The sequence below is a fragment of the Novosphingobium soli genome (assembly GCF_042432915.1).
GTDB lineage: Bacteria > Pseudomonadota > Alphaproteobacteria > Sphingomonadales > Sphingomonadaceae > Novosphingobium > Novosphingobium soli.
The window spans coordinates 108,105-222,452 of the sequence record NZ_JBHLWK010000012.1 but is presented as its reverse complement, the minus strand read 5'-3'; the positions used below and the strand labels follow the sequence as shown (position 1 = coordinate 222,452).

Below are 114,348 nucleotides of genomic sequence, written 5' to 3'. Positions count from 1 at the left end.
CGATCAACAGCCTCGATTGAGCCCCCAGCGCCGCGATGTCAGCCCGCGACGAGTTCCCGGATCGCGGCCATGATCTCGTCCACCGGCGCGCCCGACTTGGGCAGGATGCGCAGGCTCAGTCCGCTACGCGTCGAGCGCGAGTAGCGGAGTATCGGCTTGCCGTTGGCGCCATGGACCACCGTCTCCGCGGCGGCGGAGCCGGACTTCGCGACTGTCGCGCGGACGAGCCGCTTGGCCACTTCGGGGCCGGTGAGCTTCACCCCCAGGTCGTCGCGCTCGGCACGGATCGCCCTGCCCTCCTCCACCATCAGGCCGAGCGCCCGGCCGTCGCCGGCCAGCGGCTTGATGTCGCGGGCGACGCGGACGGTGATGTCGTGCTTGTCGGCGAAGGCGGCGACGATTTCGTCGGGAAGGCGCGCCACGTCGAGCAGGCGGCTGAGCCAGGAGCGCGAGATCTTGAGGTGCTCGGCCATCTCGCTCTGCGAGCCGTCGTAGAACTCCTCCAGCGCGCGCATGTACTCGTTGGCGCGCTCCCAGTCGGAAATGTCCTTGCGCGATCGGTTCTCGATGTCGGAGACGCGAAACGCCTCCTCGTCCGACACGTGCTGGATCGTGACGAGGTACTCGAAGTCCGGATGGTGGTGCGCCCGCAACCACTGCACCGTCCACCAGCGCCGGACACCGGCGATGATCTCGAAGTCGTGTTCGGGGTCGTTGACGAGCCTGCGGACGATGGCCGGGATGCGCTGCCGCTTGGCGGACAGGAAGGCGTCGATCAGGTCGCGACAGCTCTCTTCGTCGAGATGGTCGAGATCGCGGTTGTGGAGGCGCCAGGGACGGCACCGGGCCGGATCGACCCACTCGGTCCGGTCGGTCACGACCTTGCCCGATGCCAGTCGCGCCAGCGTCTGGCTGCGACTTGCCATGATGCTCTCGGACGGCGCGGCGCTGTCCAGCTCCGTGTCTTCCAGGCCCTCGGTCAGGCTGCTGCCGAACCCGCGATTACCCTTTGCCATACCCGTCTTTCCTGTCGCTGCACGCCGCCTGCCGAGCCGTTGCCACGTGGCAACTTGGACCCCACCGCCGTCGTTCTGCTCGCTTGACCATCCGCCGTCCTAAGCACTCGACTGGATCAAGCTTCTGAATACATTCGCTATTTTTCCGGTTGCCACGTGGCAACGGCTCAGTCGAGCGACCCCGCCCTGCTCTCCCACGTGCGCAGGACGTCCTGCTCGATGTCGTGGCACACATCGTTGAGAAAGCGCATGCAGCGGTTGTGGACCTCATGCGATGTGACCGGCCGGTCGAGCTCGTAGACCGTCTTCATGCGCGAGCTCGCGTTGTCGATTTCGGCGCTCACCTTGAGCACCGAGTTGATCATCGAGCCGCCGAACACCTGCCGCATCATCGCCAGGATCTCGCGGTGCATCGACTTGCTGTCGTCGACGCGGCTGCCGACGAGCCGGATGAAGTTGTAGGCGGGCTTGACCCGCCCCCCCAGCTGCTCGAGCTGGCGCATCGTGGTGCGCGCCATGTCGATGAACGACACGGTCGATGCGAAGTCGATCACGCTGGGCGGCGCCGGGATCACCATGGCGTTGGCCGCCTGCAGCACCGCCATCGACACCATCCCCAAGGCCGGCGGCGGATCCATCACGACAACGTCGTAGTCGTCCACCACCGTGTCGATGGCCTGCGCGATCAGGTCGATGATGTCGAAGCTCTGGTTCTGCGCCAGGTAGCCGGCGATCTCGTACTCAAGGTTGTAGAGCTTGAGGTTCGCCGGGATCAGGTCGAGGCCGTAGAAGTGTGTCTTGCGGATGATGGAGCGGACGCCGAGCAGTTCCGGATTGTGGAAGTGGCCATAGAGCGTGTCGTCCTCGCTGAGGTCCACGTCGGGCCGGTAGCCGAACATCATCGTCGAGCTGGCTTGGCTGTCGCAGTCGATGAACAGGACGCGGTAGCCCTTGATCGCGAAGTGCTGCGCCAGATGCAGCGCGAGCGTGGACTTGCCGACACCGCCCTTGAAGTTCGACACCGAGATGATCGCCGGCGTGTCCTGCGCCGCGCGCCAGGGGCGGGTGCCGAACACGGCGCGCATATGGTCGAGCTCCTCGAGGGTATATTGCACCCGGTGGCCCGACGCGGTTCGATCGCGAGGGGGCAGGCGGCCGTCGCGCTCCGCTTCGCGAATGGCGGAAGCGGTACGACCGACAAGCGACGCCGCGCGTGAGATGGCGTAAGAGGGTCCGACCTTGCGCCCGGTCTCGGGATCGAGAGCGCTGTCGCGGATGCGTTTCAGGATCGTCAGCGCCTTGCGATGGAGAAGGCCGAGGCTGTCGTCGAGGATCTCGTCGCCCAGGACGTCGGAGGAGGCTTCGCGTGCAGGATTGGTCGCCATAGACACCGTCTTGTGAGTTTGAGCCGCCATCCTATCGGTCTTGGAAGTTTCGAGCAACGATCGTCCATCGACCTTGCAAAGGCACCGATGATCTCGGAGCCGTTCTCGTTCTCCAGCCGCCGAGAACCCGGCCGCCGACACGTCCAACGACCGATGATCTCGGTGCGCACGCCGCCGGCACGAGGCCGATGCGCCGAGCTCGCCCGGCAGACCGATGATCTCGGTGCCGTGCGATGATCTCGGTGCGAGAGCCCGATGATCTCGGTGCAGTGCCACCGATGATCTCGGAGCACATACCTATACTGGAATCCCTAATCCCAATCCGATTCGCGAATCGGCTGAAAACAGGGGAAAAGGACGGGCACTGACGCCGAACCTGCAAGGCGCACCGAGATCATCGGTCATCTTGGAGGTTTTGCCCCGGCAGTTCCGCCAAAACTGCCAACATGCTTGCCAAGCTGGGACAAACCTGTTGTCTAGACGGCGAACAGCGGCTCCTGAGTCGGAGCAGGGCAGGGCGGAAATGAACGGAGACAGCACCAGGCCGATCGGTCATCAATATGCCCTCGCCATGCTCGACGGCGGAGAGGCGCAAGTGCGCTCGATCGCCCAGGCCGCCGGCTCGCAGCTCACCATGGATGCCTTCCTGCGGGTCCACGACGAAGAACCCGTGCCGGCGTTCCTCCATTCCGCGCTGTGCGCCATGTCGCTCCCCACCAAGCGGCCCAAGGACGAGACTCAACCGATCCTGCGCGAAGATGGCAAGTATGCCCTTGCCATCAATCCCCGGCCGGTGCTGCAGACCGTGGACGGCAAGCCGGTTCTGCGCAGCCTGGGCGTGCCTTATGGCGCCTATCCGCGCGTGGCGCTGATCTATCTCCTGTCCCAGGCCGTGACGAAGCGCTCGCGCGACGTCTACCTCGGGCGCAACTTCACCGAGTGGATGCGCCGGCTCGGCTACCAGACCGTCTCCTACGGACCGCGCGGCACGGCGAACCGGATGCGCGAGCAGGTGGACCGGCTGCTGGCCTGCGAATGGCAGATCCGCTGGGACGGCACCGAAGCGGGCGACAGCGCCTTCGCCGTGCGCGACGTCAAGATCTCCAACGAATATGCCGGCTCGCTCGAGAAGAACGGCGCCTTCGCGCGCGAGATCCGCATGTCGGAAGGGTTCTACGCGCACCTGATAGACCATGCCGTGCCGCTGAACGAGGTGGCGATCCGCGAACTGAAGGGCACGCCCACCGCCCTGGACCTCTACACTTACCTTGCCTACCGCCTGCCCCGCATCGCGGCCGACAAGGGCCAGACGATCTCGTGGGACCAGCTTGCCCGCCACCTCGGCAACGATGCCGACAGCAAGCGTTTCCGCCAGACCGTGCGGGAGACGATGCAGCTGGTCTCGGCGGTCTATCCCAACGCCAACGTCGACATGGCGGGCCGCAAGGTCGTGCTCTATCCCTCTCCCGCGCCGATGGAGCGCAAGCTCGTCGGGCCGCACTTGCGGCTGCTGGGTGCGCCGGCTGCGGAAAAGGCACCGAGATCATCGGTCGCCGGCCAAGCCGCGGAGCAGGGCAGATTGGCGGAGCAGGGCAGGGGGTCCTCCTCTCGCGCCACTCCGTCCGCAAAGCCGCTCGTGGCGTTCCCCAGCGGCAGCCTGAGCTTCGGCACCCGCGAGGCTCCGTTCCGGACGATCGGCCTCGACAAGGGGCATCCCTGGTCGGTGGACCACATGGCGGACGCGTTCAGGGCAGGGTTCCCGGGCATCGCGCGGGCGCGCACCGAGGCCGAGTGGCTGCGGGTGTGGGAAGCCTTCGTCGTAAGCTACTCCAAGCGACGAGCCAATTCCGACGCCGAGTGACCGATGATGTCCGAGCCGTTGCGACGCAGCGGCGGCGCAAAACCCGCTGCGCTTCGGCGTCAGGTGGGCCTTTCGGCGAGCGGCTCGGCCAGCAGCTTGCGGAAGTTCAGCGTGGTGGGCGAGGCGCCGCGCAAGTGAAACATCAGCAGCTCGCTGGCGAACGGCATGTCGATGTGCCGGAACGCCAGGGTGTCGACGTTGAGGCGCGCCAGCGAGCGCGACAAGATGGTGATGCCCAGGCCCGCGGCGGTCAGGCCCACCAGGGTGGCGAAGCTTCCCGCTTCCAGCGTGACATGGGGCCGGAAGCCGAGTTGCGCACAGTGCGCCATGAGGACGTCGTTGAAGCCCGCTCCGTTCAGCGCTCCCAACAGGATCAGCGGCTCGCCCTCGATGTCCGCCAGGACCGGATCGCGTTCGCGGGTGGCGAGGGGATGGTCGCGGCGCATCGCCAGCATCATGCCTTCGCGCTGCAAGTGAAGCGTCTCCATCTGCGGGGGGAGGTTCAGCGAGCCGAAGCTGCGCAGGATACCAAGGTCGAGCGTCCGGCGCTCGACGCCGGCGATCTGTTCCTCGCGCGGGAGTTCGTTGAGCTCCACCGTGACACTGGGGAAAGCCTGTCGGAAGCGCGCCAGCGCGTCCACGACATGCGGGATGAACGGCACCGAGGGAGAGAAGCCCAAACTGAGGCGCCCGATCTCGCCGCTATGGGCGAGCCGGGCGGCCTGCGCGGCGCGTTCCGCCTGGACCAGGGTCTCGCGGGCTTGGGGGAGGAAGTGGGCCCCGGCCTCGGTCAAGCGCACCCGGCGGCTAGTACGGTCGAAGAGCCGCACCCCCAGCTCGTCCTCCAGGGCGCGGATCTGCTGGCTCAGCGGCGGCTGCGAGATGCCCAGCCGCTGCGCGGCATTGCCGAAGTGCAGCTCCTCGGCGATGCATATGAAGTAGCGCAAGTGCCGCAGTTCCATCGGGGATGCCCGTCCAAGACATAGAAGATATCAAACCAGCCGGTATATATATTGGACAGAAAAGATCCGAACGATCAACGGCAACAAACCAGGACGTTCTCCCTCGCCACCGGTGGACCTGAATCCCTCGGGGGCAGGCGGATCGGCCTACCTTGAGATCCTGCCTCACCGAACCCGGGCCTCGCGCCCGCACCGGGAGGATCGCGGGCGGGAAGGGGAGGGGGATGCACGACAGGGCAGCTGAGTCGCCGGCCGGCATGATCCCGGGCGGTGGATGGAGAAGTCGATGATCGGGATCGTCAAAGTTGCGCTCAACCGTCCGCTGACGTTCATCGTCATGGCCATCCTCATTGCGCTGGGCGGTATCCTCGCGGCGCTGCGCTCCCCGGTCGACATCTTTCCCGAGATCAGGATTCCGGTGATCGCGGTCGCCTGGACCTATACCGGGCTGCCGCCGCAGGACATGACCGACCGGATGGTGACACCGTTCGAGCGCGTGCTCACCACGACGGTCAACGACATCGAGCACATCGAGAGCCAGTCCTACCAAGGCATCGGGGTGGTGAAGGTCTACTTCCAGCCCGGCGTCGACATCCGCACCGCGACGGCGCAGGTGACCTCGATCTCGCAGACGATCTTGCGCCAGCTGCCCGCCGGCTCGAACCCGCCGCTCATCATCAACTACTCCGCCTCGACCGTGCCGATCCTGCAACTGGCGCTGTCGGGCCAGGGCCTGTCTGAGCAGCAACTCTTCGATATCGGCCAGAACCAGGTCCGGCCACAGCTCGTGACCGTCCCTGGCCTCGCCATGCCCTTTCCCTCGGGCGGCAAGCAGCGCCAGGTCCAGATCGACATCGATCCGCAGGCGCTCCAGGCCCGTGGGCTCTCGGCGCAGGACGTCGGCGCAGCGATCGCCGCGCAGAACCAGATCACCCCCGCCGGCTTCGTCAAGATCGGGCCCACGCAGTACAGCGTGCGGCTCAACAACGCGCCGGCCACCATCGAGGGGTTGAACGACCTGCCGGTCAAGGTGGTCAACGGCGCGACGATCTACATGCGCGACGTCGCCTACGTGCGCGACGGGAGCGCGCAGCAGCAGAACGTCGTCCACGTGGAGGGCGGCCGCTCGGTGCTGCTGACGGTGCTCAAGAACGGCGCGGCCTCGACGCTCGCGGTCGTCGACGGCGTCAAGGACCTGCTGCCCAAGATCCAGCAGACTCTTCCGGAATCGCTCAAGGTCCTGACCGTGGGCGACCAGTCGGTCTTCGTGAAGGCCGCGGTCAGCGGCGTCGTCCACGAAGGCGCGATCGCCGCGGCGCTGACCTCGCTGATGATCCTGCTGTTCCTCGGCTCGTGGCGCTCGACCGTCATCATCGCGCTGTCCATCCCGCTGGCGGTGCTGGCCGCGATCGCTGCGCTGGCGCTCTTCGGACAGACGCTCAACGTGATGACGCTGGGCGGGCTGGCGCTGGCGGTGGGCATCCTCGTCGACGACGCCACGGTGACGATCGAGAACATCAACTGGCATCTCGAGCAGGGCAAGGGCGTGGTCCAGTCGATCCTCGACGGCGCGGCGCAGATCGTCACGCCCGCGTTCGTCTCGCTGCTGTGCATCTGCATCGTCTTCGTGCCGATGTTCTTCCTGCCGGGCGTGGCAGGCTACCTCTTCGTGCCGATGGCGCTCTCGGTGGTCTTCGCCATGATCGCCTCCTTCGTCCTGTCGCGCACGCTGGTGCCGACGCTGGCGATGTACCTGCTGAAGCCGCATGCGCCCGCCGGAGAGAACAGCCACAACGCCGGGCAGCCCGGCTCCACCAATCCCCTGGTGCGCTTCCAGCGCGGCTTCGAGGCGCGGTTCGAACGGCTGCGCGGCGGCTACATCGGCATGCTGAACCGGGCGCTGGTCGCGCGCCGGCCGTTCATGCTGGGCTTCATGGCCGTGGTCGTGCTCTCGTTCGGGTTGCTGCCGTTCCTGGGAAGCAACTTCTTCCCCACCGTCGATTCGGGGCAGATCGCCATGCACGTGCGGCTTCCGGCCGGGACCCGGATCGAGACCACCGCTGCCCGCTTCGAGGAGATCGGGGAGGAAGTGGGCGCGATCATCCCCGCGGACGAGCTGGCCTCGGTCACCGACACCATCGGCCTGCCGGTGAGCGCCATTAACACCGTCTACAACAACAGCGGCACGATCGGGCCCCAGGATGGCGACATGCTCATCACGCTCAAGGAAGGACACCGGGCAACCGCGGACTTCGTGGAAGCGCTGCGCGAGCAGCTGCCGCGCCGGTTCCCCGGCACCACCTTCGCCTTCCTGCCGGCCGACATCACCAGCCAGATCCTGAACTTCGGCTCGCCATCGCCCATCGACATCCAGATCGCCGGCCGCGATGCCGCCGCCTCGCGCGAATATGCGCACAAGCTGATGGCGAAGCTGGCGCGAATCCCGGGGCTGGCCGACCTGCGGCTGCAGCAGCCCGCGCGTTCGCCGCAGCTGGAGGTCGAGGTCGACCGCTCGCGCATCGGCCAGTACGGGCTCAGCGAAAGGGACGTGACCACCAGCCTTGCCAGCTCGCTGGCGGGCACGTCGCAGACCGCGCCGGTGTTCTTCGTCAATCCGGACAACGGCGTTTCGTACCCGGTGGTGGCGCAGGCGCCCGAGTACCAGGTGAGCTCCATCAATGCCCTGTCCGACATCCCCGTGTCCGGAAGCGGGAGTACGGCGACGCAGCCGCTGGGCGCGCTCGCCTCGGTCTCGCGGTCCAGCACTTCGCCGGTGGTGTCGCACTACAACATCCAGCCGGTCATCGACATCTACGGCACTCCGCAGGGAAGGGACCTCGGCGGCGTCGCGGCCGACGTCCAGAAGGCGATCGCCTCGCTGGAGAAGGACCTGCCCAAGGGGGGCAGCGTGACGATCCGCGGCCAGTACCAGACGATGAACACGGCCTTCTCCGGGCTGGGCTTCGGCCTGCTCGGCGCGGTCTTCCTGATCTACCTGCTGATCGTCGTGAATTTCCAGAGCTGGCTCGACCCGTTCGTCATCATCACCGCCTTGCCCGCGGCGCTGGCGGGGATCGTCTGGATGCTGTTCGCCACCGGCACGACGCTGTCGGTGCCGGCGCTGACCGGCGCGATCATGTGCATGGGCGTGGCGACGGCGAACTCGATCCTGGTCGTCAGCTTCGCGCGCGAACAGCTGGTCGAGACCGGCGATGCCGTGCAAGCCGCGCTGCGCGCCGGCATGGTGCGCTTCCGCCCCGTGCTCATGACGGCGCTGGCGATGATCATCGGCATGGCGCCCATGGCGCTGGGGCTGGGGGAGGGCGGCGAGCAGAACGCGCCCCTCGGCCGCGCGGTGATCGGCGGCCTGGTCTGCGCGACCATTGCCACCTTGTTCTTCGTGCCCACCGTGTTCAGCTTCGTCCACCGTCGCCGCGCTTCGGGCGACGAGCCCGCCCGTCCCATGGAAATGCAGCCCCGCCATGCTTGATCCCGACATCGCAGAGAACACCGGACCCGACGCTCGCACGCTCAAGCGCGTGGGGATCGGCGCCGCCATCGTCGCCCTGGCGCTGGTCGGCGTCGGCGTCGCCACCCGGATCAGTGCCACCGGCCACCTTCAGGAGGTGGCCGACAACGCCGCCGTCCCCACCGTGGCGGTGGTGTCGCCCTCGGCGGCGGAAGGCGGGGAGGGCCTGATCCTCCCGGGCACCATCCAGGCCTACAACAGCGCCGCGATCAACGCGCGCACCAATGGCTATGTCCGGCGCTGGCTGGCCGACATCGGCGACCACGTAAGGGCAGGGCAGACGCTGGCCATCCTCGACGCGCCCGAGATCGAGCAGCAGCTGGCGCAGGCCCGCGCCGACTACCAGACCGCGGTCGCCAACCAGAGGCTGGCGGCGACCACCTCCCGGCGCTGGCAGGCGCTGCTGGCGAAGGATGCCGTCTCGCAGCAGGAGGCGGACGAGAAGGCGGGCGATCTCGCGGCCAAGTCGGCGCTGGCGAACGCCGCCCTCGCCAGCGTGCGCGAACTCAGCGCCACGCAAGGGTTCACCCGGCTGTCCGCCCCCTTCGCCGGCGTGGTGACCAGCCGTTCGGCACAGATCGGTGCGCTCGTGACCGCGGGCAATGCCGCGGCGCAGCCCCTCTTCACCGTCTCCGACGTCCACCGCATGCGCATCTACGTGCGGGTGCCGCAGGTCCATTCCTCGCAGGTCCACAACGGCATGGAGGCGACGCTGACCGTGCCCGAATTCCCCGGCCGCAGCTTCAAGGCGAGCCTGACGCGCAGCGCCAACTCGGTCGATGCGCAGTCGGGCGCGATGCTGGTGGAATTGCAGGCCGACAACGCCGACGGGGCGCTCAAGCCCGGCGCTTACGCCCATGTCAGCTTCCCCATCGCCGGGGCCGCCGGGGCCCTGCGGCTTCCCGGCAGCGCGATCCTGCCGGCGGAGGAGGGGCCGAGCGTCGCGGTCGTCGACGCGAAGGGTCGCGTGACGCTCCGCCGTGTCACCATCGCGCGCGACGAGGGCAAGACGGTGCTCGTCTCGGTCGGAGTGAGCCCGCGCGACAGGGTGATCGACTCTCCGCCCGATTCGATCCGCACCGGAGACGTGGTGCGGATCGCCACGCCGCAGAAGAAGGCCGGCGCCGATGCCTAAGGCGCTTGCGCTGCTCGGCGCCGTGCTGATGGCCGGGTGCGCGATGGCACCGGACTATCGTCCGCCCGTCACCACGGCGCCCGGGGAGTTCCGCGAGACGCCGGGCTGGGCGGCGGCGGCACCGCGCGACGGCGAGGAGAGGGGGCCCTGGTGGGCCGTCTTCGCCGATCCCGTGCTTTCCGACCTGGAGGACCGGGCGGGACAGGCCAGTCCCACGCTCGCCGCCGCGCTGGCGCGCTACGATGCGGCGCGTGCGGCGGCGCGGATGCAGGCAGCCGACCTCTATCCTCAGGTCAGCGCGAGCGGGCAGGCCTCGCGTGAGCGGCTGTCTGGCAACCGGCCGCTCGGCGCGGGCAATGCGCAAGAATACGACGACTACGTCGTGGGAGGAGGGGTCTCCTACGAGCTGGACCTGTGGGGCCGGATTCGCAGCCAGGTGCGCGGCGCCAGGGGCGAGGCGGAAGCGAGCGCGGCCGACCTCGCCTCGGCGCGCCTGAGCCTGCAGGCGGCGGTTGCCGATGCCTATTTCCGCCTGGTGGGTCTCGACGCCCAGGCGCAACTGCTCGCGCGATCGGTCGACGCGTTCACGCGGGCCTACGAGCTGACCGCGACGCGCCGCGAAGGCGGCATCGCCTCGGGCATCGACGTGAACCGAGCGCGGACGGTGCTGGCCAATGCGCGCGCCCAGGTCGCGACCGTCGCCAACCAGCGCGCCGCCACCGAACACGAGATCGCCGCTTTGGTCGGCGAACTCGCGACCACGTTCACGGTGCCCGCCCAGGTGCAGGCGCTCGATCCACCGGCTCCGCCGGCGGCGACGCCTTCGGAGCTGCTGCAAAGGCGCCCCGACATCGCGGCCGCCGAACGGCGGGTCTTCGCCGCCAACGCGCGGATAGGCGCGGCGCGCGCGGCCTTCTTTCCGTCCTTGACCCTGGGCGCCTCGGGCGGGTGGGAGAGTACGGGCGGCGGCCTGCTGACGACTCCGAGCGCGTTCTGGGCGCTGGGGCCGCTGTCCGGCTTGCTGACGGTCTTCGACGGCGGGCGCAGGACGTCGCAGGTCCGCATTTCGCGCGCCGAGTACGACGAGGCGGCGGCCACGTACCGCGACACCGTGCTCGCGGCCTTCCGGCAAGTCGAGGATGCGCTGGCCGCCACCCGCTATCTCTCCGAGGCATCGACGGCGCAGCGGGAGGCGGCCGAAGCCGCGCAGCGCACCAGCGACATCGCCATGTCGCGCTATCGCGATGGTGCTTCGGACTACCTGGAGGTCGTCACGGCGCAGACCGATGCGCTTGAGGCACAGCGCTCCTACATCTCCGTCCAGACGCAGCGCATGCAGGCCAGCGTCGGGCTGGTGCGGGCGCTGGGCGGGCCGCCGGACGCCGCCCTTGCCGTGATACCCACGGCGGCACCATAGCCGCGCCCGTCGCGTCAGTTGAGGCGCAGCTCGCCCTGGCGCCGGTCCTGCGCTCCTGGCGCGGCTTGGGCCGGCGCCGGCCCGGGTGCCGGGGCCGCCGCCGACCGGCCCATCAGGCAGCGCGCGCGGCCCGCGAGCGCATAGACCGCGTGGCGCCCGGCGCCGCGGTTCTGGTGATCGACGCGAAAGCCTTTGTAGTGGCGCCGGATCAGGCCTGCGTCGACGAGCTCGGAGATCGCGCGGCTGAGGTTCGTCTTCCCGGACCTGCGGATGCGCTCCTGGACTTCCGCGGCAACCAGCGCCTCCGCCTCCTCCGGGTCGGAAGGGGCCTTGCCCGAGGCCAGCAGCTCGGCCTTCACCTTGTCCGCCAGCATGAGCCGCTTGGGATCGCGCGCGCCCATCGGGGCCAGCGCATCGCAAAGCCAGTCGCGCAGGAGGGTGGTCCTTCCGCTACGGACGACAAACGGCCCCGCGCTCCCATCCGGCCGCGCGATCTCCGCGATCAGGCTCAGGACCATGAAGGCATAGCGCGGGCGCGTGCTGGCCCGGGCCACCCGATCGAGAAGCTCCGCCATGTCGCTGGCCTGGCCGCGCTGCGGGGGAAAGGACGTCGATAGGAACATAGCGAGGGAAAATAGAGCACATAAACGGAATCCTGAGAATCCCCTTTCCGCGCTGCTTACGCTTTGTCGCGAGTGACACTTTACCGCGGCGAGGCGGGCGGGGACGCGGTTCACCGTGTCGGCGCCGCTGACACGGCGCGGATCGCGTGGATGGGTGGGATGCCTATTCCAAGAAGGTTTCCTGGTGACACTTCACCGACCGCGCCGGCAAAGTGTCACGTGCGGCACAATCGGGTGCAAACGCGCTCCCGTGCGACGCTCGGGCGATGGCTCGGATCTACCCCGCCTTCGTGTCAGGAAAGGTCAAGCGCCTCCCGCCGTGCATGCGTTAGGCTCGTCCCCGTAACGAGAACGCGCCGACAGGGAGTGGATCATGGATCCGACAGTGCTGGAGTTGCTGGACCGCGAGGCCATCAGGGCCTGCGTGGCAAGGCTCGCGAGGGGCGAGGACCGCCGCAGCGCGGAACTCATCCTCTCCTGCTGGTGGCCCGACGCGCGCTTCGACTACGGCGTCCATTCGGGCGATCTGGCCGCTTACCTGGCCTGGGTGGTGCCCGGCGCCGATGCCATAAAGAACACCCAGCACATCCTCGGCCAGACCCACATCGAGCTGGCCGGGACCTCCGCCCGGGCCGAAACGCACGTCGTTTCGTACCACCGCGTCGATCTGGGCGAAGGCGACCGCGACACCTGCATCGGCGGTCGCTACCTCGACACTTTGGAGAAGCGCGAGGGCGCCTGGCGCATCGCCGATCGCGTGATGCTCTACGACTGGGAGCAGGACTGGGGCCCCGCTGCCGACTGGTCCCGGGGCGTCATGGGCTATCCTTTCACCGCCGCGCATTTCGCCGGCCGCGCACAGGGAGACTTCAGCGTGAATTGGTTCCAGGGAGCTTCGAAGTGACCGCATCGCTGGCCGGCAAGGTGGCGCTGGTGACCGGCGCGAGCCGCGGCATCGGCAAGGGCATCGCACTCGTCCTCGCCGAGCAGGGCGCCACCGTCTACGTCACCGGGCGGACCTTGCAGGAGGGGGAGTACTATCTTCCCGGGACCGTCGGAGGCACCGCCGCCGAATGCGACGCGCGCGGCAGCGCCAGCGGCGGCCGCGGCATCGCCGCGGCGTGCGACCATGGCGACGACGCCGCCGTCGCCGCGCTGTTCGCCCGCATCGCCTCCGAGCAGGGGCGGCTCGACATCCTCGTCAACAATGCCTTAACGATCTCGGAGGACCTGCTGGACCCCAAGGGCTTCTGGGAAAAGCCGCTCTCCGACCTCGAGATGTGGGAGGTGGGGGTCAAGTCCAACTACGTGGCCGCCTGGCATGCCGCACGCATCATGGTGCCGCAGAAGAGCGGGCTGATCGTCGCGATCTCGGGCTATGCGGCGGTGACCTACACCTACGGCGTGATCTTCGGCACGTCCAAGACCGCGGTGGATCGCATGTCCCGGGACATGGCGGTGGAGCTGGAGCCCCACGGCGTCGCCTCGCTGGCGCTGTGGCAGGGGCTCACGCTGACCGAGAAGGCCAAGGACAACCTCGCCCGGATGGGCGACAAGATGACCGCGTCGATCACCTCGATGCAGGGCAGCAGCGTCGAGCATCCCGGCCGGGTGATCGCGGCGCTGGCCGCCGACCCCGAGATCATGAAGCGTTCGGGGGGCGAGTTCATCACCGCCGAGCTGGCGCAGGAATACGGCATCACCGACGTCGACGGCGCCGTGATCGCATCGGCGCGCGCCAGGCGCGGCTCTCCCCTTTGGAAGCCGGTGGCGGAGGTCGATTACCGTGGCCGATGACCGCGGCGCGCGCATCGACGCGCTGCTCGACGAACGGGACATCCGCGCCTGCCTGGTGCGCTTCTCGCGCGGGATGGACCGCTTCGACCGCGAGCTCTACCTCTCCGCCTTCTGGGACGATGCAGAGATGGCTGCCGGTCCCTTCGTCGGCAGCGCTGCCGACTGCTGGGACTGGGCCGTCCCCATGCACGAGGCGGGGCAGCTGGTCACGCATCATGCCCTGCTGCAATCGACGATCGACCTCGATGGCGACACCGCCCATGCCGAAACCTACTACCAGTTCACCGGGCGCAACCGCGACGAGAGCCTGTGGATTGCGGGCGGGCGCTACATCGACCGGCTGGAGCGCCGCGCCGGTGCCTGGAAGATCGCATTGCGCACCAACGTGATCGAATGGGCCTGCGCCCCGCCGCCGATCCCGCTCCCCTTCGCGGACGTCCCCGATCTGGCCCTCAACGGCGTGTCGTCGCGCGATCGAGACGATCCCTCCTACCGTCGGCCGCTGGTGAACCTGCGCCAGCCGGCGAACCCGGGTAACGGGTAGCCGGGCAGCAGACCTCCCGGTCGTTCGGATCGCAGCCGATCCGAACGGATCGCGAGCCGGTCTTCGGCCCCGCCAGCGGCCTTGTCCCGCCGGACGGGGCCGAGCACCCTCGCCGTGCTCCGCTTCAGACCCGCTTTGCGGAGACGCCGGCGCGCATCCCGGGCCGAGCGCTGTGCAGAGCACCCGCGCGGCTGCGTTACGGCCGGAGCGGCTGCGATTGCGCTCGCCCGGCACCGCGCCCGCTCTAGTCTGGGGCGTGAGGGTCCTAGCGGCCCCAAGGCGAACGACGGGGCAGGCGGCCGCAGGTGACCAGGGCAGTTCCACGAGACGACGGACAGGACGGCGCAGGAAAGCGCCCCTCGATGCGGCGCGCGGCGCGGCTGCTGGGCCTCGCTCTCGCGCTGTTCGGCTCGGCAGCCCAGGCCCAGGTCGCGGCTCCCCCGGTGAGCGAAAGTCCGATCATCAACCGTGACCGGGTCGATCGCCAGGATCCGGAGATCCGCCAAGCCGCGCCTCCGGCGAAGCTTCCCCAGGCGCCCCCTCGCGTCGATGCGCAGGCGCCGTCCGCGATCACGCTGGCTCGCGTGCGCTTCGAAGGCGCGACGCTGCCGGACGAGACGCTTCGCCAGGCGACCGACCCGTTCGTCGGATCCGCCCTCGACCGCGATGTGCTGCAGCAGCTGGCGAACGCCGTGACCGCGCTCTACGCCAAGAGCGACCTGGCGTTCTATGCGGTGAGTATCCCCGCGCAGTCCGGCGCAGGCGGGGTCCTGACGCTGCGGGTGGTGGAGGGGCGGATCGTCGACTATGCGCTGAAGAGCCGAACGCGCAGCACGCCGACCCGGGTGATCGCCGCCCATGTGCGCCGGCTGATGCGCGATACTCCCACGCACAAGTCCACGCTGGAGCGCACGCTGTCCCTGCTGCGCGATATCCCGGGCCAGACGGTCCAGGCGAGCCTGCGCAGCACGGCGAAGGCCGGCGAGCTCGTCCTCGATCTCGATGTCCGGCGCAAGCAGGTGGAGGTCACGCTGAACCTCAACAACCGCGGCGTCGTCAACGTCGTCTCCGGCGTCCAGGCACAAGTGGCGGTCTCGATTAACGGCCTCTTGCGGGAAGGCGATACGACGCGGCTTTCCGGGTATGTCCCGCTCTATCCGGACCGTTACCAGTTCTACACGGCCAGCCACGCGACGCCGCTCGGTTCCGGTGGCACGACCCTGGCCGTGAGCGGCGCCTACGTCCGGACCCGGACCCGCGACCTCGGAATACGCGGCGAAGCGAAGCAGCTGGGCATCGTCGTCGCCCATCCGCTGATCCGCTCCTACCGCCGCAACCTGACGCTCACCGCCTCGCTCGATGGCACCAACAGCGACAACTACTATCTCGACACCGCCTTCGGCGGCTTCCGCACACGCGCCTTGCGCCTGGGCGCCAGTTGGTCCGTCGTCGGAAAGACCAGCGGCTACGGCGTCTCCACCAGCGTCAGCCAGGGACTTTCCGGACTGGGTGCGCAGGCGATCCCGGGTTACTCCAGGACCGCCTTCCGCAAGGCCAACGTCCAGGCGACGGGGGTGGTTCAGCTCTCGCCCGCACTGACCGGCAGGGTCACGCTGCGCGGCCAGTACAGTCGCGATCGGCTGCCCACCACCGAGCACTTCGTGCTCGGCGGCGAAGGCGCGGGGTTGGCGTTCCGCGACGGGTTCCTCACCGCAGACGAGGCGGTTGCCGGCAGTGCCGAGCTGTCCTGGCGGGTCCTGGGGAAAGCGCCGGCGGGGCGCGGCCTCAGCATCTTCGCCTACGCGGACGGTGCCGCCGCGCGTTCGCATGCCCGACCGCTCTACGGCCTGAGATCGAGCGACTATGAACTCGCCTCGGTCGGAGCCGGAGCGCGAATCACACCCGTCGTGGCATGGACGGCGACTGCACAGATTGCAGTTCCTGTCAAGAAACCATTTCCGGGAGTGAGCGGAAAGACGCGCTTCTTCTTCAGCATCACTCGAAATCTCTGACCCGCTTTTTTGCGCACACGCAAAGAGCGGAAACCGGGGAGGGGCAAGACGTGCAGAATGTCTGGGAGGTCTGGACCGCAGCGCTTTCCGAACAGGAATGCGACGACATCGTGGAGCGGGCGAGTCGCTATGACGAAGCCGACGCTACGATCGGCTTCGCAGATACCCAACGCAGCGACAGCAGCTATCGCACGTCCACCATACGCTGGGTGGACGCCTACCGTGAGAAGGACATCGTTGCGCGGTTGATGGAGTTCGCCGCGTCATCCAATCGGACGAACTTCGGAATCGACATCGTCGCACCGTTTGAACTCCAGTTCACCGAATATCGCGGAAGCAGCGCCGGCCATTACGATTGGCACCAGGACGTCTGGCTCGAGTCCCCTCGGCCTTTCGCACGCAAGCTCTCGCTCGTGGTGCAACTGTCCCGCCCCGATGCGTACGAGGGCGGCGCGTTCGAGTTCTTCGGCCTGCAGAACCCGGGCCCGGCGTTCGCGCCGCGCGGTAGCCTGCTGATCTTTCCTTCGTTCCTCCAGCACCGCGTGCTGCCCGTAACCAAGGGTCTGCGGCGCAGCCTGGTGACCTGGGTCGAGGGGCCCAACTGGCGGTGAGCGCGAGCGCTGCAGCAAGCGCAAAGCCCGCCCTTTCGCGCTGCCACGTGGATAGCCTCGCTCCGGTGCCAGTTCGACTGGCCTGAAGCGGCGGCATGCCCCAGTTTGGCGAAGTGGCGGTGGCCCTGACCAGCGCATGGAGTTTCGACGGCCAGGTCGGTGCCGCGGCGGAAGGCGATAACGCCCCAGCCCCGGCACAAGCTGGCAGCATCCCGTAGCTCGGCGTCCTTCGGGCGCAACCTAGCGCCGGGCTACGTACCAAGCGGCGTGTCGCTGCGGCGGCATGCCCGGGCTCGAACTCGGAGCGGCGCCCGTGCAGCCGGGCGTCGCTCCGAGCGGCTCGCGGGTGCTGGCGCCGGCCGGTCGCCGAGCTGTCTTGGCCGCATACATGCAGCGACCCGGCGTGCGGATAGACCCGATCCGAACATTGTTGGCGGCAACGCTGTGGCACGCGTTCCGCTATGCACCGGCCGATCCAGAAGGGGGAGCAACAATGGGGAACTTTGTACGCGACATTCTGACGACGCTGTCCTACGAGCCCGAGCCGCGTGAGGTGCTGCACGCGGAGGGGGAGGCGCTGTCGCGCCTGGACCAGCGGCTGGCCGGCATGGTCCAGGGTGCCGGGCGCAGTCGTACCGCCATCTCAATCCGGCCCGCCGACTGCTCGGTGTGGGACGGCAACCCCCGTGACGTGCCGGGTCTCTCGGTGGAAAGCTGTCGCTCGCTGATCGAATCCATCGCGCAGGAAGACGGGAACCGCATTCCCGTGCTGGTGCGCCACAACCCGCCCGAGGCGGAACAGCCCTACCAGCTTCTGGTCGGCAGCCGCCGGCGTTTCGCGGTCGACTGGCTCAATCACAACGGCAGGCCCGAGATCCGCCTCAACGCCATGATCGTCGATCTCAGCGACGAGGAGGCGTTCAGGCTCGCGGACATCGAGAACCGCGAACGCCAGGACATCACCGAACTCGACCGGGCGCGGAGCTACCAGGCGGCGGTGGACCGGTTCTACAACGGCGTGCAGTCGCGCATGGCCGAAGCGCTCAACCTGTCCAACAGCCAGCTCAGCCGCCTGCTGGCGCTCGCCCAGATGCCCGACGAGGTGGTGGAGGCCTTCGCAACGCGCGAGGAGCTGCGCGTGCGGCACTCCGAAGTGCTGACGCCGCTGCTTCGCCGGCCCGAGCAGCGGGAACGATTGATCTTCGCGGCCCGCGCGATAGGGCAGGACCAGCAGCGCCGGGCGGCCACCGGCGAGCGAATGATCCCGGCGGCGGCGGTCCTGACGCGCCTCAAGCAGGCTGCGCAGGAGGGCACGCCGGCGCGCAACTCCGAGACGCCGCTGGTGCTGGAAGAAGAGCGCGTCGGTCGGCTCCGTCCGGTGCGGGACGGGTTGACGCTGGATCTGACCGTGGGCCGGGACACCGACCTGGACCGGTTGCTCGCGCTCGTGCGCTCGGCCGTGCTCGAAGCCCGCGCGCGATTCGCCGCGGACGATCCGCGGGACTGACCGCTCGCCGTCGGCCCGCGCCGATCCGACGAAAAATCAGCGCCGATCCGGCTTCATCCGGCCCTGGACCCACCAGGGCCGGTTTTCGTTCGCTCGCCCGACTTGGTGCGCCCCGCGCGCTGCATCCTGGCCGGATTGCGGAAGGAGCGGGCTGCGTGGCCCGCTTTTCACGCCCGGCCGGCGTCTTTTGCGGCGGCCCGTCCAAGGCGCCTGCTTGCCCGCGCCGATGCCCGGCCGACACGGCTTCTTCTGAGCGCGCCCGTCCCTCGGCCACCGCTTACTCCTCCGGGAACTGGGCTTTCATGGAGGACAACAATGCCGCGTATCAAATCGCGCTCTTCGAACCGGCACGTGCTGCTTTGCGCGACCGCCATCCCCTTGCTGCTGCTGGGCGCTTGTGCCGACGGCGTCGGCTTCCGAGTGGGGGCAGGCGGCGGCGGATCGCCCTCTGGCCCCGCCGGTCCCGGCGATCCTTCGGGTCCCAGCGGCCCAAGTGGTCCCAGCGGCCCAAGTGGTCCTGGCGGTCCGAGTGGTCCTGGCGGTCCGAGTGGCCCTGGCGGTCCGAGTGGTCCTGGCGGTCCGAGTGGCCCCGGTGGTCCGACTGGTCCCGGTGGTCCGAGTGGTCCTGGAGGTCCGACCGGCCCGACGAGCAGCTACACGGGTCCGGTGGCGGGCGTGAGCGTGGGGGGCATGCCGGTCCTGGGTCCGAGCGGTCCGGGGACGATCGTGGATGTCACCGTCGGCACCGGCAGCGGCGCCACGGGCGGCAGCGGCATTGCCGTCGGGGCGCTCACCGGCGACGGGCAGGTGGTCCAGGTCACGCTTCCGACCACCCCGCAGCAGACGCAGGAGGCGCTGGCGCCGGTGGGATCGCTGGCAGGGGCCTTGCTGGGCGATCAGGTCGGCTCGACGGTCACCCAGCTGACCGACGGCCTGGCGCCGGCGGTGGCCGGCGTGACCGCGACGGTCGATGGGGTGGCGCAGCCGTTGCTCGGTACCGTCGATGCGGTGCTCGCACCGGTCGTGGGTGACGGCGGGGTCCTTGCCCCCGTGACCGGCCAGCTCGGGACCCTCGTCGATGGCCTCACCGGCCGCCTGTCGGGCGGGGGCAGCAGCCCGGCGCCCGGCTACACCGGACCGCTGGTGGCCGCCGACCTCGGCAACACCGTCCTGACCGGACCGGGCTCCACCGGGACGATCGCCGGGGTCAACGTCCTTGCCGAGAACCCGGGGCTGGTCTCCGGCCAGCTGGTCACCGCGGACCTGCTGGCGGACGGCAACGTTCTCGACCTGACGGTCCCGACCACCGCCGCCGGGGTGGCGCAAGGCCTGGCGCCGGCGGGCAACCTCGCGGGCGCGGTCCTCGGAGCCCAGGTGGGCGAGGGGGTGACCCAGCTCACCGATGGGCTGGCGCCCGTCGTCGCGCCGGTGACGAGCACGGTCGATGCGGTCGTCTCCCCCGTGCTGGACGCGGTCAACGGAGCGCTGGCGCCGGTGACCGGGGCGATCCCCCTCGGGACAGGCGACGCCGGCTCGACGCTGGCGCCGGTGACCGGCGTGGTCGGCGGCTTGCTGGGCGGTTCGAGCGGATCGGCGCCGGGCAACGGCTCGGTCCTCGCGCCGCTGACCGGGCTGCTGGGGCGCGGCCCGGGCACCGGGAACTGAGGACCGGCGTGTCCGCCGCTCTGTTGCCTCCCCCTTGGGCGGACACGCCGCAGCCCGACCTCGGATGACGGGGCGGGGGGAGGAGGCGGCCCTTGCCGGGGTCCGCCTCCTCCTGTCCCCGCGCGCTTCCGCACCCGCACGCGCAAGACAAGGACGACCGATGATGAACGACAGGACCGAATTCGCCTGTGATTTCCTGCGGGTGGCACTGTCGCTGCTCGACGACGACGAGGCGTTGATGGCAGCGGCGATGATCTCCGGCGCGCTCGACATCCTGGAGCGCCGACCAGATCCGGTTAACTATCAGTATAAGGGCCCGGGCAAGCCGCTCGCATTCGCACGGCCCGGCGGGTGGAGACATGTCCGCAGTTGCGCCTGAGCTCCTCGGAGATTTGCGTACTGCGCAATGCTCCACCAGTTGTTTTCACCCATGTTATTGATTCGTCAACGCGCAGAGATTTAAGTGGCTGTACTGGGACCTGCCCCAATCGACCCGGGCACCGGGAGAGGCAATAAAGAGAGACAGTCTCATGCGCGCAGATCAGGCGCTGGTTTTGCTCATCGACGACGTCCGGCCGATCGTGGAGGAATTGCTCACGTTCATGGAGCTGCACGGGATTCCGGCTGTGGGCGTGTCGGACCTCGATGCCGCCATCGCTGCGCTCGAGCAGAATCCGGCGATCCGCATCCTGGCCTGCGACGTGCGCCTGGGCCGCGAATCCGGGCTTTCGATCGTGCAGCGCATCCAGGGCCATGCACAGCTTCGGGCACGGCCGTTCCGCTACCTGTTCATCACCGGGGACCAGATGCGCCAGGACGCCCTGCCCGACATGCCGGACCACACCGTCCTCACCAAGCCGGTGCAGCCCCAGGTGCTCATAGACGTGCTGAGCGAGTGGCTCGGAGAACGGGCGCAAGACCCGCACAAGGGAGAGGTTTGACGATGAAGCCGAACGAGATCACCCGGCGTGACGCGGCCAAGTGGATCGGGCGCTCCTGCGAAGGCGGGCCGCTCCCCGGGATCGACCCGGCCGCGGACCGCCTAGCCCCTGCGGCGGAAGACACCCGCAAGCTCATGGAGACGATCGCCGCCAAGGCGCGGCTCGCCGACCTCGGCGAGCAGACCTCGGCGCTCGCGCACGAACTGCGACAGCCGCTGTTCTCCATTGCCGTCGCGAACGAGAACCTGCGCATGCTGCTCGAACGCGCGGAGGGCGTGAACACCCGCACGGTCGCAGCAGTCGAGCGTATCGCTGAGCAGGTCCGGCGCGCGCAGACGATCATCGACCGCACGCTTGCCTATGCGTCGGGCCACGGTCCCGGAGCGGTGCGTGCCGAGATCGGGCTTGCCGTGGCGAACGCGGCGGCGTTCATGCGTCCGCTGCTCGACGCGGCGGACATCGACGTCGTGGTCGACGAGAGTGTCGGCCATACCGCTGCCTGCGTGCGCCTGTGCCAGGTGGAGGCGGAGCAGGTCTTCGTCAACATCGTGCGCAATGCTGCCGAAAGCATCGAAGCGCGCCGCCAGGCGGGATGGCAGGGCCGCGGTCGCATCGGTATCTCGCTGCACCTCGAGGCGGAGGCGCTGCGCTGCGTGGTTGCCGACAACGGTGCGGGCCTTTCGGCGGAGATCTGTCGGGCCGCGTTCGAGCCATTCTTCACCACCAAGCCGCGGGTCGGCACGGGACTTGGCCTGCACATCTGCCGACAGGCGCTGGAGAAGGTCGACGGCGTGATCCGGCTGCGGCCGGGGCCGGGGGAAGGGGCCGAGGTGGTGGTCGAGGTGCCGCTGTCCGTCGCGGACACCTGACCCGGCGCGGCTTCAGATATCGTCGCGTCCCAAGCGGATGATGAAGCGCACGGGCTGGCGCTGGCGGGCGACACAGCGGAATTCGGCCAGGGCCTTTCGCGCGACCTGCTCGACCAGCCACAGGGTCGCATTGTCGATCCGCCGCCCGCGCATCGGCTTGCCCTGCGCATCGGTACATTCCACCGTGATGACGATGTGTGCCGGCGTCAGCACCGCGTGCAGCAGCACTTCGCCGCGGTGCTTCTTGCCGTCCTTGTCGATGAAGCTGGCGAAGGCGCTCAGCAGCGCGGCAACCGCCATCATCTCCAGCGCACCGTGCTGCTCGGGCACCAGATGATCCAGGGCATTGCCGCTCATGCGCACCGCGACGCCGTGATGCCGCACGTTCGACTTGGTGGCGGCGAGGGCGCAGTCCAGCGCATGGCGCACGGTGAGATCGCCGGTTCGCCCATCGGGTGCGTCGCGCCCGAACCAGCGGAACAGACCGAGGATATGGGCGGTCCCCTCGGTATGCGTGGCGATGCGCTTGACGCGCTCCTGCAGCTGGCGCCTGCTCTCCTCGTCGATGTCGAGGTGGGCGATGATGTAGTCCATGTTGCCGTTCGCCATGGAGATGACGTTGAGCGGCTGCGCCAGATCGTGCAGCATGCCGCTGGTAATCCGGCCCAGCAGCAGGTCGCGCGTGACCTGCACCATCCCGCCGTCGCCCCAGGCCAGCAGGCGCGCGTCGATCATGGCGAGGTGGCGGGCGATCCCCGCACCGATGAACATGGCGCAGAGGCAGGCGACGATCCCGCAGGCATCCCCCCATGCATTGGCCCCCCATGCATTGGCCCCCCAGGCATTGACCAGGGCGAAGCGCAAGGCCAGGCTGAGGCAGCCGCAGACCATGGCGACGGCCCACGACCATCGCGGCGCACGCAGGATGCCCGTCGCCCAGCGACGCGGGATCGCGGCGACGGAGCCGATGATGACGAGATCGGTCCAGTACAGCGTCGATTTCCGTGCACCGGGGACCAGGAACAGGCCACCGACGAGCAGCGCGCAGATGCACAGGGCCAGCAGCGGCCGGTTGAGCACGAACAGGGCCCCGGCGGCAGCGGCGGCCACGGCCGCCGCGCCCGGGCCGAGTGGCGCGGTCAGCCCCATGACCAGCGCGCACAGCGCGATCGCGGCGGGGTACACGCTCATCCCACCGCCCCAACCCTGACCGCGCAGGTGCTCAAGGCCTCCGGAAGCTATGGAATGCTCCTGAACCCAAGCACGCGAGCGGGTGCAATCCTCTTTGCGGACACGATCAAACTCCCGCTCCCTCCCCTTGGCTGCCTGTAGGACGGCAGCATCGTTGCGCAAAAGTGCTCGCGTCGCTCATTAGCTCCCGGCCGTGCGGCGCGCAAACCATGACATCGTGATGGGAAACCCGGCATTCACACCGGGAATCGCCGTTCGTTTGAGCGTTCGAACAGTACAGGCGAACCTTCAACCCCGTGCTGTTCTGTCGCCGTTACCCCTTGAAGCAAACCCGGATTAGAACCGATACGACGGTGACCCGTTCAGGCCCAAGACCGCGCACCGTCCGGTGTTCGCCGGCACTTGCAGGGTCGTGGATCGCCGCCGCTCGCATCTGCGTCGACCCTGCTTTCCCGCCCTGCGTGCCCGAAGCCCTCGGATCGGCTTCATCTGCATGACCGCGCAAATCCGCGAGGCGCTATTCTTTACGCATGCAGTCCGAGGTGTCCTGCACAGGCACACCAAGGGCTTGCATCGGGCCGCTGGGGCGGCGGTCCGGCTTGCGTAAGCGCAATCGCAAAAGGGGAATGCATGCGCCTGGGTTCGAAAGCGAAGCTCACGATCGGTGCCGGCCTGACCGCCGCAGCGGTCTTCGGCTTCCTGGGAGTGCGTGAGTTGGGACGATCGGCCTCCATGGAGTCGAATCCCGCAGCCAGGCTGGTCGCGCGATCGTCGGCGCCCGCCGGTGTCGTGCTGGCTGCCACCACGCGCGCGGTGCGGGTCGGCGAGACGATCCGCGCCGACATGATCCGCAACGCGGCGCTGGATCCCGCCCGCTTCCCCGCCGCCGCGACGCCCGTCGAGGCGATCGGCCGAGTGGCGATCCGCGACATCCCCGCAAACACGCTCATTTCCCGCACCGCGCTCGAACAGGAAACCAAGCTGGCCATACGGATCCCGGTCGGCATGCGCGCGATCAGCATCGACACGACGGCCGAGATCGCCGTGGCCGGGCTCGTGAGGCCCGGCGACCGGGTCGACGTGCAAGTGGTCTACCCGGGCGAGGATGCCATCAGCGGAGCGCGGGGCACCGGCCGCAGTCGTGCGCGAACGATGCTGCAGATGGTGCCGGTGCTTGCGGTCGGCGAACTGGTGATCGGCACACCCGCCAAGGATGCTGCCACCGGGACCGTCTCCACCCCGCCCCCTGCGCGCAACATGACGCTGGCGTTGACGCCTGGGCAGGTTTCCGAGCTCTCGCTGGCGAAGAGCACGGGATCGCTGTACCTGTCGCTTCGCAACCCCGAGGACAAGGCTCAGGTCGAGGTGCCGCAGCTGGCATCGGCGCCCGAAGCCGTGGCGATGCCCCGGGTATCAGGGCTTTCGCCCGCCGCCCGCGTCACCCCCCTCGCCACCCCCCTCGTCACCCCCCTCGTCACCCCCGGCACCGCCGCGCCGGCACCCGCTTCGCTCCGGCCGCGCCCCGCCCCCCACGCCATCGAGCTGGTCGTCGGCGGCAATCGCGAAGTCATCTATTCGGGGAGCGCCGCGCAGTGAGAAGCCTGATCGCAACCGCCCTGCTGGCAGCGGCGGCGCCGCCGGCACTGGCGCCTTGCGCCGCCGCCGCGCAGGAGCAGCGCACGCTGCAGGTCGAGGAGGCGCGCACGCTGTCCTTCACCCGGGCCATCGGCCGGGTCGAGGTCAGCCGCGAGAACGTCATCGCGGTCTCGGCGCCCAGCGCGCGCTCGCTGCGGATCACCGGCATAGCACCGGGCGAAGCGACCTTGAGCGTCTATACGGATGACGGCGTGCCGATGGGCGAGACCTTCGTCCGCGTCGACCCGCCGGCGACGACGGTAGCCGGGCTGGGCCCGCTGCGGCCCGGCGAGAAGGTGGTGGCGGTGGACGTGCAGTTCGCCGCGGTCTCCTCCTCCACGCTGAAGGCGCTGGGCTTCAGCTTCTCCAAGCTCTCGGGCGACCTGCAAGGCGCGATCGTCTCGCCCAGCAGCCTGAACTCGGCCAGCTTCGACAACGCCGGGCTGAAGCTCGACGCCTCGGCGCCGATCCAGAGCGCCTTCAACCTGTTCCTCGCCGCGCCCAATCGCGGGATCGGGGCGGTGCTGAGCGCGCTGTCCTCGAACGGACTGTCGCAGCTTCTCGCCCAGCCGACGCTGCTGGTGCGCTCCGGCGAGAAGGCCAGCTTCCTGGCCGGCGGCGAGTTTCCCGTCCCCGTCCCGCAGGGCAGCGGCAACAACGGCACGACCCTTTCCATCCAGTACAAGGAGTTCGGCGTCCGGCTTTCGGTGACGCCAGTGGTGCTGTCGGAGAACAACATCGTGCTGCGGCTCTCTCCGGAGGTGAGCGAGCTCGACTACAACAACGGCGTCCAGCTGCAGGGCTACGTGGTGCCCGGGATCCGCCGCCGCTCGGCCGACACCACGGTGGAGCTTGGCAGCGGGCAGAGCTTCGTGATCGCCGGGCTCAACTACAGCAACAGCTCGGTGACCAAGGACAAGGTGCCCTTCCTCGGCGACGTGCCGGTGCTGGGTGCCTTCTTCAAGCGCCAGCAGAACCAGCGCGAGCGGCAGGAGCTGATCATCGTCGCCACGCCGCGGCTGGTGGAACCGGAAGCGGTGCGGCCGGTGCTGGCGACCGGCAGCACGCCCCTGGAGCCCACCGTCGGCGCGATGATCGTCGGCAACGACGGGCTCGACCAGGCCGTCGGCAGCTTCGGCGTGGTGAGGCGGTAACATGGCCCGGATCCATCTCCTTTCGATCGACCGCGCGCTGGCCCAGCGGATCTCCGAGGCCATGGGCAGTCACGTGGCCGTGGACATGGCGCAGTCGCTGGTCGAGGCGAGCTTCGAGGGGCCCGGCATCGTCGTGATCGACCACGCCTCGGTCCCGGCGGAGCGGTCGGTGGCTTCCGTCATCGCCGAAGTGGCGCAGGCCGCGCCGGGTCGCGCGGTCGTCCTCGCGACGGAGGACATGTATGCCGTACAGGTGCTCCAGGCCATCCGCTCCGGGGCTACTGACGTGCTACCGCGCGGCGCGGTGGCCGCGGAAGTGAGCGAGATCCTCTCGCGCGTGCTCAACACCTCGCTGGCCGCGCACGGCCGTCTCGGCCGGCTGACGCTGGTGCTGGGCACCGATCGCGACGCCTCCGCCATTCTCGCCACCGATCTCGCGATGGCGCACTGTCTCGACGCTAATGGCACGCTATTGATCGACTGCACGCTGCCCAGCAGCACCGCGGAGGCCTACCTCGACGTCAAGGTGGACTACGGGATCGCCTCCGCCGTCACCGACATGGACCGCATGGACGCCAGCCTGCTCGGCGACGCGCTGGTTCGGCACGAGCGCAGCGGCCTCTCCTTGCTGACGCTGGACGGCGGCACCGGGACCGAGCCGGTCGGGATCGGTCCGGCCGACATCGTGGGCCTCGTCCAGCTGCTGCGCGCCAGCTGCGCCCACGTGGTGCTGTGCGGGGGCAGCCTGCGCAATGGCGGACTGCTGCGGGAACTGGCCTCGCAGGCGCAGACCGTGGAAGTGGTCTGCAGCCAGTCGATCCGCGAGCTCGACGCGACGCGGCGCCTGCTCGACCGCGTCGCGCTCGACACCGCGAGCGCGCAGCGCCTGCGCCTCCTGGTGTGGGAGCACGACCCGCGCATCCTGCTCGACGGGCGGCGGATGGCCGATGCGCTCGACATCGATTCGGTGATGGGCATCCCCGTCGACCGCGTCCGCCTGCGCAACGCCCTCAATGCCGGCCGCCCGATCATGTGCGAACGCGACGGCGGCCCTTACGCCCAAGCCATCCGCCGCGCCTGCGGCATCGCGGCGCCGGGCAGGAGCGGCACCTTCGGCATCGAGCGCATGCGGCGCGCGATCCTGCGCTCGGTGGAGCGGACCGCATGAGCCTTCTCACCACCGACATCGTGCCGGGCACGCCCGGCGCCGAAGAGGTCGCCGCGCGGCGGCGCGCACCGATCGCGCAGCCGTCCGCACAGCGGATGAGCGACAACTACCAGGCCGTGAAGGCGCTGACCTGCCAGCAGGTGATCGAGCAGCTGGAAGCGCAGGGCGCCACCGCGGAGGCGCTGGACCGGCGCACCCTGCGGCTGGAGATCGAGCAGGTCATCAACAGCCGCAGCCGCCGGGGGCAGCTTGCGCTCAACAGCGCCGAGCGGCTGCTGCTGATCGAGGACGTGGAGGACGAGGTGGTCGGCCTCGGTCCCCTGGCCCCGCTCCTGCGCGACTCCACCGTGGACGACATCATCGTCAACGGCGCCAACACGATCTACGCCGAGCGCGGCGGCCTGCTGGAGCGCGTCGAGACGCGGTTTCGCGACGACGCGCACCTGATGAACATCATCCAACGCATCGTCGGCCCCATCGGCCGACGCGTGGACGAGGCGACCCCCTTCGTCGATGCGCGTCTTCCCGACGGATCGCGCGTCAACATCGTGATTCCGCCGATCGCGCTCGACGGCCCCTTGGTTTCCATCCGCAAGTTCCGGCTCCAGGCGCTGAGCGTGGAGGATTGCGTGGCCGGCGGCGTGATGAGCCCGCCCATGGCCGCGTTCCTGACGAGCGCCGTGCGCTCCCGCCTCAACATCCTCATCTGCGGCGGCACGGGCGCGGGCAAGTCGACCCTGCTGAACGTGCTGTCGAGCTGCATCAGCGATCGCGAACGTCTCGTCACCATCGAGGACGCCGCGGAACTGCAGTTGCGGCAGGAGCACGTCGTCCGCCTGGAGACGCGGCCGCCGAACGTCGACGGCAGCCGCGAAGTCAGCGCACGCGACCTGGTCCGCAACGCCCTGCGCATGCGGCCCGACCGGATCATCCTGGGCGAGGTGCGCGGTGTCGAGGCGGTGGAGATGCTGCAGGCGATGTCCACCGGCCACGACGGCTCGATGGCGACGCTTCACGCGAACTCGCCGCGCGACGCGCTCTCGAGACTGGAGATGCTGCTGGGCTTCGCCGGGCAGCAGAACGACGAGCGAGCGGTCCGCCGCTTCGTGGCGAACAGCGTCCACGTGATCGTCAACATCCAGCGGCTCGCCAACGGGGCGCGACGCATCACCTCGGTCGCGGAGATCACCGGCGTGGAGGGCGAGGCCTATACCCTCAACGAGCTCTTCCATTTCGAGGAGCACCCACCGATGTCGGGCGAGGGTGCGCATCGTACCTTGTCGCCGAGGCCCTATCACGCCGCGCGTCTGCGCGACTACACGCCGCCCACCGTCACCTCACGGGAAGCGACGGCATGGTGAAGGGCAGCGCCTATCTGCTGCTGGCGGTGCTGATCCTGGCCGCGCTCGGGTACCGCTGGTTCGCGGACCGGGCGAGCACGCGCGTGGCGCTCGATCGCCGCCTGGACGCGATCTTCGCGACCGGCGCCGCGCCCCTGCGCCCCGCGGTCGCGGTGACCGTGCCCGAGCGCATCGCGCCGCTTCTCGCGCAGGCGCAGATCGAACTGACCGTGTCGGCGCTGCAGACGCTGGCCGCCTCGGGCCTGGCGCTGGCGGTCATCCTGCTTCTGCTGTTCGGTCCGGCCGTCGCGGTCGTGGCCTTGGTGGGCATTCCGGTGATCGCGCTGTCCTGGGTGCGAGCCCGTGCGCGCAAGCGGGTGGAGGCGCTGACCGATGCCATGCCGCTCTACCTGGACGGCGTGCGCCAGCTCCAGACCGTGGGCAACTCGCTGTCACAAGCGCTGGAACGCGCGCTGGCCGATGCACCCGAGACGGTGAAGAGCTACTTCGCACCCTCGGCCCGCAGGCTGGCGATGGGCGCCCCCGTTGCGGAGACGATGCAGCAGCTGGCCGACCGCCTGCAGATCGCCGAAGTCTCCATGCTCGCGGCCGCGATCCGCACGAACCTGCGGTACGGCGGCTCCATCGCGACGGTCTTCACCAATCTTGCGGGCATCCTGCGCGAGCGCGTCCGGATCCGCCGCGACCTGAAAGCGGCCACCTCCGAGGCGAAGGTGAGTTCGCGCGTGCTGATCGCGATGCCCCTGATCGCCATGGCCATCCTCGTCGCCATGAACCCGGCCTACACCGATTTCTTCCTGTCGGACCCGAGGGGCCGCACCCTGTCAATCGCGGCGATCGTGCTGGAGGGTCTGGGCATCCTCATCATTCGCCGCCTCATGCGGCTCGAGTTCTGATGTCGGGCGCGCTCGCCTTCGTGTCCTTCGCGGGCGCTGCCGGGGGCCTGGCCGTCATGGCGGCGGGGCTGCGCTGGATGCAGATCGATGCCCGGCTGCGCGCGCGCGTCGAGGGGCATGCCCTGCTCGGCGGCGGAAGCGGCAGCCGCGGAGGTCTGTCGCTGCGCCTGCCTTCGCTGCTGCTCGCCAAAGGTCGCGACCGTGAGGAGATCGAGCAACGCCTGCGCACCGCCGGATACTTCGATCCCGCCGCTGTCGATGTCTTCGTGTGGATGCGGCTGGGCGCAGCGGCGCTGGTGGCGATCATGTCCATGGCCACCTGCCTGGTCGTGACCGGCAACCCGTTTCGGCCCCTGTTTCCGACTTTCGCGCTCACCGGCCTGACCTACATCGGCGCGAAATACGTGCTGCGGATGCTCGCCAGCAAGCGCGAGCGGGTCCTGACCGTCGAGTTCCCCTTCCTGCTGGATCTCATGCTGATGATGCTGGAAAGCGGGGTCTCGCTGGACCAGTGCTTCCGCGGCATCGCCCGCGACGAGCGCGTGGCGGTCCCGAACCATGCCCGGCTGGTCGGCATGCTGGTCGACGATCTCGACCGCGGGCAGGACTACCAGGTCGCCTTCGACCGCTGGGCAGCCCGCGTCGGCGTTGCCGGGGCGCGCGAGCTTTCGGCGCTTTTTCGGCAGTCGCTGTTCCAGGGCATGGAGCTCGTCCCCGCCTTGCGCGAGTTCATCCGCGAGTTCTCGCAGCGGCGTGTCGCGCGGGCACGGGAGGCGATCGGCATGATCACCGTGCGCATGGTGGTGCTGATGCTGATCTTCTTCATGCCGGCGCTGTTCATCGTCCTGGCCGGTCCGCCGGTGGCCGCCATCCTCGACACGCTGAGGAGCACCGCGCAATGATCCGCTTCCTGCTCCCTGCGATGGTCCTCGCCGGGGCGGGCCTCACCGCGGCTCCGGTCGGTGCGGCCGAACTCACGCATGATGCCGCCTCGGAAGCATCGACGCGCGGCCTGTACCTCGCGCTCATCCGGCAGGCGCGGACGGACGGTCGCCCCCGCGCGGCGATCGCCTATCTGGACGACTTCGACCGTCGCCATCCCGACGACCGCGACGCGCAGATCCTGAGGGTCAATTGCCTGCTGGACCTGTCGCGGGTGGACGAAGCGCGCCGGGCGCTTGCGCGTATCCCCGCCAGCGACCACAGTGGAGCGGCCCTCGCGATCCGGGGCCATGTCATGGCGGCGCAGGGCGACTGGACCGGCGCATCGGCGCAGTACACGGCGGCGCTGCAGGCGAGCCCGGCCGACCCCTTCATCGCCAACGCACTGGGCTATGCGCTGTTGCGCGCGGGCCAGGCGCAAGCCGCGGTCGAGGCATTGCGCAGCGCGGGCGATCTGGCGCCCGACGACGCGGTCCTGCGCAACAACCTCATCCTGGCGCTCACGGTGTCGGGCCGCCTGGGTGAGGCCGAGGCGCTTCTTGCACGCGTCCAGGACGGTGGCGAGCGGTCGCGCCTGCGCCGGCAGGTGGCAGGAGAGGCCGCGCGCATCGCAGCGGCAGGAGCCATTGTAGGGCCAGTCACAGGACCGGTTGCAGGCCCAGTTACAGGGGCGGGGGCCGCAGCGGCCCCGCGTGGATCATGACGCAGGTCCGCCGGCTCCTTCAGCGACTGCGCGGACTGTGGCGCGACAGCCGGGGTGCCATCGGACCGGCGATTGCCGTGCTGGGCGTGTCGCTCCTTGCCGCGGCGGGGCTGTTTCTGGACGTTGCGCTCTACTACAGCGGCAACCGCGAGCTGCGCGTGGCAACGGAATCGGCTGCCCTTGCCGCGGCGATGGACCCGACCCGGGCGGAGGGTCTGGCAAGCGATTTCCTGGCGCGCAACGGCTACGATGCCTCGGTGCTGCGCACGGTGGAAGTGGGCTACTACTGCGCCAATATCGCGCAGGAGTCCGGCTCGCGCTTCGTGGCGGCCGGCTCCCCCGACATTGCGAACTGCCCTGGAAGCTCGCGTCCCAACGCAGTGCGCGTGACCACCGGAAAGCCCAGCCGCCAGTTCCTCGTCGGCGTGCTCGGGCGCGCCAGCCCGATCCCGCAGCTCGCGGCAACCGCCAGCGCAGCGCGGATCGACGAGGCGGGCATCTCCGCCACCTCGGGGTTGCTCACGGTCAGCAATCCGCTCGTCAACGCCGTCAACGAACTGCTGGGCGGGCTGCTCGGGATCAAGCTGCAGCTCTCCACGGCCGACATCGAGGCGCTGCTGGGCGGAAACGTCGACGCCGGCCTGTTCTTCGATGCGCTGGCGACGCGCGCCGGCTTCGACGGGACCTACGGCGAGCTGACGAAGGGCACGTTCGACCTGCAGGACATCGCCCTTGCCGCGGCCGACGCGGCGGGCTCGCCGGCCACGCGTTCCGCGCTCAACGCCTTCGGGACCATGGTGGGGCGCGGCTACATGGTGCCGCTCAACGGCCTCTTCGCGGTCGGGGTGTGGAGGAACATGCCGGTGGGAGAGGCCGACGTGAAGCCGGCCCTGCGCGCCGGCCTCAACGCCTACCAGCTGGTCAGCTATGCCGTGCAGGAAGGCCCGGTGGTGGTCGCACTGTCGGACGTGATCCAGCCACTGGTCCCGCCGCCGCTCCTCACGGGAACCGAGGTCAGGATCGGCGCTGCCGTGACCGGGCACCCCGACCGCCCGCGCTTCGCCTTCGGCCCTGCGCGCGAGACGAAAGTCGGCACGTCGATGCTGCGCCTGCAGGTCAACGTGACGCTGCTCAACCTTCCGCTGGGCGTCGCCCGCGCGAACGTGCCGATCCTGATCGACGTGGCGGCGGCGGAGGCCGAGATCGCGGACATCGACTGCATGGGCCAGGTTGACCAGGCCGCGAACACGACCGTCCGGGTGCAGGCGCGCTCGGCGCTGGTCAAGGCGTACATCGGTACGGCCCCGGCCAACGCCCTGACCAAGCCGCTGCCCCCGATCCGGGCCGAGCAGATCGGGCACACCGAAATCGCACAGGTCGGGCTCAGGCTGGTTCCGCTCCTGCCTCTCGAAGTCGTCTCCGTGAAGGGAAGGGCCATTGCGGAGCCCGTCCTCGGCGGGGACGTGCGCGAGAGCCTGCTGACTTTCGGGCCCGCCCCCGGGAACGGCACGATCGGGACGCCGGCGCGGCCCGGAAGCAGCCTGACCGTGCCCAACGGCGCCCAGGTCGGCACCACCGTTCAGGGCCTCGTCGACAGCCTGACCGGTGACAAGGATGGCCTGCGCGTCTGCCTCCTGGGCGGGCTTTGCGGTGTGGGAGAGACGGTCGTGCGCTCAGACCTGCTACCCTCGATCACGCGGCCGCTGACAGGGGTGGTGGCGGGCGTGATCGATCCGCTGCTCACCAACGTGCTCATCGCCCTGGGTGTCCAGCTCGGCCACGCGTCGGTCTGGGTGAACGGCGTGCGCTGCGGAGTGCCGGTGCTGATCTAGCTTTCACGAGATGGTGCTGCCGGGTTCCCCTCCTGCCCGGCAGCACCTCACGACCAGGGAGGAGAATGGGGAATGCGTACAATGATGACTTCGATCCGTAACATGATGGGCCGCCTGCGCCGCGACGAGCGCGGCCTGACTGCCGTGGAATACGCCGTGCTCGGCGCCATCGTCGTGGCCGCTATAGGCGTGGCGACTTCGAGCTTCGAAGAGAACCTCGAGGGAGCGTTCACGAAGATGTTTGCGCCGGCAGACGAAGAGGAGTGATGAGGCTGAGGCATCACCGATGTGCATGAAGACACGGGCGAGGTTCCGCACGCTTGGATGCAGCCGCGGAATCGCGGCGCTGGAGTTCGTCATGCTGGCTCCGGTGCTGCTTCTCCTGGTGTTCGCGATCATCGTCTACTCGATCTACTTCACCGGCCTGATTGGCGTCCGCCAAGCGGCGGCGGAAGGCGCGCGCGCGGCGGTCGCGGGTCTGTCCCCGGCGGAGCGGACGAGCCTGGCCGAAGCCCGCGCCCGGGACGTCATCGACAACTACGGCTCGCTGCTGGGCGGCAGCAGCGAGCCCGTCATCACCGCCGAGGCGGGCGAGGTGACGGGCACCTTCCGCGTGGAGGTCCGCTACGACATGACGGGGAGCCCGCTGATGCGATATGTTCCACTCGTGCCGCTGCCCTCCAGCGAACTGGCCGCGAGCGTGACGGTGACCAATGGCGGGTACTGAGATGGCCGCCCTCGGCTACTTCGACCTGGCGCTCCTGATCCTCGTGCTGGTGCCGGTGGTCGTGCTGCCCTGGGAAGGCCATCGCACGCCGGACTGGCTCTATCTGCTGCTCGCGGGCAGCGGGCTTGCTGCCGCGCTCCTGCGCGGCGGCCCGGCAGCCCTGGCCTGGTCCTGCGCGGCGGGCTTGGGATGCTTGCTCCTGACCAGTGCCATGGTGACAGCATTGCGCATGCAGACGCGCCTGCGGATCCTGACCGGGGGCCAGCTCAAGCTCATGGCGGCCGGCGCCACGTGGGTCGGGATGACGGGCACGCTGGTGATGATGAGCGTTGCGGTCCTCACGCTATTTCTGTTAGCTGCTTTTCAACAGGCGGGAGCGGTTAGGCGCAGACCGGATGCATCGGCGATAGTCGCAGTTGCAATCGTATCGGTCGCCATGCAGCAACATCTGCCGGGAATGTGAATGGGGGCATTCGCAACGGTATGGCGGGTATATGCGATGCCTAAGAATTGGCGCACAAGGCTGGGGGCGATACTGGCCCCGGGGGCAGTCGATCAGGACGGATGCGGAGCGGACTTCTTGGAGGAGGCTGCCTCGTCCGAAGATTCGTCGGGGGCTATGCAGATGGGCGTACCCATACCGGTGGAGCCCGTCCTTATCGTGGACGACGATGCCGACTGGGGTGAGGAATGCGCGTTCAGCCTGAGGCAGATGGGCTACGAGCCCTTCGTCGCCTCGACCGGGCCGGAGGCAATGGCGCTGTTCCTGCGGTACGACATCTCCATCGCCATCGTCGACTACAACCTGCCCGGGCTCGACGGGATCACCCTGATCCAGGAACTGTCGCAGCATGCCCACGAGCAGGGCCGGCAACTGCGCGTCATCATGGCGACAGGCTATGCCACCAAGGACGTCGCGATCGACGCGATGAGAGCGTCGGCCGTCGACTTCCTCGAAAAGCCGATCAGCCAGGCAGACCTGCGCAGCGCGCTACAGCGCATCCGCGGGATGCCGCCGCCCTCCGGCGCGCGCAAGGTGTTGCTCGACAAAATCTCCAACCTCAGCAGCGAACTGCAACGGCTTGCCCACCTAATGGACGACCCGGCGCCGCTCGTCGAAAGCCCGGCCCAGCAGGTCAAGGCGGCCGCAGCCACTGCGGCCAGCCCCGGCCCCGCGGGGCCGGAACAGCTGACGGGCTTCATCCGCGACCTGCTGCGCCGCGAGATGAAGCGTCGCGAGATCGGCGGAGGCGAGCTCTTCGGCGATCCTACCTGGGCGATGCTGCTGGACCTGCTCCTGGCGAAGATCGAGGATCGGCGCGTCTCCGTGTCGAGCGCGTGCATCGCTTCGGGCGCGCCGATGAGCACGGCGCTGCGCCTGGTGCGCCGCCTCGTCGATGAAGGCGTGCTGTGCCGATTGCCGGACGAGCAGGACCGGCGCCGGCACTTCCTGGCGATCGATCCCAAGTTCGAGCAGCCCCTCGTCGATTACCTGGCCGACCAGCTTCGACAGCACCGCTGAAAGGGTCAGCCGAAGGCCCGCTTCTCGTACACCGTCGCGATCGCCTGGCCGTCCCAGACGTAGCACAGATGCCGCTCCTGACGGCAGTGCGACAGCAGTCGAGGCCGGAACACGGCCACGCATTCGCCGCCCGGGTGCCGGACGCTGCGATAGACGATCCCGTCCGAACCCCGGGCGCGCAGGCCGGCGGCGAATGCCTGCGATGCCCCGTAGCGTGCCGGATCGTAGATCGGGTCTGCCGGGTCCACGCTGTCGCGGATCTCGTGCATGCGGCCGTCTAGATCGGCGGCGTAGACGCGCATGTCGATCTCCTGCGCCGGCTCGCGCGTCCAGAGCATGAAGCGGGTGCGGTGATACCGGGTTTCAGCCACGGCCGTTTCGATGGTCCGTCCCGCATAGAACACACCGAAGCTCCCGTCGGAAAAGCGGCTGCCCTGCGGGGCGAGGTGGGTAAAGGCGGCCATGATCGGCGTCGTTCCCGGACCGGAGACGCGATCCGGCGCGGGCACGAGCGCCAGGTCGCCCGCCTCCTCGCGCAAGCGATCGTTGGTCATCGCCTCCAGCGCGAAGACCGCCTCCAGGTCCGCGGGATCGGCCACCTTGTCGAACACGGACACGGGCGGGAAGCGGCTGGGCACGATGCGATAGCACGGTGTCCATCGGATGCGAACGACCGGGACCTCCATGTCGGAAGCCGTCTCAGCCGCGCTGCGCGTCGACGTACTGGCGAACGACGTAGAGGTCGGCCACGTTGCCCGATGTCATGCGCGCGATCGCCGACCGGCCGCCAAACAGCGGGTTGTCGTTCGGCTTGTGGACCCACTCGTCGGCGCTTCGCGGCAGCAGGATCTGAAGGCCCTTGTATATGCCCAGCACGTAGGAGATCCGCTCTAGCGCGTCCTTGGGGATGGCGGAGACCGCGCCGCGTTTCCACGACTGGAAGGTCGAACGGCTGTCCAGCCCCAGCAACCGCATCTGCTCCTGCTCCTTCAGTCCCCATGCCTCGGCGATGCGGAAGAAGGTGCGCAGAGCGGGCGCGGTCAGGTCCTTACGGTTCGGCGCATGGGCGAGGGACGAAGTGGCCATGACGATCCTTTCACCCCGTATATGTGCAGGATCTGCTCCAAACGCAAGTTTCCGATCAGGATATGTGGCTCAAGCGGCGGCTTCGGCCCTGCCGTCGACCACCACGCGGTCTCGGCCCTCGCGCTTGGCGCGATACAGCGCCGCGTCGGCAGCCTTGATCAGTGTCGATCCGTCGCGCTCCATGTCATCCTCCCAGCTGGCGATGCCGAACGACATCGTCATCGAGCCCAGGGTGCGTCCGCCCTGCTGGACGTTGAGCTCGGCGATCGCCTGCCTTGCCCCTTCGACGCGGTCCAGCAGCACCGCAGCCGTCGTGCCGGGAGCGATGACGGTGAACTCCTCGCCGCCGAAGCGGCAAACCACGTCGCCCTCCCGGAAGCGGCTCCGCATCTCGGCCGCGACGGCCTGGAGCACGGCATCGCCGGCCTCGTGTCCGAAATCATCGTTGAAGCGCTTGAAGTGGTCCACGTCGCACATGACGAGGCTGAGCGGGCTGCCCGACCTTGACGCGCGGGAGATCTCCAACGCCAGCGTCTCCTCCATGTAGCGGCGGTTGAACAGTCCGGTGAGCGGGTCGCGGATCGTCTGCTCGCGAAGGCCCCGCTGCAGGCGATGGTTCACCAGGGCCGAGGCGATGTTCTCAGCCAGGACGGTGAGGCGGAAGCGGCTTTCCGCGCCGACCACGCCCTTGAGATAGAGGACGCCGATGACCTCGCCCCCGGCCAGTAGCGGCTCGCAGTGGTAGTGGTGCGTCTCGTCGCCCACGTGTGCGCAGACGATGTCCGACCCCGGCTCGACCACGAAGTGACTCTGTCCGCGCCGCAAGGCCCAGCACTGATCGGGCGCAAACCCGGCGCTGTCCACCTGCAAGCCGCCCCATGCGGCGATCGGCACCAGCAGATTGCGCGAGTTGTTGTGGGCGTAGAGCGCGCCTGGGATTTCAGGAAGGACCCTGGGCACGAAGACGCGGATGATCGCCGCGAGCTCCTCGTCGGTACGGGCCGCCTGCATCCGATGGGCCATTCCGCCCAGAAGCTCGATCACCTCGCCGCGTTCGCGCAGCACCCGCGCATTATGGCTGAGTTCGAGGTTCGCCTTGTGCAGGTGCTCCTGGCTTTGGGCCTGGTCGGCCACGGCGGCCTGCAGTTCCTCCGCCATGGCGTTGTAGCCGCTGGCGAGGCGCTGGAATTCGCTGGAAGCCATGTCGGAATCGATGCGCGCAGTGCGGTCGCCCGCACCGAGCTGGCCCATGACCGTCATCATGGCCTCAACCGGCGTGCGAATGCGACGGATCAGCGCGACGCTCATGATGGCGATGGTGATTACCGTAATGGGCGTGCCCAACGCGACCAGCCACCGAATGAAGCTGAGGCGCCGCTCGACTGCGGCGATGCGCTGGTGGGAAAGCGCACGCTCCTCATTCAGCAGGTCGCTCACGCGCGCATCCACCAGCAGCATGAGGTTACGGCCACGTCCTGAGGCAATCGCCGCTTCGGCGCCGGTGAAATCGCCGGCCCGGGCGAGACGGGAAATCTCATTCACGGCGTCGCTGCGCTGCATCAGCAGGCTGCGGATCTGGACCGCGCGCGCGTTTTGCGCGGGATTGTCGGTGGTGAGGGCGACCAGGTCGTTCGCCGCACCTCGGGCGCCGGCGATCTCTGCGTCGATGCTTTCGGCAAACTCAGGATTGTGCGTCAACGCGAAGCCGCGCTGGCCCGATTCCGCGTGCTGGAGATGGTTGCGTGCGCTATGCGCGGCGCGCAGCACTTGCGAAGAGTGGGTGACCCAGCTCAGGCTGGCCCGCATTTGCGAGGACCCCTCGAGCAGCAGACCTGCGGAAAGCGCCAGCATCAGGCACAGGATGCTGCAGAGCACCACGATCCGGCTGGACAACGATCCGACCAAGGGTAATCTCCGTAGAACGGTTCGCCCACGCCCTCGGTGAAAACCTGCCGCCTTGCAACCATTTTCGCAGGTGCAGCGCGACAGGTGCTTCGACGGCGGCTCAGGCGATGGTGAGAACGATTCCGCCTCTCGACCCGAATGGCCGCGCCGTTGGTTTTCGCGCCCAGCGGGCTGGCAAGCAGCGCGACTTGCGCTGCGATCTCGTCCGCCTCGATCAGCCGGCGAACGAGCGAGAGCGGACGCATCTTGGCGAAGACCTCGGCCTCTAGGTCAGCCTCCGGCGCGTCCTTACGGCCTGAGCGCCGGCTAGCGACCCGCGCGGGCGCTCTGGCGGTTGATGATGGCGATCGACAGCCAGGCGGAGATGCTGGCCTCTCCCAGAATCGCCAGCGTTCCCACGGCAGGGCCCAGCAGCACTGTGTCGAGCACCCAGCCGGCGGCGAGCAACAGCCAGCCGGCGCTGCGCACCACGCGAGTCTGGCCGAACGGAAGCGTGCGCCCCAAGAGGTCGCGCTGGTGTCGCTTCATCCCGGCCGCCAGCGCGAGGAACGCGGCGAGGACCATCAGGAACACGAGCAGGTGCATCATGCTCCGGAGACCTTGGGGGCGGCGCGCCGGACGCTGGTAGCGGGCCGGCTCCGATGCTGCGCGGCGCGGCCGGCCGCGTGGAGGAAGCAGAGGGCGAGCACGATCATCACCAGATCGAAGCTGACGAAGACCCAGTCCCCCGCCCACAGGCTGGCGGCAAGCCCGCGCGAAGTCGTCACCGCATTGACCACCGGCACCGCAGCGAAGCCGGCGCCGGCCAGGGCCAGCGCCTCGGTCCAGGCGCGCTTGGCGGGGCGTACCAGCGCCCAGGCGAGCACGGCGGCCCAGGCCAGGAAGAGGCAATCGATCTCTCGCTCCGCCCGGTCCGCCATGTGCAGCGGCAGCAGGCGGTTGGCCAGGAAGTAGGCCGCGATCCCGACCGGCAGCCCGGCTATGGTCGCGATGTTGAGCCGCTCCACGACGCGGAAGCCGAAATGGGGCCGCTCGGGTTCCGGCAGCTTGGCGCGCCGCTTCACCGTCCACAGCACCAGCCCGCTGCCCACCATGATCGTGCCGCCGACGCCGCTCAGGAAGTAGAGCCAGCGCAGGCCCCATTCCGCGAACCGGCCGCTGTGCAGCCCGATCATGACGCTTTCGGTGGCGAGTGCCGCCCCTTGTGCGCGGTGTTCGCCGATCTGCCGTCCCGTGGCACCCTCGAACTTGGCCGTCTCGCCGCGAGCGCCCATCGCCTCGCCGGGCGCGCGGCCGATGTCGACCCGGGCGGCCGCGTCGTTCGGGTTGGAGACGCTGATGTAGCCGACCTGCTTGCCGTCCCAAGAGGCGGACGCGGATTGCATCATCGGCCCCAGGTCCGCCAGCGGAACACGTCGGCCGGTGGGTTCCGGCGCGTCGAAACGGCCGAAGACCGCTTCCTGGAAGCCGGCAGGCGCCGCATAGTTGGCTGCAATTCCCCAGGGCATGTAGAGCGAGGCGAGCGTCACGAGGCCCGTGAAGGTGATCATCAGGTGGAAGGGCAGGGCCATCACCGCCGTCACGTTGTGCGCGTCCAGCCAACTCCTCTGGCCTTTGCCGAAGCGCAGCATGAAGAAATCGGCGAAGATCTTCTTGTGCGTCACAACGCCGGAAAGGATCGCCACGAGCATGAACATCGCCGCAATACCGACGAGATAGCGCGCCCATAGGACCGGCATATAGTGCAGGTCGAAGTGGAAGCGGTACAGGAAGAAGCCGCCGCGCGTCTCGCGCAGAGTGACCGCATGCCCTTCGGAATCGAGGACCGCCTGGGTCATCCTGCGCCCGGGAGGCCGCTCTCCGGCGGGTTGCCAGTAGACCTGGGTGGTCGCGCCGCGGGAATTGGGCAGCGAAATGTACCAGCTGCGCGCGTCAGGCGCGACTGTGTCGAGATAGCGCACGGCGCCGCGCGCGGAGGCGACCGGATCGGCGCGGCCCGTGACTTCGGGCTGCATCCAGCGCGTGATCTCGTCCTGGAAGTAGGCGGCCGTGCCGGTGGCGAACATCGCGAAGAGCAGCCAGCCGAGCAGGAGCCCGCTCCAGGTGTGAAGCAGGGCCATCGACTGGCGCAGGCTGTCCTTCACAGCCGCCCTCCCGTGGCCACCGAGATCCACAGTCCGGCGCCCATCACGAGGGCGGCGCCGATCAGCCAGGCCCAAAGACGAAACGCCGAGCGGGTGCCGAACGCAACCAGCGCAAGGATCGCGAAGAGGGCGAAGGAGGCGAGCATCGCGGTGACGCTGGCATTGGCCGCGTCCATGCCCAGACCCTGCCACAGGAGGCGGGCGGTGCAGGCGGCGGCGAGCGACGTCACGGCGTAGTTCGCGGGGATCGCGGCGAGGATCCGCGCAGCGACCTCACCGCGGCGGGCAACCGGCTTGCGCCCCGCCGCGCGGGATGGGACGGAACTGGGGGTCTGGACGCGGCGATGATTCAAGGGCTGTGTCTCAGAGGCGCTATTGCGAGGCAGTCGCACGCCGCTAGGATGCACGAGGGCGATTGTCAATGCGCCTCAGGTCGAGGCCCGCGGCGGCTTAGCGGGTGACGAGCACGATCTTGCCGACCTGACTGTTGCCCTCCATGAACCGATGCGCCTCTGCCACGTCCTGCAGCGCGAACGTCTTTGCGATCACCGGGCGCAGAGCACCGCTTTCCAGTCCGCCGCTGACGTAGTGCACCAGGGCCGCCCGGCGTTCCGGGTCATCGACGACCGCATTGGCCGACCACCCCCGCAAGGTGAGGTTGGCCAGCATGACCGGCGCGAGCGGGATCTCCATGCTGGCTCCGCCCATGAGCCCGTAGAAGATCGCGATTCCCTCCGGCCTCATCGCCGGCAGCAGGGTGGCCAGCTGCTGCCCTCCGACCGCGTCGAACACCACCCGCACGCCTGCGCCGCCGGTGATCGCGCCAAGGCGGGAGGAGAGATCCTCCTCGTCCGTCACGATCACGTGGCTGGCGCCAATCGCTTCCAGTTGAGACTTCTTCGACCGGCCGCGCGTCACGGCGACAGGGATGGCGCCTTCGGCATGGGCGATCTGGATCGCGGCCACCCCCACCGAGGAGGAGGAGGCGGTGATGACGACGTGATCGCCGGGAGCGATGCGGGCGACCTCCACCAGGGCATAGGCGGTACCGTACTGCATCCAGCTTGCCGCAGCCTCGACGAGCGAGCTCTGGGGAGGCAGCCTGACGAGGCGATCGGCAGGGTAGAGGATGCGATCGGCATAGGTGCCGTAGGCCTCCATCGACAATCCGTAGAGGACCGCGACCTTGTCGCCCACGGCGACACCCTTCGTTCCCGGACCCACTGCCTCGACGATGCCGGCGGCTTCGTAGCCGATCCTGGCCGGAAGGGAGACCGGGCCGAAGCCGCCGCTGCGGTAGATCGCTTCCACGCGGTTGAGGCCGATGGCGGCGACGTCGACCCGAACCTCGCCGGGCGCAGGCTCCGGCACTTCGACCTCTTCGACGCGCAGGACGTCCGGTCCGCCGAACGCATGGAAGCGCACCACTCTGGCCATTCCCGCCCCCCCCCTGTGTCCCAACGTCCGCGCGATGGTGAACGGGTGTTCACTACCCCGCGCCTTCCGGGTCTGTCAATCGCGTGCTAGCGCCGCCCGATCATGTCCGCAGCTTCCGACTCCCGCAGTTCTGCCGAAACCAAGGCGCGGATACTCCTCGCCGCCCAGACCGTCTTCGCCGAGCATGGGTATTCGCACGCCGGCTTGCGCGAGATCGCCCGGCAGGCCCAGGTGGCACCTTCGCTCCTGCTCAAGTATTTCGGCACCAAGGCGCGGCTGTTCGAGGAAGCGCTGATCGCGGCGATCATTCCCCTCCAGCACTTCCAGTCGGATCGTCCGCAGCTCGGAGAAGCGATCGTCGCCTCGGTTCTGGACCCCGGCTCGCGCATGGTCGCCCCGGCCATGATCGCGCTCGCGCTCGGCGATCCGGAGTCGCGTGCCGTTACCGTCCGCGTGGTGCAGGAGCGCATCGTGGGACCGATGGCCGACTGGCTGGACGGGGACGAGGGGCTGGCGTCGGCGATCAACCTCCTGGCGATGACGACCGGCTTCGCGATCTTTCACCGCAACATGGACCTGGGGCTGGAGCCCCGGACCCGGCAGGACGCCGCGCGACTGATGGCACGCGCGCTGCAGGCGATGGCAGACGGCTGAGTTCCCGAGGCGCGGAAAGGACGGCGCGGGTCTTCCCAATTCGAGGAGGGCGCGGTACCCACCACCAAGGTGAACAAGTGTTCACCGATTCGGGGCTGCTGCAAGGAGCGGCCGAAAGTAGGGGGTGAGGCGCATGGCCGGCGACGATTTCGCGCAGATCGTGAACGTGGTGAACCTCTATGCGGTGGCCGTGGACGCGCACCGCTACGACCTTTTCCGCGAGATCTTCACGGACGACATCCGCTGCGACTTCGGGGGCGGCGCCGCGTTCTCGGGGATCGAGACGTTCATTGCGTCTTACGAAGGCATCCATGCGGTCTTTTCCGCCACCCAGCACATGGTGTCGGGCCATGCGGTGCGCATCGACGGAGAGCGGGCCTGCTGCTTCAGCTATGTCTGCGGCCGTTTCCGCCGGGCCCTGGAGGGCGGCGAAGGCCTGTTCGAGTCGACCGGCTGGTACGACGACGTGCTCACGCGCACCCGGGCGGGGTGGCGGATCAGCGAGCGCACCTCTCGGATGGTATCCCACAGCGGCGATGTCCGGGTGATGCAGGCGATGCCGGGGATCGACACCGACTACGTCCTGCTCTCGCTGTTCGGCGAAGCTGCGGCAGGACGCATCCGCTTCCTCGCGTGACGGGCTTTGCGCATCTGTGCGGCGATCCCGCTTGTCCGGCCCGGCAACGGCGCCCGCGCGCATGGTCCGAGCCGCATGAAGGGAACACAAGCCGGACGTGAAGACCGGCAAAGCGGCGACGAGGGGGAGGATTGTCGATGGAGAGGCTTGGTGTCTGGATGTTGGCGGCGATCCTCGGGATCGTCGGCGCGGTGCTGTCGATCGGCGGCATCGCGCTCGTGCTCGCCGGGGGCAGCCCGTACTATGTGGTGACGGGCCTCGTGGTGGTCGCCAGCGCGGTGGGACTGCTCAGGCGCAAGGCCTACGCAGCCTGGCTCTTCGGAGCGATGCTGGCGGGGACGATCGTCTGGAGCCTATGGGAAGCCGGGCTCGACGGCTGGGCCCTGCTGCCGCGCCTGGCCGCGCCGGCAGTCGTCGGGCTGCTGTTCCTGCCCGGCCCCATCCGGCGTGCCACCGCAGCGAGCCGCTGGTGGGTCGGCGCGCCGACGCTGCTCGCACTGGCCCTGCTGACCGTGGCGTTCATCCGCTTGCAGACCGCCGACAGCGAGTTGCCGCCGGCTGCCAAGCTCTCGCCTTCCCCTGAGGCACCGGCCGAGTGGCGGCACTGGGGCCACGACCTGGCGGGCACCCGCTACGGCGCCGTGGCCCAGATCGACACGGCGAACGTGGGCCGGCTCCAGCAAGCCTGGCGCTACGACGCCGCCCTCAACACCAGCAGCACGCCGAGCCTGGAGGCGGCTCCCCTGGCGGTGGACGGACGCCTGTTCCTATGCATCGAATCCGGGACGGTGGTGGCGCTGGACCAGGACAGCGGTCGGCAGATCTGGCGCTACCAGGCGCTACCGGACCGATCGCCGTTCCGCGGGTGGAAGTGTCGCGGGGTCGCTTACTATGAGGCGAGCGCCAGGACGGCGGAGTGCGCCAGGCGCCTGTTCCTCACGACCGCCGCCGGCCAGTTGGTCGCCATCGACGCCGCCGACGGCCGGCCGTGCCGCGGCTTCGGGGCCCGTGGCATCGCCGACCTGCGGCAGGGCATGGGCCCGATGCCACCCGACGCGGCCTTGCCCACTTCCCCGCCCACGGTGGTCGGCGGCGTCGTGGTCGTGGGCCAAAGCATTTCCGACTTCGGCTCGTTCGACTCGCCCTCCGGAGTGATCCGCGGGTACGACGCCGAGACGGGAGATCTTCGCTGGGCCTGGGATGCCGGGCGCGAGGGACAGACGATGCTGCGGCCGGGCGAGATTTATACGCGCGACACGCCGAACGCCTGGGGCGTGTTCAGCGGGGACGAAGCGCTGGGCCTGGTCTACGTCGGGACCGGCAATAGCCCTCCCGACTACTTCTCCGGCTTCCGCTCCAAGGTCGCGGACGCGTTCACCGACACTCTCGTCGCCATCGACGTGCGCACCGGCCTTCGCAAGTGGTCGTTCCGCACCGTCAATCACGATCTGTGGGACTACGACCTGGCGGCGCAGAGCGTCGCGGTCGATCTTCCCGGCGGACGGCCCGCCCTGATCGTCCCGACCAAGCGCGGCGAGATCTTCGTCCTCGACCGTCGCACCGGTGTGCCGATCGATCCCGTGGTCCAGAAACCGGTGCCGCAGGGCGGGGTCAAGGGCGAGTGGACTGCTGCCACGCAGCCCTACACCACCGGCTTTCCCTCCGTCGCTGGGGCGGACCTGCGCGAGAGCGACATGTGGGGCATTACACCGATCGACCAGATGATGTGCCGGATCCAGTACCGCAAGGCGAACTACCACGGCCAGTTCACGCCGATCACGACCCGGCCGACGATCACGTATCCTGCCGTGGGCGGCGGCATCAACTGGGGCAGCGTCGCCATCGATCCGCAGCGCGGGCTGATGGTGGTCAACACGCTGCACTTCGCCAACATGAACCGCCTTGCTCCCAAGCGCGGCGGCCGGGACGTGAAGGGCGGGTTCGAGGGCGGCGTCATCATGTTCCCGCAGGCCGGCACGCCCTATGCCTTCGAATCCTTCCCGTTCCTTTCGCCGATCTATGCGCCTTGCCAGAAGCCGCCCTACGGCGTGATCAGCGTCTTCGACATCCGGACGCGCAAGCTGCTGTGGAGCAAGCCTCTGGGCACCGCGGAAGGGTCGGGTCCGCTGGGAATCGCAAGCGGCATCCCCCTGCGCATGGGGGCGCCGAACTTCGGAGGCGCGCTCGCCACGGCGGGCGGGCTGGTGTTCATCGCCGCGTCGCAGGACCGCCGGCTTCATGCCTACGACATCGGCAACGGCCACGAGTTGTGGAGCGCGCGACTGCCCGCGGTGGGCGCGGCGATGCCGATCACGTACGTGTCGCCGCGCGGCCGCCAATATGTCGTGATCGCCGCCGGCGGGCACTTCGCCATTCCCGGGCCGCGGGCGAACGCCGTCGTGGCCTACGCGCTGCCGGAGGCGCGATAGCGCGTTGGCTAGGCCGCGACGTCGCGCCGGGCCGACACGACGTCGCCGGTGGAGGCTGCGTGCGGGATCGTGGTGGTGAATGTGCGGTCCTGCCAGTTCCGCTCCAGCCGCCAGGCACTGCCGACATCGACCAGGCGGAAGTCGCCATGCGCGAACAGCTCCGGATCCTCGGCGCGGTGCGCCAGCAGCGTGCGCGTAAGGGCCAGTTTGCGCGCGGATAGCGAGGCCATAGCGCCGCTGCGGATGCCGTCCCAGTCGACCGGCCGGCGGTTGTCGGGATCGGTCAGGGCCACCGCCTCGACCTCAGTGCCCTGGTAGATGTCGGGGATGCCGGGCGCGCAGAGCTGGAGCGTGACCTGGGCCAGGACGATCGCCTCGTAGCGAGCGTCGAAGGCCACCGGCAGCCCCTCGTCGCGGGACAACGCGTGGTGAAGCTGCCGGCACAGATCCGTTACTGTGCTTTCCGCATGTTCGTCGGGCGCCTCGTGACGCGAGAGGTCCTTGGCCTCGCGCATGGCCTTGGCGACGTGGTCGGCGATGCGGGCCTCGGCCTCGGGTTGTCCGCGCATCATCAGCGCCGTCTGGAGCGCGTAGAGGCCCCAGCGCGGCGGGAGGCCGGCCGCGATCGCTTGCTCCCGGCCGCGGGCGTAGAGGTCCCGGGCCAGGTCCGGGAAGTGGCTGAGCGCGAGGAGGACGGCGCGGGCGTCGGCGGAGCGCTTGGTGTCGTGCGTCGACAAGGCGTTCAGCGCCCGCGGGCTGCGTTCGGCGCGGGCGGCCATCTCCTGCTCGAAGCGGGACAGGTCCATGGCGTCGAGGTCGGGCTCGGCGCCGACTTCGCAGAACGGCAGGAACGCGACGCTCCGAAAGAACACGGTATCCTCCTCCGACTTGGCGGTGAGGGCGCCGGTGAGCTGCTCGAAGCGGGTGGCGAAGGTGCGGGCGAGCGGGTCGTCGGGGGCGCGGAGCAGGTCGAGCAGGGCCGGCAGCGGCGGTTCCGCCCCCTCGGCGCCCGCTACGGCCTCGGTCACGAGCGGCGACAGCGGGCAAAGATCGGCGGCATAGGAGCGGTATACGGGCCACTTAGCGGCCAGATTGGCGATACCCGCCGCCATCGCCGCCCGCGCCGTCTCGGGCGCGGCAAGCGCCGCCATGGCCGCATCGGTGACGCGCTCCAGTTCCGGCGCGAAGACCTGCTCCAGCAGCTCCTGCCGGACCTTGCGCACCTCCCGGTGGGTGGAGGAGGGCACCGCCCCGGCCGAGGCCTCTCGCATTGCCTCGAGCCCGGCGGGGTGCACCAGGAGGCGGGTGACCGGACCCATGAACTCGTACCCGCTCATGCCCTCGACCGGCCAGGATGCGGGGATCGCTTCCCCCGCCTTGACGATCTTCTCGATCCAGACCGGCGTGTCGCCTACGGCCTCGCGCAGGCGGTGCAGGTAGCAGCCCGGCCGGGCGAGGCCATCGATGTGGTCGACCCGCAGGCCCTGGATGCGTCCGGCGTTCACCTGGGCGACGATCCAGGAGTGGGTCAGCGCGAAGACATCCGGGTCCTCCTGCCGCACTCCGATGAGGTCGGTGATGTTGAAGAAGCGCCGGTGGATGATCCGGTCCGCGCTCGTGCGCCAATGGCCGAGCGACCAGTGCTGCTCGTCCAGCAGGGCGTCGAGCGCCGCGGCGTCCAGCGTGCGCGAGGCCGCGGCAAGGCCGGTCGCGGTGTTGGTGAGCCGCAAGGGGTACTCGCGGTCATAGACGCGCAGGCGCGGGTCCCCGGGGTTGCCGGCGAGGGAGATCTGCCCCGCCTCGAGCAGTTCGGCCGGGGTGCCGTCGAGCACCGGGAAGTGCAGCCGGCCCTTGTCCCAGTCGATGTCGAAAACCTGCGCGTAGCGGCTCTCCCGCCCGTGCCGGAGGACATCGGCGAGCCACGGGTTCTCGGGCGTGAAGCCCATGTGGTTGGGCACGATGTCGATCACGATGCCGATTCCGGCATCCTGTGCCGCCTCGCTCAGCCGGACGAAGGCCGCCTCGCCGCCGAGCACGGGGTCGATGCGGGTGGGGTCGATCACGTCGTAGCCATGCGTCGATCCCGCCGCGGCATGGAACGGAGGCGCCAGGTAGAGATGGCTCACGCCCAGCTCCACCAGCCACGGCAGCAGCGCCCGCGCCCGGTCGAGGTCGACCCCGCAGCGCAGCTGGAGGCGGTAGGTGGCGACCGGGACGGGATGGGGCATCGGGTTCACTCCGGTGAGGCGGCCAGGGAGAGCGCGAAGGGACTTGACGCGTCGGCAAGCTGCAGGATCGGTTGCGGATGAGGCTCCCAAGCGCCGCCTTCGCCCAACCGCGCACGCAGCTCCAGCGTGCCGGGACCGAACGACCAGAGCGCCTGGATTGCCTCACCCTCCCGCCGAAGCGCACAGGTGGGGTTCGGGTTCCGCGCCAGCAACGGTTGTATGTGGATGCTCCGCAGCGACAGCAGGTGGCGCATGAAGGCCTCGTGCGCGACCTGCTCCGGCCGTTCGGCCCGGCCGATGCGCGAGGCGGCGAAGGTCTGCTCCGCGACCGGGTCCGGCACCTTGCCGCCGAAGCTGCTGAAGCGGGCGAACTCCTGCGCCCGGCCCTTGCGCACGGCCTCCGCCAGGTCGCCCGAGAAGTCGACGAAGAACAGGAAGGGCGCATCGGTCAGGAACTCGTCGCCCATGAACAGCATCGGGACGAAGGGCGTCAGCACGGTGAGCGCGGTCACCACGCGGTAGGCATGCCGGTCCGCGACCAGCTGGTGCAGGCGCTCGCCCTGCGCCCGGTTGCCGACCTGGTCGTGGTTGCCCACGAAGTTGACGAAGGCTGTGCGCGGCAGGTGGGCGGACGGCTCGCCGCGCGGATGCTCCGGGGCGTCGTCGGAGCGCTCCTGCCCCTGCCGCACGTAGCCGTCCGCCAGAGCGATCGCCATGTCGCCGACGGGATCGACGGCAAAGGGGGCGTAGTAGCTTTCGTCCTCGCCGGTCAGCAGGCAGTGGACGGCATGGTGCCAGTCGTCGTTCCAGGTGCCGTCGTAGGGACTGTCGGGCTCGAAGTAGCGGGCGAGGTTGCGCTCGTCCTCGGTCACCAGGTGGATGGGCCGGCCCCATTCGCGGCTGCGGATGCGGGCGCCCAGCTCGTCCAGGAAGTGGGTTGGCGAATGGTCCTCGATGGCGTGGACCGCATCGAGGCGCAGCCCGTCCAGGCGGTACTCCTCCAGCCAGTGCAGGGCGTTGCCGATGAAGAACTCGCGCACCGCGGGGGTCTCGAAGGCGATGCCCTGGCCCCAGGGAGAGGCGCGGTCGGGGTGGAAGAACGAAGGGCACCAGGCGCCGAGGTAATTCCCCGAGGGGCCGAAGTGGTTGTAGACCACGTCCAGCAGCACGCCCATGCCCAGGCCGTGCGCCGCGTCGACGAAGGCGCGCATCGCATCGGGCGTGCCGTAGGCGTTGTGGGGCGCATAGGGCAGGACCCCGTCGTAGCCCCAGCCGCGCGTGCCCTCGAACTGTGCCACGGGCATGATCTCGACCATGGTGACGCCAAGATCGCGCAGGCGCGGCAGCTGCGCGGCGGCCGCCGCGAAGGTGCCTTCCTGCGTGAACGTGCCAAGGTGCAGCTCGTAGACGACGGCCTCGTCCCAGGGGCGGCCACGCCAGGCGTGGCGCCACGCGAAGGCCGCGGCGTCCACCAGGAGCGACGGCCCGTGGACGTCGCCCGCCTGCGCCCGCGCGGCCGGGTCCGGATAGGGAGTGCCGTCGATGACCCAGCGATAGGGGGCGCCGGCCTGCGCCTCGGCGTCGATCCGCCACCAGCCCGCGTCCCTGGGGCTGGCAAGCAACGCCGCCCCGTCGAGTTCGACGCGGACGTCCTCGGCATCCGGGGCCCATAGCCCGAAGCGCCACGTGTCGCCCCGCTTGCGAGCACCCCATTGCAGGTCCTGCATGATGCCTCGCGCGCTCAGAGGGGACGGAACAGGCACAGGCTGGCGGGCGAGATCGCCGCCGCTTCGCCCGCGATCGCCTCTTCGGTGAAGGGATCCTCGCGCGCGGTGTCGACGATGCGGGTCCAGTGGCCCTCGGGCAGGGTGAATTCCAGCCCGTCGCCGGCGTTGAGCACGGCGAAGAGCGGCCGACCGCCGTCGAGGAAGACTTCGCGCGTCGAGTAGTCGACCAGCATGCCCAGCACGCGAAGGCCCGGCTGGCTCCACAGCTCCTCGTCCATCGGGCGGCCGTCGGGCTGGAACCAGGCGATCTCCACGCGCTCGTTGTCGCCCGTCTCGCCCATTAAGAAGTTTTCCTGGCTGAGGACGGGGAACTGGTGGCGCAGCGCGATCATGCGGCTGCAGAAGTCCAGGAATGCATCGTCCCGGTTGACCCAGTCCACCCAGCCGGTGGCGTTGTCCTGGCAGTAGACGTTGTTGTTGCCCTGCTGCGAATTGCCGATCTCGTCTCCCGACAGGATCATCGGCACGCCCTGGCTGACCAACAGCGTCGCCACCATGGCGCGGCGGCGCCGGGCGCGGGCGGCAACGATGCCGGCATCGTCGGTGGGCCCCTCGGCGCCCATGTTGTCGGAGATGTTGTTGTCGTGCCCGTCGGCGCCGCCCTCGCCGTTCGCCTCGTTGTGGCGCTCGTTGTAGGAGACGGTGTCCATCAGCGTGAAGCCGTCGTGCGCCGCGAGGAAGTTGACCGAGGTGGTGGCGCCGCGGTCCGAGTGGTTGAACTGCACCGGGGAGCCGATCAGGCGCTGGCAGATCTCGCCCACTTGTCCTTCGTCGCCGCGCCAGAAGCTGCGCACGTCGTCGCGGAACTTGTCGTTCCACTCGCGGAAGGGATGCGGGAAACCGCCGACCTGGTAGCCGCCCATGCCTACGTCCCAGGGCTCGGCGATCAGCTTGACGCTGGCAAGGATGGGGTCCTGGCGGATGGCGTCGAAAAAGCCGCCCTCACGGTCGAAGCCCTGCTCCTCGCGGCCGAGGGTCGACGCGAGGTCGAAACGGAAGCCGTCCACGTGCATGACCTGCACCCAGTAGCGCAGCGAATCGAGCACCATGCGCATGACCATCGGGTGCGCCACGGAGAGGGTGTTGCCGGTGCCGGTATGGTCGAAGCTGTGGCGCGGGTTCTCCGGGCTCAGCAGGTAGTAGCTGGCGTTGTCGAGGCCGCGGAAGCACAGCGTCGGGCCTTTCTCGGAGCCCTCGGCCGTGTGGTTGTAGACCACGTCCATGATGACTTCGATGCCGGCCTTGTGGAACCGCTTGACCATGTCCTTGAACTGGCGGATTGCGCGCGGCGCCATTTCACCGCCGCGCAGGAAGCGGGGCTCGGGCGCGAAGAAGCCGAGGCTCTGGTAGCCCCAGTAGTTGGACAGCCCCTTGTCCAGCAGCATGCGGTCGTCGAGGAAGAACTGGCAGGGCAGCAGCTCGATGGCGCTCACCCCCAGCTTCCTGAGGTGCGCGATGATCGGCTCGCTGGCCATGCCCTCGTAGGTGCCGCGAAGCGCCTCGGGCACATCGGGATGGAGCATGGTGAGGCCGCGCACGTGCGCCTCGTAGATCACCGTCTCCGTCCACGGGCGGGCGATGGACTTGTCGCCCTCCCAGTCGAAGTCGGGGTCCTGGACCACGCTCTTGACCATGAACGGGGCGGAATCGCGCTCATCGAAGGTGGTGTCGTCCCCGCTGGGGAGGTCGTAGCCCCAGAGCGCGTCGTCCCACTTGAGCGCACCGGAGACCTCGCGCGCATACGGGTCGAGCAGGAGCTTGTTGGGGTTGAAGCGGTGGCCCTGGCCCGGGTCGTAGGGGCCATGCGCGCGGAATCCGTAGAGCTGCCCGGGGCGGATGCCGGGCACGTAGCCCGAGAAGATCGACCCCTCGCGCGAGGGCAGCTCCATGCGCGAGATTTCCTCGCGGCCGTCCTCGCTGAACAGGCACAGCTCGATGGCCTCGGCGTTCTCCGAGAAGACGCCGAAATGCGTGCCTTCCCCGGTGAATTCGGCGCCGAGCTCGTGGATCAGCCGTTCGGGACGGGCGAAGGAAAAGCTGGCGGACCCCTGCGACATTGCGATGCTCCCATGCCACGGCGCAGGCCGCGAGGGGGCCTGCAGTCATCGTGGTGCTGCAACCGCTAACTCGCGTCACAGGGCGGCGTTCCCGCCTATGGGCCACCGCGCGCCCTGCCGGCGCGCCGGGCCCGAACCGCAGCGGGCCCCGGCGCGATCTTTCGCACCGGGGCCCGCGACATGAGAGGGTGGGGAAGGCGCGTCAGCCGACGAAGGCGCGCTCGATCACGAAGTCGGCCGGCTTGTTGTTGGAGCCTTCGACGAAGCCCATGCCTTCGAGCATCGCGGCGATGTCCTTGTTCATCGCCATCGAGCCGCAGAGCATCACACGGTCGGTGGCGGGGTCGAGTCGCGCCTCGCCCGGCACGCCCTCGAACAGGCGGCCGTTCTCGATCAGGGTGTTGATGCGGCCGGTGGTGTGGAACGGCTCGCGCGTCACGGTCGGCACGTAGTGGAGCTGCACCAGCGCCTGGTCCTCGACCAGAGGGTCGCCGGCGAGCTGGCTCTCCAGGTCCTCGCGGAAGGCCAGGTCGTCGACCCGGCGCACCGAGTGGACCACCACGACCTGCTCGAACATCTCGTAGACGTCGGGATCGCGGATCAGCGAGAGGAACGGCGCCAGGCCGGTGCCCGAGCCGAACAGGAACAGGCGCTTGCCGGGCGAGAGCGCGTCGGTGACGAGCGTGCCGGTGGGCTTGCGGCCGAGGTAGATCTGGTCGCCCGGCTGGATCAGCTGCAGCTTGGAGGTCAGCGGGCCGTCCGGCACCTTGATCGACAGGAACTCGATCTCCTCGGCCCATGACGGACTGGCGATCGAATACGCGCGCAGCAGCGGCTTGCCGTTGTCGCCGGGCAGGCCGATCATGATGAACTCGCCCGAGCGGAAGCGGAACGAGGCCGGCCGCGTGATCTTGAAGCTGAAGAGATGCTCGTTCCAGTGGCGGACCGACAGGACCGTCTCGACGCTCAGCGCGCCGGTGGGCTCCAGGACGGCCGAAGGAGCCAGGGTGGCGGCCTCTGCCTTGCGATCGCTCATCGACTTCTAATCCTCGATCTTCAACGGGTTGATCAGCGCCATCCCAAAGCCGGCGACGGTCATCGCCGCACTGGCCCGGCACAAGGCCTGCGCGACTGCAGCAACCGTGTCGGAGGGCACCACGTGCGCGAGAGTCGCGCGCACGTTTTCGCGGCGCCCTATACCGACATCGCGCCAAAGTGCAAGCAGCAAGGCCTCGTGCTCGGCGATGCGGGGGCAGCCCATTGGCGCGAAGGAGAGCCGTTCTGTGGCGCGGCGGCTGACCAGCGACATGGCCATGTGGAAGTCGGGCAGGACGAGGGCGGCGTTGAAGCTGGCGAAGGCCCGGCCCAGCGTCCGCAATGGGCAGCTCCCCTTGGCGGCCGAATGGACCCAGCCGCGGATCGCCCACAGCAGGAAGCGGCCGTCGTTGTCGAGTTCGGTGACCGGACGGTCGATGAAGTCGTACATCGCTGCTTCGCTCCTTACTTGCGCTGAAAACGCTATTGCGAATTATTCGCATACCTATGTGCTCTGGACGGGGGGCGGCGTCAACCCGCGGCCATGGAGCGAAGGCTTGCGGCGGCGGACAGGCCGTTACCCGCAACGGCCCGTCGCGCCGGCGCCACCTCGCCCTTGCCGCAGCGCAACAATGTCCGGCATCGCGGTTTGTACCTGCCGCTGCCCGATGGACCGTGAACTGCCCCTGCCGATGAAGCTCGACCGCCGCACCGTCCTCGCCGGGATCGCCGGCAGCACCTTCGCCGTCGCCACCCGCGCGGCCCTCGCCGCCGACGAGGTCGGGCGCATCGACGCGCTCATCGCCCGCATGACGATCGAGGAGAAGGCCGGGCAGATGACCTGCCTGGCCGACAGCTTCCGGCCCTTCAACCCGCCCAACCCGCAGGCCGGCATCCAAGACGAGCGGCGGCTTGCGCAGGAGATCCGCAGGGGCCGCGTCGGCTGCCTGTTCAACGGCATCGGCGTGGCCGGGGCGCGGCGCGCGCAGGAGATCGCCGTCAACGGCACGCGGCTGGGGATCCCGCTGCTCTTCGCCGGCGACGTCGTCCACGGGCTCAAGACGGTGTTTCCGGTGCCGCTGGCGGAAGCCGCGAGCTTCGATCCCGCGCTGGTCCAGCGCACGGCGCGCGCCATGGCGGTGGAGGCCACCGCGGCCGGGCTCCACCTCACCTTCGCGCCGATGGCCGATGTCGCGCGCGACCAGCGCTGGGGCCGCGTGGTCGAGGGCTCGGGGGAGGATGTCACGCTCACCGCGCTCCTCTCCGCCGCGCGCGTGCGCGGCTTCCAGGGCGACGACCTGCGCCGCGACGATTCGCTGCTCGCCTGCCCCAAGCACTTCGCCGCCTACGGGGCCGTCGCCGCGGGGCTGGAGTACGGCAGCGTCGACATCAGCGACGAGACGCTGCGCGAGACGCACCTACCGCCGTTCGGTTCCGCCTTCGCGGCCGGAGCGCTGACCACGATGGCGGCGTTCAGCGAGGTCAACGGGGTGCCGGCCACCGCCGACCGCGCGCTGCTCACCGGCATCCTGCGCGGCGAAATGGGCTTCCGCGGCTTCGTCTTCTCCGACTACACCGCCGACGAGGAGCTGGTCGCGCACGGCTATGCCGAGGACGAGCGCGACGCCGCGCGGCTGGCGGTGCTCGCCGGGGTCGACATGTCGATGCAGAGCGGGCTCTACGTGCGCTACCTGCCCGAGCTGGTGAAGAGCGGCGCCGTGCCGATGGCGACCGTCGACGTCGCGGTGCGCCGCATCCTCTACGTCAAGGCGGCCCTGGGGCTGTTCGACAATCCCTGGCGCTCGCTGGATGCCGAGGCCGAGCGCAGCCGTATCGCCACCCCGGCGCACCGCCGGCTGGCGCGCGAGGCGGGCGTGCGCTCCATCGTGCTGCTTCAGAACGACGGGGTGCTGCCGCTCGATCCCGCGCGGCGCCACAAGATCGCGCTGATCGGCCCCTTCGCGCAGGATCGCGACAACCTCTACGGTCCCTGGGCCTTCTACGGCGACCCCGGGCAGGGGATCGACGTGGCGAGCGGATTGCGGGCGGCGATGGTCGATCCCGAGGACCTGCGCGTCGTCGCGGGCTGCGGCATCCACGACGCCGTCGAGGGCGGCGTCGCCGAGGCGGTGAAGGCCGCGCGCGCGGCGGACGTCGTGATCCTGGCGATCGGCGAGGCGCAGGACATGTCGGGCGAGGCGCAGTCGCGCACCACGATCGAGATACCGCCGGTGCAGCAGGCGCTGGCCGATGCGGTGGCCGCCACCGGCAAGCCGGTCGTCGTCCTGCTGCGCCATGGCCGCGCGCTGGCGATCCACGAAGGCGTCGCCAACGCCAATGCCGTGCTGGCGACCTGGTTCCTCGGCTCGGAGGCGGGCCACGCCATCGCCGACGTGGTCTTCGGCAAGGTCGATCCGTCCGGCAAGCTGCCCGTCAGCTTCCCGTGGGAATCCGGGCAGGAGCCGTTCTACTACGATCGCAAGTCCACCGGCCGGCCGGTCATGGGCGACGGGCCTACCGAGTACAAGGCGCGCTACGCCACGACGGACAACAGCGCCCGCTATCCCTTCGGGCACGGGTTGTCGTACACCCGCTTCGCGCTGGAGAAGCTGCGCCTATCCGACACCGCCTTGCGCTGGGACGACCAGATCGCGATCTCCGCGCGCCTGACGAACACCGGCGAGCGGCGCGGCAGCGAAGTGGTGCAGCTCTACATCCGGGACCGCGTGGCGAGCCGCACCCGCCCCGTTCGCGAACTCAAGCGCATCGAGCGGGTGACGCTCGGTCCGGGGGACAGCAGCACAGTGCGTTTCACCCTGTCGCGCTCGGACCTCGAGTTCGTCGGCGCGGGCGAGCGACGGCAGGCGGAGCCCGGCCTGTTCGACCTGTGGGTCGGCCAGTCGTCCACCGGGGGGCTGCATGCGCAGTTCACGCTCTATGCAGCGGAACGGCCGAGCGGCCCCAAGGCGTGACAACATCGCACGGGCGGTCTATCGGGACCTCCGTCGCGCCCCCGCGGGCCGCGCGCCAGCAGCGCGCCCGCCCAAGAAAGGTCCCGCTTTGTCTCCCGCTCGCCACGCCGCCGCCCGTGCCCTCCTGGCCGACCCGCTCACCAACAAGGGGACGGCGTTCACCGAGGACGAGCGCGATCTTTTCGGCCTGCACGGGTTGCTGCCGCCCCACGTGGGCACGCTGGACAGCCAGATCGAGCGGCGCATGCGCGCGCTCGATTCGATGGGCAACGATTTCCAGCGCTATTCCTTCCTGCGCGAGCTGCAGGATTCGAACGAGGTGCTGTTCCACGCCCTGGTGCAGAGCGACCTGCCCAAGCTGCTGCCGCTGGTCTACACGCCCACCGTCGGCGAGGGTTGCGAGCGCTTCAGCGAGATCTGGCGCCGGCCCCGCGGCGTGTTCCTGAGCTATCCCAATCGCCACCGCATCGCCGACATCCTGGCCGATCCGGCCTTCGACCGCGTGAAGGTGGTGGTCGTCAGCGACGGCGAGCGCATCCTCGGCCTCGGCGACCAGGGTGCCGGCGGCATGGGCATCCCGATCGGCAAGCTGGCGCTCTACACCGCCTGCGCCGGCATCCACCCGGCCGAGGTGCTGCCGGTCCTGCTGGACGTCGGGACCGACAACCGCGCCCGGCGCGAGGACCCGCTCTACGTCGGCTGGCGGGCACCGCGCGTGCGCGGCGCCGAATACGACGCCTTCGTGGAGACCTTCGTCAGCGCGGTTCACGAACGCCTGCCCGGCGTGCTGCTGCAGTGGGAGGACTTCGCTGGCAAGAACGCCTACGACCTGCTGGGACGCTACCGCGACCGCCTGCTCAGCTTCAACGACGACATCCAGGGCACCGCCGCCACCGCGGTCGGCACGCTGCTGGCGGCGATCCGCAAGACCGGCGTGCCGCTGGTCGAGCAGCGCGTGGTGCTGCTGGGCGCGGGCGCAGCGGGCAGCGGCATCGCCGAGCTGCTGGTCAAGGCGATGATGGCCGAGGGGCTGGACGAAGCCGGTGCTCGTGCGCGCATCTGGGCGGTCGACCGCGACGGCCTCGTGCTGTCCGACATGGTGGCGCTGCCGCCGCAGCAGGTGCCGCTGGCGCGCCGGCGCGACGAGATCGCAGGCTGGACGCTGCCCGGCTCGGGCGTGGTCGGCCTGCGCGAGACGGTCGCCAACGTGCGCCCGACGGTGCTGATCGGCGCCTCCGGCCAGCACCGCGCCTTCGACGAGCGGACGATCCGCGAGATGGCCGCGCACGTCGAGCGACCGGTGATCTTCCCGCTGTCCAACCCGGTCTCGCGCGCCGAAGCCCATCCGGCGGACCTGCTGGCCTGGAGCGACGGGCGCGCCATCGTCGGCTCGGGCAGCCCTTTCGGTGTCGAGGGCGTGACGCAGGTCAACAACGTCTACGTCTTCCCGGGGGTGGGGCTGGGCGCGCTGGCGAGCGGGGCCACGCGCGTGACCGAGGGCATGTTCATGGCCGCCGCACGCCGGCTCGGCACGCTGGCGGGCAATCGCGCCGGCCTGCTGCCGCCGATCGACGACCTGCGCCAGGTGGCGCTCCAGGTCGCCGTGGCGGTGGCTGCGCAGGCGCAGGAGGAGGGCGTGGCTTCGGCTCCTCCCGCGGAGTTCACCGAGGAGGCGATCCACGCCCGCATGTGGAAGCCGCACTACGACTGACCACGGCGGAAGGGCTCAGTCCCCCGCCACGGCAGCACGCGCGGCGACGAGCGCTCCTGCGGCCGCGACCCAGCTGACCAGCAGGAAGCTGGTGCCGTAGTCGCCGCAGGCCTCGTAGATCGCGGCCATCGCCGCGGGACCGATCATGACGCCCAGGAACGTGTAGACCTGCGTGCCGCCGATCACGCGGCCGGTGTCCTCCGGCGCGCAGTGGCGAGTGCATTCGGCCATGAGCACGCCGTTCCAGCCGGTCATGCAGAAGCCGAACAGGCACAGGACCGCGGCTTGCGCGGCGGCGGGCAGCGCGTCGAGCTGCCAGAGCGTCACCATGCAGGCGGTGGAGACGGCGCCGATCAGCGCCAGCACGCGCAAGCCGCCCCAGCGGTCGCCCACGCCGCCCCACGATATGCGGCCCAGCGCGCCGCAGGCCTGGACCGCGCCGGCGACGAGACCCGCCTGCACCAGCGACCACCCATGCTCGACCAGCATGATGACCGTGAAGGCCGAAAGCGAGAGCTGGAGCGAGGAGTAGAGCATCCCGATCACCGACAAGGCGCGTAGCGGCGCCTTGCCCCAGACCAGGCGCTGCTCGTAGAGGAAGTTGCGCCACAGCGACGCGCCGGCAGGCCCGGCGGGTCTTGCAGTGCCGCCCTTGAGCGCCAGAACCGCGATCATCGCGAAGCATCCCGCCGCGCCCAGTCCTAGCGTCGGCCTCCATCCGAGCACGGGGGCGAGCGCCGGCAGCAGGACGCTGGCGACCACGCCGCCCACGGGAACGCCCGCCTGCTTGATCGAGAAGATGAGGGAGCGGCGATGCGGCGGCGTGACCGCGCCCAGGATCTGGGCGCTCGCGGGGTTTTGCACCCCGTAGCCGACCCCGATCACCAGCGAGGCGGGGAGGGCAAGCCAGGGGCTGGCGCTCGTCAGCAGGATCAGCCCCAGTCCGAAGCAGGCGAGCGCGAGCTGCTCGATCCGCACCGGTCCGCGATGCTGGATCATGGTCCCCGCGGCGGCGGAGGCGAGCGCGCTGGCCGTATAGATCACGCTGATCTGGTAGCCCACGTAGTGCGGCGCCAGCCCGAAGTCGCGCGCCACCAGCGGAGCGATTCCGGTCAGCGCGAGCGCGGCCATCGTCGAGAGGATCTGGATAGTGGTCGTGGTCGCCAGCGCCGCGACGACCGCGGAAGCCCGTGCGGTCGCGGGACCGGGGGACGGAGCGGACGCTTGCGGGCGGGATGGCTGCATGGTTCGCGCCGCCTAGACCGCAGCCGCCGTCCCTGTCCATGCAGCATTGCGAAGGAGCAGGGCGCGCGGGGGGATGCGGCGTGCGGGGGCGGCGTCAGGATCAGCGCGGCTCGGACCCGCGGGCCAGCATGCCGTCGAGCTCGTCGGTCCGGCGCACGTCGGCGAACATGATGCGCAGGTTGAGCAGGGCGGCGTTGTGCTCCTCGTCCGTGACCGCAGCGGTGGCATCGGCCAAGAAGACCACGCGATAGCCCATCATGTTGGCGTCGCGCGCGGTGCTCTCGCAGCAGCAATTGGTCAGCGTTCCGGCGATGACGAGCGTGTCGACGCCGGTGCCCGCCAGTGCCGTCTCCAGCGCGCGGGCCGGGCACATGAAGGCGCTGTAGCGGTACTTGTCGAGCACGAGATCCCCCCGGGCGACGTCCAGCGCCGGATGGATCGCCTGCCCCGGCGCGCCCGGCTGCATGGCGGCGACCGCCCTGCGCACCGTCTCGTCCGTCATGTCGTACTGCCAGGCAGGCATCGCCCAGCGCGGGTCGTCGCTTGTCGTCTGGCGCGTCCAGATGACCCGCCCCCCGGCGCCGCGCACCGCAGCGGCGGCGCGATTGACGTTCGCGGTCACGGCGCGCGCGTACGGATTCCCGAACACCTCCCCGGGATCCATGAAGACGCGCTGCATGTCGATCGCGACGAGCGCCGTGCTCGCCGGATCGATGCGGGCGAAATCGTTGTGCACGCGGCCGCGGGCGATGGCCCAGTCGGGCAGCGAAATCGTGTGGGCCATGCTGCGTCGATCTCCTTGGGCGGTGCGCCAGGCCCATGCTTTCACGCCCGCTGCGAGGCGGCAATGGCGGGCCGGGCGCTGACGAAGGGAGTGCGCTTCGTGACAAGTTCGTGGCGGATGCTGCCGCCGGCGGCGGCGGTACGATCCCGGGGCGCGAGGCGCGCAGGCGCTTGAGGTGCAAGCGTTCCGCTCCCCCCGCGCGATCCGTGGGACCGGGCCGTGGCCTGCGCCGCAGCGGTGCGCCGCGCCGTTGCAGGGGGCGCAAAAGGGGCGCCGGGCGGCCCGCGCCGCCGCCTCCGACCGCCCAGACGGTGATTTTGCGCCGGGTGCCCCGCCGTTTGATCGCGAGCGCACGTCCCAACTTGACGCTTGCGTCACTCGGGATTTCCCCGAAATTCAGAGCATGGATCGAGGCCGCAGCGCAAGCGCGGCGCTCGCCTCCGGTGATAGAACAAGACTTTCAATGACAAGCGCGGCCCGCCAAGGCGCCGCGACAAGAACATCAGGGAACGCGTGCAGGCGCCGGGCGGACACAGGACCGTCACGGCCTCTGCGGGGGCGAGCCGGCCGTGCCGGCATCGGCCCGCTCGGGTGAGGATCTCCGGAACCGAAGGGCGGTGGTAAGGGGCACGTCGTTGTGGCGCGCCTGGAACGATGGGGGGAAACTGTGTCCACGAGAACGCGATTGAAGATAGCCACGGGCGTTTCCGTAGCGGCGCTGCTGGCCGCCAGCTGTCCCGCCCAGGCGCGGGCCGATGAAGCCGCGGCCGATGCCGCCGCTGCCGACGCGGCCGCTGAAGGCAGCGCCCCGATCGGCGAGATCGTCGTCTCGGCCGAGCGCACCAACGTCACGCTGCAGAAGGCGTCGCTGTCCGTCACCGCGGTGACCAGCGACACGCTGGAGAAGGCGAACATCACCGAGGTCACCGGCCTCAACGGCAGCGTGCCGGGCCTGGTCGTGGCCAAGAGCGGCGGCGGCGAGCGCATGATCTCGATCCGCGGCATCGGCTCGGAAACGCCGGAGAACCCCTCGGCCCAGCCGGGCGTCTCGTTCCACATCGACGGCGTCTACATCTTCAACTCGATCGCCGCCAACGCCGCCTTCATCGACGTGGCGCAGGTGGAAGTGCTGCGCGGGCCACAGGGCACGATGTACGGCCAGGGCTCCACGGGCGGCACCATCAACGTGGTCTCCCGCCAGCCCGAGCCCGGCGTCCTCTCCGGCTCCGCCAACGTCGGCTATGGCAACTACGACCTGCTCAAGGCCGACGCCGCGCTGAACGTGCCGCTGGGAGACACGCTGGCCGTCCGCGCGGCCGTGCAGCGCTACCGCCACGACGGCTATGCCAAGGCCACCGACGTCGCCGAGGACCCCGACTACGAGCTGGACGATGCCGACGAGTGGGGCGGCAAGCTGGCGGTCAAGTGGCAGCCCAACGACCGCGTCTCGGTGCTGCTCAGCACGATCCAGTACGAAGGCGACAACCATGCCGCCGCGCAGAAGAACATCCTCGATCCCAATCCCGACCCGCGCGAGCTGACGCAGGACTTCCCGGGCCAGACCTATATCCGCACGAAGCTGTACTACGGTGTTGTGCGGTTCGACCTGGGCGGCGCCACCTTCAGCTCGATCACCAGCTACCAGAAGCTGCACAGCCGCCTGTCGTGGGACAGCGACGGCCTGAACCGGGACCTGTTCTTCGCGGTGACCGACGCGATCCAGCCGGGGACCGGGGTCCGCTACGACCACACCGCGCTGTGGGAACAGCGCACCACGTCCTGGACGCAGGAATACAACATCGCGTCCGACAACGAGGGGCCGTTCCGCTGGATCGTCGGCGGCGTCTACCTGCGGTCGCAGAACCGGAACTACATCAACGAGTACCGCTCCGACGAAGGCGACGGCCTCGATCCCGCGCTGCCGACCGACACGCCCTACAACGCGCCGGGCGTAGACGCCATCACCTATGCCGAGCTCTCCGGGCTCGTGCGCGAGGCCTGGGCCGGCTATGCCCAGGGCAGCTACGAGCTGACCGACAGCCTGACCGTGACGGCTGGCCTGCGCTACAACCACGACAAGTACGGCGGCGCCAGCGACAGCATGTCGGGCGGCACCAGCGGCAACACCTCGGGCGCCTACCTCCAGCCCATGCCGGGCCTCGGCACCAGCACCGGACGCGTCACCGGCAAGTTCGCGCTCGACTACGACCTGAGCCCGGAAAACATGGTCTACGCCAGCTTCACCCGCGGCTTCAAGCCGGGCGGCATCAACAGCTCGGCGGCGCAGGGGAACAGCTCGTTCACGGTGTTCGGCTGGGACAGCGGCGTGAAGCCCGCCTACAAGCCCGAAACGCTCGATTCGATCGAGATCGGCTCGAAGAACCGCTTCCTGGGCAACACGCTGCAGATCAACGCCTCCGCCTTCTACTACTTCTACAAGGACCTCCAGTACCTCGAAGAGGACGCCATCCTCTTCACCGAGGGCATCGGCAACGCGCCCAAGGCGGAAGTCTACGGCGCGGAGTTCGAGATGGACTGGCGCGCGACCAGCCAGCTGCGCTTCGAGGGCTCGCTGTCGCTGCTCCACGGCGAGTTCACCAGCGACTACTACGCGCTGGACTCGACGAGCGCGGACGCCGCGCAGGCGGCGGCGGGCTATGCCGGGGTGGGGGGCTTCTACTCCAACTTCTACATGGCCTCGCTCGTCCGCGAGGCGGCGCGCCGCAACATCAACGGGAACAAGATCCCCAAGATGCCGGCGGTGCAGGGCTCCGCCGCGGTGTCCTGGACCGGGGAGGTCGGTCCCGGCGAGTTCACCGCCCGCGCCCAGTACATCTATCGGGGCAAGTTCAACTCGCGCCTGTTCGATAGCGGGGCGCAGGACCACACGCCCGACTACTCGCAGGTGAACCTCTTCGCGAGCTACGCCTTCGGCGACAGCGGCATCAGTGCCTCGGTCACGGTGACCAACGTGTTCGACGAGGAGGGCATCAACTCCCGCTTCACCGATCCCTACGGCAGCGGGCAGATTTCCGACACCTACATCCCTCCGCGCCAGGCGATCTTCTCGCTGGGATACACGTTCTGACACCCGCAGCGTTTCCGCCGGGAATGCACGCGATGGCCGTCCCGCTGGGGCGGCCATCGTCGTGGAGGCAGTTGGCATGAGCGTCAGCGTGTTCGGTTCGCTCAATCTCGACGTCGCGCTGCGCCTGCCGTCGCGGGCGGGCTGGGGGCAGACCGTGCTGGTCGCGCAAAGCGCCCGCGCGGTCGGCGGCAAGGGGCTCAACCAGGCGGTCGCGGCGGCGCGGTTCGGCTCGGCCACCCGCATGGCCGGTGCCGTGGGCGCGGACGCGGCCGGAACCCTGCTGGTCGAGGCGCTGGCGGCCGAGGGGGTGGACACGGCGCATCTCGAGATCCTCGAAGGGCAGGACAGCGGGCGCGCGACGATCCTCATCGAGCCCGGCGGCGACAACATGATCGCGGTGGAACCCGCCGCGAACCTGGCGGCCGGCGCCCAGCGCGCGCGGGGCGCGATCCAGGCCGACACGCGGGTGGTGCTGGCGCAGCTGGAAAGCGACGTCGACGCGATCGCCGCGCTGTTCGCCAGCCCGGAAGCGGCCGCCGCCTGCCGTATCCTCAATGCCGCGCCGGCACGGCCGGAGGGGGCACGGCTGTTCGACTTGTGCGACATGCTGATCTTCAACCAAAGCGAGTTCGCCGCCTATCTGCAGCTCGATCGAGAGCCGGCGAGCCTCGACGAACTGATCGCCGGCCGCAGGCTGCTGACGCGGCCCGGCCAGGTGGTCGTCGTCACCTTGGGCGCGCTGGGCTCGGCCGCGGTATGGGCGGACCGGGAGGTCTTCGCGCCGGCCTTCGCGGCGGCGGCGGTGGTGGACACGAGCGGGGCGGGGGACTGCTTCTGCGGCGTCCTGGCCGCCTGCATCGACCAGGGAATGGGGATCGCCGAGGCTTTGCGCCTCGCCAATGCGGCGGCTTCGCTGTCGGTCGGCCGGAGCGGCGCGGCGCGGTCGATGCCCTCCCGCGCGCAGGTGGAGGCGCTGACGGGGGCGGCCAGCTAGCAATTAGCACCGCATTAGCACGGCATTAGCACGCGGTTAGGAGGCAGGGAGTGGAGATCATGCGGCAGGACAGCGCGGCGACCGAGAGCAGGGACTATCGCCGCCTCGACGTGCGCAAGGTGAACCCGACGCTGGGCGCCTTCGTCGGCGGCGTGGACCTGACTGTACCTTTCGACGAGGGGCTGGCGGCAGAGCTGCGCCGCGCGCTCGCGGAGCACATCGTCCTCTTCCTGCGCGACCAGCCGGTCGACTTCGAGGCGCACCGGCGGCTGGCGGGGGTCTTCGGGGAGGCGCACGTGGCGCCCAGCACCGCGCGCTGGCGCGTCCCGGGCTACGACGAGATCACCCGCATGCACGCCGACGCCGCCTCGACCTACGTCGCGGGCGAGGACTGGCACACCGACATGAGCTGCGATCCCGAGCCGCCGCTCGGCTCGATCCTCTACCTCCACACCATTCCGCCACTCGGCGGCGACACGGTGTTCTCCAGCATGTACGCCGCCTACGAGGCGCTGTCGGACCGGATGAAGGCACAGCTGGAGGGTCTGCGCGCCGTCCACGACGCGGCGCGCGCCTTCGGCGGCATCGTGCCGGCGGGGCAGGCGCTGCCCCGTTCCTCGCATCCGGTGGTGCGCACCCACCCGGTGACCGGGCGCAAGGCGCTCTACGTCAACCGCAGCTACACCACGCACGTCGAGGGCCTGCCCGAGCGCGAGAGCGCGGCGCTGCTCGGCTTCCTGTTCGAACACGTCCAGAACCCGATGTTCCAGTGCCGCTTCACCTGGAGCCCGCACGCCATCGCCATCTGGGACAACCGCTGCAGCCAGCACATGGCGATCTGGGACTACTTCCCGCAGGTCCGCTCGGGCTACCGGATCCAGGTCAAGGGCGAGACGCCGGTCTGACCCGGCACCGCCGCGCGCTTACTGGAACGCTTCGTCCAGCGGCGCGTGGGCCCGGGCCGGCAGCGGCCGGCGCAGCAGGGCCACGGCGCAGAACAGCACCGCGCTGACCGCCGCCAGCGCGAAGAAGATCCCCGCGAAGCTGCCCGTCTCGTCCTTGATCGCGCCGCCCAGCGCCGGCCCCAGCGCCGCGGAGGTCGAGACCGCCATCATGATCGAGTAGAGCTCCAGCGAGGCGCGCTGGCCGAAGTACTGCTGGAGCAGCATGACCGTGCTCACGTAGCTGAAGCCGAGCCCGGCGCCGAAGGCGAGCATCCACAGGACGAGCGTGACCGGCCCGTTCGCCAGCGCCAGCGTGGCCGCGGAGAGGCCCAGGCACCCGAGCGAGAACATCGTCAGCGCGCGCGGGCTGGTCTTCTCGCCGGCGATCCCGGCCAGCGCCGAGCCGATCGCGCAGACCAGCGCCGAGAGGCTGATGAGCTGCGAGGCGCGGTCCTGCGCGATGCCGTGCTCCATCAGGTGCTGGTAGGCGAAGCCGTGCGTGGTGGTGTTGATCGCCAGGCAGGCGGTATAGGCGCCCACGACGACCCAGAACTGCACGGTGCCGAGCGCGGCGCGCACGGTCCACTCCACCGGGGCATCGGCGGAGGAGGACGGCTGATCGCCCGGTGCTGCGACGCGCAGGCGACCCGCCGTCAGGGTGCAGAAGCCGCCGACGACCACCGAGGCGCAGGCGAACATCAGCCAGTAGAACCGCCAGTCGAGCCCCGCGCTCTGCGATCCGTACCACAGCAGCGGCCCGGCGACCGCGCCGAGGTTGCCGATGGTGAAGTAGAGCCCCAGCACCGTGGAGCGGCGCTGGAACGTGCTCGACAGCACGTGGACCGCCGGCACCGTGCCGCAGAAGCAGTAGCCGATGCCCAGCAGCGTGGTGCCCAGGTAGTAGGTCATCACCCCGGTGGAGGCGTAGAGCAGCCCGAAGCCGAGGAACAGGATCACCGTTCCCGTCAGCAGCGTGCGGCCGACGCCCAGCTTGCGGATGGTCAGCGCCGGGGCCAGGCTGATGATGCCGCAGGCGGTGCCCAGCAGCGTGAAGCCGAACCCGGCCTGGGCCCACGACATGCCGAACGCCTCGACCATCGAGGGCAGCACCATGCCGAGCGAGTTGAACGTGCCCGCCGAGAGCAGGAAGTACATCAGGCACAGCGCCTGGAGCACGACGTAGACGAGCAGACGGGTGTTCATCGCATGGTCCCTTCCGGGCGGGTGGAGGTGGCGGCGCTCACAGCACCGGCCACCGGCAGGCTACGGTCTTGCCCGCGCGTGCAAGCACAGCAGGGGCGGTCCTCTCCACGTCGGCGATGATGGCATCCTCGTCGATCGTGGTCGAGCGGTAGTTGTCGACAAGCCGGCGTCCGTCGACCCAGACGCTGTGCACGCCCCGCCCGTCGGCCGACCAGACGAGCTGGTTGACGACGTTGAGCAGCGGCGTCCATTCCGGCCTTTGCCGGTCATGCGCGACGAAGTCGGCCTTCTTGCCGGGCTCCAGGCTGCCGATCAGGTGCGCCATCCGGGCACCGGAGGCGCCGTTGAGGGTCGCGCACTCGAGCACGTCGTAGGCCGAGAACAGGCTGGAATCGCGCCGGGCGTCCTTGAACAGCCCGGCGGTGACGTACATCGCGCGCATCAGGTCGCCCGAGTTGCCGTTGTTGTTGCCGTCGGTGCCGAGCTGAATGCGCACGCCGGCCGCCGCCATCTCCGGGAACAGGCCGGAGTGGCTGGCCCCGTAGGCTCCCTTCATCGCGGTCATCGGGCAGTGCGTGACGTGGGTGCCGCTGGACGCCAGCAGCGCCACCTCGGCCTCGTCGAGGAAGATCGCGTGGGTCAGCGACAGATGATCTCCGAGCGCTCCGATCTCAGCCAGGTGCGCGACGGGGCGGCGGCCGGTGGTGGCGAGATAGAACGCGGGGTCCTGCGGGTCCGGGCTCATGTGCGCGGTGACCCCGGCGCCGTGCTCGCGCGCGAGCTGCGTCGCCGCGCGCCAGAGCTCGTCGGTGGCGGTGACGTGCCCGACCAGCGCCGGCCAGGCCGCGAGCAGCGGGTCGCCGGCGCAGGAATAGCGCTCCACCTCGCGCTGCAGCGTGTCGATGGCCCGGGCGGTGAGCGCGGTCTGGTCCTCGGCAGGATCGAAGGCGCGGTCCTGTGCCCACTGGCCGATGCGGGCGCGGATGCCGGTTTCGGCCAGCCCGTCGTGCACCGCGTCGAGGTCGAGGATGGTGCCCGCCTCGATGAAGCAGGTGGTGCCGGTGCGCAGCATCTCCAGCGCCGCGAAGCGCGCCGAAAGGCGCTCCTCCGCAGGGGTCTGCGCCTGGTAGGTGGGGATCAGCCAGCCCATGACGTTGGCTTCCCAGTCGGTGTCGTCGGGCACCGCGCCGCGCGTGATCGGCTCTCCGGTCACGTGGACGTGGCAGTTCACGAAGCCGGGGGTCAGCACGAAGCGCGCACCGTCGATCACCTCGCGCGCGATGACGCTCGCCTCCACCTCGGTGCTGGGGCCGACGGCGTGGATGCGATCGCCCACCACGGCGAGCGCGCCGTCGCGGTAGATGCGCCGCTCCGCGTCCATGGTGACGATCCAGGCATTGCGGATCAGCAGGTCGACGGGGGTGGGAAGCGGGCGGTCGGTCATGCGGCGTAGCTCGCGCGCGCCATGTCTTCGAGGTGCTCGCCGATGGTGCGGGCGGGGCCGGATTCCGCGCCGGCGCGGCAGGTCGGTGCGGTCTCCATGCGGTAGAGCGGCTCCAGCTCGAAGAAGGTCGCCACCGAATGGCGCGCGCGCGCCGCGTGGTTGTTGCGCACGCGGTGCAGGTTCGCCTTGTAAAGCCCGCCGGTGAACCGCTCCACCATCTGACCGACGTTGATGACGAAGCTGCCCGGGATCGGCGTCGCCAGGATCCAGTCGCCATCGGCGTTGCGCACTTCGAGGCCGGCCATGTCGTCCTGCAGCAGGATAGTGATCGAGCCCCAGTCGGTATGCGCGCCGGCCCCCAGCAGGTTGCCGCCGGCGTCCTGCGGCTGCGGCGGGTAGGACAGCAGGCGCACCCCGCATTGCGGCTCGGCCAGCCCGGCGTCGAACCAGTCCGCGGCCAGGTCGACCGAGCGCGCGAGGCAGGCCATCAGGTGCCGGCCCAGCCGGATCATCTCGGCCTGGTACGCCTCCATCTGCGCGCGGAACCCGGGCAGCCCCGCCGGCCACTGGTTCGCGCCCTGCATCGGCACGCCGGCGACGACCCAGGGGTGCTGCGCCGGCAGGTCGCGGGCGAGCATGAAGCTCTCCTTGAAGTCGGCGGCCGATCCCGCGTCGAGCACTTGCCGCCCGGTCGCCTCGTAGCCGCGCCGGCAGGGCGAGCGCGTGACCGAAACGGCGTCCTTGTCAGCCGCGTCCTGCGCGAAGAAGGCGCGCGCCTGGGCGATCTGCGCATCCATCAGCGCCGGCGGCACGCCGTGGCCGGTGACGTAGAAGAAGCCGGTCTCGCGCAGCGCCCGATGGATCTCCCGCGCGACGCGGTCGCGCTCTGCAGGATCGTCGAAGCTGCCGGTCAGGTCGACTTGCGCGATCCGCTCGGCGGCGCGGGGCGGCTCGTAGACGATCACGATCCGCTCGCCGCGCTCAGGCGGAAGACGTTGCCTTCTGGGTCGCTCAGGACCGCCTGGTGCTGGCCGAAGAAGGTATCCTGTCCTTCGCGCACGAGTGTGGCGCCCTGCGCGACCGCACGCGCGGCCATGACCGCGACCTGCGCCACGGTGCCGACGTCGAAGGTCACGATCGCGCGCGTGCCGACCGGCTCGATCTCCGGCAGCTTGATGAAGGGTCGTACCGCCTGCGTCGCGAAGCCGATCATGCAGCCCCCGCCCCTGACCTCGCGGTAGCGCTCGTCGCGCGAGGCCAGCACTTCCTCCAGCCCCAGAGCGTCGACGTAGAACTGCGCCAGCGCCGCGACGTCGCGCGCCAGGAAGGTGACATAGACGAGCGTCGGAGCGAGGGTCGGCGCAAGGCTCATGCCGACCACGCCGCCACCACCGCCTCGGTGGTCACCAGCAGCGAGGTGTGCTGGCTCAGCGCGTGGAGCGCGCCGGTGTGCAGCGCCTCGTCGAAGCTGGCGCAGGCGTCGGACACCACGAAGGTGTGGAAGTCGCGGTGGAAGGCGTCGCGCGTGGTGGAATCGACGCAGCAGTCGGTGGTCAGGCCGGTCATCACCAGCGTGTCGATCCCGCGCGCGCGCAGCTGCTGCTCGAAATCGGTGCCGTGGAAGCTGGAATAGGCGAGCTTGCTCACCGCGATGTCACCGGGCTCCGGGTGGACGCGGTAGTAGTCCTCGCCGCCGCTGCCGATCCGGCAGATGCCCTCGCTGCCCGGCGTGCCGCGCCGCGCCATCCAGGTCTTGAGCGCGTTCGAGTCCGTCTCCGGGCGCGTCATCACGCGCATGAAGCCCACGCTCGCGCCGGCCTTGCGGGCAGCGGCGACGAGCGCCTCGATGCGGTCGATCGCCGCCTCGGCCGGGCTCATGTCGGTGCCGTGGCGACCGATCAGGCCCTGCGGCGAGGCGAAGTCGACCTGCACGTCCACCACGATCAGCGCGGTGCGCGCGGGCGCGATCATGGCGCCCAGGGCGGCGACGTCGGCGACGTGGGGCAGGGCCTCAGCCATGCGCCGTCGCCACCGCGTCGGCCGGGAAGCGCGCGCGCAGCACCGGCAGCACCTTCTCGCCGAAAACCGGCAGCGAGGCGTGGTAATCCGGGAAGATCAGCATGAGCCCGTCGAGCGACGTCTTCTCGAAGATCTCGCTCAGCCGCTCCACCACCGTCTCCGGCGTGCCGAGCACGTGCGGGGTCATGAAGGTGGACCGCGCCTTCTGCGTGAAGGCGTTCTCCTTGCCGATCTCGCTATCGAGGAAGCCGTAGGCGCGCATCATGCCGTGGAGCGCGCCTTCGTCGAACCCCGCGCGGAAGTGCGCGGCCGTCTCCTCCGCCGCCGCGTCGGTCTCGCCGAAGACCACGGTCATCATGGAATAGGTGCGGATCTTCGATCCCAGCGCGGCGGCGCCGGCCTTGGCCTCGGCGCTGGCCTTCGCCAGTTCCTCGACATGCCCGCCCGACAGGAACAGCGCGTCCATTTCCTTGGCGGTGAACTCGATGCCGACCTTGGAGGTGCCGGCGCAGACGAGGAACGGCGGGGTGGAGGGCTTGGGATTGGACATGCAGTCGTCGAGCGTGAAGTACTTGCCCTCCATGCTGACCGAATCCTGCGTCCACAGCGCCTTGACCGCCTGGATCCACTCGGCGGCGAGGACATAGCGCTCGTCGTGGTCGACGCCCTCGGGCCAGGCGCCCATCTGCGCGAACTCGCCCTTGTAGGAGCCGGTGACGAGGTTGAGCCCGGCGCGCCCGTGGCTGATCTGGTCGAGCGTGGCGATCATCTTGGCGGTGACCGCCGGGTTCTGGAGGATCGTGTGGACCGTCGCCCAGACTTTCACCCGCTGGGTCGCCTGTGCCAGCCCCGCCATCATCATCGGCGAGTCGAGCGAGGCGTTCCAGTGCTTCGTCTCGCCGCCGTAGCCGCGGTACTTGGCCATCGCCATGATGAAGTCGAGCCCGATCTCCTCGGCCAGCTGCGCCGCCTTCAGGTTGTAGTCGTAGGACCCGTCGAGCGCGGGCGCGTTCTTCGACAGGATCCAGCCGCCGTTCGCCATCGGCATGAAGATGCCGAGGTCGCGCCCCCCCGTGTCGGAAGGAAGGCCGAAGCTGGCCGGTCGCGGTTGGCTCTGGATCATGTGTCTCCCCTGCTCGTCAGTACCCGATGAGGCTAGGATGGGGTGCGTCCCGGTTCTTGTCACCCTGCGCCCGCGCTCTTGTCGCCGGTCAAGGCTTGGGGCGTGGGGCGCATAGATGGCGGCGGGGCCGGGCGATAGAGGACGGCGGGCGGGGCACGGCGCGCCCGGGGACAGTGGAGGAGATCGGCATGAGCAACTGGTTCATCACGGGGGTCAGCACCGGGCTTGGCCGCGCGCTGGCGCAGGCGGTCCTGGCGGCCGGGCACACGGTGGTGGGCACCGTGCGCGATCCCGCCGCGCTCGCCGCCTTCGAGGCGCTGGGCGAGGGCGCCACCGGCATGCTCCTCGACGTCACCGACCCCGCCGCGGTCCGGGCCGTGGTCGACGCGGCGGAGGCGCAGACCGGCGGGCTCGACTTCGTCGTCAACAATGCAGGCCTGGGCTATACCGGCGCCATCGAGGAGACGCCCATCGCGGAGGCCAAGGCGCTGTTCGACGTCAACGTCTGGGGCGCGCTGGCGGTGATCCAGGCGGCGCTGCCGCATCTGCGCGCGCGGCGCGCGGGGCACATCGTCAACATCGGCTCGATCAGCGGCCTCGCCTGCTGGAACGGCACCGGCATCTACGGCGCCAGCAAATTCGCGCTCGACTGCATCGGCCGCACGCTGGCGCAGGAGGTGAACCCGCTCGGCATCGCCGTCACCAACGTCGCGCCGGGCGGAATGCGCACCGAGTTCGCCGCGGCCCGCCTGCTGGGCGCGGAGCCGGCCATCGCCGACTACGCCGAGACGGCGCATGTCGCGCGGGCCGTCCTGACCGGCCACCACGGCGAGGAGCCGAGCGATCCCGCGCTGACGGCGCAAGCGATCCTGGCGGCGGTGACCGCGCCCGAGCCGCCGCTGGTGCTGCTGCTCGGCAACGACGCGCTGGGCTATGCCACGCGCGAGTTCGCGATGCTGCAAGGCCAGTTCGCGGCATGGGAGCACCTGACGACCAGCGTCGCGGCGCAGTAGCGCCTCGCGGTGCCGCGGCGCGCGGGAACGGCGCGCCCGGCGCCGCGTGCTCAGGGCGCGAACAGGCTCTTGCGGATCACCGCGTGGACGCCCCAGTTGCCGTTCGCGACCTGACTGATCCCGAAGTCCACGCCGACCGAGAGCAGCGAAATCGCCTCGTCCTCGCTCAGGTCGCGCAAAGTCATCAGGAAGCGCCGCGCCTTGCGGAAGGCGTCGCGCATGGCGGTGTCGATGGACGACTGCTTGTAAACCTCGCTCTGCGCGTTGACGCCCAGGTCCTTGAGGTACTCGGGGTTGGAGAAGCCGAGGATCACCCACTCGTCCCGCGTCTCGATCATCGGGTAGTCGAGATCGCGGATGTACTTGCGGCTTGTCTTGGCGGGGTGGAGCACGACCTGGATCACCGCGGTCATCGAGCATTCGATGGCGGTGCCGCAGAGCTCGGAATCGCCCTGGCTGGCGTGCGGGTCGCCCATCGAGAGCAGGCCGCCCGGCACGCCCACCGGCAGGAACACGCTGGAGCCGGCGCCCAGGCGCCAGTTGTCGATGTTGCCGCCGAAATTCGCGGGCGGCACCGAATCGATCAGCTCCGAATGGGCCGGCGCCAGCGCCACCACGCCGAAGTGCGGGCGCACCGGGATCGTCACGTCGCGCAGCACGTCGAAGTTGCGGGTGATCGTCTCGGGATCGACCGGCACCCCAGGATAGTCGTAGCGCTCGTGGAGCACGCCCGAGGGGTCGGTCTGCGGCGTCCAGCGATAGGAGTAGACCGCCTGCGCCGTCGCCCGCCCCGGTTCGTTGTCGATCTCGTAGATCGTCACAACCTCGCGCTGCTTCGGCTCGGTCAGCAGGTCGTTGTAATGGAAGCCCCAATAGGCCGCGACATTGCTGCCGAAGGCGCGTCCGGCGAAGCGCGGGTTGTGGCTGGGCCGGTTCTCCATGTCGAGGATGCGCACCTCGATCACGTCGCCCGGGCGCGCGCCTTCCACCGCGATGGGGCCGGTGCAGATGTGGACGCCGAACCCCTCTCCCGGGCCGCGCCCCAGCGCGGAGGCGTCGAACGGGCCGGCGCCGCGGCGTTCCACCGCCTTGCCCTCGGCGGTCCAGTGGAACACCGCCTCGGCGCCCGCGTCGCCCTCGATCATGCGCTCGGCATCGTCGTTGGCGTGGTGGGTCAGCGTCTCGATGGTGACGTAGTCGCCCGAGCGGATCTCCAGCGCCGGTGCCAGCGAGCGGCTGAAGTAGCCCCAGTGGACGGTGTCCGGACGCGCCGGCAGGAAGTGGTGGCGGCGCGAGCGCGCGGCGTCGTCGAGCGTCGGCAGCCCGGCGAGCACGCTGGCCGGCTCGCGGTTCTCCAGCCGCACGTCGCGCGCCTTCTCGGGCCGCCCGCGCCGCGGCGTGTCGACGGGACCGGTCGCGACCTCGGGCGACTTGCGGTACTCGCGCGGGCTCATCCCGTACTGCTCGCGGAACGCGCGGGAGAACGAGGCGCTGTCGTTGAAGCCCCACTGGAACAGGATTTCCGAGATCGAGCGCTGCGCGTGAAGTGGGCTGCCGAGGTCCAGGCGGCAGCGCTCCAGCCGCCTGAGCTTCACGTAGTGGCCGAAGCTCTCGCCGTGCGATTCGAACAGCTTCTGCAGGTAGCGCGGCGAGATGTTGTGCTCGGCGGCGATCTGGTGGGTGTTGAGGTTGGGATCGGACAGCCGCATCTCGATCGACTGGAACACCCGCTCGAGGATCGCCGCGCGCCCGCCCGCGGCGCCGCCGAGCTGCTTGGCCGGCGCGCGGTCGAGCAGGGTGGCGGCGATCATTTCGGGCAGGGCCAGCTCGACCGGGCGGATCTGGTCGTCCGAGATCTCGAGGATGGTGTCCGCGACGGTGCGCAGCAGGCTCGACATCATGCGGCCCACGGCGGTGTCGGCGACGAGGTCGCTGATCTCGTTGGGCAGCTGCGAACGGGACTTCAGCGCCGGGAGGCTGTGCGGCACCTTCACCAGAAGCAGGCGGAAGTCGCCCGCCATGGCGATGCGGCAGCGGGTGTCGCCGCCGCCGTAGACCATGTCGCCCTCGCCGATGTCGAGCACGCGCTCGCCGCAGGTCGCCGAGAGGCGGCCCTCCAGCAGCAGAACCAGCCAGAAGCAGCGCGCCTCCTGGCGGAAGTCGAGATTGAACGCCTGCGCCGTTCCGGTGCAGCGGACGAACTGGATCTTCTGCCCGCTGGTGAAGCTGACCAGGTCTCCGTAGATGTCCTCGTTCTCGGATTCGAGCTCCAGCGAGACGCGCTGCAATGCGAAGCGCCAAGCCTGCAATCGCTGGTCGTGCGGGTAGGCGTTGGTCGTCAGTCGCACGCCGGTCATGCCGGAATTATCCTTGTTGTGTAACCCTGTTGGCCGGAGTCTAACCGATCGTTTCGAGTGCTGCCAGTCGGTTGTGTGCAGCGCGGTAGCGGTGGACCAGCCACTTGTTGAACTGGCCTTGCGCACCTTCCTGCCAGGAATAGCGGCCGCGCGGCGCGAAGCGGGAGCGCAGGCCCTCCTGCACCAGTTCGTCCACGTGGAAGTCCTGCGCGATGATGTGCGCCGTGGCGCGCATGTTCATGTCCAGCTTGTGGTCGAAGGTGGGGTCCGCCATCGCCCCGGGCGCGAACAGCAGGCCGGTATCCATCTCCAGCGATTCCGGGCCGTCGGGCCGCAGGATCAGGTAGATCACCATGTCGCTCATCATGATGAGGCTGAGCGAGGGCGGGACGTTCGCGAAGGTCATGCGATGGCGTGCCGCGTCCGAGAGGCCGGGGAAGATCGGCAGGACCGCGCGCTGCGTGGCGTTGAAGCTGGCGTCGGGGTGCAGCGTGCCGTTGAAGCGCAGGAACCCTGCGTCCTCGGGTTCCGAATGCGGAAACTCCGCCTTGCCCGACGGCACGAAGTCGTGGAGCGGCCCGGCATGGAGGCGGCTGGCGTGATAGCCGTCGTTGTTGTTCTCGAACATCACCTTCCAGTTCCACGGCAGGCGCGCCGCCGGGTCCGGGCGCGGGCCTTCCGCACGGGCGAGGTCGTAGCCGGCGATCGCCTCGGCCACACCGGTGAGACGGGGGGCGAGCGGAGCGGCGTTCTCGTCGAAGTTGACGAAGATGAAGCCGTTCCAGATCTCGACGGCGAAGCGCGGCAGGCTGTTGGCCTTGCGGTCGAAGTTGCAGGTCTTGTTCATGGCCGGCGCCGCCACCAGCGTGCCGTCGAGCGCGTAGCTCCAGTGGTGGTAGGGGCACAGGAAGCCGCGCGCCGAGCCGCTGCCCTCGGCCACCAGCATCGCGCGGTGCTGGCACACCGCCGACATCGCGCGCACCTCGCCCTCCAGCGTGCGCGAGACGATGATCGGCTCGTTGACCGTGCGGGTGGTGAAGAAGTCGCCGGGATTGGGCACCCAGTCCTCGCGCCCGACGCACTGCCACTCCGCGTAGTAGAGCGCTTCCTTCTCGAACTCGTAGAACGCGCGCGAGGTGTAGCACGAAGGCGGCAGCGTCACCGCGTCGGCGAGGTCGACGGCGGAGGCCGAGAGCGAGGTGATGAAGTCGTCCGACAGTCGGGGCGACGGCGTGGGTGCGGACATGGTGACCATCCTGGATCTTCTCTTATGGGCTCGCGGGAGCGGTCGCATCACTCTGCATACCGCACCCGCGAAGGCAATGTTGCATTTGCGAGAGCGCTATTCGCGCGTGTAGCCCTCGGGGATCTTGGGCGGATCGCCGGCCTTGCCCCACAGCACGATCTCGTTGCCCCAGGGGTCGCGGAAGGCGTGGTTGAGCCCGTTGAAGGTGCCCCAGAAGTGGTCGCGCCAAAGCACGGTGGCGCCGCGCGCCTCGGCGGCGGAGAGGATGCGCTCGGGCGTGTCGTCGTCGCCGATGAGGATCCAGATGCGCGGCTTGCGCCCCTGCGTGGCGATGGCGCGCGGCTCGACGCCGTCGCTCTCCGGGTGCGGACGCGCGTTGGCGGGGTCGAAGATCCCGAGGTGGAGGTTGCCGATGGCGCTGTCGCTGCCGTCCGGGTTCGGGAACATGCCGCCGGGCACCATGCGGTGATAGACGCCCTCGGGCTTGTGGTCGTCGCGCCACCCGAAGACCTCGGCGTAGAACCGGCCGGCGGCGGCAGGATCGTCGGCGGGCATGTCGACGAAGATGAGCGTATTGGGCATGACCTTGGGGTTCCTCCTGATGCCCGTCAGGTCTGCGCCAAGTGCCGGGCAAGCTCTTGGCGGCGAGCGTCCGCTTTGTTGACGCCGCCGGCCGCGCTCGAGCCTTGGCGCGAGAGGCGCTGCCGTCCTGCCAAGTTCCAGTGCGCTGACGGCCAAGACCCGTTCACGCCCCGGCCTGAAGGTGGCCGCGTCGATCCTCCATACAGTCAAAGGGGCAATGCATGGCTTCGGTCACCACTCTGAGTTCGGCGAAGGCGGAAGTGCGCCCCTCGGCGATCTGGCACCTCAAGGCCACGCCCGAGACCATCCACTGGGGGTACTTCTCGCCCGACATCAAGCCGGCGCTCAGGATCCGCAGCGGCGACCTCGTCCATGCCGAGGCGGTGACGCACCACGCCGGCGACGCGCCCGAGCTGATGTTCGACGAGGGGGTCGAGCGCATCTTCCGCGAGGTCGATCCGGCGAGCCGTGCCCCGGGCGTCCACATCATGACCGGGCCGATCTACATCGAGGATGCCGAGCCGGGCGACATGATCGAGGTGCGCTACCTGCAGATGGTGCCGCGCTGCAACTACGGCTCGAACCTCGCCGCCAACTGGGGCCACCTCTACGAGGAGTTCGGCCGCCAGGAACGCGTGACCATCTACGAGCTGGACCCCAGCGCGAACACCGCGCACGCGCTCTACGCCTACGACTTCCCGGGCGAGTACCTGGTGCCCGGGACGATCACCAACTGCCCGGAGTGCGACCGCCATCCGGCGCTGCCCGGCATCACCATCCCGGCGCGCCCGCACCTGGGCACCGCCGGCGTCGCCCCCGCGGTGGGCGAGCCCGTCTCCACCATCCCACCGGGCCTGCATGGCGGCAACATCGACAACTGGCGCATCGGCGCGGGGGCGACGATGTTCTACAAGTGCCAGGTCAAGGGCGGCCTGTTCTCGATCGGCGATCCCCACGTCAGCCAGGGCGACGGCGAGATCAGCGGCACCGCCATCGAGGCGTCGCTCGACTGCCTGTTCCAGATCATCCTGCGCAAGGACTTCGACTTTCCCTCGCCGCTGCTGGAGACGCCGGAGAACTGGATCGTCCACGGCTTCGGCGAGGATCTCGACCAGGCGATGAAGAACTGCTCGATGGACATGCTCCACCTGCTCCACGAGCACCAGGGGCTGAGTAAGAACGACGCCTATTCCTTGATGAGCGTCGCCACCGACTTCGGCGTGACGCAGGTGGTCGACGGCACGCTGGGCGTCCATGCGCGGATCGAGCGGCGCATCTTCCCGGCCAAGGGCACCGTGGTCGATCCCGGCTGAACGTTCACCCTCGCTCCTGACGGAGGGAAGCCTTCGGGGCCCGGCTCTCGCGAGCCGGGCCTTTTTTTGATGGCGCCGCACGCGAAGCTGGCCTTTCCCGCGCGTTCACGCATTCTTGGGATCGTTGCGGCAGGATGCGCGCGCACGAGTTTGCAGGAGTCACAGGTGTCCGCGTACCGCCGCTGCCGATCCGCGCTGGGCCTGGCGCTGCCGCTGCTGGTCGGCGCCACCCAGCCGGGCGCGACGCCGCTGCCGGGAGAGGTGCCGCCAGGCGCATCCGCCGCGGCCGCATCGTCCCTCCCGCCGCCGGCCGAGCGCGACCGACTCTATCCCTTCTACATGCCGATGCAGGGGCTGCGCGCGCCGGCCGTGACGCTGCGCATCCGGTGCGATGCCTCGCGCGCGGCGGGCCGGGAGGTCTACGAGGGCCGCGGTGCCGATGCGCTCTACGGCCGCGTCGAGGGCGGGTACGAGTTCGTCTACGAGGCACTCGATTCCGCCGGCAAGCCCTGCGTCTACCCGTTCTCGCCCTGGATGCCGCAAGTGGTGGGCGCGCTGGACGGGACGCAGTACGTCTTCCGCTCCTCGATACCGGGACAGCGCGTGGTGTTCCGCACCGACGACGATTGGGCGACCATCGACCTGCGCCTGTTCAACCTCGGCCGCCAGCGCGTCCACTTCGAGATGCGGGACGTCGAGCTGGACTTTCCCAGGGCGATCCAGCCCAAGGGCGCGCTGAACCTGGAGGTGACCGGCACGGAGCGGCCCGGGCTGTTCACCGCGGTGCTGCGCCGCACGCGGATCTACGGCGGCAAGAACGGCATCTTCGTGCCCAACGGGCAGATCATGCTCTACGTCGAGGATGGCGACATCGCCGGCAACGTCGGCACCAACAACGACCAGGAGCACACCGCCTACATCAACGGCACGCTCGTCTCGCACTTCCGGCGCACCCGGCTCCACGGCCAGCGCGCGTGGCAGAACATGGCGAGCGGGCACCAGCTGAAGGACAAGGCGTACTTGCGCATCTACGAGGACGTGACCGTCTCGAACGTGCCGGACGGTTCGACGCCCTCCGCGATGCCGCTGATCGACGCCTCGGCCTACGGCTTCACGTGGTCGGAGGGGCTGCGCATCGAACGCGTGCGGCCGGCGCAGGCGCCGCGCGACGCGCTCGTCGACCTGCGCACCGACATCCGCTACGGCGAGCCCGGAAATTATCCGTGGAGTGTCCTGGCGGGGGAGGGCTGGCACATGCCCGCCTCGCCCCTCGCCGCGCTCGACACGGTCTACCTCTCGGTCTTCCTCAACACCACGGTGGAAAGCTTCCGGACCGAGCCCTACGCCTTCGCGCTCAGGCCGCAGGGGCGCGCGTTCGGGCCGGACGGCGCCCACGTCGAGGGCAGCGAGCAGGCCGCCCCGCGCGAGCAGCGCACGGTCTCGCTGGCGTTCGACACCACGGGCACGATCGCGCGCGTCTATGCGCCGGAGGGCTGGACCTATGTGGATCCCGACCTTCCGGTGCAGTCGCAGTGGGTGCTGGATCGCAGCGCCTTCATCCGTCACGCGCTGGGCCTGATCGGCCGCTAGGCGCGGCGCGCCTCAGCCCGCCGCGAGCACGAGTTCGCCGGCAGCGCGGGCAGGGGCGCGGCGCTGCCGCACGCGGCCGTCGGAGCCGATGGCGGGCAGGAAGAACAGCAGGACCATCCCTGCGCCCAGCGTGGCGACGATGGCGATTGCCGCCTGGTCGTACGACCCGGTCCGCCCGTAGCTCAGGTCCATCATCGCCGGGGTCAGCCCCTGCGCCAGCACCACCGCGGCGTAGAGCACCGCGTTGATGCTGCCGAAGTGCCGCAGGCCGAAGTAGCGCGAGCAGAAGTAGGACAGCGCGCCGTATTCGGCGCCCATGCCGATCCCCAGCAGCACGCCCGCCGCGCTCATGGCGAGGCTACCGTGGCCGAACTGCAGGACGCCCAGGCCGACCATCGCCGCTGCGTACATCGGCACGACCAGCAGCGGCGTGCGCAGCCGGTCCAGAAGCGCCCCCGTAACCACCTGCCAGGCGGCGGTCACCAGCGCGAAGGTGGCGACCACGCCGGTGGCCTCGCCCAGGCCGAACCCGCGGTCGGTCATCATCGGCACGACATGCGTGAACACCGCGGTCATCCCGCCCGCGCCGCTCGCCACCGCCGTCAGCATCAGCCAGAAGCGCCGGGTCGAGGCGGCCTCGCGCAAGGTCATGCCTTCGGGCGCGAAGGTGGCCTGGGAGCGGCCGTCCTGCCCTCCGCGCGCCCGGGCATGGGCCGGGCTGTCGTGGAGCCACAGCCACATGAGCGGAAAGCCGACCAGCAGCACGATGAGGCCGATGACGCCGTAAGTGGCGCGCCAGCCGACAAGCGGCAGCAGGATGCCGGCCACCACCGGCATCATCGTCGCTCCCACGCCGTTGCCGATGCCCGCGGTCACGCCCAGCATCAGCCCGCGGCGCGCGTCGAACCAGTTTGAGACGACCTTGGCGATCATCGGCGAGGCGCAGCACGCTCCGGCCAGGCCGATCAGGCCGAACTGCAGGTAGAACAGCCAGAGGCTGCCGGTGGTCTGCGAGAGGCTCATGATGAGCAGCGCCAGCGCGACGTTGCCGCCCAGGATCAGCGGGCGCGCGCCGACGCGGTCCATCGTCCGCCCGATCAGCGGATAGCTCAGCGCGGCGACGATCGCCACCAGCCCGAGCACGCCCGAGACCGCGGCGCGCGACCAGCCCAGCTCCTGCGACAGCGGCACCAGGAACGTCCCGAAGGTCGCGCTCACCGCGGCGGTGAGGCAGACGAGATTGCCGGTGATGGCGGCAAGGGCGAGCCGGGTAGGGGCGTGGTCCCGGGAGGGGTCAGGCATGCGGGTCTCCGTATTCCGATGCGGCGAGTAAATGCCTGTGGCGCGGCGATCCCAAGCGTTTATCACCGCGCCGCAACAAATCCTTCGCGCGTCATCAACTCTGCGCGCTTGCGCATGCGCGCCGCCGCTCCGACTTTGCACCTGGCGACCGGGGGAGCGCGTTGCGCGCGCGCCACCGGCGATTAGCGAGGGACGATTCGCAGCGATGGATGCACAGACGGCCGGGACGACGACGACGGTTGAGGACAGCCGCATGCCCACTTTCTTCATCCCCCACGGGGGCGGGCCTTGCTTCTTCATGGACTGGTCGGCGATGGGCGGGCCGGCCGACACCTGGGACAAGACCGAGGCCTGGCTGCGCGCGCTGGTGTCGACGTTGCCGGAGCGGCCGAAGGGAATCGTGGTGATCTCGGGGCACTGGGAGGAGCCGGCCTTCACCGCCTCCGCCGCGGTCGAGCCGGGAATGATCTACGACTACTACGGCTTCCCGCCGCACACCTACCAGCTGCAATACCCTGCTCCGGGCTCGCCGGCGCTGGCCGAGCGGGTCGTGGCGCTGCTCACCGCCGCCGGCCTGCCGGCGCGCACCGACGCGTCGCGCGGGTTCGACCACGGCGTCTTCGTCCCGTTCCTGCTGATCGACCCCGAAGCGACGATCCCGGTGGTCCCGCTTTCGCTCAAGGCCGATCTCGATCCGCAGGAGCATCTCGCCGCCGGCCGCGCGCTGGCGCCGCTGCGCGAGGAGGGCATCCTGATCGTCGGCTCCGGCATGAGCTATCACAACATGCGCGCGTTCCGCACGCCCGCGGCGACGCGTCCTTCGGCGGTGTTCGACCAATGGCTGACCGGCGCCGTCGTGGCTCCTCCGGCGGAGCGCGAGGTGCAGCTCGCCCATTGGGACCAGGCTCCCGCCGGGCGCCTCTCGCATCCGCGGGAGGAGCACCTGTTGCCGCTCATGATCGCGGCCGGTGCCGGCGGGGATTCCGCCGGGACCAAGGTGTTCGGCGACAACGTCATGATGGCGGACATCTCCGGCTACCGCTTCGGCTGAAGGCGGGGGCGGCGCCGCTCCCCTCTTGCCGCCTCCCGGGCAGGCTGTAAGGGTGGCCCTTGGCCCCGGCATGCCGCCGGGGCGGCGACGAGGGAGAGCGGGCCGGTGGCGGACACGAGCGGTAAGGCGGCACGTCCGAGCGCGGACAGCGTACGCCTGCGCATGGCCGAGGCGGGCATCTCCGCACCGGACGCATGCGTGCCCGGCGTGGTGTCCAACCTGGTCGTGCTGCAGGACCACGTCGCCACCTTGCGCGCCTTCGCGCTCGACCCGCGCAGCGCCAGCGCCATGCGCTTCGAGGCATGAGCGTGACCGGCGCCATCGGCATGGCCGCCGCGGTCCGTTCGGGCACCGCGAGCGCCGTGCAGCTCTGCACCGCCGCGCTCGACCGGGCCGATGCGCTGGGGTCGGAGCGCAGCGGCTTCACCCGCCTGTTGCGCCGGCGCGCGCTGGCGCGGGCGGTCGCCGTCGACAAGCTCGTGGAGGCGGGGCTCGATCCCGGTCCGCTGGCAGGCGTGCCCTTCGGTGTGGCGGACCTGTTCGACGTCGCCGGCGAGATCACCACCGCAGGCTCGCGCACGCGCCGCAGCGCCGCCTTCGCCAGCCGCGACGCCAAGGCCGTGGCCCTGCTCGAAAGCGCCGGGGCCGTGCTGGTGGGCACGCAGAACATGGACGAGCTCGGCTACGGCTTCGTCACCATGAACGCGGAATACGGCACCAGCCGCAACCCGCACGATCCGGCTCGCGTCGCCGGGGGCGCGGCCGGGGGCTCCGCCGTGGCGGTGGCGGCGGGCGTGGTGCCGATCTCGCTCGCGTTCGATACCAACGGCTCGCTGCGGGTGCCGGCGGGGCTGTGCGGCGTGATCGGGCTCAAGCCGACCTACGGCGACCTTCCGCGCGAGGGCGTCTATCCCTTCGTGGAGAGCCTGGACGTCGTGGGTGTGCTGGGGCGCGACCTCGAGGACCTGGCGCTGGTGCGCACGATCCTGCGCGAAGGCGCGCCCGAGCGGGCGCAGGTGCCGCGCGGGGAGATCGCCTTCGGCCGGCTGATGAGCTGGTTCGACGACAACATCGCGGAAGAGATGCGCGGCCCGCTCGACGCCTTCTGGAGCCGGCTGGGCCGCATCGGCTTCGAGCTGCCCCATTCGGAGATCGCCCGCGCCGCCGCTTCGGTCATCATCGCCGCGGAAGGGGCGAGCCTGCACCGGCCCGCGCTGGAGGCCGATCCGATGCAGTTCGAGCCGCCGGTGCGCGACCGCCTGCTGGCGGGCCTGCTGCTGCCGAGCGACGACTACCTGGCCGCGCAGCGCTTCCGCAGCTGGATCCAGTCGCGCCTGCGCCGGCAGTTCGAGCTGGCCGACGTCCTCTTCACCCCCGCTGCGCCCGGTTATGCGCCCTTGATCGACGACCCGGTGATGACCTTCGAGGGCCGTACGATCCCGGCACGCAGCCACCTGGGCATCTATACCCAGCCGATCAGCCTGATGGGCCTGCCCGCGCTGGTGCTGCCGATGGCCGGCGACTTCGCGATGCCGCTGGGCATCCAGCTGATCAGCGCCGCGGGCAACGAGCCGCTGCTGTTCCGGGCGGCACGGCAGCTGATCGACAAGGGGCTCTGCGCGGTCCCGGCGCCGCCGGCCTGACGCGTCTCGCGGGGGCCGAGGCCGGGGATGCGGCGGCGTCGTCAAGAAATGCGCCGTCCTCGTACAAGCGCCTGCACCGGCTTGCGCTAGTCTGGCGCGGCAAGGACGGGGACGCATGCACGCTGAAACTCTCATCACCGGCGCCACGGTCATCACCATGGACGACACGCGGCGGGTGCTGCGCGACGGCGCCGTCGCCTTCGCCGGCGACCGGATCGTGGCCGTCGGCAAGAGCGCCGAACTGGCCGGGATCACCGCGCGCGAGGTGATCGACGGGCGGCGCTTCGTGCTCACCCCCGGCTTCGTGAACTGCCACGTCCACGTCACCGAGACGCTGATCCGGGGCTTCATCCCCGAGGCGCTGCCTTTCGACGAGGAGCTGGAGCGCTGGGTCATCCCGCTCTACAAGGGGCACTCCGCGGCGGAGCAGGTGGTCAGCGCGCAGATGGCGGTCGCCGCCATGTTGCGCACGGGCACGACGACGTTCCTGGAGGCGGGGACGATCCTCGCCTTCGACGAAGTGATGGCCGCGATCGCGGACACTGGCATCCGGGCGCGCACCGGCCGCTGGACCGAGGACCGCGCCTGGGACCCGGCGGCGGATGGTGCGGGGCTGACCCAGGCGGCGATGGCCGCGCTGGAGGACGACCTGGAACGCCATCCGCAGGACGGCCGCCGCGTCGCCGCCTGGCCCAACCTCATCGGCCACATGACTGCGACCGACGCCTTGTGGCAGGCGGCCACCGCGCTCGCCCGGCGTTCCGGGACCGGCGTCTCGGCGCACATGAGCCCGGTCCCCGGCGATGCCGAGTGGTACCTTGCCAACACGGGGCAGCGGCCGGTGGAGCATCTTGCGGCGCTCGGCGTGCTCGGCCCGCACCTCAACCTGGTCCACATGGTCCATGTCGATGCGCGCGAGGCGGCCCTGGTGGCCTCCAGCGGGACCCACGTCACGCACTGTCCCGGCGCGGCGATCCGGTGCGGCTACGGGGTCGGCCGGCACGGCCTGTTCCCGGAGATGGCGGCGGCGGGCGTGAACATCGCGCTCGGCACCGACGGCGCCGACAACCACGACATGCTGCGGGTGATGACGCTGATGGCGGCGCTGTTCAAGGACGCGCGCCGGGACCGCTCGCTGTTTCCCGCCCACCAGGCCCTCGAGATGGGGACCATCAACGGCGCGAAGGTGCTGGGCCTGTCGGACACGATCGGCAGCATCGCGCCGGGTAAGAAGGCCGACCTGGTCGCGCACGACACGCGCCGGCCCGAATGGCAGCCGATCAACAATCCGGTGGACCAGCTCGTCTGGGCCGCCGACGGACGCGGCGTGCATTCGGTCTGGGTCGACGGCGTGCGGGTGGTCGAGGACTTCCGTTGCACCATGATCGACGAAGAGGCGCTGTACGACACCGGCCAGGCGATGGCGGACGCGATCCTCGCGCGGTCCGGCCTGCCCCGGCTCAGCGAATGGCCCGTCGCGTGACGGCATCAGGCAAGGAAACGGACAACGTGGAATACTCGGCGATCAACGTCACTCCCCTCACGCCCGGCATCGGCGGCATCGTCTCGGGCGTGGATCTCACCCGGCCGCTCTCGAACGTCGAGGTCGAGGACCTGCATCGCGCGCTGGAGGACCGGCTGGTCATCTTCTTCCGCGACCAGCCGATCGACCACGAGGCGCACAAGCGCTTCGCCCACTACTTCGGCGGCATCCACATCGCGCCGAGCACCAAGCCGTGGCAGGCACCAGGCCATCCCGAAGTGACCATCATCCACGCCGACGCCGATTCCACCTTCGTGGCGGGAGAGGACTGGCATTCGGACATGAGCTGCGACGCCGAGCCTCCGCTCGGCTCGGTGCTGTACCTCCACACCGTCCCGCCGGTGGGCGGGGACACCGCCTTCTCCAACATGTACGCTGCCTACGAGGCGCTGTCGGAGCGGATGAAGGCGCACCTGGAGGGCCTTAACGCCGTTCATGACGCGGCGGTCGGCTTCGGCGGCATCACGCCCGATGGCATGACGCTGCCGCGCAGCAGCCATCCGGTGATCCGCACCCATCCGACCACGGGCCGCAAGGCAATCTACGTGAACAAGGGCTTCACCACCCACATCGAAGGCATCCCCCGCGCCGAGAGCGACGCGTTGCTGGGCTACCTGTTCAACCACGTGCAGCACCCGATCTTCCAGTGCCGCTTCTCGTGGCAGGCGCATTCGATCGCGTTCTGGGACAACCGCTGCGCGCAGCACTCGGCGATCTGGGACTACTTCCCGCAGACCCGGTCGGGCTTTCGCGTGCAGATCCTGGGCGACGTGCCGCACTGAAGTCGGCGCGAGGCGTGGCCTGTGGGCCGCGCCTCGCCTGCCCGACTGCGGGTCGCTGCGACTGTCTTGCGGGCCGGCGTCGCCACGGGGCGCGCCGGCCCTGCGCGTTTCAGGAGATCAGCCGCGGCACCGCCATGGTGCGGATGCTGAAGCGCGCGTCCGGGTGCTCCTGGCCGCCGCGCGCCTCGGCGCGATGCTGGACGACGCCGTTCTTGCCGAAGCCGGCGACCACCGGCCGGTCGGTCCGGCTCGACAGCCAGAGGCGCAGGAGGTGCCGCTTGCGCTGCGGTTCGGGCCAGTCGCTGAACGCGGTGCGGGCGTGGAGCGCGGCGTAGTTGGAGAGCCACTGAATGTCGCCGGGACGGAAATCCATCTCGATCGCCATGCCGCGCTCGTAGGTGATTTCGTCGAAGAGCCGGAGCACTTCCAGCTGCTCCTCGGTCAGCTTCGGCACGCCGGGGTAGTCCTGCGCGGTGATGATGTAGAGCGATCCGGCGTACATGCTGAACACGCCTTGCTCCACGCTCACCACGGGGGAGGTGTAGGTGTCGGCCGGCGCGTTGTGGTCCTGCCGCCGCCAGTCCCAGTGGAACGGCTCCAGCAGCAGCGGCGCAAGGTCCGGCCGGCGGCGCAGGATCTCGTTGTAGATCTCCGCGCCCGAGACCAGGCAGGACAAGCCGCCGGCCTTGGCACCGCGCAGGCACATCAGCGCGACGATGTCCGAACTGTCGGAGTGGTAGACCAGCTTGTCGCGGACCTTGGACGACATGGCGGTGGGATCGTCCATGGTCTTGTCCGAGGTGGCATAGACGTGGTCGAGCAGGTCGCCCATCTCGTTCTGGCGGATGGGGTCGCCCATGTGCAGCCCGAGTACATAGTAGATCGCCGCAGAGAGCGCGTCGGAGTAGGTGTCCGAGCGCAGCCCGCGCACGAGCACGAAGCCGCGTCCGAAGTCCACGTCCTCGCGCCAGGCGCGCACCGCGTCGGCGCAGGCGTCGAGCGGATAGTCCTCGGCCTGGACGAAGCGCAGGTCGGGATCGGCGTCCAGGAACCGGCGGCCGAGTTCCTCCAGCTCCGCGACTTGCGCGGCATCGAGCTGGTAGACCCAGTCCTGCCCCTCCATCAGCCGGTCGCCGCGCCACGCGGCCCTGGTCGTGACGAGGGAGGGGACTTCGGCGAGGGTCATGCGGCTTCTCCTTTGGCGCTGCCTTGTCCTTAGCCGCTGGGGAGGTGCGCGTCTTGACCAGGGGCGCACGGCTTCGGGCGGGGAGACGGGAGGCGTCACGTCCGGTTTGCTCTCGCGGACCGGCGCCTTATGACCGTGCGCGAGGGGGGGCGATACTTTGCCGTCTCGGTTGTCGTCTAGAACTCTGATCGAAGTTCGAGACGTCGCTTAGTAGTTCAGCAAATCGGCCTAACATGGATCAACCGCCTCAAGGGGCAAGCAACTTCGATGCGGCGCGCTGGTTCGTCCGGGCGGAGAGGGTGACCTCGAACAGGGACAACCGCATGAAGTATAGCTTTCTCACGGGCGCCGTAATGTCGATGGGCCTCGCGGCGAGTGCATTCGCCCAGTCGGCGCCGTCCCCCAACGCCGCGCCACCGCCGCCGCCCAAGCCCGCCGCGACGATGCCGCCAGTGCCCGCTGCCGACATGCAGGCGGTGCTGACCGCGCTCGCCGCGCTGCAGCCCAAGCCGATCGAGACGCTGACGCCGGTCAAGGCCCGCCTGCAGCCCTCCGCCGCCGACGCCGCGAAGGCCGTGATGCGCGGCCGGGGCATATCGACCGCGCCCGACCCCGCGGTCACGACCAAGGACATCCCCTATGGCCAGGACCCCTGGCAGTTCGCGCGCGTCTACATGCCCGCGCAGGCTTCCAGTGCGCCGCGTCCGGTCATCGTCTACTACCACGGCGGGGGCTGGGTTATCGCGGATGTGAACGCCTACGACGCGACGCCGCGGCTGCTGGCCAAGCAGCTTGGCGCGATCGTGGTCTCGGTCGAGTACCGCCATGCGCCCGAGGCCAAGTTCCCGGCGCAGCACGAGGATGCGGCGGCCGCCTACGGCTGGGTGCTGGCGAACGCGGCGACCTGGGGCGGCGATCCGCGGCGCGTGGCACTGGCGGGTGAAAGCGCCGGCGGCAACCTGGCGGTGGCCACGGCCATCTACGCGCGCGACAACGGGATGACGATGCCACTGCACGTGCTGTCGGTCTATCCGATCGCCAACAGCGCCAAGACGCTGCCTTCGCGGCTCGATTCGGCCAATGCCAAGCCGCTCAACACGCCGATGCTCGACTGGTTCGGGTACTACTATTCGCGCAGCAAGGCCGATCAGCAGGATCCGCGCATCAACCTGGTAGCGGCCAACCTGCGCGGTCTTCCGCCCACGACCATCATCAACGCCCAGATCGATCCGCTCCGCTCGGACGGCGAGACGGTGGCGACCGCGCTCCGCAGCGCCGGGGTCAAGGTCGAGCAGCGCACCTTCGAGGGCGTGACGCACGAGTTCTTCGGCATGGGTAAGGTCGTGCGCGGCGCGTACGACGCCAATCTCTATGCCATCGCCAAGCTCAAGACCGCCTTCAAGGATTGAGGACAGGAAGAGGACACCCCTATGAACAAGCTTCTATTCGCGGCCGCCGCGGTCGCCCTCGTGGCGAGCCCGGCCTATGCTCAGGTCATGACGCCGCAGGAATACGTCATTGCTGCCGGCGCGGGAGACCTCTACGAGATCCAGTCGAGCCGGATCGTGCTGACGTCCTCGAGCGATCCCAAGATCCGCGACTTCGCCCAGATGATGATCGCGCATCACACCAAGAGCACCGAGGACGTGAAGGCCGCGGCCAAGGCGTCGAAGGTCAAGGTGACCCCGCCCAAGCTCACGCCGGCGCAGTCCGAGATGATCGCCCAGCTGAACGACGAGAAGGGCCCGGCGCGCGACATGGCCTACGTCGCCCAGCAGAAGATGGCGCACAACCAGGCGCTGGCGCTGCACCAGGCCTATGCGCGCGAGGGCACCGCCAAGCCGCTGCGCGACGCGGCCGGCAAGATCGTGCCGGTCGTCGAGCAGCACATCGCGATGCTCAAGCAGATGTGAGCCGGACGGGCGGCGCCTACCAGGTGCCGCCCAAGGCTCGGAACAGGTCGACCTGCGCGAAGGCGACCTCGCGCGTAGCGGAGGCGGAGTCCGCTTCCGCCAGCGCCAGCGTGCGCTGCGCATCGAGTGCGGCGAGTGCGTCGATCTCACCGCGGCTCTGGCGTGCCAGGCTGACCTTCGCCGCGCGGTCCGCCGCATCGCGCGAGGCAGCCAGACGCTCGCGGCGCAGCAGCGCATTGCGATAGGCCGAAAGCGCCGTCTCCGTCTCCGCCAAGGCCCGCAGGACGGCGCCGTCGAACGCCGCAAGATCCGCCGCGCTGTCCGCGCGCGCCGCGCCTATGCGGGCGCGGATCGCCTCCTGGTTGGGGAAGGCCCACGAGATCAGCGGCCCCAGCAGCCAGCGCAGCGGGCCGCCGCCGAACACGTCCGTGGCGCCGACCGCGGTGGTGCCGATCGAGCCGCCCAGCGTGATCCGGGGATAGAGGTCCGCGGTCGCCACCCCGATGCGGGCGGTGTCGGCCGCCAGCCGCCGCTCGGCCGCCTTGACGTCGGGACGGCGGGCGAGAAGCGTACGCCCGTCGCCGACGGGTATGGGCTGCGCGAGGCGCGGCGTCGTCTCGCGCGCGATCACGCCGTCCGGAAGCTGCTGGGGCGTGCGGCCGGTCAGGACGGCGATGCGGAACAGCGCAGCCTCGCGGCGCGCCTCCAGCGACGGGACCGTCGCGGCCTGCGCCTCGCGCAGCTGGGTGATGCGGATCACGTCGAGCTTCTGGTTCAGCCCGCGTTCGAAGCGCGCGGCGGTGATCCGCTCCGACCGGGCCAGCAGGTCGAGCGTGCGCTCGGCGACGTCGATCTGCTCGCCGGCACTGATGGCGTCGACGTAGGCCCGCACGGTGTCGGCGACGACGGTGACGCGAACCGCATCGGCGTCCTCGCGCGCGGCGTCGAGATCGGCGCGCGAGGCCTCGATGCCGCGCCGGACACGACCGAACAGGTCGAGCTCGTAACCGACCGCCAGTTCGCCGTCGACGCGGCGGCCCTCGCGGTCGTAGCCGGGAAGCACCTGGCTTTCGGAGACGCGGCCGTAGGTGGCCGAACCGTTGAGGTCGGTCTGCGGCAGCGCCTGCGAGCGGGCGCCGCGCAGGCTGGCGCGGGCGCGTTCGATCCGCGCCACCGCCACCCTCAGGTCGGTGTTGGCCGCCAGCGCATCGGCGACGAGGCCGTCGAGCACGGGATCGTCGTAGAGCCGCCACCACTGCGCCTCGGGGCTGCCGGCGGTGACCGCATCCGACTGCGCGCCGATGAAGGGCGCCTCGGCGGAGGGGGGCGGGACCGGGGCGACGTGGTCGGGCCCGACGGCGCAGGCGGAAAGGCCAGTGGCGGCGAGGAGCGAGGCGATCGCGGACTTCATCATCGGGAACGTCCCTTTCATTCGGCCGGCAGCGCGTGGGGCGCGGGGGCGGCCGGGCGGCGGCGGCGAAGCTTCTCGGCCAGGCCGCGGCACACGACGTAGAAGGTGGGGGTGAACAGCAGGCCGAACCCGGTGACGCCGGCCATGCCGAAGAACACCGCGGTGCCCAGCGCCTGCCGCAGCTCGGCGCCGGCGCCCTCCGCGATCACCAGCGGTACCGCGCCGAGGATGAAGGCGAGGCTGGTCATCAGGATCGGGCGCAGGCGGGTCTGTGCGGCATAGACAGCCGCCTCGACGATCGACATGCCCCGTTCCTCCTCCGCCTGCTTGGCGAACTCGACCACCAGGATCGCGTTCTTGGCGGCGAGCGCGATCAGCACGACCAGGCCGATCTGGGTGAGGATGTTGTTGTCCAGCCCCCTCAAGTTCACGCCGAGCATGGCGGCGAAGAGGCACATCGGCACGATCAGCACGATCGCCAGCGGCAGGGTCAGGCTCTCGTACTGGGCGGCGAGGACGAGGAAGACGAAGAGCACCGCCATGCCGAAGACGATCCCGGCGGTGTTACCCGCGGTCGCCTGCTGGTAGGCGATGCCGGTCCACTCGAAGCCGTAGCCCGACGGCAGTGCTTCGGTCGCCACCTTCTCCATGGTGGAGAGCGCCTGCCCGGTCGAGAAGCCGGGAGCGACGCTGCCGTCCACCTCGATCGCCGGATGCAGGTTGTAGCGCACGACGCGGTAGGGCCCGGTCTTGTCCTCGAACGTGGCCACCGAGCCGATCGGCACCATCGCGCCCGAGTTGGAGCGGGTCTTGAGGTTGGCGATGTCCGCCACCGAGCCGCGGCTGCCCTGGTCGGCCTGCGCGGTGACGCGGTAGGTGCGGCCCAGCAGGTTGAAGTCGTTGACGAAGGCCGAGCCGAGGTAGACCTGCAGCGCCTCGAACACGCGTTCTGGGGGCACGCCGAGCAGGTCGGCCTTGCGGCGGTCGACGTCGGCGAAGACGCGCGGGGTGTTCTGGTCGAACAGCGTGTAGACCTGCTGCAGTCCCTTGGCCTGGTTGGCCTTGGCCAGCATGGCGCCGGTCGCCTGCGCCAGCTCGGAATAGCTGCCGCCTTCGTTGTCCTCCACCATCATGCGGTAGCCGCCGGCGGGGACGATGCCGTTGATGGTCGGCGGGGGCAGCAGGTAGATCGTGGCCTTGTCGTAGCCCGCCACCGCTTCCTGCGCCTGCTTCATGATGTCGGCGTAGGTCACGCCCAGTTCCTTGCGCTTTTCGAAGGATTCGAACGGGAAGTAGATCGCGGCCGCGTCCGGCGAGGCGGTGCGCGAGGGGCCGTGGAGGCCGGCGAACATCACGGCGCCGCGGATTCCCTTGATCGGGAGCAGGCGCTTGGCGATCTCCTGCGTCACTTCGTCGGTGCGCTCCAGCGAGGAGCCGGAGGGCAGGAAGGCGGCGGCCAGGAAGTAGCCCTGGTCCTGCTGCGGGACGAAGCCGGTGGGGGTGGCCCAGAACAGCGCGACGGTGGCGGCGATGAGGGCGCCGTAGGTCGCCATCATGCGGCCGGGCACGGCCACTAGCGTCGCGGTAAGGCGGGCATAGCGCGCACTCAGGCGCTCGAACCCGTGGTTGAAGCGGTCGGCCCCGCCCTGGAGAACCCGCCGCCAGCGCGGCGCGCCGGGGGCCAGCCGCTCCTTGTGGCGCAGCAGGATCGCGGCCAGAGCGGGGGATAGGGTGAGGGATAGCACCAGGGAAATGACGGTGGCGGTGGAGATGGTGACCGCGAACTGCTTGTAGAACTCGCCCGAGATGCCGCCGATGAACAGCGTCGGCACGAACACCGCGCAGAGCACCAGGACGATGGCGACCAGCGCGCCCGAGACCTCGTCCATCGAGCGCCGCGAGGCTTCGAGCGGGGAGAGCCCCTCCTCGATGTAGCGCTCGACGTTCTCGACCACCACGATGGCGTCGTCCACGACGATGCCGATCGCCAGCACCAGCCCGAACAGCGAGAGGTTGTTGAGCGAATAGCCGAGCGCCGCCAGCATCACCGCGGTGCCGACCAGCGAGACCGGAATGGCGATGATCGGGATGACCGCCGCGCGCCAGTTCTGCAGGAACAGCAGGATGACCAGGACGACCAGGACCACCGCCTCGAACAGCGTGTGGTACACCGCGTCGATCGACTGGCCGATGAACTCGGTGGGGTTGTAGATGACCGAGTACTCCAGCCCCTTGGGGAACTTGGCCTGGAGCGTGTCCATCTCGGCGCGCACCAGCTGCGCGGTGGCGAGCGCGTTGGAGCCGGGGCGCTGCATCACCGCCATCACGACGGTGGGCTTGCCCGAGAGATAGGTGTTGGTGTTGTAGTCCTGCGCGCCGAGCTCGACGCGGGCGACGTCGCGCACGCGCACCTGGCGGCCGTCGGGATCGGTGCGCACGACGATGTCGGCGAACTGCTGGGGATCGGCGAGGCGGCCCTGGAGCTCGACGCCGACCTGGTAGGCGTTGCCCTTGTCGAACGGCGGCACACCGATCGCGCCGGCAGAGACCTGGACGTTCTGCGCGCGCAGGGCGCTGACGATCTCGCCGGCGGTGAGGTCCATCGCGGCGGCGCGGCCCGGGTCGATCCAGATGCGCATGCCGTAGTCGCGGGCGCCGAACATCTGCACGTCGCCCACGCCGTCGATGCGCGCCAGCCGGTCCTTGACTTGGGTGAGCGCGTAGTTGGACAGGTAGTTGCGATCGTAGGTGCCGTCCGGCGACTGCAGGTTGACCACCATCAGGAAGTCGGGAGAGGACTTGCGGGTCACCACGCCCATGCGCTGCACCTCCTCGGGCAGGCGCGGGGTGGCCACCGCCACGCGGTTCTGCACGAGCACCTGCGCGGCATCGAGGTCGGTGCCGATCTTGAAGGTGACGGTGATCGTCACCTTGCCGTCGCCGGTCGACTGCGAATCCATGTAGAGCATGTCGTCGACGCCGTTGATCTCCTGCTCGATGGGAGCGGCGATGGTGTCGGCCACGGTCTCCGCCGAGGCGCCGGGATACTGCGCGGTGACGGTCACCGTGGGCGGGACGATGTCGGGATACTGGGTGATCGGCAGGCCGAGGAAGGCCAGCGCGCCGATCACGGTGATGATGACCGCGATGACGCCGGCGAAGATCGGGCGGTCGATGAAGAAGCGGGAGAGTCGCATGGCAGGAGCCTTGTCTGGGCGCGCGTCGGCCCGTCCCGCAGAGACGCTCTGCAGGGGGGCGGCGCGCCGGGGGCGCGGTCGTTCAGGGATCATCCCCGCGGGGGGCGGGGATGACGTGTGGTCTGGCGTCAGCCGTGCATCAGTCGAGCGTCGCCTGCGACGCCGACTGCTGCGCCGGGGCGGGCGCGGCGGCGGCCTTGTCCGGTGCGATCCGGCCCGCCTTGGCCTGGACGTGGGCACCGGGGATCGCGGCCTGGTAGTTCGAGATCACCACCGCCTCCTCGGGGCGCAGGCCGCTGCGCACGACGCGCAGGTTCCCGACCAGCGGCCCGGTCACGACCGGCCGGCTCGCCACGGTGCCATCCTGGCCGACGACCATCACCACCTTGCGGGTCTGGTCGGAGCGGACGGCGGCGTCTGGCACCAGCAGCGCCTTCACCGTGCCGCCGTTGGCCAGCCGCATGTTCCCGAACATCCCGGGGGTGAGGAAGCCGTCGGCATTGTCAAGGCTGGCACGGATGCGGATGGTGCCCGAGCGGGGATCGAGGCCGTTGTCGGTGAAGTCCAGCCGGCCCTTCCACCGGTAATCGGCCTCGTCCTGCAGGCGCACTTCGATCTGGGTGCCGTCGCGATGCTCGGCGCGATCGCGCTGGGCCTTGAGGAACAGCGATTCCGACGCGTCGAAGGTGAAGTAGATCGGGCTCACGGCATTGATGGTGGTCAGCAGCGTGGCATTGGCGCCGCTGTCACCCGAAACCAGGTTGCCGGCGTCCACCCGGCGGTCGGAGACACGGCCCGAGATGGGCGCGCGCACCGTCGCGAACTCCACGTCGAGGCTGCGCGCACGCACCCGGGCCCGCGCCGCGGCCAGCGCCGCTTCCGCTGCCCGGACGCGCGAGCGGCGCTGGTCGACCTCGCTCGCCGCCATCGCCTCGTCGCCCGAGAGCCCGGCGACGCGGGCATAGTCGGAGCGGGCGAGGGCGAGCGTGGCGCTGGCCGACGCGGCCTCGGCCTCGGCTTCGGCCAGCGCGGCGCGGTACGGCCGGGGATCGACCACGAACAGCGGTTGGCCCGCGCGCACGTAGTCGCCGTCGCGGAACAGGATCTGCGTGATCGCGCCCGAGACGCGCGGGCGCACCTCGACCGTCTTGCTGGGGGCGAAGCGGCCCACGTAGTCGTCCCATTCGGTGACGTCGCGGAGCAGCGGTCGTGCGGTCTCGACCGTCGCCGGCGGCGGCAGGGCGGCCGCCGCCTCGTGCCGGCCCAGCAGGGTCCAGGCCAGGCCGGCGACGGCGGCGAGGGTCAGCGCCCCGATCGCGACCTGCAGCCGCCGCGGTCCCGGCGAACGCCGGGCGCCCGCACGCCCGGGCGCGTAGTCGGAGGGAATTTCGAGTGTGGTCGCGAGGTTCACGCGGCAAGCCTCCGGAACGGGGCGCGTTCGCGCCCGATGATGTCGATGACGGCGCCGATCTGGTCTTCGCTGTAGCCCGCGGCGCGAGCGTCCCTGAGCGCCGAGACCGGCAGGGTGTAGCCCTTGTGCCAGGCCTGCACGGCAAGGCGGCGCAGCGCCTCCAGCCGCTCGTTGGCCAGCATCGCCGAGGGCGGGTTCGGCCCCAGGATCAGCCGCGCCAGCCAGCCGCGCTTGCGCTGCGGGCGCAGGGTATCGAGCCCGTCACCGCGGGCCAGCGCGACGACGCGGCGCTCGAGGCCGGTGAGCGCTTCGCGCCCCACCTCGGCGGGGTGCGAGAGTGCGACGGGCAGCGCCTGCAGCGCGGCATCGGAGAAGTCGATGAAAGCCATAGTCTTGCTCCCTGAAGATGAGCCCCGGCGCACGCCCCGGGACAGGGGGGAAGGGCGCGCGCCGGGGCGGCCTCCGGCTCGGGGCAGCCGGAAGGATGGTCGATGCGCCGGCCGCTCGTGCCCGACCGGCCAAGCGCGTGTTGCGCATGTCGGCCGCGGCCCGCGTGGGCCTGCAGCGGTGAGGACGGATGCCCGCTGCCGTTCAGTGGCGGCGAGTCGGGCGGTTCGTTTCTATACCAATCGGTATATATTCAGGTGGGAGAAAGGTCAAGCAGCTTTCTGTACCGGCCGGTAAATTAGGTCGGGAAGGCGCTTTTCAAGAGCCTGAACGGCCGTTGAACGAAAAATTTTTCGAAAAGCCTTGGGGACCGGATTTCGGTTGCCAGTGACTGGCCTGCCCGGGAGCCGGTCTCAGCGGCTGGGCCAGATCGCCAGGAAGGCATCGACGGTGCCTTGCAGCTCGCTGGAGCAGGCGCAGCCTTGCGCCTTCACCGACAGCCCTTGCAGCACGGTGGTGAGGCAGCTGGCCATCGCCTTGGGATCGACGCCCTGGGGCAGGTCGCCTTCCGCGCTCGCCCGCTCGAACCGCTCGACCAGCGCGGCTTCCGAGGAGGCGCGGCGGGCGGCCACGTGCTCGCGGATCGAATCGATCTCGTTGGTGCAGGCCACGGTGCTGATGACGCCCAGGCATCCGTGCGGGTCGCTGGTGCCGCAATGGGTGGCCAGCGCGCCGCGCAGCAGCCTCTCGGCCACGCCGCGGGCGGTGGGCGCTTCCAGGGCGGCGCCGACATAGGCCAGCTTGTCCCGCTCGTAGAGGTCCAGCGCCTTCTTGAAGAGCGCTTCCTTGTTGCCGAAGCAGGCGTAGAGGCTGGGCTTGGTGATGCCCATGGCATCGGTCAGCTCCGCCATCGAGGCGCCTTCGTATCCGCGCGACCAGAACACCCGCAGCGCGGCTGCGAGCGCCTCGTCAGGATCGAATTCGCGGGGACGGCCGCGGACCGCAGGGGTGGCCGAGCATTTCATACCAAGCGGTATATAGGTGCGCCGTCCGCGCGAGTCCAGTGCAAGAACCCCGGCATTAACCCTGGCATTTCAGGCAGGCAGCATCGTGCCGGTGTCGATGAAGCGCTGGTGCCAGGACAGCGCCTCAGCCGGCAGCGAAGGGGCATGCCTGCCGTACGAACCGTGATAGGCGCGCTCATAGTAGTCGCGCAGGGCGTCGCGGTAGATCGGGTGCGCGCAGTTCTCGATCACCAGCGCGGCGCGCTTGCGGGGCGGCAGCCCGCGCATGTCGGCAAGGCCTTGCTCGGTCACCAGCACCGCCACGTCCTGCATGATGTGGTCCACGTGCGCCGCCTGCGGCACGATGGCGGAAATGGCGCCGCCCTTGGCCGTGGAAGGGGTCATGAAGATCGAGACGTAGGCGTTGCGCGCGAAGTCGCCCGAGCCGCCGATGCCGTTCTGGATGCGGCTGCCCATCACGCAGGTGGAGTTGACGTTGCCGTAGATGTCGGCCTCGATCAGCCCGTTCATGGCGATGCAGCCGAGGCGGCGGATCAGCTCGGGATGATTGCTGATCTCCTGCGGGCGCAGGATCATGCGGGTGCGGTAGCGCTCCATCTCGGCATTGATGCGCAGCGCCGCCTCGGGGCTGAGCGAAAAGGCGGTGGCGGAGGCCATGCGCAGCCGGCCGGCGTCGATGAGGTCGAGCATGCCGTCCTGGATCACCTCGGTATAGGCGGTCAGGTCGTGGAAGGGCCCGTCGACCAGGCCGGTCAGGACGGCATTGGCGATGTTGCCTACGCCCGACTGGATCGGCAGCAGCGAGTCCGGCAGGCGACCCTTGCCCACTTCGTGGCGGAGGAACTCGATGATGTGCCCGGCGATCGCCAGCGCGCTGGCATCGGGCGGGGTGAACGGCAGGTTGCGGTCGGGGGCGTCGGTCTCGACGATGGCGACGATCTTGGCCGGGTCGCAGCGCAGCGTCTCCTGCCCGATCCGGTCGTCGGGGCGGACCAGCGGGATCGGCACGCGGTGCGGCGGCAGGGCGGTGCCGTAGTAGATGTCGTGCATCCCTTCCAGCGCCGGGTTCTGCCAGGAGTTGACCTCCAGGATCACGGCCTGCGCGCGGTCGAGCCAGGTCTTGTTGTTGCCCACCGAGGACGACGGCACGAGCGAGCCGTCGGGGCGGATCGCGGTCACCTCGACGACCGCCACGTCGAGCGGCCCGAGGAAGCCTTGCCAGGCCATCGGCGCCACCTGGCTGAGGTGCATGTCGAGATAGTCCATCTCGCCCTTGTTGATCCGCTCGCGCGCGATCGGGTCCGAGTTGTAGGGCAGGCGCAGCTCGATGCCGTCCGCCTTGGCCAGCGCGCCGTCGAGCTCGGGACCGGTCGAGGCGCCGGTCCAGACCTTCACCCGCATGGGCCGGCCGGCTGCATGCTCCTCCTCGATCCGGGCGGCCAGCGCCAGCGGCACCGCCTTGGGATAGCCAGAGCCGGTGAACCCGCTCATGCCTACGGTCTGCCCGTGGCGGATCAGCGCCGCAGCATCCGCGGCGGACATCACCTTGTTCCGCAAGTCTGCGCTGGCGATACGGTCGGTCATGCGAATCCTCTCGTTCCGGCCTTCACGGGCCCCGGGCGTTTTGTCCATCGGTGCGCCGCACAAGACAAGAGCTCAACTTTGCGCAGGACTTGTGCCAAAGGCGTTCAGATGAGCGACCTCGTGCGATCCCTGCGCCTGTTCCTGCGCGTGAGCGAGGAAGGCAGCTTCTCCGCTCTCGCGCGGCGGCTGAACCTCAGCCACACCACGATAACGCGCGCGATCGACGATCTGGAAGCGCATTTCGGCGCTCGCCTGTTCCAGCGCACGACCCGTCGCATCACGCTGACGCGTGAGGGCGAGCGGCTGGTCGGCCACGCCGCCGCCATCCTCGACCAGCTGGAGCAGGCGGAGGCCGACCTCGCCGGGCAGGTGGCGGCGCGCGGCCTCGTCCGGCTGGGCGTCACCACGGCGCTCGGGCTGCACTACGCGCAGCGCCTGGAGCGCCTGCGCGACGCTCACCCGGCGCTGCGGATCGAGCTCCTCGTCGCCGACTGGCGCGACGCGGCCGACGCGGGCGGGCTCGACCTGTGGCTGGCGGTCGATGCCGGTGCCTCGGCTCCCGGTGCGCCGCTCGGCGAGCTGGCGCGCCTGCTGGTGGCCGCGCCGCAGTACCTGCGCGCGCGGGGCACGCCGGCGCGGGTGGAGGACCTCGCGCAGCACGAGTGCCTCACCTACGGCTACGCCGCGCGGCCCGAGCCCTGGCCGGTAGCGGGGCAGGAGCTGCGGCCCGGCGGCTTCCTGCGCGCCAACAGCAGCGAGGCGGTGCTGCGCGCCACCCGCGGCGCCCTGGGCATCGGCCTGCTGCCCCGCATCCAGGTGGAGGACGACCTCGCCCGCGGGCTCGTCGTCCCGGTGCTCCCCGAGGCGCCGATCCCGCCGATCCCGTTGCGCGTCGCCCACGGCTTCGAAGGTGTCCCGATGCCGATGCGCGTCCGCGTGGTGCTCGACTTCCTGGTCGCGAACTTTCCCGCCTAGGCTTGCGCGCCCGAGAGGAAGCGGTCGAGCAGCGCGGCCGTCGCCTCGGGCTTCTGCTGGTGGAGGAAAGCGCCGGCGCCCTCTACGTCGAGGCTGGTCGCCTGCGGGATCAGGCGCAGCGCCCTGTCGCGAAAGACCTGGTAGGTGCCCTCGTTGCCCTTGCCGTAGACGAGCAGCGTGCGCGCCGCGATGCGCGGCAGGTAGTCGGTGATCCCGCAGGTGAAGACGCCGCGCTCCGAAGGGCGGATCCACAGCCCCGCCGCCGCGCGCGACGCGTTCATCTGCGCATTGATCGCCGAGGTGGTGCCAAACCGCCGCGCCATCGTCTCGGCCGCGCGCGGCAGTGGCATGCCCCGGGCGTCGTACTCGCCGGTACGCGCGTCGTAGGCGGCCAGGTCGGATGCCGACATGCGGTCGGCGAGTGCGACGCTGACGAGCGCGAGGCGCACCACGTCGGCCGGGAACAGTGCCGCCATGATCGCCGCGATGCAGCCGCCCAGCGAGTTGCCGGCCAGAGCATAGTGCGTGATGCCCAGCGCCTCGAGCGTGGCGCGGACGAGTGCGGCACTTTCGGGCAGAGTCTGGATATAGGGCGGCGGCCCGGCCATCGTCGAGCCACCATGGCCGGGAGGGTCGATGGCGACCACCCGGTAACGGGGCGCGAGCAGGCGCGCCACCGGGAGCCAGTCGGCCATCCAGCCGCCCAGCTTGGGCATGACCACCAGCACCGGACCCGCCCCGATCGCGCCCCAGTGGATGCGCCCTCCCGCGCGGTCGACATGACCGCTCTCGGCCCAGCCATCGTCACCGGACCGCCCTAGGCCCGACACCTGAGGCGCGGCCATGCCCCCGGTGCTCACCGCAGCGGTGCCGGCAAGGCCCACCCCCGCGGCGAGCACCGCGCGGCGGGGGAGAGGCAGGGAGGCGATCGTCATGCGCGGGTCTCCAGGCGCGATGGGCATCGCCGCCATCATCATGCGGTTGCCGGGGCGATTGAACGGCTCGGCTCCCGCCTGTCCGGCAGGCGAACGGTACGCTGCGCGGCAGTGGCAGCGGCCGGCGCCCGGATCGATGCAGTGCGGGTTCAAGAATGTTCGGAGAGTACCATGCGGATCAGCCGAAGGCACATGCTGGGCCAGTCCGGCCTGTTCATGCTCTCGCTCGCCGCCATGCCGGCGCGGGCGGCGGTCGAGCGCTGCGACGTGGTCGTGATCGGGGCGGGCCTTGCAGGCCTCAACGCCGCCACCATCCTCACCGACCTCGGCGCCAGGGTGATGGTGCTCGAAGCCCAGGAGGTCCCGGGCGGGCGCCTCCGCACGCTGCGCAACGGCGACCGGCACTTCGACTGCGGCGCAACCACCATCGGTCCCGAGTACGGCCGCGTCCGGGCGCTGGCAGAGCGGTTCGGCGTCAGCCTGGTTCCGCCGCACCGCCGCGGCGGCATGGCCTGGGCGGTCCGCGGCGAGAGCGGCGACGCCGGCTCCTGGGCCGGCTCCGCCGCCAATACCACCCGGGGCGACGAGCGTGGCATCGCCATCGCCCAGCTCGAAGTCGCGATCATCAACCGCTTCGGCAAGCTGCCCGCACCCGATGCCTGGCGCGATCCCGCCTATGCGCGCTGGGACGTGCCGCTCGACCGCTTCTACCGGGAATGCGGCCTGTCCGACGAAGCGATCCGCCTCATCGGGATCACCAGCAACTGCGAGACGCTGGAGACGACCTCCGCCCTGTTCCAGATGAAGGAGCTGCAGTCGATCGCGTCGTGGGGCAAGCAGGCGGGAGGCCAGAAGAACTCGGTCTACGAAGCGGGCACCGGGGACTTCCACTACATCGCCGGCGGTTCCGACACCCTCCCGCGGGCGATTGCCGAGGGGCTCGGCGCGCCGGTGCGCTGCGGCGTCGCCGTCACGGCGATCGACATGGACGGCGCGGGCTGCACGGTCACCTGTGCCGACGGCGCGCGGATCGGCTGCGATTACGTCATCTCGGCCGTGCCGCTGAGCGCCCTTTCGCGCATCGCCATCTCGCCGCCACCCACGGGACTGCGGGCAGAATCGATCAGCGACGCGCTCTACATGGGCACCTCGCACTTCTTCTACGCGGTCACGGCGCCGTACTGGGAACGCGACGGACTGGAACCGGGCCTCATCACCGACGGTGCTATCGAGCGCGTGTTCGCCAACAAGGGCGAAAGCGGCGAAGTCGAGTGGCTGGATGTGTGGATCAACGGCGCGGGCACTCTGGCCTTCGATGCGCTCCCGCCCGAGCGCGCCGCGGCGCTGGCGACGGCCGAGCTGCTGCGCATCCGCCCGGCGATGGCCGGGGCGATCCGGCCGATCGGGCAGCACAGCTGGCGGCGCAATCCTTACGTGACGGGCAACAAGCACATCTACCGGCCCGGCCAGGTGACCCGTTTCGGCGCGCGGATCGCGGATCCTTGGCAGCGCCTGCACTTCGCGGGCGAGCACACGCGCGACGTCGAGCCCGGGATGGAGGCCGCTGCCGCCACCGGAGAGCGCGCGGCGCTCGAAGTTCTCGAGCGGATGGGCCGCGCCTGAGGCGGGGCACTAGGCCGCTTAGACAAATTCCGTGTCGACCGGAATGACCGAAATGGGTGGGGAGTCGCCATTACCCCATCCAGGCCGCTCATGCTGAGCTTGTCGAAGCATGGGAACCTTGCGCCACGTCTCGAGGCCTTCGACAAGCTCAGGCTGAGCGGAGGGAGAGGTCCGCTTTGGGTGAATTAGCTGCCGTTGGAGGTAGTGATCACGGCATGCGGATCTGTTCGGCAATCTGATCGATGATCACGAGATTTGGCGAAGACGGTAGGTCGAAATGTGCCTCGTCCGGTCGCTGCGAGTTGCATAGAGCCTCGCGACCAGTGAAAGATATCCAATATACCCGTGGCTCCGGAGCAAATGGAATATCTGATCCGTTATAGTGAATTGACGTTTGGTAGTGATCCAAGCCGAGGTTATGCGGATCATTACCTCGGTTCGCAGACACGAAGCTCGCCCCTTCAAAGTTTGTGAACAAATATCCCGAAAATTTACGTTGCTTTCGCCATCTAAGCGCCTGGGGTTCAGGATATACTTCGTTGTTGAGATCGAATGCAGCTTGGGAGACGTAGCAATCGGGGTCTTTGCGCCATTGATGCGGCTCTACCGGAAACACAATGATTTTCTCGCCGGATTTCACGGCGGATTGCGATCCATCAGGTTCGTTAGCAGGCCGATTTGATCCGTAGGCTGCCAAGAGGGCTGTTGTGAGCAGCAGGTAGTGGACCTTCATAGATCAACTAGATAAAGGAACGTCCAAGCGGCGCAAGCCATGCGCGAATGTCCGCAACGGGGGGAAGCCGTCGTAGCCATCCTCCCCGGAACGGGGAGGGGGACCACCCGCAGGGTGGTGGAGGGGCACCCTCGGTGTGCGTGCCATCGCGTTAGCCCACAGCAGAACCTCCTGCCGATCACGGTCGCGCAAACCGCTCGTGCCCCTCCACCATGCTTCGCATGGTTCCCCTCCCCCAAGGGGGAGGATGGGGCGAAACCGGACGTCCCAATTTGTCCACGCCGGCTAAGCAGCGCTGCTGCACCATTGCACCCCATAGACACACAGCCCGTTCGCAGCAACGCCGCCCCGGCTTTCGCAGAGGCGGCGTCGTTCATTCCGGTGGAGGGACGCTGACGCTACTTTCCGGTCGTGCCGAGATAGGCGATCAGCGCCTTGCGCGCGGCCGGGTCCGCGATCCCGGCGAAGACCATGTTGGTGCCCGGGACGACTTCGCGCGGCTTGGCGATGAAGGCGTCCAGCTTCTCGGGCGTCCACTTGAACCGGGCCCCTGCCAGCGCGGGGGTGTACTTGAAGCCGGGCTGCTTGCCGGCGGCGCGGCCCACCACGCCGGCCAGGTTGGGGCCGATCCCGCGCGGCTTCGCCGGATCGACGGAGTGGCAGGCCATGCAGCGCGCGAACTGCGCCTTGCCCTTGGCGACGTCGGGCCGCGCGGCGGGCGCGACCGGTGCAGGCTGCGCTGCAGTGGCGGCGGGCAGCGCGGCCAGGGCCAGTGCGGCGCCGGCCAGGGCGGCGGCGAGCGGTGCGGGGTGGACTCGCGTCATCGCGCTCACACCTGGTCCGAGGTGCGGTAGCGGTCGGCGCCGATCTCGGACGCCGGCTCGACGTAGATCCCGCGGTCCATGTACTCGGCGATCACGCGGCGCAGCTCCTTGGCCCCCAGGTACGGATTTTTATAGGGCTCGGCCGCCCACAGGTTGCTGGGGAAGCCGATGTCGCCGGAATAGGCGCCGGCATAGGCGGCGAAGTCGCTCCACAGCTTGATGTTGACGCGGGGATTGGCACGGGCGCGGCGCAGGCCGGTGAGGTCGACGTGCGCGCGCAGCACCACCGGCCCGGGACCGTCGACGACGCCCTGCACGGTGCCGTCATAGTTGATGACCTTGGTATGGCCGCGCCGGAAGAAGGTGAGCAGGTCCGAATCCTCCGCCACGTGCTCGCCCCCGTCGATCGCGGAGATCATGTAGGCGGTGTTCTCGAAGGCGCGCAGTCGCCGCGCGTTGTCCCAAGGGGAACGTCCTTCGGCACCGTGCGGCTCTGACGAGGAGTGGCAGATCACCTCGGCGCCGAAGTGGCGCAGCGCAAAGGCGACTTCCGGGCTCATGTTGTCGAAGCAGATCATGTTGGCGATCTTCCCGATTGGCGTGTCGGCCACCGGGAACAGCGATTCGTAGCCGAACAGATCGACGAACTCGTCCATGATCGAGCCCGGTGTCGTGTCCGGGAGGAAGCCCCAGACATCGGCGCACTGGTTCTTGCGGTAGGTGTGGACCAGCGCGCCGGCGTCGTCGATCAGGAACGCGGAGTTGAACACGCGGCCAGGCAGCTTCTCGTGGACCTCGAAGTTCTGGAACGCGACGTAGACCTTGTTGCGCCGGGCGAAGCGGCCGATCTCCTCGAACACCTCGTCGCCGTGGCTGATCGCCAGCTTCTCCATGTCCTGCACGGTGCGCTGAATGCCGCCGATGCCCCCCGGGCCGGTCAGCCAGAACTCGGGAAACACCACCAGTCGCACCGACGGCACGTTGGCGCGCGAGTCGGCGAGCGCCAGCGATTCTGCGAGGTTGCGCATGATGATCTCGCGCGAGTTGTTCACCCCCAGCGGTATGAGGCGCGGCACCGACTGGATAACGCAGATGTCGTACTGTTCCTCGTAGCTGGCCAGCATGGGGCCTGCCCGCGCAGCTTCGGCGTCGAGCCGGCGCCCGGCTTCCGCCAGCCAGGCGGTGCGGCTGTCGGGACGGGGCAGCTCTCCCGCCTCCGCGGCCCAGGCACGATAGCCGCGGGCGTAGACGTCTGCGCGCACGATCGCAGGCATCGAGCCTTGCGGCGTCGCGCGCTTGCGGCGCATCATCTCGACGTCGATGTCCACGAAGACGAAGCTCTCGTCTCCGATGGCCGAGACGACCTCGCGTTCCCAGTTGTAGAGCGCGGTGGAGGTCGGCACGTTAAGCGCGATGCCGTCGATCTCGACGGTGCTCGGGCTGGCCGAGGCAACGTAGCCGGCAGCGTCGGTGGCGCGGCCCCAACGCGACATGCGCCGGGCCGGCGTGAGCGGGTCGGCGGCCTCGGCCGTGGGGTTCAGGATGAGCTCGGCGCCGTTGAACACCAGCGCACGGGCGTAGTGGCTGAACAGGATGTCCTCGCCCACCAGCATGCCGACCTGCACGAAGGGAAGCCTGGCGACGGGGAACGCGGCTTCGCTCGCTGGCAGCGCTTGCGTGTCGCCGAAGCCCTCGATCAGGTCGGGCGCGATCTTGCCCGTGCGCAGCAGCAGCCCGCCATCGGGGCCGAAGACGAAGCCCAGGGTGGCGACGGCGCCGCCGGCTGCGGGCTCCACCACCAGCGAGCCGGCCAGGTGGATCGCATGGCGCGCGGCGGCGGCGGAAAGCGCCGACAGTGCCTCGGCCTCGGGCCAGACCACGGCCGAGTGTGGAAGCAGCAGCAGGATCCACTCGTCTGCCGATGCACTGCGGCGCCGCGCCTCGATGACCGCCGCTCCGGCGATCTGGCTGAGGCGGGCAGGGTCGCCGGCGGACCAGGCTTCCTGGGATAGGATCAGCATTCGGGAATACTCCAAGAGGGAATCTTCATGCCACGCTTCTGGACGCTGGGAAGCAGGCTTGCAGCCTCGTGCACGGCCGCCGTTCATGGTGCGGACGACCTCAGCCCAGGAGCGCCTTGTGCAGCGGCAGGCTGCGCAGCCGCTTGCCGGTAAGGGCGAAGAGCGCGTTGGCGGTCGCCGGCATCGCACAGGGCGTGCCGGTCTCTCCCACCCCGCCGGGAGCAGCGGTCGACGGCATGACATGGGTGCGCATCTGCGGTGTTTCCGGCAGCAGCAGCACGCGGTAGTCGGAGAAGCTTGACTGCTGCGTGACGCCGTCCTCGATCTCGATCTCGCCGTAGAGCGCCGCCGAGAGACCGAAGATCGTGCCGCCCTCGACCTGCGCCACGATGTTGTCCGGCTGCACCGCCAGCCCGCAGTCGATGACGCTTGTGGCGCGGTGGACATGCACTTCGCCATCCGACACGGAGAGCTCGATCACCTGGCCGAAGTAGCTCTCGTAGCAGGCGACCACCGCAACGCCGCGCGCACGTCCGGGTGGCAGCGGGCCGTCCCACTCCGACAGCGACCGCAGCTTTGTCATGACCGCGGCCATGCGGGGGTCCGTGACGTGCGCCTGCCGGAAGTCGAACGGGTCCTTGCCGGCGGCGTGGGCCAGCTCGTCGATGAAGCTCTCGGCCGGGAAAAGGTTCTGCGAGTGCGCCACCGACCGCCAGTAGCCGACCGGCACCGGCGGCCGCACTTCGACCCACGCCGCGCGGGTGGCGGGCAGGCGGTAGAATTCGGGCACCAGGCCGTTCTGCGCAGTCGGGTCGATGGGCGCCTTGGGGCCGTCGAACAAGGCCATGCGCGTGCGCAGGATCGAGGGGCCGGCGATGGTCACGCCATAGTCGGCGATCGCACCGGCAGAATCCACCGCGCCCTTGCACCGCATCGCGTAGGCGGAGCGGTAGTAGTCGCGCTTGGTATCCTCCGCACGCGACCACTGGAGGCGCACCGGGGCCCGGGCGCGCATGGCGATCTGCACCGCCTGCGCGACGAAGTCCTGTTCCGAGCGGCGCCCGAAGCCGCCGCCCAGCAGCGTCTGGTGGATCACCACCGCCTCCTTCGCCAGTCCCGAGGCCTGGGCCGCGACATCGAGCGCGCGGAAGACTGCCTGCGTCGGTGCCCAGACCTCCAGTCGGCCCTCGTGGAACCACGCGGTGCAGCTCATCGGCTCCATCGTCGCGTGGGCGAGGAAGGCGACAGTGTAATCGGCCTCCACCACCGTGAGGCCGTTCGGCGCCGGGGCCTCGCCCGTGACGGCGAACGCGCGGCCCTGCCCGTCGAGGGCCTCGATCAGCGCAGCCTTGTAGGCGGCGCTCGAAGGCGCCGACGTGGGCCCGGTGTCAAATACCGGCGCCGCGGCGTCGAGCGCCTTCATCGCGCTCCAGGTATCCTGTGCCAGCGCCACCAGCGTGGTTCCGTCGATCACGAACAGGTCGCGCACGCGCGGATCCGCCAGCGCCGCCGCGCGCTGGTAGGACGCGATGGCGACGGCGCCGAACGGCCCTTGCGCCACCGAGGCGTGGAGCAGTCCGGGCAACTTGACGTCGGAAGCATAGATCGCCGCGCCGGTGACTTTGCCCGGCACGTCGCGCCGCCCGCCGACCTTGCCGATCAGAGTGAACTGGTCGGGCGACTTGAGCGCCACCGGCCCCGGCAGCGCGACCTGCGCTGCCGCCGCGGCCAGTGCGCCGTAGTCGAGGCTGGTGCGCCCGTCGGGATGGATGACGCGGCCCCTGGCGGTCCGGCATTCGCCTGGGGCGACGCCCCATTGCGCGGCGGCGGCGGCGGCAAGCTGCAGGCGCCCGCGCGCCGCCACTTCGCGCAGGGGCGAGAACCAGCTGCGGATGGAGCGGCTGCTCGCCGCGATCAGCATCCCGGGATCGTGCGGCGTTGGGATCCGCATGGTCGAGTCGATCGGCACGATTTCCACCCGGTCCCAGTCCGCGTCGAGTTCGTCCGCCAGGATCAGCGGCATCGCGGTCGAGACGCCCTGGCCCATCTCCGCCAGCAGCGCGGCTATCCGGATCCGGCCGTCGGGCAGCACGGTGATGAGGGGCTGGAGCTCGACCCCGGCGGCCGCTTCCGCACTCCGCACTGGCGCTTCGCCGGCCAGCGCTTGTGCGACGCCGCGCGGGAAGGCGAGCGTGAACGCGCCCCCGAAAGCGCCGCCGAGAGCCGTGCGGCGGGAAAGGTGAGGCTGCGCCATCAGGACTTCGCCGTCATCGCCGCGCGGGCTTCGGCAATGGCACCGCGCATGCGCGGATAGGTGCCGCAGCGACAGACGTTGCTGACGGCGGCGACGATCTCGTCGTCGCCCAGGCCCGGGTTGTTCGCCAGGAGGTCGGCCACCTGCATGACGAAGCCGGGCTGGCAGTACCCGCACTGAGGAATGTCGGCTGCGACCCAGGCCTGCTGCACCGGGTGCAGGCCGGTCCCGCCCAGGCCCTCGATGGTAGTGACGGCCCGCGCGCCGACCTCGCCGACGGGCAGCAGGCAGGAGCGCTCGGCGGCGCCGTCAAGGTGGACGGTGCATGCGCCGCACACTCCGATCCCGCAGCCGTACTTGGTGCCCGTGAGCCCCGCAACTTCGCGCAGCGCCCACAGCAACGGCATGTCGCCGGGCGCATCGAGATCGTGGTGCTCGCCGTTGATCGACAGGGAAATGCTCATGCCGGCAGGATAAATCGGCCGCCGCGCACGCTCAAAGCGCAGCTGCGGGAGCGTCCGTCATGCGGGCGTGGAGAGCTGGGCGGTGCGGTCGATCAGGTAGGCGGCCATGCCCAGCGCCGCGAGCGCCACCGCCCCGAGCAGGAAGCTTTCCGCCAGCCCCAGGTGCTGCGCCAGCTGCCCCCACAGGAAGCTGCCGAGGCCGAGTCCGCCCGAGAAGACGATCATGACCATGGCGATGACGCGCGAGCGGTAGTCGGCGCGTGCGGCCAGCAGCATGTGGCTGTTGATCCCGCCCGAAACGCTGATCCAGCCGAGGCCGGCGATGAAGAATCCGGCCAGCGTCAGCGGCATCGAATGCGAGAGGGCGATGATCGCCAGTGCCACGGCCGAAAACACCGAACCGGCGGCGAGCACGAAGCCGAATCGCGTCTGCGACGTCAGTTTCCGATTGAGGCCGCCGGTTACGGCGCCCAGCCCCAGGGCCATCAGGAACAGGCCGAAGATGCGCGTATCGCCTTGCGCGAACTGTTTGCCGATGAGCGGGGCGAACGCCCATAGCGGCGCAATAGCGAGGAAGTAGAGCGCGGTTAGCAGCAGCGAGAGGCGCATGCCCGGGTTGCTCCACACGTATCGCAGGCCCTCCCCCGACTGGGCGTAGATGCGCAGCCGGCCGGCGGGTGCGTGCGGGTTGCGCCAGGCGTAGATCACCGCTCCGACCGCGAGACAGGACACCGCATAGCTGGCGATGGCGGCGACCGGCCCGAACGCGGCGAGGATCAGTCCGCCCAGCATGGGGCCCACCGCGCGGCTGCCGTTGTAGCCGACGGCGCTCAGCATCACCGCGCCGCGCACGTTCTCCGCATCCACGATGGAGGGAAGGATCGCCTGCCGCGTGGGCGCCGACACCGCGGCAAGGGTGCCGTGGAGAAAAGCGAAGCCGATCACGCCCCATATCTCCAGCCGACCGAGACCCACCAGCACCGCGAAGACGACCAGAAGGACGACGAACAGCACCTGCACCGTGATGAGGAAGCGCCGTCGATCGACGGCGTCACCGAACGCTCCGGCGGGCAGCGAGAACAGGAACGTGGGCAGCATGCCCGCCGCGGGAACCAGCGCCACCAGCGAGGGGGAATCGGTCAGGCCGGCGATCAGCCAGCCCATTGTCAGGTCCTGAATCCAGAACCCCAGGTTGGACAGGAGAGTCGCGCCCCAGAGGAGCGCAAACGTGCGCTGCCTCAGCGGCCGCAGCAGAATCGACATGGAAACGATGGCCTCTGAAAGTCGGTCTCGGGACGGGACGCGCGGTTCAGCGCCCGCCCACGCGCTCCACCGGCGTGAAGCGCGGCGCCAGGTCAGGATTGCGTTCCAGCAGCCAGTCCGGCGCGCGGGCATAGGCGGCATCGAGAAGGTAGAGGTTGAGCTCCTTGATCTCGATCTCCGCGTAGGCGCCCGCCTTGGTAAAGGGATCCTCGTAGACGTAGTGACGGATCGCCTCCCAGGTCTCGTGCCCGGAGATGGCGAGGACGCCGGCCATCCTGCCGTCCTCGTCGACCAGGTTGCCTGATGCGATGGTGCGGCTGTACGCGGCGATGTGGTCCTCGTGGGCCTTGTCGAGCCCCTCGGTGACACTCCGGACGTTCTCGATATGGCGACGGCGGACCATGAACATGCGCGCACTCCTTGGATCGGGCCCGCACTGCCGGGCCCCGGCGACGTCCATGCGCCGCCCCCGCCGGGTGCGCTCGCGCGGTCGGCACGCGCGTCCATCTTGTGAACAGGGGCCGGGCGGGCTGTCCTCATAGTGGTCAATTCGCCTTTGCCTCGTTGCACACCCCGCGGCTTTGCGCTCGATTGCCGGCTTCGGACGGTGCGCCGCAGGGGAAGGGACCAGACACGCCATGCTCGACGACAGGCTGAACCACGGAACGCGCTTCGCGTTCGGGGCAGGGGGCATCCCGGAGACCCTGAAGAACTCGGTGTGGGACATGTTCATCTTGTTCTACTTCACCCAGGTGCTGCAGCTTCCCGGAGCGCTGGCGGGGGTGGCGATCGCCATCGCGTTGACGGTCAACGCCTTGGTCGATCCCTCCATCGGCAGCTATTCGGACGCGATGCCGGTGACGCGGCTCGGCCGGCGGCAGATGCTGATGGCGATCGCCGCGGTGCCCTTTGCGATCAGCTTCACGCTGCTGTTCTGGGCGCCCGAGACGCTGAGCAAGACCGCCACCTTCATCTGGCTCGTGGTTTTTGCGGTGATCGCGCGCGTCTCGATCTCGCTGTTCACCATCCCCTACTACGCGCTGGGGGTGGAGCTCAGCCGCAACCGCTACGAGCGGCCGATCCTCACCGCCTTCCGCTCGGTGGGAACGTCGCTGGGCCGGATGGTGATGCCGATCGTCGCCTTCACCTTCTTCTTCGCCGCCAGCCCGGAGTTTCCCAACGGCCAGCTCAACCGCGCCGCCTACCCCCGCTTCGCGGCGATGATCTCGGTCGTGTCGCTGCTGCTGATGGCGTGGTGCATCTGGGGCACCAACGCGCGCAGCAAGGAGATCGAGCGGCGCGTCACGCGCATCGGCACGGTGCGCAAGGTGCCCTCGCTGGCCGTGACCTTCAGCCAGATCGTCCACGCCTTCCGCTCCACCCGCAACGTGCGCTGGCAGGTGCTGCTGGGCGTCTTCATGTTCATCAGCCTGGGCGTGCTCAACGTCTACACCCTGCATCTCTGCACGTACTACTGGCGGCTGACGCCGGAGGACATCCGCAACGTCAGCGCGGCGCTGCCCCCGGGCGGCCTGCTGGCCGCGCTGCTGGCGCGCTACTACGTTCCGTATATCGAGAAGAAGCGCCTGATGCTGACCTGCATCCTGCTGTACGGCCTTGTCGTGCTGGTGCCGATCGCCGGTCCGTTGACCCCGCTTTTCCCCGGTCCCGGCGAACCGATGCAGGCCCCCTTGCTGATCGGCTTCAAGTTCATGGCCGGCTTCTTCTACGGCGCCTTTCTCACCACCTCGGCGACGGTGGCCGGCGACGTCGCGGACGAGCTGGAGCTGAACTGCGGCGAGCCGCGCCAGGCGCTGCTGTCCAGCTTCACCTTCTTCACCATGTTCGCCGCCAGCGCCGTGGTGAACATCGCGGCCGGCATCTTCCTCGACGTGATCGCCTTTCCCGTCGGGCTGCCGGTGGCGCAAGTGTCGGTGGACACCTCGGACAAGCTGGCGATCTTCTCGTGCATCGTCATCGCGTTTGCCGTTTCCGGAGTCGCCTTCGTGGTCAGCCGGCTGGAGATCTCGGCGGAGAAGCAGCGGCTCATCAACGAGCGGCTGGAGGCCCGCTACACCCTCGCCGCGCAGAACGCGTCCGCATGATGAGCGCGCCGCCGGCCCGCATGTGACGCCGGCGCGCACACGGCCTATTCGAGACTGCGACGACGCTCACGACCAGCGGAAGACCCTCGGCAGAAGGGTGTGGAACAGGGGCGGTCGACCAACGCCAAATGGGGGTATCCATGAACTTCACGAACCTGCGTGCCGACTACCGTGCCCTACTCCTGGCCACTGCCGCCGGGCTGCTCCCGACGGCTTCGCCCGCACAGGACGCCGCTCCCGCTGCCGACGAGCCGTTCAACGAGGGCACCATCACCGTCACCGCCCGCAAGCAGTCCGAGACACTGGTCGAGGCGCCGCTCTCGATCCAGGCCTTCACGGCCGAGGACATTCGCCAGACCGGCGCGCGCGACCTGCAGGAACTGTCGAAGTTCACGCCTGGCATGTTCTTCGTGAACGGCGCGCAGGGGCAGGGTGCGCGGACGATCTCCGAAGTGCGCTTCCGCGGTCTCTCCACCTCCATACCCAGTCCGACCAATCAGTCCGGCTCGGTCTTCATCGACGGCAATTACGTCCTCAGCGGTGGCCAGTCGCTCGACTTCACCGACATCGCGCAGATCGAGGTCATCAAGGGGCCGCAGGCGGCCTACTTCGGCCGCTCGACCTTTGCCGGCGCGGTCAACTTCACCACCCGCGACCCGTCCGACCACCTGCGCGCCGACACGCTGCTCGACTACAGTCCGAGCTACGACTCCTACCAGATCGCGGCGAGCATCGAGGGCCCGCTTGCCGGTGACACGCTGACCGCGCGTCTCAGCGGTTCGAGCAAGGTGAAGGGCTCGCAGTACACCGCCTCGGACGGCGGGAAGCTGGGCGAGGAGAAGACGCGCTCGGCCAACCTGACGCTCGTGTTCCGGCCGTCCTCCAGCTTGAAGGTCAAGCTGCGCGGATCGTACATCGAGAACGAGGACAGCGCCTCCGACAGCATCTTCTACGCGTACAACACGTACGGCAACTGCCCCGTCGGGACCCCGATGACGGTCCAGACGACCGGCGGCCGGCTCGACGTCAGGCTCAACCGGCGGTTCCAGTGCGGGAACATCCCGTTCAGCTCCAGCGTGATCGACAAGAACACCGCGCTGGTCACGCTGCCTGCCGCAGGAGCGCTTCCGGCGGTGAACCTGGGCGACGTCCTGGTCGGCAATTCGCTGAACGACCCGCTGCTCGCGAACGCACCGAGCCTCGACCACTTCGGCCTTCATTCGATCACCTACCGCATCGCCGGCAACGTCGAGTACGATATCGCGGAGGGGCTCTCGTTCAGCGGCAACGCCAGCTACGCGAAGCAGCGCATCGCCGCGATCCAGGACACCGACGGCACGCCGAGCCCAGCCGGCTACCAGGCGATTCCGATGGACTTCGAGGACGCCGGCTTCGAGGCGCGCCTGCGCTACACCAATGACAGCTGGCTGAACGCCACCGTGGGTGCCAACTACTTCCTGCAGAACATCCAGGCGAGCACCGACACAGGCGTCTCGGTCAACAACCAGACGGTGTCCGGCGCCACCGTCATTCGCGGCGTCACCAGTTCCGCCACCAACCAGAACGACAAGATCCGCACCCTGGGCCTGTTCTTCGGCGCCGACGTGACCCCGGTCGAATGGTTCACCCTGACCGCGGAGGGCCGCTACCAGGTGGACGACTACACGACGTTCGGCGGCTCCAACGCATCGAACAACCTGGTGGCGAGCAAGCTGACGACCAAGCGCTTCACGCCGCGCGTGATCGCCAGTTTCCACCCGGTGCCCGACGCGACGATATACGGCAGCTATTCCTACGCCTTCCTGCCAGGCGTCATCAACTCGTCGTTCCTGGCCCAGACCCCGCCGAACCAGGCGGCGATCCTTGCGGCCTTCCCCGACTTCCAGATCCAGCTCAGCCCGGAGAAGCTCACCAACTACGAGGTCGGTGTGAAGAAGAGCTTCGACACCATGCGGGCCTACTTCACCCTCGCGGCGTTCAAGATGAAGTGGGACAACGTGAAGACGTCGAACGCGATCATCGTGCCCACGCTCGCCAACCCGGTCTACAGCGTGACGGTGCCGGGCACCGCCGAGATCAAGGGCATCGAGTTCGAAGGCGGCCTGTCCCCCCTCCGGCAGCTCGCGCTCAAGGGTTCGCTGGGCTACATCGACGCCAAGTACAAGGACTATACCAACCGCTCGTACAACACGTACTTTTCTGGGATACCCACTGCCGACACCTACAAGGCCGATGGGAACCAGCTGCCGCGCACCCCAACGTGGACCGGCACCGCCTCGGCGACGTGGGAGGACGGGTTGGTCGGCGACTGGAGCTACCGACTGCGCGGCGACGTCGTGTACCAGGGCCGCCAGTACACCGACGAGACCAACATCACGACCCTGGCGGCGTTCACCACCCTGAACGCGGCGGTCGAGTTCTTCTCCGACGACCTCTCGGTCAAGCTCTACGCAGCGAACCTGTTCGACAAGAAGGCCTGGCTGACCGGCCGGCGCTACACCGATCTCTCCAGCATCCCGCTCAACTTTGCGACGGCGGGCATAGGCTCGTTCCTGACCCCGAACGACCGGCGTGAAGTGGGCATCCAGGTGCGCAAGAGCTTCTGACGCCCCGCGCAGTCCACCGGCCCCGCCCGGTCTCCGCAAGGGGCCGGGCGGGGCAGTCCATCCCTGACGAGACGAGAGGCTGACGATGCACGCGGACGACCATGCGGGAAGGATCGGTGCGGGCGCGCGCCTGCCTTTCGGGCTGTGCTTCGGCTTCGGCGTGGGCTCGCTCGGCATCGCCATCCTGCTCAACACGGTGACCATCTACTTCCCGGTGCTGATGACCACCGTGCTCGGCCAGTCGGCGGCACTGGCCGGAATGCTGCTCACCGCATCGAAGCTCTACGACGTCGTCGCGGACGTGGTCATCGGGATGGCCAGCGACCGGACGCGCAGCCGGTGGGGTCGGCGCAGACCGTTCATGCTCGCAGGCGCGCTGGTGGCCGGGGCGAGCTTCCTGCTGCTGTTCAGCCCGCCGGCGCTGTCAGGCGGCGCGCTCGCCTTGTGGATGATGTTCGCGCTGGTCGTGTACTCGACCGGCTACGCGCTCTTCACCGTGCCCTACATCGCGATGTCGGGCGAGATGACCGACGGCTATCACGAGCGCACCCGCCTGCTTTCCTTCCGCGCCGTCTTCGTCAGCCTCGGGCAGACCTTCTCGGCCGCCGGGACCGCGGCGATGGTGGGCTGGTTCGGCGGCGGCTCCACGGGCTACGCGTGGATGGGCGCGGTCTCGGCCGTGGTGCTGAGCGCCAGCATGATCGCCTGCTTCTCCGCAACCCGGCGCGCACGCATGGTGGAGCGCCCCCTGCTGCCGCCGCAACCGCGCGGCACCGCCTTGCGGGCGCTGGCCGCGAACACGCCCTTCCTCCTCCTGATGGGCATCAAGATCGCGCAGTACATGGCGATTGCGGTCATCACCACGACCAAGCTGCTGTTCCTGCTCAACGTGCTGAAGCTGGGCTATGCGGGCATGGCGCAGCTCACGCTCGTCCAGAACGTGGTATCGGCCGTCTCGGTGCCGCTGTGGGTCGCGCTCGCACGCCGCATCGGCAAGCGCGCGGCCTACCTTTCCGCCAGCGTGCTGCTGATGCTGGTCTATGCGAGCTGGTACCTGGCCGAGCCGGGGCTGCCGATGGCGCAGGTGTGGCTTCGCGGCGCACTCAACGGCGTCGCCGCGGCCGGCACCACGCTGATGAGCATCTCGATGTTGCCCGACGTCATGGAGCTGGATCGCCTGCGAACCGGGCTGCGCCGCGAAGGCGTGTTCTCCAGTGCCTATACCATCGTCGAGAAGCTCGCCTTCGCGCTCGGGGCCGGGTTGATCGGGGTCTTGTTGACCGCGGCGGGCTTCGTGCCGACGCTGCAGGGCCGGCTGGTGGAGCAGCCGGCCTCCGCCATCGCCGCGCTTTACGCGGGTGCCTCGATCGTCCCCGCCGCACTGGTGGCGATCAGTGCCGCCCTGATGCTGCTCTACCGCCTCGACGATCGCCGGCTTGCCGCGCTGCGGGCGGAGGAGGACCCGATCCTTGCCTGAAGACCGTGCCGGGCCGTCCGGATTCTCGGCCTGCGACCGTTCGGACACCTTCCGGTTGAACGCCGTCCCGGACGCGGCAGCATGGAATCAACCTCCCTTCGATGATTCGGGTCGCCGGCTACGCCGCGCGGGCCGGCCCCGTTTGTAAAGAGTGACGCGATGACCGACATGCCGCTGACCCGGGGCCGCCGGCCCATCCCCGGCCTTGCCGAAAGCGAGGACCAGGTCCTCGCGATGATCGCCGCGCTGGCTAGCGAGCTCGCCGTCGCGCGCGAGCGCATCGATACGTTGGAGCGCCTGCTGGCGGAACGTGGCGTGCTCGAGATGCAAGCGGTCGAACGCTATGCTCCGGCAGTGCCCGCGCAGGCGGAACGCGATGTCTTGCGCCGCCGTATCATCGCCAAGGTGTTCCAGCCCTTGCGCGACTCCGCCCGCCGCGAGGCCGAGGCTATGAAGGGAGAACGACTGTCATGACCCATCCCATGCTGGCCCAGGCCAACCACGACGAACAGGCCGAGCAGCTCTTCGTGCGCGACCTCAAGCAGTACCTCACCGCCGAGGTCGAGCCGCTCCAGCGCGGGATCGCCGAAGCGCTCGATCC

General features: G+C 69.5%; 96 protein-coding genes and 1 pseudogene (2 of these 97 running past the window's edge). 52 read left to right on the top strand and 45 right to left on the bottom strand.

The features are described from left to right. The coding region annotated (locus ACFFJC_RS10455; protein WP_379487445.1) for a hypothetical protein crosses the window boundary (this coding region is incomplete at its 5' end): on the top strand, positions 1-20 show 20 of its 881 nt. 861 nt of the annotated region lie to the left of the window's left edge. An 18-nt stretch (positions 21-38) separates the two neighbouring features. Here ACFFJC_RS10455 and ACFFJC_RS10450 read toward each other — a convergent pair. Both ACFFJC_RS10450 and ACFFJC_RS10445 read right to left on the bottom strand, forming a co-directional pair. Further along, the gene (locus ACFFJC_RS10450) at positions 39-1,016 is read right to left on the bottom strand and encodes a ParB/RepB/Spo0J family partition protein (RefSeq protein ID WP_379487444.1); all 978 of its coding nucleotides are present in this window, start codon (positions 1,014-1,016) and stop codon (positions 39-41) included. Positions 1,017-1,183: 167 nt separating this feature from the next. Then, positions 1,184-2,401, bottom strand: coding sequence for an AAA family ATPase (locus tag ACFFJC_RS10445; protein WP_379487443.1), 1,218 nt, complete (start codon positions 2,399-2,401; stop codon positions 1,184-1,186). A 523-nt stretch (positions 2,402-2,924) separates the two neighbouring features. On the opposite strand from ACFFJC_RS10445, the gene ACFFJC_RS10440 reads away from it, so the two are divergent. Further along, positions 2,925-4,262: a replication protein RepA gene (locus ACFFJC_RS10440; protein ID WP_379487442.1), complete on the top strand. Its 1,338-nt coding sequence runs from the start codon at positions 2,925-2,927 to the stop codon at positions 4,260-4,262. 59 nt (positions 4,263-4,321) lie between these two features. On the opposite strand, the gene ACFFJC_RS10435 is transcribed toward ACFFJC_RS10440, so the two are convergent. Beyond that, complete coding sequence (locus ACFFJC_RS10435; protein WP_379487441.1) at positions 4,322-5,224, bottom strand: LysR substrate-binding domain-containing protein; 903 nt, start codon at positions 5,222-5,224, stop codon at positions 4,322-4,324. A 286-nt stretch (positions 5,225-5,510) separates the two neighbouring features. On the opposite strand from ACFFJC_RS10435, the gene ACFFJC_RS10430 reads away from it, so the two are divergent. The 3 genes from ACFFJC_RS10430 to ACFFJC_RS10420 are packed head-to-tail and all read left to right on the top strand — an operon-like array spanning position 5,511 to position 11,305. Then, positions 5,511-8,714, top strand: a complete 3,204-nt coding sequence (locus ACFFJC_RS10430) for an efflux RND transporter permease subunit (protein ID WP_379487440.1) — start codon at positions 5,511-5,513, stop codon at positions 8,712-8,714. Next, entirely contained in the window at positions 8,707-9,888 is a 1,182-nt protein-coding gene (locus ACFFJC_RS10425) for an efflux RND transporter periplasmic adaptor subunit (protein ID WP_379487439.1), read from the top strand. Before ACFFJC_RS10430 ends, ACFFJC_RS10425 begins: the two co-directional genes overlap by 8 nt. Next, positions 9,881-11,305: an efflux transporter outer membrane subunit gene (locus ACFFJC_RS10420; protein ID WP_379487438.1), complete on the top strand. Its 1,425-nt coding sequence runs from the start codon at positions 9,881-9,883 to the stop codon at positions 11,303-11,305. The genes ACFFJC_RS10425 and ACFFJC_RS10420 overlap by 8 nt, the downstream gene beginning before the upstream one ends. A 14-nt stretch (positions 11,306-11,319) precedes the next feature. On the opposite strand, the gene ACFFJC_RS10415 is transcribed toward ACFFJC_RS10420, so the two are convergent. Then, entirely contained in the window at positions 11,320-11,880 is a 561-nt protein-coding gene (locus ACFFJC_RS10415; protein ID WP_379487437.1) for a hypothetical protein, read from the bottom strand. A gap of 421 nt (positions 11,881-12,301) precedes the next feature. Here ACFFJC_RS10415 and ACFFJC_RS10410 point away from each other — a divergent pair, with 421 nt between their 5' ends. The 10 genes from ACFFJC_RS10410 to ACFFJC_RS10365 all read left to right on the top strand — a co-directional run bounded on the left by ACFFJC_RS10410 (position 12,302) and on the right by ACFFJC_RS10365 (position 21,874). Further along, positions 12,302-12,832 (top strand): nuclear transport factor 2 family protein, encoded by a 531-nt coding sequence (locus ACFFJC_RS10410; RefSeq protein WP_379487436.1) that lies wholly within the window; start codon positions 12,302-12,304, stop codon positions 12,830-12,832. Beyond that, positions 12,829-13,725 (top strand): SDR family NAD(P)-dependent oxidoreductase, encoded by an 897-nt coding sequence (locus tag ACFFJC_RS10405; protein ID WP_379487435.1) that lies wholly within the window; start codon positions 12,829-12,831, stop codon positions 13,723-13,725. Before ACFFJC_RS10410 ends, ACFFJC_RS10405 begins: the two co-directional genes overlap by 4 nt. Then, a complete protein-coding gene (locus ACFFJC_RS10400) occupies positions 13,715-14,269 on the top strand; it encodes a nuclear transport factor 2 family protein (RefSeq protein ID WP_379487434.1) in 555 nt (184 codons plus the stop codon). The genes ACFFJC_RS10405 and ACFFJC_RS10400 overlap by 11 nt, the downstream gene beginning before the upstream one ends. A gap of 362 nt (positions 14,270-14,631) precedes the next feature. Next, positions 14,632-16,281 carry a ShlB/FhaC/HecB family hemolysin secretion/activation protein gene (locus ACFFJC_RS10395; protein WP_379487433.1) on the top strand — a complete coding sequence of 550 codons (1,650 nt, stop codon included), beginning with the start codon at positions 14,632-14,634 and terminating at the stop codon, positions 16,279-16,281. Positions 16,282-16,331: 50 nt separating this feature from the next. Then, positions 16,332-16,892, top strand: coding sequence for a 2OG-Fe(II) oxygenase (locus ACFFJC_RS10390; protein WP_379487432.1), 561 nt, complete (start codon positions 16,332-16,334; stop codon positions 16,890-16,892). A 493-nt stretch (positions 16,893-17,385) separates the two neighbouring features. Next, positions 17,386-18,399 carry a ParB/RepB/Spo0J family partition protein gene (locus tag ACFFJC_RS10385; protein WP_379487431.1) on the top strand — a complete coding sequence of 338 codons (1,014 nt, stop codon included), beginning with the start codon at positions 17,386-17,388 and terminating at the stop codon, positions 18,397-18,399. A 726-nt stretch (positions 18,400-19,125) separates the two neighbouring features. Next, positions 19,126-20,064, top strand: coding sequence for a hypothetical protein (locus tag ACFFJC_RS10380; RefSeq protein WP_379487430.1), 939 nt, complete (start codon positions 19,126-19,128; stop codon positions 20,062-20,064). 163 nt (positions 20,065-20,227) lie between these two features. After that, complete coding sequence (locus tag ACFFJC_RS10375; protein WP_379487429.1) at positions 20,228-20,443, top strand: hypothetical protein; 216 nt, start codon at positions 20,228-20,230, stop codon at positions 20,441-20,443. Positions 20,444-20,594: 151 nt separating this feature from the next. After that, positions 20,595-21,005: a response regulator gene (locus tag ACFFJC_RS10370; protein ID WP_379487428.1), complete on the top strand. Its 411-nt coding sequence runs from the start codon at positions 20,595-20,597 to the stop codon at positions 21,003-21,005. Positions 21,006-21,007: 2 nt separating this feature from the next. Beyond that, on the top strand, positions 21,008-21,874 hold the full coding sequence (locus ACFFJC_RS10365) for a sensor histidine kinase (RefSeq protein ID WP_379487427.1): 867 nt from the start codon (positions 21,008-21,010) through the stop codon (positions 21,872-21,874). Between the two features lie 12 nt (positions 21,875-21,886). On the opposite strand, the gene ACFFJC_RS10360 is transcribed toward ACFFJC_RS10365, so the two are convergent. Beyond that, complete coding sequence (locus ACFFJC_RS10360; RefSeq protein ID WP_379487426.1) at positions 21,887-23,065, bottom strand: sensor histidine kinase; 1,179 nt, start codon at positions 23,063-23,065, stop codon at positions 21,887-21,889. Positions 23,066-23,695: 630 nt separating this feature from the next. Here ACFFJC_RS10360 and cpaB point away from each other — a divergent pair. The 12 genes from cpaB to ACFFJC_RS10300 all read left to right on the top strand — a co-directional run bounded on the left by cpaB (position 23,696) and on the right by ACFFJC_RS10300 (position 35,005). Further along, positions 23,696-24,661: a Flp pilus assembly protein CpaB gene (cpaB, locus tag ACFFJC_RS10355; RefSeq protein ID WP_379487425.1), complete on the top strand. Its 966-nt coding sequence runs from the start codon at positions 23,696-23,698 to the stop codon at positions 24,659-24,661. After that, a complete protein-coding gene (locus ACFFJC_RS10350) occupies positions 24,658-25,854 on the top strand; it encodes a type II and III secretion system protein family protein (protein ID WP_379487424.1) in 1,197 nt (398 codons plus the stop codon). The genes cpaB and ACFFJC_RS10350 overlap by 4 nt, the downstream gene beginning before the upstream one ends. 1 nt (position 25,855) lies before the next feature. Next, entirely contained in the window at positions 25,856-27,022 is a 1,167-nt protein-coding gene (locus ACFFJC_RS10345) for a CpaE/TadZ family protein (RefSeq protein ID WP_379487423.1), read from the top strand. Then, positions 27,019-28,383, top strand: a complete 1,365-nt coding sequence (locus tag ACFFJC_RS10340) for a TadA family conjugal transfer-associated ATPase (RefSeq protein ID WP_379487422.1) — start codon at positions 27,019-27,021, stop codon at positions 28,381-28,383. The genes ACFFJC_RS10345 and ACFFJC_RS10340 overlap by 4 nt, the downstream gene beginning before the upstream one ends. Then, a complete protein-coding gene (locus tag ACFFJC_RS10335; RefSeq protein WP_379487421.1) occupies positions 28,377-29,279 on the top strand; it encodes a type II secretion system F family protein in 903 nt (300 codons plus the stop codon). Before ACFFJC_RS10340 ends, ACFFJC_RS10335 begins: the two co-directional genes overlap by 7 nt. Continuing rightward, a complete protein-coding gene (locus ACFFJC_RS10330; protein ID WP_379487420.1) occupies positions 29,279-30,181 on the top strand; it encodes a type II secretion system F family protein in 903 nt (300 codons plus the stop codon). Before ACFFJC_RS10335 ends, ACFFJC_RS10330 begins: the two co-directional genes overlap by 1 nt. Next, the gene (locus tag ACFFJC_RS10325; protein ID WP_379487419.1) at positions 30,178-30,924 is read left to right on the top strand and encodes a tetratricopeptide repeat protein; all 747 of its coding nucleotides are present in this window, start codon (positions 30,178-30,180) and stop codon (positions 30,922-30,924) included. The genes ACFFJC_RS10330 and ACFFJC_RS10325 overlap by 4 nt, the downstream gene beginning before the upstream one ends. Continuing rightward, a complete protein-coding gene (locus ACFFJC_RS10320) occupies positions 30,921-32,756 on the top strand; it encodes a TadG family pilus assembly protein (protein WP_379487418.1) in 1,836 nt (611 codons plus the stop codon). Before ACFFJC_RS10325 ends, ACFFJC_RS10320 begins: the two co-directional genes overlap by 4 nt. A 72-nt stretch (positions 32,757-32,828) precedes the next feature. After that, positions 32,829-33,023, top strand: a complete 195-nt coding sequence (locus ACFFJC_RS10315; RefSeq protein ID WP_379487417.1) for a Flp family type IVb pilin — start codon at positions 32,829-32,831, stop codon at positions 33,021-33,023. Between the two features lie 19 nt (positions 33,024-33,042). Continuing rightward, positions 33,043-33,483: a TadE family protein gene (locus ACFFJC_RS10310; RefSeq protein WP_379487416.1), complete on the top strand. Its 441-nt coding sequence runs from the start codon at positions 33,043-33,045 to the stop codon at positions 33,481-33,483. Position 33,484: 1 nt separating this feature from the next. Next, positions 33,485-33,946, top strand: a complete 462-nt coding sequence (locus ACFFJC_RS10305) for an A24 family peptidase (RefSeq protein ID WP_379487415.1) — start codon at positions 33,485-33,487, stop codon at positions 33,944-33,946. A 162-nt stretch (positions 33,947-34,108) separates the two neighbouring features. After that, on the top strand, positions 34,109-35,005 hold the full coding sequence (locus ACFFJC_RS10300) for a response regulator (protein ID WP_379487414.1): 897 nt from the start codon (positions 34,109-34,111) through the stop codon (positions 35,003-35,005). 5 nt (positions 35,006-35,010) lie between these two features. On the opposite strand, the gene ACFFJC_RS10295 is transcribed toward ACFFJC_RS10300, so the two are convergent. The 8 genes and pseudogenes from ACFFJC_RS10295 to ACFFJC_RS10260 form a co-directional block, all read right to left on the bottom strand. Further along, positions 35,011-35,691, bottom strand: coding sequence for an RES family NAD+ phosphorylase (locus ACFFJC_RS10295; protein WP_379487413.1), 681 nt, complete (start codon positions 35,689-35,691; stop codon positions 35,011-35,013). 13 nt (positions 35,692-35,704) lie between these two features. Further along, the gene (locus ACFFJC_RS10290) at positions 35,705-36,091 is read right to left on the bottom strand and encodes an antitoxin Xre-like helix-turn-helix domain-containing protein (protein WP_379487412.1); all 387 of its coding nucleotides are present in this window, start codon (positions 36,089-36,091) and stop codon (positions 35,705-35,707) included. A 69-nt stretch (positions 36,092-36,160) separates the two neighbouring features. Next, complete coding sequence (locus ACFFJC_RS10285) at positions 36,161-37,942, bottom strand: diguanylate cyclase (RefSeq protein ID WP_379487450.1); 1,782 nt, start codon at positions 37,940-37,942, stop codon at positions 36,161-36,163. A 154-nt stretch (positions 37,943-38,096) separates the two neighbouring features. Further along, a pseudogene (locus ACFFJC_RS10280) lies at positions 38,097-38,286 on the bottom strand (oxidoreductase); the annotation flags it as partial. 16 nt (positions 38,287-38,302) lie between these two features. Next, positions 38,303-38,584: a DUF3325 family protein gene (locus ACFFJC_RS10275; protein ID WP_379487411.1), complete on the bottom strand. Its 282-nt coding sequence runs from the start codon at positions 38,582-38,584 to the stop codon at positions 38,303-38,305. After that, a complete protein-coding gene (locus ACFFJC_RS10270) occupies positions 38,581-40,140 on the bottom strand; it encodes a PepSY-associated TM helix domain-containing protein (RefSeq protein ID WP_379487410.1) in 1,560 nt (519 codons plus the stop codon). Before ACFFJC_RS10270 ends, ACFFJC_RS10275 begins: the two co-directional genes overlap by 4 nt. Continuing rightward, positions 40,137-40,493 (bottom strand): hypothetical protein, encoded by a 357-nt coding sequence (locus tag ACFFJC_RS10265; protein ID WP_379487409.1) that lies wholly within the window; start codon positions 40,491-40,493, stop codon positions 40,137-40,139. The genes ACFFJC_RS10270 and ACFFJC_RS10265 overlap by 4 nt, the downstream gene beginning before the upstream one ends. A 97-nt stretch (positions 40,494-40,590) precedes the next feature. After that, positions 40,591-41,577, bottom strand: coding sequence for a zinc-dependent alcohol dehydrogenase family protein (locus ACFFJC_RS10260; RefSeq protein WP_379487408.1), 987 nt, complete (start codon positions 41,575-41,577; stop codon positions 40,591-40,593). A gap of 102 nt (positions 41,578-41,679) precedes the next feature. On the opposite strand from ACFFJC_RS10260, the gene ACFFJC_RS10255 reads away from it, so the two are divergent. The 3 genes from ACFFJC_RS10255 to ACFFJC_RS10245 all read left to right on the top strand — a co-directional run bounded on the left by ACFFJC_RS10255 (position 41,680) and on the right by ACFFJC_RS10245 (position 45,297). Further along, on the top strand, positions 41,680-42,231 hold the full coding sequence (locus ACFFJC_RS10255) for a TetR/AcrR family transcriptional regulator (RefSeq protein WP_379487407.1): 552 nt from the start codon (positions 41,680-41,682) through the stop codon (positions 42,229-42,231). 133 nt (positions 42,232-42,364) lie between these two features. Beyond that, the gene (locus tag ACFFJC_RS10250; RefSeq protein WP_379487406.1) at positions 42,365-42,868 is read left to right on the top strand and encodes a nuclear transport factor 2 family protein; all 504 of its coding nucleotides are present in this window, start codon (positions 42,365-42,367) and stop codon (positions 42,866-42,868) included. Positions 42,869-43,005: 137 nt separating this feature from the next. After that, the gene (locus tag ACFFJC_RS10245) at positions 43,006-45,297 is read left to right on the top strand and encodes an outer membrane protein assembly factor BamB family protein (protein WP_379487405.1); all 2,292 of its coding nucleotides are present in this window, start codon (positions 43,006-43,008) and stop codon (positions 45,295-45,297) included. Positions 45,298-45,305: 8 nt separating this feature from the next. Here the strand turns inward: ACFFJC_RS10245 and treY are convergent, their stop codons facing one another. The 5 genes from treY to ACFFJC_RS10220 all read right to left on the bottom strand — a co-directional run bounded on the left by treY (position 45,306) and on the right by ACFFJC_RS10220 (position 52,855). Then, positions 45,306-47,525, bottom strand: a complete 2,220-nt coding sequence (gene treY / locus ACFFJC_RS10240) for a malto-oligosyltrehalose synthase (RefSeq protein ID WP_379487404.1) — start codon at positions 47,523-47,525, stop codon at positions 45,306-45,308. 5 nt (positions 47,526-47,530) lie between these two features. Then, positions 47,531-49,252: a malto-oligosyltrehalose trehalohydrolase gene (treZ, locus tag ACFFJC_RS10235; RefSeq protein WP_379487403.1), complete on the bottom strand. Its 1,722-nt coding sequence runs from the start codon at positions 49,250-49,252 to the stop codon at positions 47,531-47,533. Positions 49,253-49,266: 14 nt separating this feature from the next. Further along, the gene (gene glgX, locus ACFFJC_RS10230) at positions 49,267-51,369 is read right to left on the bottom strand and encodes a glycogen debranching protein GlgX (protein ID WP_379487402.1); all 2,103 of its coding nucleotides are present in this window, start codon (positions 51,367-51,369) and stop codon (positions 49,267-49,269) included. A gap of 202 nt (positions 51,370-51,571) precedes the next feature. After that, positions 51,572-52,405 (bottom strand): ferredoxin--NADP reductase, encoded by an 834-nt coding sequence (locus tag ACFFJC_RS10225; protein ID WP_379487401.1) that lies wholly within the window; start codon positions 52,403-52,405, stop codon positions 51,572-51,574. 6 nt (positions 52,406-52,411) lie between these two features. Beyond that, entirely contained in the window at positions 52,412-52,855 is a 444-nt protein-coding gene (locus ACFFJC_RS10220; RefSeq protein WP_379487400.1) for a hypothetical protein, read from the bottom strand. A 241-nt stretch (positions 52,856-53,096) separates the two neighbouring features. On the opposite strand from ACFFJC_RS10220, the gene ACFFJC_RS10215 reads away from it, so the two are divergent. Beyond that, a complete protein-coding gene (locus tag ACFFJC_RS10215; protein ID WP_379487449.1) occupies positions 53,097-55,376 on the top strand; it encodes a glycoside hydrolase family 3 N-terminal domain-containing protein in 2,280 nt (759 codons plus the stop codon). Between the two features lie 88 nt (positions 55,377-55,464). Beyond that, on the top strand, positions 55,465-57,087 hold the full coding sequence (locus tag ACFFJC_RS10210) for an NAD-dependent malic enzyme (protein ID WP_379487399.1): 1,623 nt from the start codon (positions 55,465-55,467) through the stop codon (positions 57,085-57,087). Positions 57,088-57,102: 15 nt separating this feature from the next. Here the strand turns inward: ACFFJC_RS10210 and ACFFJC_RS10205 are convergent, their stop codons facing one another. Beyond that, complete coding sequence (locus ACFFJC_RS10205; protein ID WP_379487398.1) at positions 57,103-58,332, bottom strand: MFS transporter; 1,230 nt, start codon at positions 58,330-58,332, stop codon at positions 57,103-57,105. Positions 58,333-58,432: 100 nt separating this feature from the next. After that, complete coding sequence (locus tag ACFFJC_RS10200) at positions 58,433-59,116, bottom strand: cysteine hydrolase family protein (protein ID WP_379487397.1); 684 nt, start codon at positions 59,114-59,116, stop codon at positions 58,433-58,435. A gap of 685 nt (positions 59,117-59,801) precedes the next feature. Here ACFFJC_RS10200 and ACFFJC_RS10195 point away from each other — a divergent pair. The 3 genes from ACFFJC_RS10195 (at position 59,802) to ACFFJC_RS10185 (ending at position 64,103) form a co-directional block, all read left to right on the top strand. Next, positions 59,802-62,204, top strand: coding sequence for a TonB-dependent receptor (locus ACFFJC_RS10195; RefSeq protein ID WP_379487396.1), 2,403 nt, complete (start codon positions 59,802-59,804; stop codon positions 62,202-62,204). A gap of 76 nt (positions 62,205-62,280) precedes the next feature. Further along, positions 62,281-63,198 carry a ribokinase gene (locus ACFFJC_RS10190; RefSeq protein ID WP_379487395.1) on the top strand — a complete coding sequence of 306 codons (918 nt, stop codon included), beginning with the start codon at positions 62,281-62,283 and terminating at the stop codon, positions 63,196-63,198. Positions 63,199-63,257: 59 nt separating this feature from the next. Then, on the top strand, positions 63,258-64,103 hold the full coding sequence (locus ACFFJC_RS10185; RefSeq protein ID WP_379487394.1) for a TauD/TfdA dioxygenase family protein: 846 nt from the start codon (positions 63,258-63,260) through the stop codon (positions 64,101-64,103). Between the two features lie 18 nt (positions 64,104-64,121). Here the strand turns inward: ACFFJC_RS10185 and ACFFJC_RS10180 are convergent, their stop codons facing one another. From ACFFJC_RS10180 to ACFFJC_RS10155, 6 genes are read right to left on the bottom strand one after another with little or no spacing between them, the layout of a single operon-like run. Further along, entirely contained in the window at positions 64,122-65,345 is a 1,224-nt protein-coding gene (locus ACFFJC_RS10180) for an MFS transporter (RefSeq protein WP_379487393.1), read from the bottom strand. A 37-nt stretch (positions 65,346-65,382) separates the two neighbouring features. Continuing rightward, a complete protein-coding gene (locus tag ACFFJC_RS10175; RefSeq protein WP_379487392.1) occupies positions 65,383-66,789 on the bottom strand; it encodes an amidohydrolase family protein in 1,407 nt (468 codons plus the stop codon). Continuing rightward, positions 66,786-67,754 carry an isopenicillin N synthase family dioxygenase gene (locus tag ACFFJC_RS10170; RefSeq protein WP_379487391.1) on the bottom strand — a complete coding sequence of 323 codons (969 nt, stop codon included), beginning with the start codon at positions 67,752-67,754 and terminating at the stop codon, positions 66,786-66,788. Before ACFFJC_RS10170 ends, ACFFJC_RS10175 begins: the two co-directional genes overlap by 4 nt. After that, positions 67,751-68,161, bottom strand: a complete 411-nt coding sequence (locus ACFFJC_RS10165; protein ID WP_379487390.1) for a VOC family protein — start codon at positions 68,159-68,161, stop codon at positions 67,751-67,753. Before ACFFJC_RS10165 ends, ACFFJC_RS10170 begins: the two co-directional genes overlap by 4 nt. Next, positions 68,158-68,808 carry a cysteine hydrolase family protein gene (locus tag ACFFJC_RS10160; protein ID WP_379487389.1) on the bottom strand — a complete coding sequence of 217 codons (651 nt, stop codon included), beginning with the start codon at positions 68,806-68,808 and terminating at the stop codon, positions 68,158-68,160. The genes ACFFJC_RS10165 and ACFFJC_RS10160 overlap by 4 nt, the downstream gene beginning before the upstream one ends. After that, a complete protein-coding gene (locus tag ACFFJC_RS10155; protein ID WP_379487388.1) occupies positions 68,801-69,931 on the bottom strand; it encodes an LLM class flavin-dependent oxidoreductase in 1,131 nt (376 codons plus the stop codon). The genes ACFFJC_RS10160 and ACFFJC_RS10155 overlap by 8 nt, the downstream gene beginning before the upstream one ends. A gap of 188 nt (positions 69,932-70,119) precedes the next feature. Here ACFFJC_RS10155 and ACFFJC_RS10150 point away from each other — a divergent pair, with 188 nt between their 5' ends. Beyond that, positions 70,120-70,944 carry an oxidoreductase gene (locus tag ACFFJC_RS10150; RefSeq protein ID WP_379487387.1) on the top strand — a complete coding sequence of 275 codons (825 nt, stop codon included), beginning with the start codon at positions 70,120-70,122 and terminating at the stop codon, positions 70,942-70,944. A 50-nt stretch (positions 70,945-70,994) separates the two neighbouring features. Here the strand turns inward: ACFFJC_RS10150 and ACFFJC_RS10145 are convergent, their stop codons facing one another. From ACFFJC_RS10145 to ACFFJC_RS10135, 3 genes are all read right to left on the bottom strand, one after another. Next, positions 70,995-73,301, bottom strand: a complete 2,307-nt coding sequence (locus ACFFJC_RS10145; RefSeq protein ID WP_379487386.1) for an acetamidase/formamidase family protein — start codon at positions 73,299-73,301, stop codon at positions 70,995-70,997. A 40-nt stretch (positions 73,302-73,341) separates the two neighbouring features. Continuing rightward, positions 73,342-74,547, bottom strand: coding sequence for an aromatic ring-hydroxylating oxygenase subunit alpha (locus tag ACFFJC_RS10140; RefSeq protein ID WP_379487385.1), 1,206 nt, complete (start codon positions 74,545-74,547; stop codon positions 73,342-73,344). Positions 74,548-74,643: 96 nt separating this feature from the next. Continuing rightward, a complete protein-coding gene (locus ACFFJC_RS10135; RefSeq protein WP_379487384.1) occupies positions 74,644-75,129 on the bottom strand; it encodes a VOC family protein in 486 nt (161 codons plus the stop codon). 221 nt (positions 75,130-75,350) lie between these two features. On the opposite strand from ACFFJC_RS10135, the gene ACFFJC_RS10130 reads away from it, so the two are divergent. Further along, the gene (locus ACFFJC_RS10130) at positions 75,351-76,442 is read left to right on the top strand and encodes an acetamidase/formamidase family protein (RefSeq protein WP_379487383.1); all 1,092 of its coding nucleotides are present in this window, start codon (positions 75,351-75,353) and stop codon (positions 76,440-76,442) included. 165 nt (positions 76,443-76,607) lie between these two features. Further along, the gene (locus tag ACFFJC_RS10125; RefSeq protein WP_379487382.1) at positions 76,608-78,032 is read left to right on the top strand and encodes a hypothetical protein; all 1,425 of its coding nucleotides are present in this window, start codon (positions 76,608-76,610) and stop codon (positions 78,030-78,032) included. A gap of 12 nt (positions 78,033-78,044) precedes the next feature. Here ACFFJC_RS10125 and ACFFJC_RS10120 read toward each other — a convergent pair whose 3' ends face one another. Then, the gene (locus ACFFJC_RS10120) at positions 78,045-79,334 is read right to left on the bottom strand and encodes an MFS transporter (RefSeq protein WP_379487381.1); all 1,290 of its coding nucleotides are present in this window, start codon (positions 79,332-79,334) and stop codon (positions 78,045-78,047) included. Between the two features lie 205 nt (positions 79,335-79,539). Here ACFFJC_RS10120 and ACFFJC_RS10115 point away from each other — a divergent pair, with 205 nt between their 5' ends. The 5 genes from ACFFJC_RS10115 (at position 79,540) to ACFFJC_RS10095 (ending at position 84,353) form a co-directional block, all read left to right on the top strand. After that, positions 79,540-80,385 carry a DODA-type extradiol aromatic ring-opening family dioxygenase gene (locus tag ACFFJC_RS10115; protein ID WP_379487380.1) on the top strand — a complete coding sequence of 282 codons (846 nt, stop codon included), beginning with the start codon at positions 79,540-79,542 and terminating at the stop codon, positions 80,383-80,385. 105 nt (positions 80,386-80,490) lie between these two features. Next, positions 80,491-80,691 carry a hypothetical protein gene (locus ACFFJC_RS10110; protein WP_379487379.1) on the top strand — a complete coding sequence of 67 codons (201 nt, stop codon included), beginning with the start codon at positions 80,491-80,493 and terminating at the stop codon, positions 80,689-80,691. Further along, entirely contained in the window at positions 80,688-82,028 is a 1,341-nt protein-coding gene (locus ACFFJC_RS10105) for an AtzE family amidohydrolase (RefSeq protein WP_379487378.1), read from the top strand. The genes ACFFJC_RS10110 and ACFFJC_RS10105 overlap by 4 nt, the downstream gene beginning before the upstream one ends. A 115-nt stretch (positions 82,029-82,143) precedes the next feature. Further along, positions 82,144-83,511, top strand: a complete 1,368-nt coding sequence (locus ACFFJC_RS10100) for an amidohydrolase family protein (RefSeq protein WP_379487377.1) — start codon at positions 82,144-82,146, stop codon at positions 83,509-83,511. Beyond that, positions 83,496-84,353 carry a TauD/TfdA dioxygenase family protein gene (locus tag ACFFJC_RS10095; protein WP_379487376.1) on the top strand — a complete coding sequence of 286 codons (858 nt, stop codon included), beginning with the start codon at positions 83,496-83,498 and terminating at the stop codon, positions 84,351-84,353. The genes ACFFJC_RS10100 and ACFFJC_RS10095 overlap by 16 nt, the downstream gene beginning before the upstream one ends. 109 nt (positions 84,354-84,462) lie before the next feature. Here ACFFJC_RS10095 and ACFFJC_RS10090 read toward each other — a convergent pair whose 3' ends face one another. Beyond that, the gene (locus ACFFJC_RS10090) at positions 84,463-85,539 is read right to left on the bottom strand and encodes a TauD/TfdA family dioxygenase (RefSeq protein WP_379487375.1); all 1,077 of its coding nucleotides are present in this window, start codon (positions 85,537-85,539) and stop codon (positions 84,463-84,465) included. A gap of 323 nt (positions 85,540-85,862) precedes the next feature. On the opposite strand from ACFFJC_RS10090, the gene ACFFJC_RS10085 reads away from it, so the two are divergent. After that, a complete protein-coding gene (locus ACFFJC_RS10085) occupies positions 85,863-86,948 on the top strand; it encodes an alpha/beta hydrolase (RefSeq protein ID WP_379487374.1) in 1,086 nt (361 codons plus the stop codon). 21 nt (positions 86,949-86,969) lie between these two features. Beyond that, positions 86,970-87,452 carry a DUF4142 domain-containing protein gene (locus tag ACFFJC_RS10080; RefSeq protein ID WP_379487373.1) on the top strand — a complete coding sequence of 161 codons (483 nt, stop codon included), beginning with the start codon at positions 86,970-86,972 and terminating at the stop codon, positions 87,450-87,452. A 16-nt stretch (positions 87,453-87,468) separates the two neighbouring features. Here the strand turns inward: ACFFJC_RS10080 and ACFFJC_RS10075 are convergent, their stop codons facing one another. The 6 genes from ACFFJC_RS10075 to scpC all read right to left on the bottom strand — a co-directional run bounded on the left by ACFFJC_RS10075 (position 87,469) and on the right by scpC (position 96,467). After that, a complete protein-coding gene (locus ACFFJC_RS10075; protein WP_379487372.1) occupies positions 87,469-88,866 on the bottom strand; it encodes an efflux transporter outer membrane subunit in 1,398 nt (465 codons plus the stop codon). 14 nt (positions 88,867-88,880) lie between these two features. Next, positions 88,881-92,060 carry an efflux RND transporter permease subunit gene (locus ACFFJC_RS10070; RefSeq protein WP_379487371.1) on the bottom strand — a complete coding sequence of 1,060 codons (3,180 nt, stop codon included), beginning with the start codon at positions 92,058-92,060 and terminating at the stop codon, positions 88,881-88,883. Positions 92,061-92,199: 139 nt separating this feature from the next. Continuing rightward, a complete protein-coding gene (locus ACFFJC_RS10065) occupies positions 92,200-93,471 on the bottom strand; it encodes an efflux RND transporter periplasmic adaptor subunit (RefSeq protein WP_379487370.1) in 1,272 nt (423 codons plus the stop codon). Further along, positions 93,468-93,860 carry a hypothetical protein gene (locus ACFFJC_RS10060; protein WP_379487369.1) on the bottom strand — a complete coding sequence of 131 codons (393 nt, stop codon included), beginning with the start codon at positions 93,858-93,860 and terminating at the stop codon, positions 93,468-93,470. The genes ACFFJC_RS10065 and ACFFJC_RS10060 overlap by 4 nt, the downstream gene beginning before the upstream one ends. Before the next feature lie 411 nt (positions 93,861-94,271). Next, on the bottom strand, positions 94,272-94,883 hold the full coding sequence (locus ACFFJC_RS10055) for a TetR/AcrR family transcriptional regulator (protein ID WP_379487368.1): 612 nt from the start codon (positions 94,881-94,883) through the stop codon (positions 94,272-94,274). Between the two features lie 69 nt (positions 94,884-94,952). After that, entirely contained in the window at positions 94,953-96,467 is a 1,515-nt protein-coding gene (gene scpC / locus ACFFJC_RS10050; RefSeq protein WP_379487367.1) for a succinyl-CoA:acetate CoA-transferase ScpC, read from the bottom strand. Positions 96,468-96,575: 108 nt separating this feature from the next. Between scpC and ACFFJC_RS10045 the strand changes: the two genes are divergently transcribed. Then, a complete protein-coding gene (locus tag ACFFJC_RS10045) occupies positions 96,576-97,442 on the top strand; it encodes a LysR family transcriptional regulator (protein ID WP_379487366.1) in 867 nt (288 codons plus the stop codon). Here the strand turns inward: ACFFJC_RS10045 and ACFFJC_RS10040 are convergent. After that, positions 97,439-98,377 (bottom strand): alpha/beta fold hydrolase, encoded by a 939-nt coding sequence (locus ACFFJC_RS10040; RefSeq protein ID WP_379487365.1) that lies wholly within the window; start codon positions 98,375-98,377, stop codon positions 97,439-97,441. The genes ACFFJC_RS10045 and ACFFJC_RS10040 overlap by 4 nt on opposite strands. A 171-nt stretch (positions 98,378-98,548) precedes the next feature. Between ACFFJC_RS10040 and ACFFJC_RS10035 the strand changes: the two genes are divergently transcribed. Next, a complete protein-coding gene (locus ACFFJC_RS10035; protein WP_379487364.1) occupies positions 98,549-100,000 on the top strand; it encodes a flavin monoamine oxidase family protein in 1,452 nt (483 codons plus the stop codon). Positions 100,001-100,208: 208 nt separating this feature from the next. Here ACFFJC_RS10035 and ACFFJC_RS10030 read toward each other — a convergent pair whose 3' ends face one another. The 7 genes from ACFFJC_RS10030 to ACFFJC_RS10000 form a co-directional block, all read right to left on the bottom strand. Beyond that, on the bottom strand, positions 100,209-100,733 hold the full coding sequence (locus tag ACFFJC_RS10030) for a hypothetical protein (protein WP_379487363.1): 525 nt from the start codon (positions 100,731-100,733) through the stop codon (positions 100,209-100,211). Between the two features lie 398 nt (positions 100,734-101,131). Then, on the bottom strand, positions 101,132-101,557 hold the full coding sequence (locus ACFFJC_RS10025; protein WP_379487362.1) for a c-type cytochrome: 426 nt from the start codon (positions 101,555-101,557) through the stop codon (positions 101,132-101,134). Positions 101,558-101,562: 5 nt separating this feature from the next. After that, positions 101,563-103,578 carry a nitrilase-related carbon-nitrogen hydrolase gene (locus tag ACFFJC_RS10020; protein ID WP_379487361.1) on the bottom strand — a complete coding sequence of 672 codons (2,016 nt, stop codon included), beginning with the start codon at positions 103,576-103,578 and terminating at the stop codon, positions 101,563-101,565. 100 nt (positions 103,579-103,678) lie between these two features. Next, the gene (locus ACFFJC_RS10015) at positions 103,679-105,832 is read right to left on the bottom strand and encodes a xanthine dehydrogenase family protein molybdopterin-binding subunit (protein WP_379487360.1); all 2,154 of its coding nucleotides are present in this window, start codon (positions 105,830-105,832) and stop codon (positions 103,679-103,681) included. Then, the gene (locus ACFFJC_RS10010) at positions 105,832-106,296 is read right to left on the bottom strand and encodes a (2Fe-2S)-binding protein (RefSeq protein ID WP_379487359.1); all 465 of its coding nucleotides are present in this window, start codon (positions 106,294-106,296) and stop codon (positions 105,832-105,834) included. Before ACFFJC_RS10010 ends, ACFFJC_RS10015 begins: the two co-directional genes overlap by 1 nt. Before the next feature lie 57 nt (positions 106,297-106,353). Then, positions 106,354-107,559 carry an MFS transporter gene (locus tag ACFFJC_RS10005; RefSeq protein WP_379487358.1) on the bottom strand — a complete coding sequence of 402 codons (1,206 nt, stop codon included), beginning with the start codon at positions 107,557-107,559 and terminating at the stop codon, positions 106,354-106,356. 46 nt (positions 107,560-107,605) lie between these two features. Then, positions 107,606-107,968, bottom strand: coding sequence for a YciI family protein (locus tag ACFFJC_RS10000; protein WP_379487357.1), 363 nt, complete (start codon positions 107,966-107,968; stop codon positions 107,606-107,608). A 229-nt stretch (positions 107,969-108,197) separates the two neighbouring features. Between ACFFJC_RS10000 and ACFFJC_RS09995 the strand changes: the two genes are divergently transcribed. The 5 genes from ACFFJC_RS09995 to ACFFJC_RS09975 all read left to right on the top strand — a co-directional run. After that, on the top strand, positions 108,198-109,664 hold the full coding sequence (locus tag ACFFJC_RS09995) for an MFS transporter (RefSeq protein WP_379487356.1): 1,467 nt from the start codon (positions 108,198-108,200) through the stop codon (positions 109,662-109,664). Positions 109,665-109,804: 140 nt separating this feature from the next. Beyond that, positions 109,805-112,270 (top strand): TonB-dependent receptor, encoded by a 2,466-nt coding sequence (locus tag ACFFJC_RS09990; RefSeq protein ID WP_379487355.1) that lies wholly within the window; start codon positions 109,805-109,807, stop codon positions 112,268-112,270. Between the two features lie 85 nt (positions 112,271-112,355). After that, a complete protein-coding gene (locus ACFFJC_RS09985) occupies positions 112,356-113,747 on the top strand; it encodes an MFS transporter (RefSeq protein ID WP_379487354.1) in 1,392 nt (463 codons plus the stop codon). A gap of 159 nt (positions 113,748-113,906) precedes the next feature. After that, positions 113,907-114,221 (top strand): hypothetical protein, encoded by a 315-nt coding sequence (locus ACFFJC_RS09980; protein WP_379487353.1) that lies wholly within the window; start codon positions 113,907-113,909, stop codon positions 114,219-114,221. After that, positions 114,218-114,348, top strand: partial view of a class I SAM-dependent methyltransferase gene (locus ACFFJC_RS09975; RefSeq protein ID WP_379487352.1) — the 5' end (the start) only. The gene runs 985 nt beyond the window's last position; only the first 131 of its 1,116 coding nucleotides appear in the window; the start codon lies at positions 114,218-114,220; its stop codon lies off the right edge, out of view. The genes ACFFJC_RS09980 and ACFFJC_RS09975 overlap by 4 nt, the downstream gene beginning before the upstream one ends.

Excerpts from the sequence above, each read along its gene's own strand:
- ACFFJC_RS10450 (WP_379487444.1), bottom strand. The coding sequence starts at position 1,016 with ATGGCAAAGGGTAATCGCGGGTTCGGCAGCAGCCTGACCGAGGGCCTG.
- ACFFJC_RS10445 (WP_379487443.1), bottom strand. The coding sequence starts at position 2,401 with ATGGCGACCAATCCTGCACGCGAAGCCTCCTCCGACGTCCTGGGCGAC.
- ACFFJC_RS10440 (WP_379487442.1), top strand. The coding sequence starts at position 2,925 with ATGAACGGAGACAGCACCAGGCCGATCGGTCATCAATATGCCCTCGCC.
- ACFFJC_RS10435 (WP_379487441.1), bottom strand. The coding sequence starts at position 5,224 with ATGGAACTGCGGCACTTGCGCTACTTCATATGCATCGCCGAGGAGCTG.
- ACFFJC_RS10430 (WP_379487440.1), top strand. The coding sequence starts at position 5,511 with ATGATCGGGATCGTCAAAGTTGCGCTCAACCGTCCGCTGACGTTCATC.
- ACFFJC_RS10425 (WP_379487439.1), top strand. The coding sequence starts at position 8,707 with ATGCTTGATCCCGACATCGCAGAGAACACCGGACCCGACGCTCGCACG.
- ACFFJC_RS10420 (WP_379487438.1), top strand. The coding sequence starts at position 9,881 with ATGCCTAAGGCGCTTGCGCTGCTCGGCGCCGTGCTGATGGCCGGGTGC.
- ACFFJC_RS10415 (WP_379487437.1), bottom strand. The coding sequence starts at position 11,880 with ATGGCGGAGCTTCTCGATCGGGTGGCCCGGGCCAGCACGCGCCCGCGC.
- ACFFJC_RS10410 (WP_379487436.1), top strand. The coding sequence starts at position 12,302 with ATGGATCCGACAGTGCTGGAGTTGCTGGACCGCGAGGCCATCAGGGCC.
- ACFFJC_RS10395 (WP_379487433.1), top strand. The coding sequence starts at position 14,632 with ATGCGGCGCGCGGCGCGGCTGCTGGGCCTCGCTCTCGCGCTGTTCGGC.
- ACFFJC_RS10385 (WP_379487431.1), top strand. The coding sequence starts at position 17,386 with ATGGGGAACTTTGTACGCGACATTCTGACGACGCTGTCCTACGAGCCC.
- ACFFJC_RS10375 (WP_379487429.1), top strand. The coding sequence starts at position 20,228 with ATGAACGACAGGACCGAATTCGCCTGTGATTTCCTGCGGGTGGCACTG.
- ACFFJC_RS10370 (WP_379487428.1), top strand. The coding sequence starts at position 20,595 with ATGCGCGCAGATCAGGCGCTGGTTTTGCTCATCGACGACGTCCGGCCG.
- ACFFJC_RS10365 (WP_379487427.1), top strand. The coding sequence starts at position 21,008 with ATGAAGCCGAACGAGATCACCCGGCGTGACGCGGCCAAGTGGATCGGG.
- ACFFJC_RS10360 (WP_379487426.1), bottom strand. The coding sequence starts at position 23,065 with ATGAGCGTGTACCCCGCCGCGATCGCGCTGTGCGCGCTGGTCATGGGG.
- cpaB (WP_379487425.1), top strand. The coding sequence starts at position 23,696 with ATGCGCCTGGGTTCGAAAGCGAAGCTCACGATCGGTGCCGGCCTGACC.
- ACFFJC_RS10345 (WP_379487423.1), top strand. The coding sequence starts at position 25,856 with ATGGCCCGGATCCATCTCCTTTCGATCGACCGCGCGCTGGCCCAGCGG.
- ACFFJC_RS10340 (WP_379487422.1), top strand. The coding sequence starts at position 27,019 with ATGAGCCTTCTCACCACCGACATCGTGCCGGGCACGCCCGGCGCCGAA.
- ACFFJC_RS10335 (WP_379487421.1), top strand. The coding sequence starts at position 28,377 with ATGGTGAAGGGCAGCGCCTATCTGCTGCTGGCGGTGCTGATCCTGGCC.
- ACFFJC_RS10330 (WP_379487420.1), top strand. The coding sequence starts at position 29,279 with ATGTCGGGCGCGCTCGCCTTCGTGTCCTTCGCGGGCGCTGCCGGGGGC.
- ACFFJC_RS10325 (WP_379487419.1), top strand. The coding sequence starts at position 30,178 with ATGATCCGCTTCCTGCTCCCTGCGATGGTCCTCGCCGGGGCGGGCCTC.
- ACFFJC_RS10320 (WP_379487418.1), top strand. The coding sequence starts at position 30,921 with ATGACGCAGGTCCGCCGGCTCCTTCAGCGACTGCGCGGACTGTGGCGC.
- ACFFJC_RS10315 (WP_379487417.1), top strand. The coding sequence starts at position 32,829 with ATGCGTACAATGATGACTTCGATCCGTAACATGATGGGCCGCCTGCGC.
- ACFFJC_RS10310 (WP_379487416.1), top strand. The coding sequence starts at position 33,043 with ATGTGCATGAAGACACGGGCGAGGTTCCGCACGCTTGGATGCAGCCGC.
- ACFFJC_RS10305 (WP_379487415.1), top strand. The coding sequence starts at position 33,485 with ATGGCCGCCCTCGGCTACTTCGACCTGGCGCTCCTGATCCTCGTGCTG.
- ACFFJC_RS10300 (WP_379487414.1), top strand. The coding sequence starts at position 34,109 with ATGGGCGTACCCATACCGGTGGAGCCCGTCCTTATCGTGGACGACGAT.
- ACFFJC_RS10295 (WP_379487413.1), bottom strand. The coding sequence starts at position 35,691 with ATGGAGGTCCCGGTCGTTCGCATCCGATGGACACCGTGCTATCGCATC.
- ACFFJC_RS10290 (WP_379487412.1), bottom strand. The coding sequence starts at position 36,091 with ATGGCCACTTCGTCCCTCGCCCATGCGCCGAACCGTAAGGACCTGACC.
- ACFFJC_RS10285 (WP_379487450.1), bottom strand. The coding sequence starts at position 37,942 with ATGCTGGCGCTTTCCGCAGGTCTGCTGCTCGAGGGGTCCTCGCAAATG.
- ACFFJC_RS10275 (WP_379487411.1), bottom strand. The coding sequence starts at position 38,584 with ATGATGCACCTGCTCGTGTTCCTGATGGTCCTCGCCGCGTTCCTCGCG.
- ACFFJC_RS10260 (WP_379487408.1), bottom strand. The coding sequence starts at position 41,577 with ATGGCCAGAGTGGTGCGCTTCCATGCGTTCGGCGGACCGGACGTCCTG.
- ACFFJC_RS10255 (WP_379487407.1), top strand. The coding sequence starts at position 41,680 with ATGTCCGCAGCTTCCGACTCCCGCAGTTCTGCCGAAACCAAGGCGCGG.
- ACFFJC_RS10250 (WP_379487406.1), top strand. The coding sequence starts at position 42,365 with ATGGCCGGCGACGATTTCGCGCAGATCGTGAACGTGGTGAACCTCTAT.
- ACFFJC_RS10245 (WP_379487405.1), top strand. The coding sequence starts at position 43,006 with ATGGAGAGGCTTGGTGTCTGGATGTTGGCGGCGATCCTCGGGATCGTC.
- treY (WP_379487404.1), bottom strand. The coding sequence starts at position 47,525 with ATGCCCCATCCCGTCCCGGTCGCCACCTACCGCCTCCAGCTGCGCTGC.
- treZ (WP_379487403.1), bottom strand. The coding sequence starts at position 49,252 with ATGCAGGACCTGCAATGGGGTGCTCGCAAGCGGGGCGACACGTGGCGC.
- glgX (WP_379487402.1), bottom strand. The coding sequence starts at position 51,369 with ATGTCGCAGGGGTCCGCCAGCTTTTCCTTCGCCCGTCCCGAACGGCTG.
- ACFFJC_RS10225 (WP_379487401.1), bottom strand. The coding sequence starts at position 52,405 with ATGAGCGATCGCAAGGCAGAGGCCGCCACCCTGGCTCCTTCGGCCGTC.
- ACFFJC_RS10220 (WP_379487400.1), bottom strand. The coding sequence starts at position 52,855 with ATGTACGACTTCATCGACCGTCCGGTCACCGAACTCGACAACGACGGC.
- ACFFJC_RS10215 (WP_379487449.1), top strand. The coding sequence starts at position 53,097 with ATGAAGCTCGACCGCCGCACCGTCCTCGCCGGGATCGCCGGCAGCACC.
- ACFFJC_RS10205 (WP_379487398.1), bottom strand. The coding sequence starts at position 58,332 with ATGCAGCCATCCCGCCCGCAAGCGTCCGCTCCGTCCCCCGGTCCCGCG.
- ACFFJC_RS10200 (WP_379487397.1), bottom strand. The coding sequence starts at position 59,116 with ATGGCCCACACGATTTCGCTGCCCGACTGGGCCATCGCCCGCGGCCGC.
- ACFFJC_RS10190 (WP_379487395.1), top strand. The coding sequence starts at position 62,281 with ATGAGCGTCAGCGTGTTCGGTTCGCTCAATCTCGACGTCGCGCTGCGC.
- ACFFJC_RS10185 (WP_379487394.1), top strand. The coding sequence starts at position 63,258 with ATGCGGCAGGACAGCGCGGCGACCGAGAGCAGGGACTATCGCCGCCTC.
- ACFFJC_RS10180 (WP_379487393.1), bottom strand. The coding sequence starts at position 65,345 with ATGAACACCCGTCTGCTCGTCTACGTCGTGCTCCAGGCGCTGTGCCTG.
- ACFFJC_RS10175 (WP_379487392.1), bottom strand. The coding sequence starts at position 66,789 with ATGACCGACCGCCCGCTTCCCACCCCCGTCGACCTGCTGATCCGCAAT.
- ACFFJC_RS10165 (WP_379487390.1), bottom strand. The coding sequence starts at position 68,161 with ATGAGCCTTGCGCCGACCCTCGCTCCGACGCTCGTCTATGTCACCTTC.
- ACFFJC_RS10160 (WP_379487389.1), bottom strand. The coding sequence starts at position 68,808 with ATGGCTGAGGCCCTGCCCCACGTCGCCGACGTCGCCGCCCTGGGCGCC.
- ACFFJC_RS10155 (WP_379487388.1), bottom strand. The coding sequence starts at position 69,931 with ATGATCCAGAGCCAACCGCGACCGGCCAGCTTCGGCCTTCCTTCCGAC.
- ACFFJC_RS10150 (WP_379487387.1), top strand. The coding sequence starts at position 70,120 with ATGAGCAACTGGTTCATCACGGGGGTCAGCACCGGGCTTGGCCGCGCG.
- ACFFJC_RS10145 (WP_379487386.1), bottom strand. The coding sequence starts at position 73,301 with ATGACCGGCGTGCGACTGACGACCAACGCCTACCCGCACGACCAGCGA.
- ACFFJC_RS10140 (WP_379487385.1), bottom strand. The coding sequence starts at position 74,547 with ATGTCCGCACCCACGCCGTCGCCCCGACTGTCGGACGACTTCATCACC.
- ACFFJC_RS10135 (WP_379487384.1), bottom strand. The coding sequence starts at position 75,129 with ATGCCCAATACGCTCATCTTCGTCGACATGCCCGCCGACGATCCTGCC.
- ACFFJC_RS10130 (WP_379487383.1), top strand. The coding sequence starts at position 75,351 with ATGGCTTCGGTCACCACTCTGAGTTCGGCGAAGGCGGAAGTGCGCCCC.
- ACFFJC_RS10120 (WP_379487381.1), bottom strand. The coding sequence starts at position 79,334 with ATGCCTGACCCCTCCCGGGACCACGCCCCTACCCGGCTCGCCCTTGCC.
- ACFFJC_RS10115 (WP_379487380.1), top strand. The coding sequence starts at position 79,540 with ATGGATGCACAGACGGCCGGGACGACGACGACGGTTGAGGACAGCCGC.
- ACFFJC_RS10105 (WP_379487378.1), top strand. The coding sequence starts at position 80,688 with ATGAGCGTGACCGGCGCCATCGGCATGGCCGCCGCGGTCCGTTCGGGC.
- ACFFJC_RS10100 (WP_379487377.1), top strand. The coding sequence starts at position 82,144 with ATGCACGCTGAAACTCTCATCACCGGCGCCACGGTCATCACCATGGAC.
- ACFFJC_RS10095 (WP_379487376.1), top strand. The coding sequence starts at position 83,496 with ATGGCCCGTCGCGTGACGGCATCAGGCAAGGAAACGGACAACGTGGAA.
- ACFFJC_RS10090 (WP_379487375.1), bottom strand. The coding sequence starts at position 85,539 with ATGACCCTCGCCGAAGTCCCCTCCCTCGTCACGACCAGGGCCGCGTGG.
- ACFFJC_RS10085 (WP_379487374.1), top strand. The coding sequence starts at position 85,863 with ATGAAGTATAGCTTTCTCACGGGCGCCGTAATGTCGATGGGCCTCGCG.
- ACFFJC_RS10080 (WP_379487373.1), top strand. The coding sequence starts at position 86,970 with ATGAACAAGCTTCTATTCGCGGCCGCCGCGGTCGCCCTCGTGGCGAGC.
- ACFFJC_RS10075 (WP_379487372.1), bottom strand. The coding sequence starts at position 88,866 with ATGATGAAGTCCGCGATCGCCTCGCTCCTCGCCGCCACTGGCCTTTCC.
- ACFFJC_RS10070 (WP_379487371.1), bottom strand. The coding sequence starts at position 92,060 with ATGCGACTCTCCCGCTTCTTCATCGACCGCCCGATCTTCGCCGGCGTC.
- ACFFJC_RS10060 (WP_379487369.1), bottom strand. The coding sequence starts at position 93,860 with ATGGCTTTCATCGACTTCTCCGATGCCGCGCTGCAGGCGCTGCCCGTC.
- ACFFJC_RS10055 (WP_379487368.1), bottom strand. The coding sequence starts at position 94,883 with ATGAAATGCTCGGCCACCCCTGCGGTCCGCGGCCGTCCCCGCGAATTC.
- scpC (WP_379487367.1), bottom strand. The coding sequence starts at position 96,467 with ATGACCGACCGTATCGCCAGCGCAGACTTGCGGAACAAGGTGATGTCC.
- ACFFJC_RS10045 (WP_379487366.1), top strand. The coding sequence starts at position 96,576 with ATGAGCGACCTCGTGCGATCCCTGCGCCTGTTCCTGCGCGTGAGCGAG.
- ACFFJC_RS10040 (WP_379487365.1), bottom strand. The coding sequence starts at position 98,377 with ATGACGATCGCCTCCCTGCCTCTCCCCCGCCGCGCGGTGCTCGCCGCG.
- ACFFJC_RS10035 (WP_379487364.1), top strand. The coding sequence starts at position 98,549 with ATGCGGATCAGCCGAAGGCACATGCTGGGCCAGTCCGGCCTGTTCATG.
- ACFFJC_RS10030 (WP_379487363.1), bottom strand. The coding sequence starts at position 100,733 with ATGAAGGTCCACTACCTGCTGCTCACAACAGCCCTCTTGGCAGCCTAC.
- ACFFJC_RS10025 (WP_379487362.1), bottom strand. The coding sequence starts at position 101,557 with ATGACGCGAGTCCACCCCGCACCGCTCGCCGCCGCCCTGGCCGGCGCC.
- ACFFJC_RS10020 (WP_379487361.1), bottom strand. The coding sequence starts at position 103,578 with ATGCTGATCCTATCCCAGGAAGCCTGGTCCGCCGGCGACCCTGCCCGC.
- ACFFJC_RS10015 (WP_379487360.1), bottom strand. The coding sequence starts at position 105,832 with ATGGCGCAGCCTCACCTTTCCCGCCGCACGGCTCTCGGCGGCGCTTTC.
- ACFFJC_RS10010 (WP_379487359.1), bottom strand. The coding sequence starts at position 106,296 with ATGAGCATTTCCCTGTCGATCAACGGCGAGCACCACGATCTCGATGCG.
- ACFFJC_RS10005 (WP_379487358.1), bottom strand. The coding sequence starts at position 107,559 with ATGTCGATTCTGCTGCGGCCGCTGAGGCAGCGCACGTTTGCGCTCCTC.
- ACFFJC_RS10000 (WP_379487357.1), bottom strand. The coding sequence starts at position 107,968 with ATGTTCATGGTCCGCCGTCGCCATATCGAGAACGTCCGGAGTGTCACC.
- ACFFJC_RS09995 (WP_379487356.1), top strand. The coding sequence starts at position 108,198 with ATGCTCGACGACAGGCTGAACCACGGAACGCGCTTCGCGTTCGGGGCA.
- ACFFJC_RS09990 (WP_379487355.1), top strand. The coding sequence starts at position 109,805 with ATGAACTTCACGAACCTGCGTGCCGACTACCGTGCCCTACTCCTGGCC.
- ACFFJC_RS09985 (WP_379487354.1), top strand. The coding sequence starts at position 112,356 with ATGCACGCGGACGACCATGCGGGAAGGATCGGTGCGGGCGCGCGCCTG.
- ACFFJC_RS09980 (WP_379487353.1), top strand. The coding sequence starts at position 113,907 with ATGACCGACATGCCGCTGACCCGGGGCCGCCGGCCCATCCCCGGCCTT.